The sequence below is a fragment of the Mycolicibacterium holsaticum DSM 44478 = JCM 12374 genome, assembly GCF_019645835.1.
GTDB lineage: Bacteria > Actinomycetota > Actinomycetes > Mycobacteriales > Mycobacteriaceae > Mycobacterium > Mycobacterium holsaticum.
In genome coordinates this window covers 5,537,172-5,623,714 of record NZ_CP080998.1, presented here as the reverse complement: position 1 = coordinate 5,623,714, position 86,543 = coordinate 5,537,172, and the positions used below count along the sequence as shown (strand labels likewise).

The window sequence follows — 86,543 nt, the reverse complement described above, 5'->3', positions numbered from 1 at the left end:
CGTTCACGGCGATCTCCGGCGATCTTGTGAGCCGTCCCGGACGCAGAATCACAAAAAATCTTTGGCACCGCCAGCACCACTGGTCACAAAATCGTCTGTGCACACCGGTGTGGACAACCTGGGGTCAACCGTGGGGTGATCGGACGGGTCTCTGCACAGGCCGGCAACGGTCCACAGCGCGTGACGTTTCCCCACGGGACCATCCACAGCCCATTCACAGCGTCAAATGACGCTGGGCTGGGCTGACCGCCCTTCATCCCCAATGTGCACAGGCCCTAATACTGTTGCTTGTATATCTATCAAAACTCTTCTTCGAAGACAGCACCTGGGGAACATCTGGAGACTTAGCCCGTCGGAGCGGATTCCAAACCGGTCGCCGACCTGCATGTCAGCCCGACCGATTAGCTTTCAAGTTGACGCGGAAAGCTCTACGGTGGTTCAGCGGCAGCCGTTACGGTCGTTGCGACGCAGTCGGTCGAATGCGGGTGGGACACCGGTAAAGCGCTGCGTAATGCTTGTTGTGTCATTGATCGAAGGGACCCAATGGACGTGGCGACGACAACGGTCGGTCTCACCGATTTGAAGTTCCGGCTGGTGCGCGAGGATTTCGCCGACGCGGTCGCCTGGGTCGCCCGCAACCTGCCCACCCGGCCGACGGTTCCGGTGCTGGCCGGGGTGTTACTCACCGGCACCGACGACGGTCTGACCATCTCGGGGTTCGACTACGAAGTGTCGGCCGAGGTGCAGGTTCCGGCTGAAATCGCCTCCCCGGGAAGCGTTTTGGTGTCGGGCCGGTTGTTGTCGGACATCACCAGGGCGTTACCGGCCAAGCCGATCGACGTCAGCGTCGAAGGCACCAGGGTGTCGTTGACCTGCGGTAGCGCCCGGTTCTCACTGCCGACGATGGCCGTCGAGGACTACCCCACGCTGCCCACGCTGCCCGAGGAGACCGGTGTCGTCTCCTCGGAACTGTTCGCCGAGGCGATCGGTCAGGTCGCCGTCGCCGCAGGTCGCGACGACACGTTGCCGATGCTCACCGGTATCCGGGTGGAAATCGCCGGGGAGAAGGTCGTTTTGGCGGCCACCGACCGGTTCCGGTTGGCGGTTCGCGAGCTGACCTGGTCCACGGCATCGGCGGATCTGGAGGCCGCGGTGCTGGTCCCGGCCAAGACGTTGGCCGAGGCGGCGAAGGCGGGCACCGACGGCGGTGAGGTGCACCTGGCGCTCGGCGCGGGTTCCGCGGTCGGGCAGGACGGCCTGTTGGGCATCCGCAGCCAGGGCAAACGCAGCACCACCCGGCTGCTGGACGCGGAGTTCCCGAAATTCCGTCAGCTGCTGCCCACCGAGCACACCTCGGTCGCCAGCATCGGCGTCGCCGAACTCACCGAGGCGATCAAACGTGTTGCGCTGGTCGCTGATCGGGGTGCGCAGGTCCGGATGGAGTTCGCCGACGACGTGTTGCGGTTGTCCGCCGGCGCCGACGACGTCGGGCGCGCCGAGGAAGATCTGCCGGTGACGTTCGCCGGCGACCCGTTGACCATCGCGTTCAACCCGACGTATCTGACCGACGGTTTGGGATCGCTGCATTCTGACCGGGTGACGTTCGGGTTCACCACGCCCAGCAGACCCGCAGTGTTGCGCCCGGCCGGTGACGACGACGTCGAGCTTGGTGCGACCGGACCGTTCCCCGCCGCGCGGACCGACTACGTCTACCTGCTGATGCCGGTGCGGCTTCCCGGCTGACCGGCCCGATCCCAGGAGAGGGGCGCATATGCAACTGGGTCTGGTCGGCTTGGGCAAAATGGGCTTCAACATGCGCGAACGTCTTCGCGAGGGCGGCCACGAGGTCATCGGCTACGACCCGCGGCCCGAGGTCAGCGACGTGCCCACCCTCGCGGCGCTTGCCGATGCGCTGCAGACCCCGCGGGTGGTGTGGGTGATGGTGCCGTCGGGATCGATCACCCGGAAAACCATCGTCAGCCTGGCCGACGAGATGAGCGCAGGCGACCTGGTCATCGACGGCGGCAACTCCCGCTACACCGAGGACGCTCCACACGCAAAACTCTTGGGAGACAAGGGAATCACCTACATCGACGCCGGAGTGTCGGGCGGCATCTGGGGTTTGAAAGAGGGTTACGGCCTGATGGTCGGCGGCGCCGACGCCGATGTCGAGCGGGCGATGCCCATCTTTGACACGTTGCGTCCGCCCGGGCCGCGGGAGGACGGGTTCGTGCACGCCGGGCCCGTCGGCGCAGGCCATTTCGCGAAGATGGTGCACAACGGGGTGGAGTACGCGCTGATGACCGCGTATGCCGAAGGCTACGAAATGTTGGCCGCAGAAGACCTGGTCGAAGATCCGCAGGCCGTCTACCAGGCGTGGACCAACGGCACCGTGGTCCGGTCGTGGCTGCAGCAGTTGCTGGCCAAGGCGTTGAAGGAAGATCCGGGTTTCGCCAAGATCAGCGGTTACACCGAGGATTCCGGTGAAGGCCGCTGGACGGTGGAAGAGGCGATCCGGTTGCGGGTGCCGGTGCCGAGCATCGCGGCGGCGTTATTCGCCCGGTTCTTGTCACGCCAAGACGAGTCGCCCACGATGAAGGCCGTCGCGGCGCTGCGTAATCAGTTCGGCGGACACGCGGTCAAGCGGATCAGCGAGTCCGGCTAGGTGCCTGCCTACGCGAGGAGCGGTTAGCGTGCACGTCCGTCGTCTCGGATTGACCGACTTCCGGTCATGGCCCCGGATCGACTTGGAACTCGCCCCGGGGCGCACCGTGTTCGTCGGCCCGAACGGCTTCGGTAAGACCAACATCATTGAGGCGCTGTGGTATTCGGCGACGTTGGCGTCGCACCGGGTGGCCACGGATGCTCCGCTGATCCGCACCGGCGCGCAGCGCGCTGTGGTGTCGACCATCGTGGTCAACGAGGGCCGTGAGCTGGCGGTGGACCTGGAGATCACCGCAGGCCGGGCCAACAAGGCCCGGTTGAACCGCTCGCCGGTGCGCGCGGCACGCGAGATCCTCGGGGTGCTGCGCGCGGTGTTGTTCGCGCCCGAGGATTTGGCGCTGGTGCGCGGGGATCCCGGCGAGCGTCGCCGCTACCTCGACGAACTCGCCACGACGCGGCGACCGCAGATCGCGGCCGTGCGGGCGGACTACGACAAAGTTCTTCGGCAACGCACCGCGCTGCTGAAAACCGCCGCGGCCGCGCGGTACCGAGGCGACCGCAGCGTGCTGGACACCCTCGATGTATGGGACGGGCATCTGGCCGAGAAGGGCGCGCGGCTGATCGCGGCCCGGGTCGACCTGGTGACCCAACTGGCGCCCGAGGTCGAGAAGGCCTATCAACTGCTGGCCCCGTCGTCGCGACCCGCGGCGATCCGATATCGCAGCGGCGTGGACGTCGTCGAGGAAGAAGCCGCCGCCGGGACGGGCAGCGCCGAGCTGTTCGAGGCTGCGCTACTGGATGCGATGTCGCGGCGCCGCGACGCCGAACTCGAGCGCGGCGTGTGCCTGGTCGGCCCGCACCGCGACGATCTGGAGTTGCGGCTCGGCGATCAGGTCGCCAAAGGTTTTGCCAGCCACGGGGAATCGTGGTCGATGGCGCTGTCGTTACGGTTGGCCGCCTACGAGTTGTTGCGCGCCGAGGGCGGCGATCCGGTGCTTTTGCTCGATGACGTGTTCGCCGAACTGGACACCGCGCGCCGTCAGGCGCTGGCCAACGTCGCCGCCGACGCCGAACAGGTGTTGGTCACCGCGGCCGTCGCCGAGGACATCCCCGCCGATTGGGACGCGCGCCGTATTGAGGTGGCGATGCGTGACGGTGACGACGGTCGGGTGTCGGAGGTGGTGGAGGCCCCAGATGAGTGACGACGAGGCGCGCCCGCCCGAGCACCTGGCCCACCTGGCCGGCATGGATCTGGTCCGGCGGGCCCTGGAAGAAGCGCGCGGCGCCGCGCGCAGCCAGGGCAAGGACGTGGGTCGCGGCCGAGCGGCCCGGCCCCGCCGCGTGGCGGGAAACAGCCGGCGGCGCTGGTCAGGCCCTGGCCCCGATGCCCGCGATCCGCAACCGCTTGGCGCGGCCGCGCGCGACGTCGCCCGGACCCGCGGCTGGTCGGGTCGCGTCGCCCAGGGCGCGGTCTTCGGGCGCTGGCCGGGCGTGGTCGGCGAACAGATCGCCGCACACGCGACCCCGACCACGCTGAACGAGGGCGTGCTGACGATCTCGGCCGAGTCCACGGCGTGGGCCACCCAGCTGCGGATGGTGCAGGCACAACTTCTGGCGAAGATCGCCGCGGCGGTCGGTGACGGGGTGGTCACCTCGCTGAAAATCGTGGGTCCGGTCGCACCGTCGTGGCGGAAGGGGCCCTATCACATTGCCGGGCGTGGACCCCGCGACACTTACGGTTAGCGGTGGTCCAAGGAAGTTCCTGAAACGCACTACAACGCTTCGATCCGCGTTCCCGAGCGTCTTCAGGCACCTCGATGCGAAAAATTCCCCAGGAGACGCAAATAGGTGTGCAGAAACGCCCCCTCTGAGTCGGTCCTGACGGTACTTCCCGGTAGACTGTTCATAGATCGCGCGGGTGGTGGTCGACCGCCTAGCATGCCTTCCCCGGCAAGAGACTTAAGGAGACCCGTCCAACGTGGCTGCCCAGAAGAACAGTGCTCGCAAGGAGTACGGCGCCGATGCAATCACCATTCTCGAGGGGCTCGAGGCTGTCCGCAAACGACCGGGCATGTACATCGGTTCCACGGGTGAGCGCGGGTTGCACCATCTGATCTGGGAGGTTGTGGACAACTCCATCGACGAGGCGATGGCGGGTTACGCCACGAAAGTCGACGTCCGGCTGCTCGCCGACGGCAGCGTCGAGGTCACCGACGACGGCCGCGGCATCCCGGTGGAGAAGCACAAGCAGGCCGGGATCCCCACCGTCGACGTCGTCATGACCCAGCTGCACGCCGGCGGCAAGTTCGGCGGGGAGAACAGCGGTTACGCGGTCAGCGGCGGTCTGCACGGGGTGGGTGTCTCGGTGGTCAACGCGCTGTCGGCCCGCCTCGAGGTCACGATCATGCGCGACGGCTTCGAGTGGTTCCAATACTACGACCGGTCGGTGCCCGGTGAGCTCAAGCAAGGCGGAAAGACCGAGAAGACCGGAACCACGGTGCGGTTCTGGCCCGATCAGGACATCTTCGAAACCACCGAGTACGACTTCGAGACCGTCGCGCGCCGGCTTCAGGAGCAGGCGTTCCTGAACAAGGGGTTGACCATCTCCCTGGTCGACGAGCGGGTCAGGGCCGAGGAGATCACCGACGAGGTGGTCAGCCACGTTGCCGAGGCGCCGAAAACCGCCGAAGAGAAAGCCGCCGAGGCCGCCGAACCGGTCAAGGTCAAGCACCGTACGTTCCACTACCCCGGCGGCCTTGTCGACTTCGTCAAGCACATCAACCGGACCAAGACGCCGATCCACCAGAGCATCGTCGACTTCGCCGGTAAGGGCGAGGGCCATGAGGTCGAGATCGCAATGCAGTGGAACGCCGGATACTCCGAGTCGGTGCACACTTTCGCCAACACCATCAACACCGCTGAGGGCGGCACCCACGAAGAGGGCTTCCGCGCCGCGCTGACCACCGTGGTCAACAAGTACGCCAAAGACAAGAAGCTGCTCAAAGACAAGGACCCCAACCTCACCGGCGACGACATCCGCGAAGGGCTGGCCGCCGTCATCTCAGTCAAGGTCGCCGAACCGCAGTTCGAGGGTCAGACCAAGACCAAACTCGGCAACACCGAGGTGAAGTCGTTTGTGCAGAAGATCTGCAACGAGCAGCTGGGCCACTGGTTCGAAGCCAACCCGTCGGAGGCGAAAACCGTTGTGAACAAGGCGGTCTCGTCAGCACAGGCACGCATCGCCGCGCGTAAAGCGCGCGAGTTGGTGCGCCGCAAGAGCGCGACCGACATCGGCGGGCTGCCCGGCAAGCTGGCGGACTGCCGGTCCACCGACCCGAGTAAGTCTGAACTGTATGTGGTGGAGGGTGATTCGGCGGGCGGCTCGGCCAAGAGCGGCCGCGACTCGATGTTCCAGGCGATCCTGCCGTTGCGCGGCAAGATCATCAACGTTGAGAAGGCCCGCATCGACCGGGTGCTGAAGAACACTGAAGTCCAGGCCATCATCACCGCGCTGGGCACCGGCATTCACGACGAGTTCGACATCACCAAGCTGCGCTATCACAAGATCGTGTTGATGGCCGACGCCGACGTGGACGGCCAGCACATCGCCACACTGCTGCTGACGCTGCTGTTCCGGTTCATGAAACCGCTCATCGAGAACGGCCACGTATACCTGGCGCAGCCGCCGCTGTACAAGCTCAAATGGCAACGCATCGAACCGGAATTCGCCTATTCGGACCGCGAGCGTGATGCGCTGCTCGAAGCGGGCCAGCAGGCCGGCAAGAAGATCAACAAGGACGACGGCATCCAGCGGTACAAGGGTCTTGGCGAGATGGACGCCAAGGAACTGTGGGAAACCACGATGGATCCGTCCACGCGGATCCTGCGCCAGGTCACCCTGGACGACGCGGCGGCCGCCGACGAGTTGTTCTCGGTGCTGATGGGCGAGGACGTGGAAGCGCGTCGCAGCTTCATCACCCGCAATGCCAAAGACGTACGTTTCCTTGACGTTTAGTGCGAGATAGCCAACCAAACTAGGACTCATTTAATGACTGACACCACGTTGCCGCCGGGCGACGAAGCAGGCGACCGCATCGAACCGGTCGACATCCAGCAGGAGATGCAGCGCAGCTACATCGATTACGCGATGAGCGTGATCGTGGGCCGCGCGCTACCCGAGGTCCGCGACGGTCTCAAGCCGGTGCACCGCCGGGTGCTCTACGCCATGTACGACTCGGGCTTCCGCCCCGACCGCAGCCACGCGAAATCCGCACGCTCCGTTGCCGAGACGATGGGCAACTACCACCCGCACGGCGACGCGTCGATCTACGACACCCTGGTCCGGATGGCCCAGCCGTGGTCACTGCGGTACCCGCTGGTCGACGGGCAGGGCAACTTCGGCTCGCCGGGTAACGATCCGCCGGCCGCGATGAGGTACTGCGTCACCGGTGATGCCTTGGTGCGCCTGCCGTTTGGACAGTCGGTTCGGATCGCGGACATCGTTCCTGGCGCCCGGCCGAACTCCGACAACGTCGTCGACGTCAAGGTATTGGATCGCCACGGCAACCCCGTACTGGCCGACCGGCTGTTCCACTCCGGAGAGCATCAGACCTACACCGTTCGGACTGCCGAGGGGTACGAAGTCACCGGTACCGCCAACCATCCGATCCTGTGCTTGGTGGACGTGGCCGGCGTTCCGACTTTGTTGTGGAAGCTGATCGAAGAAGTGCGTGGGGACGACTGGGTGGTTATCCAAAGAACCCCGCCAGCGGAGTTCGGCCCACCGGGTGACTGGCACGGCACGTTGGAGGCACTCCTCTTCGGTGCCTTCATCAGCGAGGGGTTCGTCTCGGACAAACGTGCCGGGTTCAACAACCTAGACCGGGACTACTTCAACATGGTGGTGGCTGCCTACGACGCTGTGGTGGGCGGCCCGCGATATGTCTCCGAGCGAAAGATTGCTTCCGGTTCGAATCTGCTCGAACTCGATGTCCAAAACGTGGACGCCCTTCGGCGCAGCCGTCTCGGTGAATTGGTTGGTCAGCGGTCGGCGGACAAGGCAGTCCCCGAGTGGCTTTGGCACAGCCCTGCGGCAGTCAAACGAACCTTCCTTGGCGCCCTGTTCGAGGGTGATGGGTCATGTTCGGCACTGCCGCGAAACACAGTTCAAGTCTCGTATTCAACCCGAAGCGGGCGCTTAGCCAAGGACGTCCAGCAGATGCTGCTGGAGTTCGGTGTGATTTCACGGCGCTATCTGCACGCGACGGGTGAGCATAAGGTCGTCATCACGAACCGTGCACATGCTGAATTGTTCTCGACCCAGGTCGGTTTCGGCGGATCGAAGCAGGCCAAGCTACAGGGGCTCCTCGCAGCGCTGCCGGCCAAGGCGGCGGGGCTGGACAGCGACCACGTCCCGGGCCTCGCCCAGTTTATTCGCGCGCACTGCGGCAGCCGGTGGGTAGACAAGGACTGGCTAAACAGGCACAACATCGACCGACAGTCGCGGTGGCAGCGCGACCGCGCGGAGATCCTCGGCCGCATCGCGGACACCGATGTGAAAGCGATTGCCTCCGAACTCACTGACGGCCGCTTCTACTACGCGCGTGTGACTTCGGTGACCGACGCGGGGGTGCAACCCGTCTATAGCCTGCGGGTCGATACGGACGACCACGCATTCATCACGAGCGGGTTCATCAGCCACAACACCGAAGCGCGGCTGACCCCGCTGGCGATGGAGATGCTGCGCGAAATCGACGAAGAGACAGTCGATTTCATCCCGAACTACGACGGCCGGGTGCAGGAACCCACGGTGTTGCCGAGCCGGTTCCCGAACCTGCTGGCCAACGGTTCGGGCGGTATCGCGGTCGGTATGGCCACCAACATCCCGCCACACAATCTGCGCGAGCTCGCCGAGGCGGTGTACTGGTGCCTGGAGAACTTCGACGCCGACGAGGAGGCCACGCTCAAGGCCGTCTGCGAACGCGTCAAGGGTCCCGACTTCCCCACCTCCGGGATGATCGTTGGATCACAAGGTATTTCGGATGCCTACACCACCGGTCGCGGATCGATCCGGATGCGCGGTGTCGTCGAGATCGAAGAGGACAGCCGCGGGCGCACCGGGCTGGTCATCACCGAGCTGCCGTACCAGGTCAACCACGACAACTTCATCACCTCGATCGCCGAACAGGTCCGTGACGGCAAGCTGGCCGGCATCGCCAACATCGAGGACCAGTCCAGCGACCGGGTGGGTCTGCGCATCGTCATCGAACTCAAACGTGACGCCGTGGCCAAGGTGGTGCTGAACAACCTCTACAAGCACACCCAGCTGCAAACCAGCTTCGGCGCCAACATGCTCTCGATCGTCGACGGGGTCCCGCGCACGCTGCGGCTGGACCAGATGATCCGGCACTACGTCGACCATCAACTCGATGTCATCATCCGGCGCACCACCTACCGGCTGCGTAAGGCCAACGAACGGGCCCACATTCTGCGCGGTCTGGTCAAGGCGCTCGACGCCCTCGACGAGGTGATCGCGTTGATCCGGGCGTCGGAGACCGTCGACATCGCCCGGCAGGGCCTGATCGAGCTGCTCGACATCGACGACATCCAGGCCCAGGCCATCCTGGACATGCAGCTGCGTCGGCTGGCCGCCCTGGAACGTCAGCGCATCGTCGACGACCTCGCCAAGATCGAGGCCGAGATCGCCGACCTGGAAGACATCCTGGCCAAGCCCGAGCGGCAGCGCGGCATCGTGCGCGACGAGCTCAAGGAGATCGCCGACAAGCACGGCGACGACCGTCGTACCCGCATCGTGCCCGCCGACGGTGAGGTCAGCGACGAGGACCTGATCGCGCGCGAGGACGTCGTCGTCACGATCACCGAGACCGGCTACGCCAAGCGCACCAAGACCGACCTGTACCGCAGCCAGAAACGCGGCGGTAAGGGCGTGCAGGGCGCCGGGCTCAAACAGGACGACATCGTCAACCACTTCTTCGTCTGCTCGACACACGACTGGATCCTGTTCTTCACCACGCAGGGCCGGGTGTACCGGGCCAAGGCGTACGACCTGCCGGAGACCTCGCGCACCGCGCGCGGCCAGCACGTAGCCAACCTGCTGGCGTTCCAGCCGGAGGAGCGCATCGCGCAGGTGATCCAGATCCAGACTTACGAGGACGCCCCGTACCTGGTGCTGGCGACCCGTAAGGGCCTGGTGAAGAAGTCGCGGCTGACCGACTTCGACTCGAACCGCTCCGGCGGCATCGTGGCGGTCAACCTGCGTGACGGCGACGAACTGGTCGGTGCCGTGCTGTGCTCGGCCGAGGACGACCTGCTGCTGGTGTCGGCCAACGGCCAGTCGATCCGGTTCTCGGCGACCGACGAGGCGCTGCGCCCGATGGGCCGGGCCACCTCGGGTGTGCAGGGCATGCGCTTCAACGCCGACGACGCGCTGTTATCGCTGAACGTGGTCCGTGACGACACATATCTGCTGGTCGCCACGTCCGGGGGTTACGCCAAGCGCACCGCGATCGAGGAGTACCCGGTGCAGGGCCGCGGGGGCAAAGGGGTGCTGACGATCCAGTACGACAAACGCCGTGGCACTCTAGTTGGTGCGTTGATCGTCGATGACGACACAGAGCTGTACGCCATCACCTCCGGTGGAGGCGTCATCCGGACGGCGGCTCGCCAGGTTCGCAAGGCCGGGCGGCAAACCAAGGGCGTCCGGTTGATGAACCTGGGTGAGGGCGACACACTGGTTGCCATCGCGCGCAACGCCGAGGAAGGTGACAGCACCGACGAGGTCAATACCGACCCCGGAGCCTGAGCGCCCGTGACCAGTGAGGAGCCGTAGGTGAGTTCACCGAACGAGCCGGGACACCCGCGCGCGGTCGATGGTCTTGGGGGCGCCAACGGTACCGGCGGGCCCGGCCACGACGGCGGCGCGCTGGGCGCGGCAGCGTCGCGACCGGGCGTGACCGACCGCGGCGGCACCCCGCCGTGGCAGCGCGGCGCGGCAACCCGCGCCGCGGGCGCGTCGCACCGGCCGCCGGAGGCCCCGCCCCGCCGTCGTCCCGTCGCCGGGCGGGGTCCCAACGCCCGCGGCGAGGCACCTGAGGGCCAGGGTGACGACGACTCAGCGCCAGCCCAGCACTCCCCCGGCCCCGAGGCCCGCCAGCCCGGTGCGGACGCGCGTCCGGCCGCGCCGGACGCCCGGCAGACCACCCCCGATGTTCGGCCGGCCGCGCCGGACGCCCGCCAGACCACCCCCGATGTTCGGCCGGGCGGTCCGGAAACCCGGCAGGGCCGGCCGGAGGCCTACAGCAGCGAGCTGCCGGACCTGTCGGCGCCCACGCCGCGTCCCGCGCAGCGCAAACCCGAAAGGCCCACCGCCGAACCGGCGAATCGCCCGGCGGGGCCCACCAGCCGCATCCAGGTCGGCGCCCGTCACCACGGCACGGTCCGGGCCAGCATGCAGATCCGGCGGGTCGACCCGTGGAGCACGCTGAAGGTGTCGCTGGTGCTGTCGGTCGTGCTGTTCTTCGTCTGGATGATCGCCGTCGCGTTCCTGTACCTGGCGCTGGGCGGAATGGGCGTGTGGAGCAAGCTCAACAGCAACGTCGGTGATCTGCTCACCAGCGCCAGCGGAACCTCCGGCGGCGAGTTGGTGTCCAGCGGAACGATCTTCGGCGGGGCGGCGCTGGTCGGCCTGGTGAACATCGTGCTGTTGACCGCGATGGCCACTGTGGGTGCGTTCGTCTACAACCTCACCACCGACCTGGTCGGTGGGGTGGAAGTCACGCTTGCCGATCGGGATTGAGTTTGGGTAGCGGCTTATCCTTGGGGTAATCTCGTCGCTCGGCCAGATGGCGTACGGGGCTATAGCTCAGGCGGTTAGAGCGCTTCGCTGATAACGAAGAGGTCGGAGGTTCGAGTCCTCCTAGCCCCACGGAAAGGTTCAGACCATGAGGCTGGCGCTGTTGGCCGCCACAGGAATCGCCGCGGTGGCGGCCGTCACAGTGTGGCGGTCCCGGCACGGCGTCGAGGTGTGGCACGTCGCGGCCGCCCCACCGGCCGAACCGATCACGGGGCCTTAGCTCAGTTGGTAGAGCGCTACCTTTGCAAGGTAGATGTCAGGAGTTCGATTCTCCTAGGCTCCACGCAATGAGCCGAAGGCTGCTTGGGTATGTGGCGCGAGGATCTTATGTTCGCCCGCGACCGCAGTAAATTTGAAGGTGGTTGACGGTGGTTCCGGCGGCCTTGACGCCGCCGACTGAGGTACGAGTGCCGGAACCGGTCCAGTGTTCGTTCATGTGGGTTCTTCGAGCTTTGGGGCAGGCGGCAACGTCGTAGTCGCTACACAAGCGATGGCCATTTCGGCGCGGGTTGGCTCGCGCCAAGTCGGGCTGTGCGACTAATCCGGCACGCCGACGACCAGCGGTAACTGCGGGTAACCGCGGTCACGCCGACTAGGCTCGTACTCGTTTACCGATGAAAGCCGGAGGTACGAGCCTAGTCGGCGTGACCGGTTACCCGCACAAATGCTCGGTGACCTGCGGGAAGAGAACTCGACGAGTTTCGGTTGTGTAGGGCATACTTCGCTCTGAAGGGTTAAGCGAGGAGGATACGGCAATGGGCAAGCTCTCTGCATCACGTGGTGTCGACGTGACGTATGTGAAGCGTGGCCAGGTCGCGGCCATCGCGCGGCAGCAGCCGACTCCGCCGTCTCAGCGCGCTAAGGCGGCTATCGTGCGCGCGGCCGAGCGCCGCGGCGCTCGGTGACAGATCAATTCCGCGCACTTCCGCTTCTCGACCAGCACCGAACCGCGTATTTTTCATGCGGGCACGCGCCGCATCTTGACAAATGGTTGCAGAAGCGGGCACTCGCCGATAAAAACCTCGGCAAGTCAGCAACCCATGTTTGGATCGATGACGAAGACATAGTGGTCGCGTACTTCACGTTGTTGCAGACCACTATTCGGGAATCTGAGGGATCTTTCTTGGATCGGATACGGCCACAGGGGTGGCCGCGTAAGCATGAACTTCCGGGGATCCTGATAGGAAAATTGGCCTTGGATGAGTCGCTTCAAGGCCAAGATCGGGGCCTCGATTTGATCGCGGATGCGTATTTCAACGCGTGCGAGGCGGTGATGTTGATCGGGGGCGCTGTGCTTGTTGTTGACCCGATGAATCAGAAAGTCGCCGGCCTTTACCGCGAGTTCGGCTTCAGTTCCGTCGAAGGCAGTGAACGCCTTGTGCTGAACTTCCGAGAATTCAACAAGGGAACTCCGCTGGGTTGACCGCAAGCTGTCGCATCTGGCGAGAGTTATAGGCGCCAGCAGTGAACAAGGCTGATGTCTTTTCATCGCACCATGAACGGAATCGTCTGTACTGCACGACGATTCGATACGCAATGCGGGCCGTGGCGAGCCGGCCCGGCTCGGTCGGACAGTCAGCCGTCACCGGCCTCAGCGAGTCCAGTGAGGTCGACCGCAAGTTCGATCACCTGCCAAAGGGGGCTATCAGTTCGGGTGTAGAACTTCTTACGCGAGTCCGGCGGCTCGTCGAGTTCAAGCATCCCGAGGCGCACTAACCGACGAAGCTCGTCCCTTACGTTGCTCGCGGACGCGTGCCGAATGACTGGGGGTTCGGACTGATAGAAGCGCCCCTTCGGGTGGCGGCGAACCCAGTCAGCTACGAAAAGTCGACAGCGTCGACCAAACATCGCGTCACTGACGAGTGTTGGATCCACAGAACTCGGTATCCGACAGCTAGTATCTAGTTTCTAGAAAATAGGAGGACACGTGAGTACGCGATCACGAGAGGTGAAGGCGAAGCGGTCCGAGAACCGGCAACGTACAGCCCTGGTCGTGCTCCGTATGCTCCCTTCGGAGCGACAGGCGCTAGACCGTGCTGCGAACGAACGGGGTATCTCCGTGTCGGAATTGGTAAGAGCGAGCGTACTGGCCGAAATCGGCGCATCTATGCCGGTGGCATAGCCAAGATCCGTTTATTCGTCACAGATATGCCGGCTCAGACAAATGGTCCGGCGGTATAACCGCGTGTCGACGGCGGTATTACCGCCTGGCGTGGGACAGTAATTTCCTAGACCCGACAGCGGCGGAGCGCCCGAGGAGCGTGAACATGGACTTCAATTTCGTCGAGCGGATGGAACGGCTGTCCAACGCGGTGTGGAAACTGACGAAACGCACGCCGGCGGTCGGATTTGCAATCGAGCTATGGTCCGGTCCCACCGTCGAACCATTTCGTATCGGGAGCGGGGCCGAGCCACGCAGCTTGCGTTCGTTTAACACCGACTATCCGATAAGCGGTGTGATCGCTGAATTGCCCGAAAGCGATGGTGATCTGGGGACACCAGGCAGCCCGTGGCAGGGACTCGAGGGCTACGACAGCGCTTAGCTCCGACCGATTCGCGCCGTTCTACCGCCTACGGTTTCGGCGTAACTTCCACGCTGGGCGGCAGCGGCGAGGGTTCGGGTTGGCTCGACCGCCGGACGATCGAAAACGCCACCGCGCCCCCGGCCAGCACCACCACACCCACCGCGGCCAACAGCAGCGGTCGACGTCGGCGCCGCGCCCGGGCCTTGGTCAGCGCCTCCGGCAGCCCCGACACCACTTCCTGGGCGGCGGCCAGCTCGGCGGCGATCGTCTCCTGCGCGGCGGCCAGGTCCTTGCTCAGCTGTTCTTTGAGGCGGCCCTGCCGGTAGCGCTCCCCCACCCAGCTGGCCGACGACTGCGCACCGCTGAGCCCGAGGGCCAGCGCCCCGCGGGTGACGTCGACCGGGCCGACCGCCGAGTACTTCAGCCCGCGGTTCAACCGCTGGCTGGGGGTCAGTCGGTCCTCTGTCTTGGTGCGCATCGTCCACCTCTCTCGCAGCCTCTCCGACAGTGCATACCAGCCTGCCATCATCGGCTACACAGCGGTGCCCGTTGGGCGCCGGGACGCGCGTGGCAGACTGATTTCTCGTGACGAGCCCCATTCAGACAGCCACCGCGACACTGCACACCAACCGCGGAGACATCAAGATCGCCCTGTTCGGAAACCACGCCCCCAAGACCGTCGCCAACTTCGTCGGCCTGGCGCAGGGCACCAGGGACTACAGCGGGGAGAACGCATCGGGCGGCACGTCCGGACCCTTCTACGACGGCGCGGTCTTTCACCGCGTCATCGACGGCTTCATGATCCAGGGCGGTGACCCGACGGGCACCGGCCGTGGTGGACCCGGCTACAAGTTCGAGGACGAGTTCCATCCCGAGCTGCAGTTCGACAAGCCCTACCTGCTGGCCATGGCCAACGCCGGTCCGGGCACCAACGGATCGCAGTTCTTCATCACCGTCGGCAAGACGCCGCACCTCAACCGCAAGCACACGATCTTCGGTGAGGTCGTCGACCCTGAGTCGCAGAAGGTGGTGGACGCGATCGCGTCGACGGCCACCGACCGCAACGACCGGCCTACGGACCCGGTCGTCATCGACTCGATCACGATCAGCTAGCCGAATTTCACGTCGCGGCGGTGCCGCCGGTGTAGCCGGCCTCCGTCAGCGCGTCGAGCACGGCCAGCGGGTCGGTGCCTAGATCCCATCGGGTCAAGACCAGCAGCCGATCGTCGACGGTGTCGATCTCGAGCAAGCGCTGCTTGCGGGCGAGCCGGCGGAACTCGGTGATCCGGATGCGCCGGATATCTTCGGGCCGTAGGTGTCGTGTGCCCGTCCAGCCGCGGAACACCAGACCGTCGCCGGCGATTGCCAGCTTGGGCCGAGCGCGCCACGACATGATTGCGAACGCCAGCAGTCCGACCCCGGCAATGCCGGCCAGAACACGTCCGGGCGGGTCTGTGATTATGGTCACAACGCCGATAGCCAAGATAAGCCCGGCTATGCCGCAAGCTGCGATTCCTAGCGCAGACGGGCTCCATTCAGTTTGCTGCACTGGTTGCGTACGCCCTCTCACCGCCGGGAATGAGGTTATCCACAGGTGCTATCCCCAATGGGGATGAATAACATCCGTGTGATCTGATGACAGCGAAGTTGCCAGCGGGCTAACGCGCGATGACGAAGATGAATTCATCCAACGGGCGGGTGGCCTCAGCGCCACCGCATTGTGAGCAACAGCCCGGTGATCATGAAGGCGAAGGCGATCGCGTAGTTCCACGGGCCGAGGTCGGCCATGAACGGGATGGCGGTGGCGGCGAGCTGGAAGACCAGCAGCCACACCAGGCCGATCAGCATCAAACTGACGAACAACACCACGAACCAGGTGCTCGACGGGCCGGCCTTGACCTTGACCGGGGTCCGGCTCACCGGATTGATGGTGAAGTCGTTCTTCTTACGAACCTTGGACTTGGGCATGGGTACCTTCGCGAGCAATCGGGGTCACACGGTGCGACGATGGGGCTAGCCTATCGCAGCCACCACCCGCAGGAGAGCAGCCGATGGAGCCCACCGCTCCCCCACCCGCGCGCAGGCGCAGCGCGTGGCGGTTCGGCGTTCCGGTGGTGTGCCTGCTGGCCGGGATGCTGCTGGCGGCCACCCACGGCGTCTCCGGCGGCGACGAGATCCGCCGCAGCGACGCCCCCCGGCTCGTCGACCTGGTCCGGGAAACCCAGCAGTCGGTGGACCGGCTCAGCACCCAACGCGACGCCCTGGGGACGACCCTCGACACCCATCACGGCGGCAGCCCGGCCACCGACGCGGCCCTAGCCGCCATCACCGCCCGGGCCGACCGGCTGGCGCTGGCGGCCGGCCTGGACCCGATGCGCGGACCGGGTCTGGTCGTCACGCTCAACGACGCCCAACGCGACGCCGAGGGCCGGTTCCCGCGCGACGCCTCCCCCGACGACCTCGTCGTGCACCAGCAGGACATCGACGCCGTGCTCAACGCGTTGTGGAGCGCCGGCGCCGAGGCCATCCAGATGCAGGACCAGCGGCTCATCGGCACGTCGGCGCCTCGATGTGTGGGCAACACGCTGCTGCTCAACGGGCGCACCTACAGCCCGCCCTATGTCATCACCGCGATCGGCGATGCGGACACCATGCAGGCCGCCCTGGCCGCCGCGCCGCTGGTCAAGCTGTACCGCCAGTACGTCGTGCGGTTCGGGTTGGGCTACAGCGAGGAACGCCGGGCGGCGGTCGACGTGGTGGGCCACACGCAACCCGTGCGGATGCAGTACGCCAAACCCTTGGGGCCGGTGGGCTACTGAGCGTGATTTGGGCGTAGTTGGTCACGGTGGGCGTGACGAAATACACCGAAACCGCAGTAGGTAGCCTTGCCTGATGCAGGTGTTGGTCGTCGACAACTACGACAGCTTCGTGTTCAACCTGGTCCAGTACCTGGGCCAGCTCGGGGTGGACGCGCAGGTCTGGCGTAACGACGACGAGCGCCTGGCCACCGACGCCGACGTCGCGCATGCCGCCGAGTCGTTCGACGGCGTGCTGCTCAGCCCGGGCCCGGGCACCCCGCAGCGGGCGGGTGCCTCGATCCCGTTGGTGAAGGCCTGCGCGACGGCGAAGACCCCGCTGCTGGGTGTGTGCCTGGGCCACCAGGCCATCGGCGTGGCCTTCGGCGGGACGGTCGACCGCGCGCCCGAACTGCTGCACGGTAAGACCAGCACCGTTCAACACACCAATACCGGTGTGTTGCAAGGACTTCCGAACCCGTTCACCGCCACGCGGTATCACTCGCTGACCATCTTGCCCGAGACGGTGCCCGCCGAACTCGAGGTCATCGCGCGCACCGAGGGCGGCGTCGTGATGGCGGTTCGCCATGTCGAGCTGCCCATTCACGGCGTGCAGTTCCACCCCGAGTCGATCCTCACCGAGGGCGGGCACCGGATGCTCGCCAACTGGCTGGGCTGCTGTGGCAGCGCACCCGACGACGGGCTGGTGCGCCGGCTGGAGGCCGAAGTGGCCGATGCCGTCGCGGCGGCTACGACGCGAAGCTCAGCGTGATCGTCGCACCGAAGTTGACCCCGGTGCCCGCGGGCGGGCTCTGACGTACCACGGCGTTGGTGCGCTGTCCGCTGTTGGAGACGTCAGCGCCCTTGTCCAGCACCCCGGTCCAGCCCAGCGCGCGTAGCCGCGGCTCGGCGTCGGTCCAGAACTGGCCGGTCAGATCCGGCATGACGAACTGATTGCCCCGCGACACCTGCAACTGGATCACCGAGTCCACTGGGACGGTCTGGCCGGCCGACGGCACGGTGCCCACCAGCTGACCCTGGGGCGCGGTGCTGTCGACCTCCACCGGAACGGTGTTGGTGAAGCCCGCCGCGTTGAGGATCTGGCTGGCGCTGTCGGGCGTCTGACCCTTCACGTCCGGCACGGTTCGGCTCTCCGGGCCGGAGCCCAGCACGATCGTGATCTCGTTGGTGATCGCCGAGGTCTGGTTGGCAGGCGGGTTGGTGCCCAGCACCTTGTCCTTCATCTCCGGGGTGGACGGCGACGTCGACGACTTGAACTTCTCGAAGCCCGCGTCGGTGAGCCGTTCCACCGCATCGGAGTAGGACATGCTCCTGACGTCAGGCACCTCCCGTTGTTCGGGCCCGGTGGAGACGTTGATGGTGATCTCGTCCCCGGCGGCCACCGAGGTGTTGGCGCTGGGGTCGGTGCTGATCACGTGATCGGGCGGCACGGTGGAGTCCGGCTGCTGTTGCGTGCGGGTCTTGAAGCCGCGGTTCTGCAGTTCGGCGATCGCGTCCGCGCTGGGGTGCCCGCTGACGTCGGGCACCTGCACGTCGCGGGTCTGACCGCCGAACATGTTGATCGCGACCGTCACCACCACCGTGAGCACCGCCAGCACGGCCACCGCGACCAGCCAACGGCCCACCGAGCCGCGCCGTTCGCGGTCCCCGTACTCGGGCAACGGGCGCGCCACGTCGTCGATGGGCTCGGTGCGGTCGTGGGGCGCCGACGCCGACAACAGCGAGGTGCGTTCGGCGTCGGTGAGCACCTTGGGGGCATCGGGCCGTTCACCGCTGTGCACCCGCACCAGATCCGCGCGCATCTCCGCGGCGGTCTGGTAGCGGTTGTCGGGGTTCTTCGCCAGCGCCTTGAGCACCACCGCGTCGAGTTCGGGGGAGATGTTCGGGTTGCGCTGCGATGGCGCGACCGGGTCCTCGCGCACATGCTGGTATGCCACCGCCACCGGTGAGTCACCGACGAAAGGTGGTTCCCCCGTGAGGATTTCGTACAGCACGCAGCCCAACGAGTAGACGTCGGAGCGGGCGTCGACCGAGTTGCCGCTGGCCTGCTCGGGCGAGAGGTACTGGGCGGTGCCGATCACCGCGGCGGTCTGGGTGACGCTGTTGGCGTCGGCCAGCGCGCGGGCGATGCCGAAGTCCATCACCTTCACCGCGCCGGTGTTGCTGATCATGATGTTGGCGGGTTTGACGTCGCGGTGGATGATGCCGTGCTGGTGGCTGAAGTTCAGCGCCTGGCAGGCGTCGGCGATGACCTCGATGGCGCGTTTGGGTTCCATCGGGCCGTCGTTGTGCACGATGTCGCGCAGCGTCACCCCGTCGACGTACTCCATCACGATGTAGGGCAGCGGCCCGGTCGGCGTTTCGGCCTCACCGGTGTCGTAGACGGCCACGATCGCGGGGTGGTTCAGCGCGGCGGCGTTCTGCGCCTCGCGGCGGAACCGCAGATAGAAGCTCGGATCGCGGGCCAGGTCGGCCCGTAGCACCTTGATCGCGACGTCGCGGTGCAGCCGCGTGTCCCGGGCGAGGTGGACCTCCGACATCCCGCCGAAGCCGAGGATATCGCCCAGTTCATACCTGTCGGACAGATGCTGTGGCGTGGTCATTGCGGTGTCTGTTCTGAAGCGGTCGGTCGCCGGGGTCCCGGCTCCTGCGCCAACGGGGCGGACGCGAGCACACCGTGTCGGGTTACCCGCAATTCATCTCCAGCATGGCCGTCGCTTCCGGTTGGGTTCGGGCGCGGCGCCATCGCAGTGGGGGAGAAGGGCGTCGTCTCGGTGATCGTGGTGGTGACGGTCGGCGGCGGCTGGTTCTCGCGTTCGCGGCGGTCCTGGGCGTTGAGCACGATCAGGATGGCGATGACGATGGCCAGCGCACCGAGCACCCCGGCCGCCCACAGCAGCGCGCGCTGCCCGGACGAGAACGTGCTGCGCGGCGGGGGAGTGCGATGGCTGCCGGTCGCCGGGCGGGGCCGGGCCGCGGTCGCCGGGGCACGCCCGGTCAGATCCGCCGCGGCGCGGGCCTGGGCGGCAGACGGCACGGCCGCAGGTGCGGCCCGGCCGATCGACGGTGCCTGGTTGGGCCGCGGCGGGCGACGGCCCGAGCGCACGGCGGCGACGGCGTCCGCGAACGCGCCGCCGGAGCGGTACCGCATGCCCGGGTTCTTGACCAAGGTGATCTCGATCAGCTCGCGCACGTTGGGCGGCAGGTCGGCGGGCAGCGGCGGCGGTGTCTCCTTGATGTGCTTCATCGCCACCGTCAGCGCGCCGTCGCCGGTGAACGGCCGCTTGCCCGAAACCGACTCGTAGCCGACGACGCCCAGGGAGTACACGTCGCTGGCCGCCGTCGCGTCGTGACCCAACGCCTGTTCGGGCGCGATGTACTGCGCGGTGCCCATCACCATCCCGGTCTGGGTGACGGGGGCGGCGTCGACGGCCTTGGCGATGCCGAAGTCGGTGAGCTTGACCTGCCCGGTCGGGGTGATCAGGATGTTGCCCGGTTTGACGTCGCGGTGCACCAGGCCCGCGGTGTGGGCGACCTGCAGGGCCCGCCCGGTCTGTTCGAGCATGTCCAGCGCATGCCGCAGCGACAGCCGCCCGGTGCGCTTGAGCACGGAGTTCAGCGGTTCACCGTTGACCAACTCCATCACCAGGTAGGCGGTGCGGCCCTCACCGTCCATCTCGGTCTCGCCGTAGTCGTACACGCCGGCGATGCCGGGATGGTTGAGCATCGCGACGGTGCGCGCCTCGGCGCGGAAGCGTTCGACGAACTCAGGGTCGGTGGAGTACTCGGCCTTGAGCACCTTGACCGCGACACGGCGGCCCAGCCGGGAGTCGACGCCCTCCCACACCTGGCCCATGCCGCCGGTGGCGATGAGCCGTTGCAGCCGGTAGCGACCCGACAGCGTCACTCCAACGCGGGGACTCATGAGCCCTCCCGCAGCGCCGCGGCGATCGCCGCCCGCCCGATCGGGGCGGCCAGGGCGCCGCCGGTGGCCGACAGCCGGTCCCCGCCGTTCTCGACAACGACCGCAACCGCCACCTTGGGAGCCTGAGCAGGGGCGAAGGCGATATACCAGGCATGCGGCGGGGTATTGCGCGGATCGGTACCGTGCTCCGCTGTGCCGGTCTTGGATGCGATCTGCACGCCGGCGATGGCTCCCTTCTGCTGCGTCACCTGCTCGGCGGCGACCATCAGATCCGTTAGTGTATCGGCGACCTGCTCAGACACCGCCCGCCGCTCTTCGGTGGGAGCCGTGGTGGCGATGTTGGACAGGTCGGGTCCCTTCAGGCTATCGACCAGATACGGCCGCATCGGCACCCCTTTGTTCGCGATCGTGGCGGCCACCATCGCGTTCTGCAGGGGAGTGAGGGCGACGTCTTTCTGGCCGATGCTCGACATGCCCAGCGCCGCGCGATCGGCGATCGGGCCGACCGTGGATTCGGCGACCTGAAGCGGGATCATCGGGGCGGGCGCGCCGATGCCGAAACCCCGTGCGGTCGAACGCAATGCGTCGGCACCGGTGTCGAGGCCGAGCTCGACGAACGAGGTGTTACACGACCGCGCGAACGCCTCGCGCAGGGTGACGGTCGGGCCGCCGCCGCACGCCGCGCCGCCGTAGTTCTCCAGGGTGGCGGTGCTGTCGGGCAGCGAAATCTTGGGTTGGGCGGTGAGCCGGGTGTCGGTGTTCGCGCCGTTGGCGAGCGCAGCCGCGGTGGTGATGACCTTGAACGTCGAACCCGGCGGGTAGGTCTCCGAGATGGCCCGGTTCAGCAGCGGGGACTCCGGGTCGTCGCGCAGCCGCTGCCAGACGGCGGCTTGTTTGTCCATGTCGTGGGTGGCCAGCAGGTTGGGGTCGTAGGACGGCGACGAGACCATCGCGAGGATCTTGCCGGTCGACGGTTCGATCGCGACGACCGAACCCTTGCACCCGCCGTCGCAGCCGCGATCCATGGCGTCCCAGGCCGCCTGCTGCACCTGCGGTTTGAGGGTGGTGTCGACGTTGCCGCCGCGCGGGTCGCGGCCGGTGAAGAAGTCGGCCAGCCGGCGGGCGAACAGCCGCTGGTCGGACCCGTTGAGGACGGGATCCTCGGCGCGCTCGAGGCCGGTGCTGGAGTACCGCAGCGAGTAGAAGCCGGTGACCGGGGCGTACACCAGCGGCTCGGGGTAGACCCGAAGGAACCGGAACCGGCCGTTGGTCGACACCGAGTAGGCCAGCAGTTGCCCGCCGGCCGATATCTGACCGCGTTGCCGCGAGTACTCGTCGAGCAGCACCCGCTGGTTGCGCGGATCCGAGCGCAGCCCCTCGGCGGTGAAGACTTGGGTGACGGTGGCGTTGGCCAGCAGCAACACCACCAGCGCCATGACGGCGACTGCGATGCGGCGCAGCGAGGTGTTCATACCTTCTCGATCACCTCGGTGCTGGCGGCCGCGATCGGCGGCGCGCCCTGGGGGCTGCTGACGAGCGGGCGGCGCGCGGAGTGGCTGATCCGCACCAGGATGGCCAGCAGCACATAGTTGGCGACCAGCGAGGAGCCGCCGTAGGACATCCACGGTGTCGTCAGACCGGTCAGCGGGATCAGCTTGGTGACACCGCCGACCACGATGAACAACTGGATCGCCAGCGTGCAGGCCAGCCCGGCGGCCAGCAGCTTGCCGAAGCTGTCACGCACGGCGAGCGCCGTACGCAGCCCCCTGATGACGACGATCGTGTAGAGCAGCAACACCGCGGCCAGCCCGACCAGCCCGAGCTCTTCGCCGATCGCGGCGATGATGAAGTCGGTCGAGGCGGCAGGCACGGTGCCGGGCTGGCCGTTACCCAGACCGGTGCCGAAGATCCCGCCGGTGGCGAAGCTGAACATCGACTGCACCATCTGGTACCCGGAACCCTCCGGGTCGGAGAACGGGTCGAGCCAGTTCTGCACACGCACCTGGACGTGGTCGAACATGTAGTACGCCGCAACGCTTCCCGCGGCGAACAGGGCCAGCCCGATCACCATCCAGCTGAGCCGGTCGGTGGCGATGTACACCAGCACCAGAAACGACGCGTACAGCAAAAGCGAAGTGCCGAGGTCCTTTTCGAAGACCATGACGCCGACCGAGGCGATCCACGCGGCCAGCAGCGGTGCGAGGTCACGCGGCCGGGGCAGGTCCATGCCGAGGAAGTGCTTGCCTGCGCTGGTGAACACGCTGCGTTTGTTGACCAGCACCGCCGCGAAGAAGACCAACAGCAGGATCTTGGAGAACTCGGCGGGCTGGATCGAGAAGCCGGGCAGCTCAATCCAGATCTTCGCGCCGTTCTGTTCGGATATCGAGCTGGGCAGCACAGCCGGGATCGAGAGCAGGATCAGCCCGGTGGCGCCGCAGACGTAGCCGTACTTGGCCAGCATGCGGTGATCGCGCAGGAACACCACGACGAGCGAGAAGCCGAGCACCCCGACCAGCGTCCACAGCATCTGCTGGTTTGCCGTCCCACCCAGACCGCTCTGGATGAGCTGGCCCTCGCTGAGGTCGAGTCGGTGAATCATCACCAGCCCCAACCCATTCAGCAACGCGACCACGGGTAGCAGCAGCGGATCGGCGTACGGCGCGAACCGCCGCACCGCCAGATGCGCGCCGGCGAACAACGCCAGATAGGCGACCGAGTACTGCGCCAGTTCCCACCGCAGGCTCTGTTCCTGGTTGGCTTCGACGAGCAGCAGCGCGACCGTGGTGATCAGCGCGGCGAAGCCGAGGAGAAACAGTTCGGCGTTGCGTCGGGTGGGCAGGGGCGGCACCACGGCGACGGGGGATTGCGGCTGCGTCGTCATGCCACTTCCCGGCAGGTAACGCCCGGCTCCGGCGGCGGAGGAGGCAGCGCCGTCACCGTCGGAGGCGCCGGCGGGGGAGGCGCCGGCGGTGTGCCGGGAGCCGGCGGTGCGGGTGACGGCGGTGCGGGTGACGGCGGTGTACCGGGTGCAGCAGGTGCGGGTGATGCGGGTGCGGGCGACGTACCGGTCGGCGACGGTGACGGCGGGGGAGGCGGTACCGTACGCGGGGTCTCCGGAGCGGGGGTCCGTTCGCCGGATGTGCGCGGAACATTGGGCAGCCCAGGAGAATTCGTCGGAGCCGGTGAGTGCGGTGCGGTGGTGGTGGTGGTGGGCCGCGGCGGAGCGGGGGGCGGGCACACCGGCAGAAGGGAATCACGGGCCAGTTGGCTGATCTGGTCGATCGCCTCGTCCTCTGATCCTGTCGGCAGACCCGATATGACCTGTTGCTGTTCGGAGGGTTTCAGGTCGGCGACGCGGAACAGGTCGCAGTCGCGCGGATCCTGTCCTGGGCTGATGAGTGTCAGTTGGTTCAGCGCCGTCAGACAGCCCTGTCGGTACGGTTCCTGCAGGGAATAGCCGAGAAACGAACCCGGCACCCCGCGCATGATCGACACGACGCCGTCGTGGTCGCTGACGTAGAAGTTGCTGCGCACGATTTCGCGGCCGACAGCCAGGCCGGCGAGCACCACCAACACCACCAGCGCTGCGGCGAGGAACATCCGCCGTCGCGACCGTGGCGGAGGGGGCGGCTCTTCGGCCTGCGGCACAACACGTTTGGCTTCGTTGCGGCGTGGGTTGAACGCCGACGCGCGACCTGCCGACGTGTTGGGCGGCGCGACCTGGTCGTCGTCGCCGGACACCGCACCGGCGAGTATCGGCTGGGTCTGCCCGTAGTCGTAGTCGACGACGTCGGCGACCACCACCGTGACGTTGTCCGGTCCGCCGCCGCGGAGCGCCAATTCGATGAGCCGGTCGGCGCTTTCGGCGACGTCGGGGATCTGCAGGGCTTCCAGGATGGTGTCGTGGCTGACCGGATCGGACAGCCCGTCAGAGCACAGCAGGTAGCGGTCGCCGGCGCGGGCCTCGCGCATGATGAGGGTCGGTTCGACCTCGTGGCCGGTCAGCGCGCGCATGATCAGCGAGCGCTGCGGATGGCTGTGGGCCTCCTCGGCGGTGATGCGGCCCTCGTCGACCAGGGTCTGAACGAAGGTGTCGTCCTTGGTGATCTGGGTGAGTTCGCCGTCGCGCAGTAGGTAACCCCGGGAGTCGCCGATGTGGACGAGACCAAGTCGGTTGCCCGCGAACAAGATTGCGGTCAGCGTCGTGCCCATGCCCTCGAGCTCAGGATCGGCCTCGACGTGCGCGGCGATGGCGGAGTTGCCTTCACGGACGGCGGTGTCCAGTTGGGAGAGCAGGTCGCCGCCGGGTTCGTCGTCGTCCAGATGGGCCAACGCGGCGATCACCAGCTGGGAGGCCACCTCGCCTGCGGCGTGCCCGCCCATGCCGTCGGCCAGCGCGAGCAGGCGCGCGCCGGCGTACACCGAGTCTTCGTTGTTCGCCCGGACCAGGCCGCGGTCGCTGCGCGCGGCGTATCGAAGCACCAGTGTCACGGGCGCAGCTCGATTACCGTCTTGCCGATCCGAACCGGTGTGCCCATCGGAACCCGTACCGCCGTCGTCACCTTCGCCCTGTCGAGGTATGTGCCGTTGGTCGATCCTAGGTCTTCGACGTACCACTCCGAACCGCGAGGCGACAGCCGGGCGTGCCGGGTCGAGGCGTAGTCGTCGGTCAGCACCAGCGTGGAGTCGTCTGCCCGGCCGATCAGCACCGGTTGGCTGCCCAAAGTGATCCGGGTGCCCGCCAGGGCGCCCTCGGTGACCACCAGTTGACGCGCCACGTTACGAAGGCCGCGGCTGGGCAGCAGGGACCGCCGCAGCGGTAGGCCGCGGCGCACCATGACCGTGCCGGTCGGGGCGTAGATGTCGGTGCGCAGGATCCGTAGCACCGACCAGATGAACAGCCATAACAGAAGCAGGAAACCGACGCGCGTCAGTTGCAGAACCAACCCCTGCATCTGACGTCCTCTCCGTCCCCATCCCGTTTCTGGCCGTTCCGGCGCAACGTCACGATACTTGGACGGCCATCGACATGAAGGTGAAGCGAGCAGCTTCGCCCTCAGTTCGACAGCCGGTCCGTCAGTGCACGCGGACGATGATCTCGGAGTGGCCCAATCGGATCACGTCGCCGTCGGCCAACTGCCATTCCTGCACCGGAGCGTTGTTCACCGTGGTGCCGTTGGTGGAGTTGAGGTCCGACAGCAGCGCCACCTGCCCGTCCCACCGGATCTCCAGGTGGCGGCGGGACACCCCGGTGTCGGGCAGCCGGAACTGCGCGTCCTGGCCGCGGCCGATGACGTTGGAGCCTTCGCGCAGCTGATAGGTGCGCCCGCTGCCGTCGTCGAGCTGCAGCGTGACCGCCGTGGCGGCGTAGTCGGCCTGCCCGTAGCCGGCGCCGTAGCCGGCGGGCTGACCGTAGTCGTAACCGCCGCCGGCGGGCTCGCCGTAGCCGGGTTCGGCGTAACCGCCGGCCTGCTCGCCGTAGCGACCGTAGTCAGGGGCGCCGTAGCCCTGGTCCTGGCGGCCGTAGCCGCCGCCGTAACCGCCCTGGTCGGGATACCCGCCCTGATCGGGGTAACCGCCCTGGTCGGGATAGCCGGGCCGCGGTTCGGGCCTGCCGTAGCCCTCGTCGGGCCGGGCCGGTCCGCGGCCGTAGTCGTAGTCGGCGCCGGGCGCGCCGTAGCCCGGCTGACCCCCAGGAGGCGGGCCGTAGCCCGCGGGTGCCTGCCGGTAGCCCTGGTCGGGATAGCCGCCAGCGGCCGGCGGCGCGTAGCCCGCGGGCGGGCGCTGCTCGTACGACGACGGCGGATAGCCGCCCTGGTCGGGATAGCCGCCCTGCTCGGGATAGCCGCCCTGGTCCGGATAGCCGCCCTGCTCTGGGTAGCCGCCCTGGCGCGGGGGATAGCCGGGCTCGCCCGGCGGCGCTGGGGGCGGCGGCGGTGGTGGGTAACCGGCCTGATCCTGCGGGGGATACTGACCGCGCGAGTCCTGCGACCGGTCGTACCGGTCGTCATAGGGTTCGTCGGCAGGCCGCCCCGGTCCCTGACCGCCGCGGTAGCTCGGGTTGTCGCTCATCGGTGGTACTCCTGATTCTGCGTTAGACGAGAGTTCTCGAGGTGGTGGGGCGGGCTCGCCAGTGGTCGAGTCAGGATTGACCGCACCACGCGCGCGAAACTGTCCGGTGTGCAGGTTGGAAGACTGTTCGAACCTGACGACGACATCAGCATATGTTTGCCATCCCTGCTCATGGATGTAGCCCTCCAAGTGCTTGGCGAAAGTCGCTGATGTCAGGTCGGGGTCGGCGCTCACCTTCTGATAGTCAGGCACACTGAGCGTAATGACGTAGTCGTTCGGAGCCAAAACCCGGCCGCCGAGGATCTCCCGCGCACCGGCGTCGGCCTCCCGGCGCAGCATCGCCTCGACTTCCTGCGGGACGATCGCCCCGCCGAACACCCGGGCGAACGCGTCGCCGACGGTCGACTCGAGCTTGCGCTCGATGCGGTCGACCAGACCCATGTCACCGCCCGCCTCACTCGTTGATATCCGTCGATCCTGCTCACGACTTTGACCACCAGCGTGTCGCTGGCCACATCGCTCAGTTGCATGGTATCGGCCCAGCGCAGGCCTGCGGGACCAACAGAATTGTGAGAATTGAATTCAGGCAGCTCAGCGGCCTGAGCGAAAAGCTGTCGGTGCAGGTTGGCGGCCCCTGCGGGGCATCGGTACGGTTGAGGGGCCGTGGGGCTTGCGTGATAGGCTCCCCCGGTTGTTGGGGCGAGTGGCGGAATGGCAGACGCGCTGGCTTCAGGTGCCAGTGTCCTTCGGGACGTGGGGGTTCAAGTCCCCCTTCGCCCACACACACTGTGGTGAGTTCGGGTCATGGGTTACACGTGAGTCGAGTCATCGGATGCAGATCGCCCCGGCCGTCGGCCGGGGCTTTTCTGTTGGTTGCGCCAGTAGTTGCGGTCGGCCGCCGTGCGCAGGGTGAGCTTGCCGAATTGGTCGACGGTGTCGTGACGGATGCGGGAGTGTGCGATGGGTCCGGCGGGGTGTGCTTTGGGCCGGGCCACCTTCTCCTGGTGAAGCTGACCACCGCCGTCAGTGCCCGAGTGACTGAAGCGTTTCGCTACGAGATGCGAGGGCGAATCGCGACAGTTTCGCCCGCCACATCGATCGCGACCTTGCCGCGCAGTGCATACGAGCGCCTGTTCTCCAGGAGTTCGTGAGCCTCGCCCATGCGAGCGAGCGGAAGAGTCGCGCCGATGACCGGCTTGACGAGGCCACGCTCGACCAGCGTGGTGAGCGCGTCCAGCTTCCCTCGGTTCTGTCGGGTGAAGACGAAGTGATAGGCGGCGTTCTTGCCCCACGCCTCGATGAGGTTCTGCGGCTCCGCGAGGTCGACGATGCTGACGACGCGTCCGGAGTCGGCTAGCGTGTGCGGGCTTCGGGTGAGCGCATCACCACCGATCGTGTCGAAGACGACGTCGACGCCCTTGCCTCGCGTCAGCTCGGCCACGGCATCGACGTAATCGGTCGACGCGTAGTCGATGGCCGCGTCCGCTCCGAGAGCGCGCACAAACTCATGGTCGCCGGCTCTCGCGGTAGTGATCACCCGCGCGCCGATCGCCTTCGCGACCTGGATGGCGATCGTGCCGACACCGCCCGCGCCGCCATGGATGAGGATGGTCTCCGCGACGGTGAGCTGAGCGCGCGTCACCAGAGACTCCCAGACGGTTCCGCCGACGAGAGTCAGGCTCGCCGCCTCCAGGTGACTGAGGTTCTCCGGCTTCCGGCCGACGAGCTCGACGTCGGCGACGTGCTGCTCGGCGTAGGAACCGGGACCACCGAAGATCCGTGGTGTGTAGTACACCGCATCGCCGGCGCGGAACTCGGTCACGTGGGATCCGACTTCCTCGACCACGCCGGAGATGTCGTGCCCGATGATCGCCGGCAGCGGAACCTGATCCGCGTAGTCGCCGCGGCGGATCTGATAGTCGAGCGGGTTGACGGCGGTCGCGTGGACGCGCACCCGCACCTGGCGAGGTTCGACCTGCGGTACGGCGACGTCGCGCACCTCGAAGGCATCGACTCCTCCGAAACGGGTGAGCACGACGGCCTTCATCGGATCAGTCATAGCGGTGTTCCTCACCGTGTTCTGGGTGCGACGCGCCGGGACGAGCGGTTCGCTGGCAATGTCGCGGCGCGATACACACGCCAACGGCGACAATGCCAATATCCGCGAGGATAGTGACACGACCGTCGCACGGTGCTCCATCGGCGACAGCGCTGTGACACCGTGAGGGGTCGCAGCGAGTTGGTTTGGACCGGAAGGCTGCACTGGGAGCGCAACAGCTATGGACACATTCCGTCTCACCACCGCGTTCCTGGTGGTTTGGCTCCTCACCGGTGCGATCACCGGAATTTGGCTGGCTCGACGGGGCCACGACCTCCGCTGGATTCCGATCGCCCTGATGCTCGGCCCGATCTTCGTGCCGATCGCGTTGGAACTCGCGGATCGCGGCGGGCCGCGCCGCGCCTCTCCCAGTGACCCAAGTGAGCGGTCGGCGCCCACCGCGCCACGAATCCTCGTGGGCTTAGACGGATCAGCTCAAGCGGCCGCGGCGCTCGACGCGGCGACGCGTTTGTTCGCCGGCACAGGTGAGTTCGTTCTCGCCGAGGTCGTCCCGTACGAGGCGGCAGAGGATCCCGAACGAACGGGTATCACCTCGGCCAAGGAACGACTGACCTCCATCGCAGCCGACGTCGAACCGGCAGCCACCCCGCCACGGCACGAAGTGCTCGTCGGTGCCCCCGCAGAAGCGTTGGCCCACTTCGCCAGACAGCTCGACGCCGACGTCGTTGTCGTCGGCCGCCGCGGCCGGGGCCTCACCCGCGCGCTGATCGGCAGCGTCTCCTCCTACCTGCTCGAGCATTCCCCGGTGCCGGTGCTCGTCGTGGACTCGACCAAGAAGCGGTGACGGTCAGATCGCCGCGCGGCTGACCTTCTCCGGATGGATGACGATGCGCACCCAGTCTTCGGCGAGCATCGCGGCGAGTTCGTTGGCGCGCACCGGATCCGTCGTGTCCCAGTAACGAGCCCCCAGCCGTTCCACCAGTTCGCGCGCCCCGTCGCGTTCCATCGTGGTCGGTCCGGTGGCCGACACCCAACGCTCACGCTCGCCCACCGGCGCGGCGACGACCAGCGATGCCCGGCCGTCACGCTCCAGCTGCCGCACCTTGGGAGTGTCTGGCGCGGTGAACAATTGGAGTGCGCCGTCGCGGGTCACCTCGAACCAGACCGGTCTGGGTTGCGGCGGCGTCGGCCCGGCAGCCACGGTGAAGAACCCGTGCAGCGGCCGCTCGAGTAGCTCTCGATCCTCGGCGGTGAAGTGTGCGCTCACCGCGACCACACTCCCGCCTGCCGGCCGCGGAGCCGCAATCGCGCGGCGACGGTGCGGCCGCTCTTTCCCCTCGTGCCAAGAACCAGGAACGTTTCAGTGTTCATACCTCGTTAGAACACGCGAAAGTGTGGATGATTCCGTGGATCGCCATGGATGTTCTGGCCGAAACAGGTTTCGACACCGCTGTCGCCGAGTAGCTACGTCCCTGGTTGCAGGCTGCGCAGCGTGCTCTTGACGAACTTCTCCAGTGCAAGGTCGCGTTCGGATCGGAATTCTCCGACGGTGGTCAGCAGGGCGTAGACGCCGAGGAAGAAGAACGCCGCGCTGTGGTAGGCGTCGACGTCGTCGTAGAGCTCGCCGCGGATGCGTGCGCGTTCGATCTCCGCGGCGAGCAGCACGAATATCGGGTGGTTGGTCCACTGTTCTCGCTCCGGCAGGGTCGGTGAGAAGTAGAGGCCGATGACGTCGCGGAACAGCGATGTGCCCCAACGGCTTTCCAGGTCCAGTATCAACTCGACGATCGTCTTCAACACGGCGGGCAGGTTCGGGCGGGTGTCGAGGAACGGGCCCAGTTCGTTGGCGAGTTGCGTCTCGTCTCGCCGGATCAACTCGAGCAGCACGTGCTCCTTGGTCGGAAAGTGGAAGTAGAAGGTACTGCGCGCCACCCCGGCCGCCTTGACGATGGCGTTGATGTCGGCCGACTGGGCGCCGGCCCGCTGGAACTCCACGATGGCGGCGTCCAGTAGCCGCGCGCGGGTGTTTTCGCGCTGAGTTTCCCGCCGGGTCGCACTGTCCTGCACGCGCCCATTGTGCCGTACAAAACCGATCCGCTGACCATTGTCACTGAAACTGCACTGACGGCCATGCGACAACACCGCGAATCACGGCGCATAACCCCCAGTCCATCCGCCTATGCCGACAGTGTGGACACGAGCCTGGCCGCGCCTTTCGTTGTCATCTGTCAGCGACCGTGCTAGACCTATGACGGTGCCGACGCAACCGGCCGACCGAGGTGCCAGCACATCCAGACAGGCGGACCAGCGATGACGACATCTGCGATGAACACCAGGGGCCAGCGCATCCTGTTGTGGACGGTGCCGCCGGCAGCGGCGCTGTTCGTGCTTGCCTACTTCATGTTTCCGGTGTTCTCGGCGCCGCTGTCGCCGACCTTGACCCCCGAGCAGGTGGCCGCGTTCTTCGCCGAGAACACCACGGGCATCCTCGGGGTGGCGATCCTGTGCAATCTCATCGCGTGCTCACTGGTGCCGCTGTTCGCCGTCACCGCCGTGCAGATGTCGCGCATCGGCACGTCGAGCAACGTCTTCACCTACGCCTATATTCTCTGCGTCGGCGTGGGCCTCACCGCGTTCATCCTGGCCGACTACTGCTGGGGGATGGCGGCGTTTCGACCCGAGCGCGACCCGCAGTTGATCAGCCTGCTCAACGACATGGCGTGGTTCTTCTTCATCGCGCCGGTCGGCACCATCGTCGTGCAGAACCTCTGCCTGGCCCTCAGCATCTACCTGGACGACCGGCCCGATCCGGTCTTCCCGCGCTGGGTGGCGCACTTCAACATCGCCGCCGCGGCGCTGCTGGTGCCGAGCGCATTCTCGATCCTGCACAAGTCCGGGCCGCTGGCGTGGGACGGCGTGCTGTCATTTCACCTGCGCCTCAGTGTGTTTGCGTGCTACATCGTCGTGATGTTCGTGGTCCTCGTCGGTGTGGTCAACCGCCAGGGTGAGGAGCAGGAGGCGCTCGTATGACCACGAGCGCCGCGTCCGCCGGGTGGCGCCGGTCAAAGAAGCTGGATCAGTGGATCGCGTTCTGGTCGGTGCCGGTGTTCTTCAGCCTGTTCGGGTTGGTCTTCGTCCCGCTGAGCTGGATGATGCCGCCGCGGTCGCCGAGCGCTTCCCAAGCCGACATGGTCGCGTTCATGCAGTCGCCGAACCTGCTGATCGCCTGCGCCATCCTGATATTGGTGTTCGGACTGGCGCCGGTAGCCAACGCCAGTTATCTCAACCAGATCCGGCGCATGTCGGTCAGCCCGGTGCTGCGCTACAGCGTGCTGATGGGCTCGATGACGGGCACCATCGTCGGGATGCTCTTCGCGATGTTCTGCTTCGGGCTGGGCGCGTTTCGTCCCGGCTACGATCCGGCGATCCTGGCGATGCTCTACGACTTCGGCTACCTGGCCTTCATCGGTTCGCTGGGATGCTTCTGCATCATGTGGATGGCCTTCGGTCTGGCCATTATCCTCGACCAGAACAACATCCTGCCGAAATGGCTTGGCTACTACACCGTCTGGCAGTACGTGACCGAGCTGATGGCCGCACCGGTCTGGATCGCCAAGTCCGGCCCGTTCGCCTGGAACGGGTTGATGACGTTCTGGTTCGCGATGGCGCTGTATGTGCCGTGGCAGATGATCGTGTATTTCTGCATCTACCGGGCGATCAGAGACCAGCCCGAGCACGAGCTCGACAACGCCCGGATCGAACCGGCCGCCGACGCGGGGGCGATCGCATGACCGAGGTCACCACGGTCCCGAGCCCGAGCGGACTCGGGTCGCGAAAATCGCTGGTGCGCAGCCATCTTCCCGGTGAGTCGAGCATGTGGTTCTTCGTCATCGGCGACCTGATCATCTTCGGCGTGTACTTCGTGGTCTACATGTACTACCGCGGTCAGCACCAGGAGCTGTTCCTGGCCAGCCAGGCGAAGCTGAACTACAACATCGGTGCGGTCAATACCGTTGTGCTGCTGACCAGTTCGCTGTTCGTCGCGCTCGGCACGTCGGCGGCCCGCGCCGGCAAGGCCACCGATGCCTACCGGCTGTTCTGTCTCGCGCTGGCCGGCGGCGCGGCCTTCCCGGTGCTCAAGGCGTTCGAGTACATCCCGGAGATCACCGCCGGTTTGACGCCGGGAACCAACCTGTTCTTCATGTTCTACTACGTGATGACGGGCATGCACCTGTGCCATGTGTTCCTCGGGCTGGTGATCCTGTACTTCGTCGCGCGCAGCCTTCAAGGCCCAGCCGCACCCCGAATGTCGCTGGTGGAGACCGGTGCAACGTACTGGCACATGGTCGACCTGTTATGGCTCGTGCTGTTCGCGCTGCTCTACCTGATGAGGTGATCCTGTGACGGCCTATCTTCGCCATCCGCTGACCGTCGTGTGGGCGGTGCTCACCGCGGTGACGGTGGCGTCGTGGCTGACTGCCCGGGACGGCGGCCAGGCACACCACATCAACGCCACGGTCACCGTCGTCGTCCTGCTGATCGCGGCGGTCAAGACCCAGTTGGTGATATGGCATTTCATGGAGGTGCGCCAGGCGCCCGCCTGGCTCAAGGTCACCACGAACGGATGGTTGGTCGTGGTCTTCGGGCTGCTGCTGGGTTTCTACTTCGCTGCGCTGTAGGTTGCCATTGATGCGCCAGCCACTTCTTGTAGTCCTGTTTGCAATCGCGATGCTGTCGGCGGGGTGCAGTTCGGTGGTCGCCGGAACCCCGATGAAGGCGACGGGCGCGCAGGGCGCACTCGACTTCGATCGGCTCGACGTCGGCGCGTACCCGACCGAACCCAGTAAGCCGCTCGGCGTGGCGGGGGACCCGCTGCGCGGCATGGTCATCGAAGCGCAGCGCATGGCCAACCACGTCATCGGGCCGTGGGAGGTGGACCCGGCGCTGACGGACTGGTTCGGGTTCGGCGCCATGGTGCTGCCCAAGGCCCAGGCACTCGCGCTGATCGGTCCCGGCGAGCTCGGCGTGGTGGCGGGCCGGCACAACTTCATCAACGGGTTCGCGACGGCCCGCACCGAAAAGGACGAGAAGCTGTTGTTGAACGCGGTCCTGCGGTTCCCCGACGACGAAGCGGCGACCGCCGCGGCAACAGCCCTCGGCGAGTCGGCGATGCAGCAGCAGGGCGCCGACGGACCGGCGCAGACGGTGACCATCCCCGGACATTCCGACGCCAAGGCCAACACCTACACCGCGATCGATCGCCAGGCCGGCAAACGGTACGCGGTGCGCTCGTTCGTCGCCCATGGCCCGTACGTGCTGATGCAGCTCGCGCAATCGGCCGATAGCGCCGATCAGGCCGGTGAGCTGGTCGCCAAGACACTGGACCTGCAGGGCCCCGAGATCGACCGCTTCCGTGCCACCGACCCCTCCGAGTTCGCCGACATCAGCATCGATCCGACCGGCTTGCTGGCGCGGGTGATTCCGCTGCAGACCCCCGATCCGATGTTGACCAAGGACACCACCTACGAGCGACGGGGCGCGCTGCATTTCCAGAGCGATCCCACCCGCTCGGCGAAGCTGTTCGACGACACCGGCACCGACCTGGTGGCGATGGCCAAGGCCAGCGTCTACGAGGCGAAAGACGCCGCGGGCGCCAAGTCCGTCGTCGACGAGTTCTACGACGAGGTGTCGCCGAAGGCCAAGCCGGCCAACCCGGTGCGCAACATGCCCGACAGCCGCTGCATGCAGCTCGAGGACCGCAGCTTCTACTGCCTGGCCACCGCAGACCACTATGCAATCGAGGCCGCCGGGCCCAACCTGCTCGACGCCCAGCAGTTGACGGCGGCGCAGTACGTCATGCTGTTGAGCTGACGCGGCGCGCGCGAGGGCATCCCGGTGACCGTCCCCGCCGCGTCGACCTGAAAGTATCTGTGTCGTGGGCAAGAACGAACGCGCGAAGATCGTCATGTCCGACGACGAGATCGCCGAATACCTCGAGCGCAGTAGAACCGCCACCCTCGCCACGCTGATGCCCGACGGACGGCCGCACCTGGTCGCCATGTGGTACGGCGTGCTCGACGGGGAGATCTGGTTCGAGACCAAGGCCAAATCACAGAAGGCCGTCAACCTGCGTCGCAACCCGACGGTGACCGTGATGATCGAGGACGGCCACACCTACGACACCCTGCGCGGCGTCTCGATCGAGGGCCGGGCCGAGATCGTCGACGACCCGGACACCAATCTGCGCGTGGGCATCAGCGTATGGGAGCGCTACACGGGGCCCTACTCGGAGGAGATGCGTCCCTTCGTCGATCAGATGATGCGCAACCGTATCTGCGTGCGGGTGGTGCCCAGCCGCACCCGCAGCTGGGACCACCGCAAGCTCGGCATGCCCGAGATGCCGCTCGGCGGCACCACCGCACAGTACCTAGGTTGATTTCATGGATCCCAACAACAAACCCAAGCAGCTGAACTCGCCGTTCGTCACCACCGTGATGAAATACGCGGGCAAGGCGCACGTGTGGGTGTATCGCCGCACCGGCGGAAAGATCGGCGCCAACTGGCGGGTCGGCGCGGGGTTCACGAAGCCGGTGCCGACGCTGCTGCTCGAACACACCGGCCGCAAGTCCGGCAGGCAGTTGGTGTCGCCGCTGGTGTTCATCAACGACGGTGACGACGTGATCGTCGTGGCCTCCCAGGGCGGGCGCGACACCGATCCGCAGTGGTACCGCAACCTGGTCGCCAACCCCGACGCCCACATCGAGATCGGTTCGCAGCGCCGAGCGGTGCGCGCAGTGACCGCGACGCCCGAGCAGCGGGCGCGGCTGTGGCCGAAGCTGGTCGAGGCGTACGCGGACTTCGACACCTATCAGGCCTGGGCCGATCGCGAGATCCCGGTGATCATCCTGCAGCCGCGCTGATCGCGGTATTGCGACCCATCTCACACCCGCCCCGCGTTCGGCTGCCCCACACCACCGGGTAGCCAACAGTCAGGTGCACCCCAGCGCCGACCAATTTTCGTCAACGCATAAGGGGCCGAAATCAATGACTACCGCTACTGAAACCACCTTGCTCCGGCAGTTACGCACGATGCTGGACCTGACCCACACCGAGATCCAGGTCGCCGAGACCCGCGTCGCGCAGGCCAGGACCGAGGCCGTGCGCCGTGAGCTCACCGAGAACGCCGAGAACGGCCGCATCCGCGCCGAGGGGATCGAGAAGGCGATCCGCGACCTGGGCGGTTTCCCCGATACCGTCGGCCCGTTTCTGGGCCGCGCCGCCGCGGCGGTGAAGGCGCTGACCGAGCAGGCGCAGCCGTTCGACGAGGCGCTGCTCGGCGACCTGGCGCTGGAGGATCAGCTGCTGGACCGCGCACGCTACATCAAGGCGCTGGCGGTCTCGGCCAAGCATCCCGACATCCAGGGGTTGGCCGACCGGCTGATCACCGCGCACTCGGCGACGGTGAACTGGTTGACCACGGTGTTGGCTGAAGACGCGCTCGGTGGACCGGCCGCGCTGCAGCGCACCCCGATGCAGGCCGCCGCGGGCACCGCGGTGAAGCTGGTGAACCTGCCCGGCCAGTGGTCGGCGCAGTCGGTCGAGCGGGTCGCCGAGCTGGTGCGCTCCGCCGGCCCGGCCGTCGAGGATCTGCGCCAGCGCGCCCAGCGTGCCAGCGAGATCACCCTGAAGGCGCTCGGCGCCTCGCGTGACGGCGCGCTGAAGCGGGCCGAGGACGTGGTCCGTCGCGAGGGCGCCGACGAGGCGGCCGACCGGCTGCACAAGGCGCGCGCCGAGGGCGGTGTCGTCGACGCCGACGAGCTGCCGATCGAGGGCTACGACGAGCTCAACCAGACCGACGCGGTGGCCGAGGTCAAGGAACTCGACGATCCGAGCGACATCCGCACGATCATCGCCTACGAGGAGATGCACAAGAACCGTCAGCGGGTGGTGTCGGCGGCGCAGACGCGCCTGGCCGCCATCGCGCAGGAGGTCGTCGGCCTCAGCTGACCCGCCTCAACGGAACACCCCGCGGAGATCCCGCGGGGTGTTTCTTGTGCGCAAACCGGCTCACATCCGCGGCGGGGCGAAGCCGGGGTTGGACAGCGCGTTGGCCACGCCGCTGCCGATCGGGCCGTGCTCGTCGACCAGCGTTGCGCTGCCGGTGGCCACGCCCGCGTCGCTGTAGTGCGTCAGCGCCGCCAGCCCCAGGTACGGACCCTTCGGCAGGCGGGCCAGCGTCAGCGTGTAGTCGGCGTTGATCCACTGCAGACCGCTCGGCCCGAAGTGCGTCAACGAGCTGACCATGTCCCCGGCCATCGCCGCGCGGGTGAACGGGGTGAGCTCTTCGCCGGTGACCAGCGGACGGAAATCGCGCACCCAGATGTGCTTGGGCCCGGAGTGCTGCCAGTTCGACAGGCCTTCGCCGGGACCCGGTTCGCGCTCGTGTCTGCCGTAGGTCCACACCAGGGTCGACAACCCGGGCGGGATGGGATCCGGTGTCGGCGGCGGCTCGGGCATCGTGACGGGGGAGGTCCAGATCTCGTCGGCGGGTTGTTCACCGCGGCGAAGGAACAGTGCGGTGCCCCGGGCGACGACCTTGTCGTCCTGTTGCATCAAGGCGTCGACTAGCTTCAGCCGGCGGCCCGCACGGACCACGGTGGTCCGGACGCTCACCGGCGCCAGCGCGGCGGGCCGGAACAGGTCGACGGTCAACCGGGTGGGCTGGAAGTCGGGTTCGCCCGCGTCGCGTTCGAGCACATGGCCGAGCAGGCCGCCGACGTAGTTCCCGCTGATCGTCTGTCCCCAGGGGCCCTGCGCGAGTGGGCCGGGTACGAACGCATTTCCGTCGCGGGTGAAAAACGCGGTCGTCACCGCGACGACGATAGCGGGCCCGGGCGGTTACCGATCCGCCAGCCAGCGTTCGATGTCGGGGGACACCGGGTCGGCGACGTCGGCGTATTCCGGGTGCTTGTCGATGTAGGCGGCCACCATCTCGCACACCGGCACGATCCGCAGCCCGGCGTCGCGGGTCTGCTGCAGCGCCTCGCCGATGAGGATCGTGGCCAGGCCACGGCCCTGGAACGCGTCGTCGACCTCGGTGTGCGGGAAGACCCGCTGGCCGTCGCGGTCGGCGATCTCGGTGAAGCCGGCGGTTTGTCCGTCCACCCGGATGTCGAAGCGGTCGGATTGTTTGACGACCTCGGTGGGTGCGCCGGTCTTGTCGGTGGTCATGGAGCTATCTATACCCCCGGATTGCGTCGCGGACGCAAGGTGGCGTTCGGCAGCGCGGGAGCGGGCAGCCGCGAGACCCTGCCTTGGTAGCCGTGCACCGCGCCGAACCGGTCGTCGTGGTCTTGCCACTGCGCGCGGTAGGTCGCGATCTCGTCGTGGCTGCGGCCGACGAAGTTCCACCACATCACCAGCTCTTCGGGAAACGGCGGCCCGCCGAGGACGACCACGCGGGCGGGGTGATCCCCGCGGTTCGTCAGCGTCAGCTCGGTGCTGCCGACGGCCGCAAACGCCAGGTCCGCCACGTCGAGCGCGGCGTCGCTGACCGTCACGTCGCCCTGGTCCAGCAGCACCCCGTGTTCGAAGGCGGGGTCGACGTCGAGCGTCACAGCGCAGCGCGGTTCGAGGTCGACCTGCGCGCCGAGCAGCGGAGTGAAGGTGTGCACCGGTGAGCGCGCACTGCCGAGCTCACCGAGAAAGACCCGCAGCGTCGCGCCGCCGACGGCCCGCGGCGTCGGCACGAAATGCGCGAAGTCGCGGCCGGTGTCTCGGTCGGAGTCCGGCAGCGCCACCCACAGCTGGACACCGTGCAACACCGTGGTGGCCGACGTCGACACCTCGGAGTGGCAGATGCCCGCGCCGGCAGTCATCAGGTTCAGTTCACCGGGACGCACCATCGCGTGCACCCCGGCGCTGTCGCGATGTTCGACCTCACCGCTGAACAGCCAGCTGACGGTCTGCAACCCGGTGTGCGGGTGCGGCGGTACGTCCATCCCCGGTCCGTCGCGCACATCCTGCGGGCCGTAGTGGTCGGCGAAGCACCACGCCCCGATCAGCGAGCGTTCCCGCTGCGGCAGCGTGCGTCGCACCCGGATCGCGCGCGGCCCGCCGAGCGGTACCTCACGCGGATGGAGCACACCGGCGAACGGCGATGCGACACAGGCGACTTCGGCAGGCGCCGGGTCGGTGTTGCTCACCGGCCCAACAGTAGCGTCACCCGCCGCCCGTCATCGCCGAACGAATCATCTCCAGATCGTCATCGTCGATCTTGAACACCCCGAAGCGGAACTTGTAGCCCCACCGGCTCTTGTTCTCGATGAAGCCGAGGTCCTCGAGCAGCGGGCGGATCGGCGTCTCCGCGCACTCCAGAAAATCGACGTTGCGCCGCCACGGGCCCTCCGGCGAGGCCTCGTCCTGATACGGCGCGTCGTCGGCGACCTGCCCGATGGCGGTGAACGCCTGCAGCGGGTCGCCCTCGGGATAGCCGGTCTTGGGCGAATAGAACACGATCCAGTCGCCACGGGCCATCTTGCGCAACATGTGCGGCTTGCCGTGATTGGCCTGGGTGAAGCGGCCACGCACCGCACGTTCGACGTGGTCGCGGCTGACGGTGTTGATCCAGTTCGTCATGTTTTGCACGCTAGGGCGCGGTCCCGACAGGAAAGCCCCGCCCGCGGACGGCCTGTGGATAACATCGAACGCCATGAGCGACGATCACGCCGAACTGGAGCGGCGCCGCGCGCTCACCGAGGACGCCGCGCGCCCCGAGGCCGTCGAGCGCAGACATGCCGCGAATGGCCGCACCGCGCGCGAGAACGTCGAGGACCTCGTCGACAAGGGTTCGTTCGTCGAATACGGCCGGTTCGCGATCGCCGCGCAACGGCATCGCCGCGACCTCGCCGATCTCATCGCGCGCACTCCCGCCGACGGGTTGATCGCGGGCACGGCGCGCATCAACGGCGACCTGTTCGGCGAGGACCGCAGCGCGTGCGCGGTGCTGTCCTACGACTACACCGTGCTCGCCGGAACCCAGGGCGCATTGGGGCACCGCAAGAAGGACCGGCTGTTCGAGCTGATCGACCGGATGCGGTTGCCCACGGTGTTTTTCGCCGAGGGCGGCGGCGGCCGGCCCGGGGACACCGACTATCCCACCGTGTCTTCGCTTGAGGTGCGCGCGTTCAAGCTGTGGGCAGCGCTGTCGGGCGTGGTGCCGCGCATCGCGATCGTCAAGGGCCGCTGCTTTGCGGGCAATGCCGTCATCGCCGGGTGCGCGGATCTGATCGTGGCGACCGAGGACGCCTCGATCGGGATGGGCGGGCCGGCGATGATCGCAGGCGGCGGCCTCGGTGAAGTGGCGCCTGACGACGTGGGCCCGATCGCGGTGCAGGCGCCCAACGGTGTGGTCGACGTCGTGGTGGCCGACGAGGCCGAGGCCGTCGCGGTGACCAAGCGCCTGCTCGGCTACTTCCAGGGCACCACGCCACCGGGCCCGGCCGGCGACCAAACCCGGTTGCGCACAATGGTTCCCGAACGCGCACGGCGGGCATACCAGGTGGCCCCGATCATCGAGACGCTCGCCGACGAAGGGTCGGTGACGTTTCTGCGTCCCGGCTTCGCCAAGGAGATGGTGACCGCGTTGGCGCGCATCGGCGGCCGCCCGGTCGGTGTGCTCGCCAACAACACGATGGTGATGGCCGGGGCGATCACCGCGGCCGCCGCCGACAAGGCCGCCAGGTTCCTGCAACTGTGCGACGCGTTCGGGCTGCCGGTGGTGTCGCTGGTCGACTGTCCGGGCTACATGGTGGGCCCGGCGGCCGAGGCCGAGGCGCTGGTGCGCCGCGGATCACGGATGCTGGTTGCCGGCGCCGCGCTGAGCGTGCCGCTGATCGCGGTCGTGCTGCGCCGCGGATACGGCCTTGGTGCGCAGGCGATGACCGGCGGCAGCCTGCACGAGCCGCTGCTCACCGTGGCGTGGCCGGGCGCGCACCTGGGCCCGATGGGGTTGGAAGGCGCGGTGCGGCTGGGGATGCGCAAGGAACTCGAGGCCATCGCCGACGACGACGAGCGCGAAGAACGGGTCCGTCAGGCCACCGCGGCCGCGCAGGACAATGCCAAGGCGCTCAACGCCGCCCAGCTCTTCGAGATCGACGATGTCATCGACCCGGCCGACACTCGCAAGCTCATTGTCGACACGCTGACCGCGGCGGCCGGCGCGGACGAGCGGGCGGTACGCCGACGCTTCGTCGACACCTGGTGAGCGGCGCCCCGGTCAGGCGGATTCGGCGTACAGGCGGCGGTGCCGGACCGGATAGCCGTTGCGTTCTGCCAGCGAGCGCAGCTGCCTCAGGGCAAACGTGCGCCCGCGCCCGCCCTCCGGGACGACGATGCCGGCCCACAGCCCTTCCGCGCGGGGCAACTCGCATGCTTCACGGGCGCACAACCACCTGCGCGGGCATGCCCGGCAGATCGCCTTGGCGGCTTCGTCGGCCGATGTCGTCCACCGCTCGGGGTCGCGGGTGCAGGCACCGACGGGCAGCTCGTCCCAGTCTGTTGCGTTCATCGCTATCGCTCCTTTGCCGATCTGCGGCCGGTGCGCCGCAATGACGCCAACGTAACGAATCAAACCGTAGCGATGCAACAGTTACAGCTATGGGATTTGCGCGGGCGCCCGCTGCAGGCCGCGCGACCGCCGACCGAAAAGGTGACATCACCTGGGAGAATTCGGGTCCTCCAGAAGCTGTAGCGGTGCTGCGGTTCGATGCCGTCGTCAGATGTAGCTTCGCGACAGAAATTCGGCACCGACACGGGGCCAAGGTGTAGCGGTCGCATCTGCCACGGTTAGGATGGCGTGGCCGAATGCCCTGCTCATCCGAGGAACCGCCGCGCATGATCCAGCCCGATTCGACCGCAGGGTCGGCCGAGACGCTGGACCCCGGCATGGTGCGTGCAGGGGCGGCCGCCGCAGCCCGACGCCGCGAGCTCAACATCAGCCAGCGCAGCCTAGCCGCCGACGGCATCATCAACGCCGGCGCGCTGATCGCCTTCGAAAAGGGTCGCAGCTGGCCACGCGAACGCACCCGAGCAAAGCTCGAAGAGGTGCTGCGGTGGCCACCCGGCACGATCGCGCGGCTCCGCAAGGGCGAACCCGCCCAGACCCGCGCGGAGCCGCCCGCGGTCACCGGCGGCGACGAGATACCGCTGATCGCCCAGGCCGTCGTCACCGCGGTGGGCACATTCCGCTCGGCGATCGACGCGCTGCCGTCGCCGGACACGCCCGAGTTCACGCCGCGGGTGACCCAGATCCTGGCGGACCTGCGCCAGCTCGAGTCCGTCGCCGCGCGAGCCGCCCGGATCAGCCGGGTCACCCCGGCGCTGATCAAGGCGTTGAGCGCCGTGCGTGGCCGCTACGACGAGCTCATGCTGCGCGCCGCACGCTCACCGCACGCCACCCTTGGCCAGCGGCTGTACGCCGCGCGCCGCGGCGCTAACCTGACCATCGCCGAAACCGCCCAAGCCGCAGGGGTTTCCGAAGACGACGTCGTGCATGCCGAAGCTGAAGAGCCGGTACCGGCGGCCGCGGCGCGCGCAATCGAGGAGCTCGTCGAGCAACTCGACGTGGGGTGAATCAGGGGCGTTCGCGGCCACGGTCGTCGTGGGTGGGGAAGTACTCGGCGAGCGCGGCGGCGATCTCCAGGAACCGCCGCCGGGTCGGCGCCGACATCTCGGCGGTGCGATCGATGACACCACCTGGCCGCAGGTGCCCGTCGAACGGCACCTCGATGACGGCCTGCCCCTGGCTGGAAAACTGTTGCACCAGAATGGAACGCGTCCGTTTGTCGGCGTGGCCGTCGGAATCGTTGAGGACGATGATGGTGCGCTGCAACAGCGCAGTCAGCCCGCGGGCGGCCAACCAGTCCAGCGTCTGGCCTGCGGCGGCGGCGCCATCCACCCACGGAGACGACACCACGATCAGCGCGTCCAGATCCCGCAGCACCTCCTGGGTGACGGGGGAGTCCATGGTCGAGCTGCAGTCGATGATCGAGATCGTGAAATGCCGGTCCAGCCGTGACGTCGCTTCGCGGTAGATCGCCGGATCGAGCACCCGGCGGCGCGCCGGTGTCGCCTCACCGGCCAGCACGAACAACCCGGCGGCGTTGTTGCCCACCCGGCTGCGCACATCAGCGAAAGTCTCCAGGTGCTGATCGGAGGCCAGCTCCCAGTACGAGCCCTGCGCGCGGGGGTCGATGCGGCTGCCCAACTTGCCGAACGCGGTGTCGGCATCGATCGCGACCACGCGGTCGTCCTGCCGCAGCTCGGCAAGCACCGAGCCGATGCTGGCCGACACCGTCGTCTTGCCGACGCCGCCCTTGCCCATCACACCGACCTTGAAGTGACCGCGCAGCGGGGATTTGATCTTGGCCTCCAGCTGGGCCTGCCGGATCTCTTCGGGCCCCTGGCCGAGGTTGACCAACCCGAAGCTGGCCTTGTACAGGGCCAGCCGCCAGCCGCGGCCCGGCGGCACCTTGCGCACCGGCACCAGCTCGTCGGCGCGGATCCGATCGGCGTAGGAACCACTCGGCGGCCCCTGCGCGGGCGGCGCATCCGGTGGATATCCACCGCCCGGCCAGTGCGGAGCCGGAGGCGGCGCCGACGGCCGAGGCGGGCGCGGGGCTCTGCCGTGCGGGCCCGGCCACGGTCCGGGATCCGGCCGGGCACCACCGTGCAGCGGTCCAGTATCGCGCGGTGAACCGGGCGGCGGACCGTAGCGCGGCGGCGGAAAGTCGGCCGGCGGGCGCGACGGCGGCGGCGGCCCCGGCGGCCCCTGGGGACTTGGCGGCGGGCCGGGCTCCGGGTCGGCGGCGGGTGGCTCGAATTCGGGCTCTTCGGAAGCCGTCCAGCCGAGTTCTCTCCGCAATGCGTCATCGCGGTCGGTCACTGCTTGTCTCCTCACCGAGTTCGGGTGTCGGCCCCCTCTCAAGTATCAACTACTCCCGCCTGCGGCTTCCTGCCCGGCGATCCCAGCCACACAGCAAACATAAGTAGGCTGATGTGACGACGGTGCAGTGCGGCGGCGGACGCCCGTGCGGTGGGAATTTTCCGTCGCTGCCGACGAGGACCGCCGCCAAGCCACCAGACTTAGCGAAACGCCTAAGGCCCTGCCGCACGTCCGTTGCTACGGTGCCGATCACCGCAGCACAACATGCTTAGCCACCCCAATTACTGGTTGCTATCGGCAACTGTCGGTGGTCGGAACCCCTCGGCGCTCACCGCCGGAAATTGGTGGAATCAGCACCCCTGAAGCGCTGGTACCCTGTCTTTCGTCGAAGAGTTTGCAGACCAGGGTCGAGGGGTGCGCCCGCTGCGGGTGGCAAAGCGTCGTCGGGTCTGACCGGAGACATCATCCACCGGGGTTGTCACCGCGGGACGACAAACAGGAAGAGGACTCCATGCCCGGCGACGATCTGTGCGTGCCGCGGACGGGTTAGCCATGAGCGCTCCGCAATCCACCCACCGCGACGCCACGCACATCGACGACGTCGTCGGTGTCGAGCTCACCATCGACGGCATGTTGGTCGTCGCCGACGGGCTGGGGTTGACGGAGTTTCCGCCATCGTTGGGCATCCGCCTCAACATCCCGCAACCCGATCTGCGAGACATCGTGTGGGATCAGGTCAGGCGCGATCTGACGGCACAGGGGGTGCTGGACGTGTTCGGCGAACCCCACCCCGAAGTGGCCGCGATGGTCGACACGCTCAGCCGATCCGACCGGACCCTGGAGGCCCGCTGGTGGCGGCGCGACGTCGGCGGCAAGATGATCCGCTTCGTCGTGTGCCGCAAGGGCGATCGCCACGTCGTCGCCGCGCGCGACGGCGACATGCTGGTATTGCAGCGGGTCGCTCCGCAGGTCGGCCTCGCGGGCATGGTGAGCACCGTGCTGGGCTCGGCGACGGCCGCCGACGTCGAACCGCTGACCGGTGTGGCCGGTCGGCTGGCCGAGTGCACGAGCGCCAACCAGGTTGCGGCATACGGCGTGGCGCCCGCCTCGGCACGCGCCTACGCCGACATCATCGCCGACCCGGCCAGCTGGGTCGAGCTCACCGCCGCCGAGCGCCATCCCGGTGGCACCTTCACCCAAACCGACGTCGCCGCAGGGGTTTTGGACTCACAGCAGGGCCGCATCGTGTCGATCCCGCGGCGGGTGAACGGCGAACTCTACGGCAGCTTCCTGCCCGGCAGCCCCGAGAATTTGCAACGCGCACTGGACGGGCTCGTCGAATTCCTGCCGTCGAAAACCTGGTTCGAGCGCGCCACCCCCGACGTCGACGGCGAGGGGGACTGAGTGGCAGCCAAAGACAGCGCCCCGCACGACTCCGACGACCTGGCCGCCGCGCTCGACTTCTCGGTCGCCGACGACGGCTCGACGGCCTCCGACCTCGACGCGCTGGACGTCTACCGCGCTTCGGCGGGCGCCCACGACGACCAGCAGGAACCGGTCTTCGCGGTCGCCAACCCCGACGGTTCCGTCACGGTGACGGTGGCTCCGGACGGGCGGGTGCAGGGCGTCGCGCTGTCGGCGAAGGCCACCGCGATGACCGAAGCCGATCTCGGCGACGAGATCGTCGTCCTCGCCGGTCTGGCCGCCCGAGACGCCAAGGCCGCGCAATACACCTACATGCTCGAGGGGATGTGCAGACAGGGCCACGACGACGCGGCCACCCGCGACTTCCTCACCCGCGATCTCGACCTGCCGACGCCGGACCAGGCGGCGGCCGAACGGGCCCGGATCTTCGCGATGAGATATGCGAGCCGCCATGGCTGAGCACCTGGCCGGCCTGTTCGGAAGCGCGGTGGGGATGCTGCCCAGCGCGCCGGCCCGCTCGTTCGAAATCTTCAGCGAGATCACCACGATGGACGAGGCGGCGTGCGACGCCTGGGTCGGCCGCATCCGGTGCGGTGACACCGACCGGGTGACGCTGTTTCGGGCCTGGTACTCGCGGGCGAACTTCGGCCAACTCGCCGGAGCCGCCGAGATCTCCATGAACAGCCTCGGCGCCAGGGTGCCGGTCGGCGGCCAGTTCGGCAACATCACCTACCCGGTCAACTCGCCACTGGCCATCACGATGGGCTTCGCGGTGCACGAAGCCTCCGTCGGCAACTTCGCCGATGCGATGGAGGCGCTGGAGGACCTGCCCGCCGCGGGTGCAGAGCATCTGATCTCCTGGGTAAAGGCGGTCATCTACGGCGCAGCCGAACGCTGGACCGACGTGATCGACGAGGTCCGCGGTGCCGGCGGGTGGCCCGACAAGTTCCTGGCCGCGGCGGCCGGTGTCGCGCACGGCGTTGCGGCGGCCAACCTGGGACTGTTCACCGAGGCCGAGCGGAGGCTCACGGAGTCGAATTCGTCGTCGGCAGGGGAGGCCTGCGCGCCGGCCATCGCCTGGTTTCTGGCGATGACGCGACGCAGCCAGGGCAACGAGGAAGCCGCGGTAGCGCTGCTCGAGTGGCTGCAGGCCACCCACCCCGAGCCCAAAGTCGCTGCAGCGCTGAAAGATCCGGCGTACCGACTGACCACGACCACCGCCGAGAAAATCGCGTCGCGCAAAGACCCGTGGGACCCGGCCAGCGTCGAGGCAGACAACTCGGGCCGTGAGGCGCTGCTGGCCGAGGCGCAGGCCGAGTTGGACCGCCAGATCGGCCTGACCCGGGTCAAGGAACAGATCGAGGCGTACCGGGCGGCCACGCAGATGGCCAAGATCCGCGCGGCGCGCGGCATGAAGGTCACCCAGGCCTCAAAGCACATGATCTTCGCCGGGCCGCCCGGCACGGGTAAGACGACGATCGCGCGCGTGGTGGCCAACATCCTGACCGGCCTCGGCGTGATCAGCGAGCCCAAACTCGTGGAGACCTCCCGCAAAGACTTCGTCGCCGAATACGAGGGACAGTCCGCGGTCAAGACCAGCCGCACCATCGACCGCGCCATGGGCGGGGTGTTGTTCATCGACGAGGCCTACACCCTGGTGCAGGATCGCGACGGTCGCACCGACCCGTTCGGCACCGAGGCGCTGGACACCCTGCTGGCCCGGATGGAGAACGACCGGGACCGGCTGGTGGTCATCATCGCCGGGTACAGCGCAGACATCGACCGGCTGCTGGAGTCCAACGACGGCCTGCGGTCACGCTTCGCCACCCGCATTGAGTTCGACTCGTACTCGCCGGAGGAGATCGTCGATATCGCCAAAGTCATTGCCGCATCGACGGATTCAGCACTCGACCAAGATGCCGCCAAGCGGGTGCTGGAAGCCGCCACGTTATTGAGCGAGCGCGACCTGAACGGTAAACCGGCGCTGGACATCGCGGGCAACGGCCGCTACGCGCGCCAACTGGTGGAGGCCGGTGAACAGAACCGGGATATGCGGCTGGCGCGTTCCCTGGACTTCGACAGCCTCGACGTCGCGCAGCTCAGCGAGATCAACGGCGACGACATGGCCGCCGCGATCACCGCGGTGCACGCCCGGTTGAGCATCAACGAGTAAGCCATGGCCAGTTTCCGACTCACCACCAAGGTTCAGGTCAGCGGATGGCGATTTCTGCTGCGCCGCGTCGAGCACGCCATCGTGCGCCGCGACACCCGCATGTTCGACGATCCGCTGCAGTTCTACAGCCGCGCGGTGTCCACCGGGGTCATCATCGCGGTGCTGATCTGTCTGGGCGCGGGCCTGCTGGCCTACTTCAAACCGCTCGGCAAGCGCGGCGGCGACACGCTTCTCGTCGACCGGACCACCAACCAGCTGTACGTGGTGATGCCAGGAACAAGTCAACTGCGGCCGGTGTACAACCTGACCTCGGCGCGACTGGTGCTCGGCAGCGCAGGCACCCCCGTCGCGGTGAAATCCGACGAGTTGAACCGGATGGCCAAGGGCCAGCCACTCGGCATCCCGGGCGCGCCGTACGCCACCCCGGTCGGCGGCGCCGACACCACGTGGACGTTGTGCGACACCGTCACCAAACCGGAGAGCGTGTCGCCCAACCTGGCAACCTCGGTGATCATCCGGCCGTTGCTGACCGACTCCTCGGTCGGGCCGATGCGCGCGGACCAGGGCGTGCTGGTGTCCTATGAGAACGACAACTGGTTGATCACCAAGGACGGCCGGCACGATATCGATCTCGCCGACCGCGCCGTCACCTCGGCGGTCGGCATACCTGTCACCGCAAGGGCCACGCCGATATCGGAGGGACTGTTCAACGCGCTGCCGAATGCCGGACCGTGGCGGTTGCCCCAGATCCCTCGTGCCGGTGAGCCCAACACCGTTGGGCTGCCTGCGAACCTGGTCATCGGCGCGGTTTTCAAGGTGTTGACCGAAGACGGCGAACAGCACTTCGTGGTCCTTCCCGACGGGGTGGCCCGGGTCAACGACACCACAGCGGCGGCGTTGCGCGCCACCAACTCCTACGGCCTGCTCTCCCCGCCGTCGGTAGAGGCCAGCGTCGTCGCCAGGATCCCCGAACAGGTCTTCGCCTCACCCCTTGCCGACGCGCCGCTGGACATCCTGACCCGGGAGGACTCGCCGACGCTGTGCTGGGCGTGGCAGCGCGAACCGGGTGACCAGGCGCCGACGACGACCGTGATCGCCGGACGGCACCTGCCGATCCCGTCGTCGGCGATGAACAGCGGAATCGACCAGATCGGCGGTGACGCAATCGTTTACATCGACGGCGGCAAATACGTCCGCCTGCAGTCACCGGACCCGCGGTACGGCGAAAGCCTGTACTACATCGATCCCCAGGGGGTGCGCTACGGCGTGCCCGACGAAGACACCGGCAACGCGCTGGGGCTGTCGGGTCCGACCACCGCGCCCTGGCAGGTAGTGAGCATGCTGGTCGACGGTCCCGTGCTGACCAAAGCGGCGGCGCTGCTCGAACACGACACGCTGCCTGCCGATCCCAACCCGCGCAAGGTCGATGACGGCACTCCCGGCGGCGCGCAGCCGGCGTCGAACACCGGAGGGGGCCGATGACCACCAAGAAGTTCACCCCGATCATCAAGCGCGGGCCCAGGTTGACACCCGGCGAAATCAACGTCGCCGCGCCCGACGACCTCGGCGTCGACATCCCGCCGTCGGGCATCCAGAAGGCGCTGCCCTGGGTGATGGGCGGCGGAATGATCGGGATGATCGCCATCATGATCTTCACCGGCATCCGCCAGCTGTCGCCGTACATGCTGATGATGCCGCTGATGATGGTGATGGCCACCGTCGGCTTCATGGCCGGCGGCGGACCCGGCGGCAAGCGGGTGCCCGAAATCAACGCCGACCGTAAGGAATACCTGCGCTACCTCGCGGGCCTGCGCACCAGGGTGACGTCTTCGGCGGCCGCGCAGGTCACGTTCTTCAACTACCACGCACCGCATCCCGAGGATCTGCTGTCTATCGTCGGCACCAACCGGCAGTGGTCGCGGCCGGCCAACGCGGACTTCTACGCCGCCACCCGCCTCGGTGTCGGCGCCGAGCCCGCGGTAGACCGGCTGTTGAAGCCCGCGGTCGGTGGTGAACTGGCCGGACCGCAGGGCGCCCCGCAACCGCACCTGGAACCGGTCAGCCACATGTGGGTGACGAAGTTCCTGCGCACCCACGGGCTGATCCACGACTGCCCGAAGCTGCTGCAGCTGCGCACCTTCCCGACCATCGCCGTCGGCGGCGACCCGGAGGGCGCCGCGCGGCTGCTGACCGCGATGATCTGCCATTTGGCGGTGTTCCACCCGCCGGACCTGTTACAGATCCGCGTGCTCATCGACAACCCGGAAGATCCGAACTGGGCCTGGCTCAAGTGGTTACCGCATGTCCAGCATCAGACCGACACCGACGCCGCGGGACCCACCAGAATGGTGTTCACCCGCCCCGACGGGCTCAGCGACCTGACCGCGCGCGGGCCGCACACCGCCGACGCGGCGCCCAGCGGTCCCTACGTCGTCGTCGTCGACCTGACGGGCGGGCGGGCCGGTTTCCCGGTGGACGGGCGGGCCGGTGTCACGGTCATCACGCTCGGCAACCACCGCGGCTCGGGGTATCGCATCCGGGTGGCCGAGGACGGCACCGCCGACGACCGGCTGCCGAACCAGACGTTCCGCCTGGTGACTTCGACGACCGACCGGATGACGCCCGAACAGGCCACCCGGGTCGCGCGCAAGCTGGCGGGCTGGTCGATCACCGGCACCATCATCGACAAGAGCGTCCGGGTGCAGAAGAAGGTGGCCACCGAATGGCACCAACTCGTCGGTGCGCAGGCGATCGAGGACGTGACGCCCAGCCGCTGGCGGATGTTCAGCGACACCGACCGCGACCGGCTGCGGATCCCGTTCGGCCATGAGCTCAAGACCGGCGACATCATGCATCTCGACATCAAAGAGGGCGCCGAGTTCGGCGCCGGACCCCACGGGATGCTGATCGGCACAACCGGTTCGGGTAAATCGGAGTTTCTGCGCACGCTGATCCTGTCGCTGGCCGCCACCCACCATCCCGACCAGGTGAACCTGCTGCTCACCGACTTCAAGGGCGGCTCGACGTTCCTCGGTATGGAGAAGCTGCCGCACACCGCCGCGGTGGTGACCAACATGGAAGAAGAAGCCGAGCTGGTCAGCCGCATGGGGGAGGTGCTCAGCGGCGAACTGGACCGCCGCCAGTCGATCCTGCGCCAGGCGGGTATGCAGGTTGGCGCGGCCGGCGCACTGTCCGGGGTCGCCGAATACGAGAAGCACCGCGAACGCGGCGCTGAACTACCGCCGCTGCCAACACTGTTCGTGGTGGTCGACGAGTTCGCCGAGCTGCTGCAGAACCACCCCGATTTCATCGGGCTGTTCGACCGAATCTGCCGGGTGGGGCGCTCGTTGCGCGTGCATTTGCTGCTGGCCACCCAGTCGTTGAACACCGGCGGCGTGCGCATCGACAAACTCGAACCCAACCTCACCTACCGCATCGCGCTGCGCACCACCAGCTCGGCGGAATCCAAGGCCGTGATCGGAACGCCTGAGGCGCAATACATCACGAACAAGGAAAGCGGTGTCGGGTTCCTGCGTGTCGGCATGGAGGATCCGGTCAAGTTCCACAGCGTCTACACCGGGGTGCCGTATGTGCCGTCGTCGCCGGTGCAGGACAACGGGGAGGCCAAGCCGCGCGTGCACGCCGAAAGCCGGCTGCGGATCCACCAGTTCACCGCAGCACCGATCTTCGACACGGCGGTGACACCGTGACGGTGCAACCCGAACAGCGCGTCCTGCGCGAGGTGGTTCTCGACCAGTTGGCCACCGGCGAGATCCGCGCATACCGGATGTGGTTGCCGCCGTTGGCCGATCCCACACCGGTCAACGAGCTCATCGAACGCGACCATCAGCGCCGGCCGTTGCGCTTCGGGCTCGGCATCATGGACGAACCGCGGCGCCACCGCCAGGAGGTCTGGGGCATCGACGTGGCGGCCGCCAGCGGCAACATCGCCGTCGGCGGCGCCCCGCAGACCGGCAAGTCGACTTTCCTGCAGACGCTGATCCTGTCGGCGGCCGCATCCCACACCCCGCGGCAGGTGCAGTTCTACTGTGTGGACCTCGGCGGCGGCGGCCTGATGTATCTCGAGGACCTGCCGCACGTCGGCGGTGTCGCAACCCGCTCGGAACCGGACCGGGTCAACCGCGTCGTCGCGGAAATGAAAGCCGTTCTGCGGCAACGGGAAGCGATGTTCAAACAGCACCGGGTCGGGTCCATGGCCGCCTACCGGCAGATGCGCGACGATCCAGCACATCCCGCCGCCGCCGACCCGTTCGGCGACGTGTTCCTGGTGATCGACGGCTGGCCGGCGTTCGTCGCGGAGTTCCCCGACCTCGAACCCGTCGTACAAGATCTGGCCGGGCAGGGGTTGGCGTTCGGGGTGCACACCGTGATCTCCACACCACGGTGGACCGAGCTGAAGGCCCGGGTCCGCGACTACCTCGGCACCAAGGTGGAGTTCCGGCTCGGCGACGTCAACGAAACCCAGATCGACCGGATCACCCGCGAGATCCCGACGAACCGGCCCGGCCGGGCGGTGTCGATGGAAAAGCACCATCTGATGATGGGGGTGCCGCGGCTCGACGGGGTGCACAGCGCCGACAACCTGGTGGCCGCGATGTCCGAGGCAGTGCAGATCATCGGCGCGCGGACGACAGCGCAGGCACCGCGGGTGCGGGTGCTGCCCGAACGGATCTACCTGCACGAACTCGACCCGAATCCGCCGGGACCCGACGCCGACTACCGCACCCGCTGGATGGTGCCGCTGGGCATCAGGGAATCGGATCTGTCGGTGGCCCACAACAACATGAACATGACGCCCCACCTGCTGATCTTCGGCGGTCCGAAGGCCGGCAAGACGCGCATCGCGCACGCCGTCGCCCAGGCGATCTGCACGCGCAACAGCCCCCAGCAGGTGCGGTTCATGCTGGCCGACTACCGCTCGGGCCTGCTGGACGCGGTGCCCGACAGCCACCTGCTCGACGCCGGCGCGGTCAACCGCAACAACGCCACGTTGGAGGAAGCGATCAAGGCGCTGGCCATCAACCTCAAGAAGCGGCTGCCCCCGCCGGACCTGACCACCGCCCAACTGCGGGCGCGGTCCTGGTGGAGCGGTCCCGACGTGGTGCTGCTGGTCGACGACTGGCACATGATCGTGGCGGCCAGCGGCGTGGTGCCGCCGATGTCGCCGCTGTTTCCGCTGCTGCCGGCCGCCGCCGACATCGGGCTGCACATCATCGTCACGTGCCAGATGAGCCAGGCGCATCGGGCCACCATGGACAAGTTCGTCGGCGCCGCCTACGGCGCCGGTTCGCCCACGATGTTCCTGTCCGGCGAAAAGCAGGAGTTCCCGTCGAGCGAGATCAAGCTCAAAAAGCGGCCACCTGGCCAGGCGTTTCTGGTCACCCCCGACGGTAAGGAGGTGATCCAGGCGGCCTACGTGGATCCGCCCGAAGAAGAAGTGTCGTGAGCACCCTTCGGGCGCGGTTAGTATGGAGCCATACGCTTCCAGCAAACTTGCAGTGGGGTGCTGGCAAAGGGGTCGGGGAAGACTCACGGATGCTGTGGCCACCATCGAGATCGGCTACACAAATCAATATCCTGCGCATTTCATCCAGGTGAGGAGACATCGCAAATGCAACCAATGACGCACAATCCGGGGGCGGTAGGAATCGGCGCGCAGGTTGTCGCCAACGGAGCCCGTGGTCTGGCCGCGGGTACGACGGCCACAGCCGAGGTCACCGCGCTGGTCCCTGCCGGTGCCGACGAGGTGTCGGCGCAGGCGGCGCTCGCGTTTGCCGCCGAGGGCGTCGAAACCCTCGCGATGAATACATTTGCGCAGGAAGAGATGGCTCGCGCCGGTGCGGCGTACATGGAGATCGCCGGCGTCTACAGCGCCGTCGACGGTGCGAACGCGGCGAACTTCTGACCGCTTCAGTCCACCTGGCGAGAAAGCACTAGACGATGTTCTGGCATGGAATGCCGCCAGAGCTCAACACTGTGCGGCTGATGGCAGGCGCCGGTCCGGCGCCGATGCTGCAGGCTGCCGCGGGGTGGGAAGTGCTGGCCGTCTTCCTCGAAACGCAGGCCGACGAACTGGCCGCGAGCCTGACCGCGCTGGCCTCCGCGTGGAGCGGGTCGGCGAGTGAACGTGCCGTCGCCGCAACCATGCCCATGGTCGTCTGGCTAAGAACCGTTTCGGCGCAGGCGCAGAAACGCGCGTTGCAGGCGACGGCCCAGGCGAACTCCTACAGCTTGGCGATGGTGACCACACCGCCGCTGGTGGAGATCGAACAGAATCACGTGACCCACGCGGTGCTGGAGGCCACCAACTTTCTCGGCATCAACACGGTTCCGATCGGGCTCAACGAGTTCGACTACTTCGTGCGGATGTGGAACCAGGCCGCCGGCGCCATGGACGTGTACCAGGCCGAGACGGCACTGAACATGTTGTTCGAGCCGATCATGCCGATGAAGCCGATCGTCATCCCCGGCGTGGGTGAGGGCGCCGCCGCGGCCGCGCTCGGCCAGGCCGCCGCCATGGCACCCGCGGCCGCGGTGCGCAACGCGGCGATCGCGCACGTCGGCGCGCAGGCCACCGTCGAATCGACGGGCCTGCAGACGGGCCGGGCGGTATCGCAGGCCAACCAGGCCGCAGTGCATGCCGAAGGCCAGGCGCAGCGGACGCAGAACGCCCAGCAACTCGGACCGCAGGACACGATGCAGCAGGGCGCGCAGATGGGCATGCAGATGGGCGCCCAACTGGGCTCGACCCTGGCCCAGCTGCCGCAGCAGGCGGGCCAGATGGTCATGCAGCCCATGCAGCAGTTGACCCAACCGCTGCAACAGGTGACCTCCATGTTCAGCCAATTCGGCGGCCTTGGCGGCAGCGACAAGGCGCAGATGGGGCTGATCGGCGCCAGCCCGCTGTCGAACCATCCGCTGGCGGGCGGGTCCGGCGCGAGCGCAGGTGCGGGTTTGGTCCGTGCCGCGTCGCTACCGGGCGCCGGTGGTACCGCGGCACGAACTCCGTTGCTGGCCAACCTGATCGGCGAAACCAAACCGGTCGCGGTGGCACCCGGTGCGGCGCCGGGTGCCGGTGGCGCGGGGCTGGCGCCCGTCGGGGCAGGCGGCGGAATGGGTCCGATGGGCGCCATGGGCCAACGCGGCACCAGCGGCGGCTCCAAACAAGGCCGGACCGCACCGTCGGTGCTGCCGCAAGACCTCGGTGAAGAAGAAGACGACGACTGGTAGTCGTCGACCAGAACTTCCCGGCCACCCGGCCGGAAAGACTCGCCAACTGTTGGTGAGGACACGCAGAAAAAAGAAAGAGTATCCAGCATGGCACAGATGAATACCGATGCCGCTGTCCTCGCCAAGGAGGCAGCGAACTTCGAACGGATCTCCGGTGAGCTCAAAGCCGTCATCTCGCACGTCGAGTCCACCGCAGGCGCGCTGGCCAGCCAGATGGTCGGTCAGGCAGGAACCGCAGCGCAGGCCGCGCTGGTGCGCTACAACGAGGCGGCCGCCCGGCAGATCCAGGAGCTGAACGACATTTCGGCCAACATCCACACATCGGGCACCCAGTACACGGCCACCGACGAAGACCAGGCCGGCGTCGTCGCGGGCGCAATGGGCATCTGACCACCACACACCTCTGAAGGAACGGAAACCACAGACATGACCGAACAGGTATGGAACTTCGCCGGCATCGAAGGCGGAGCAAGCGAGATTCAGGGTGCCGTCGGCCAAACCGCCGGCCTGCTCGACGAGGGCAAGGGCTCGCTCGCCGCGCTGGCCGCGGTGTGGGGCGGTTCGGGTTCGGAGGCCTACCAGGCCGTGCAGATGCGTTGGGACAGCACGTCTGCCGAGCTCAACACGGCGCTGCAGAACTTGGCGCAGACGATCAGTGAGGCCGGCGCGACCATGGCCCAGACCGAAGCCGGCGTTACCGGGATGTTCGCCTAATACGACGGTGCACGCAGGTGGGCGGCCTCGCCCACCGCGTGCGTCCCGGCGTTTTCAAACGATGAGAGGTACCCATGTCGGCCGACTATGACCGGCTCTTCCACTCCCCGGGCGATGCTGTGAAGACAGCCGACGAGGCGGCGGAACGTGACGCCCTCCACCCCGACGCAGCGGGGCCGACGCCCTCCACCAGCGGCCCCGGCCGCAGTGACGTGGCGCCGCCCGCGCTGCCGATCACCCACGGCGTCACGCAAACCGCGCCCGCTGCGCCGGTGCGCGAGACCGAGGTGACCGCCCAGCTGCCGCCGGCGCGTCCGACGGTGCCGCAGGGCCACGCCAACGGCATGATGCGCACCCCGCAGGCCGACGCGCCCTCCGGTGCCCGATACGAACCGCCGCGGCATGCGTCGGCGCCACCGCCGCGGCCCGCCGCGGCGCCCGCCCCGACGCAGCACTTCGCCGAGGCGACGTCGGATCCCAACGCGACGCGGCGGCCGGGCCAACCCGCGCCCACCTCCGCGGCGAGCATCGGCAACCACCGCGCCATCGACGCGCTGTCGCACGTCGGGGTGAAGTCGGCGGTCAAGATGCCCTCGCAGCGGGGCTGGCGCCACCTGCTGTACGTGCTGACGCGGATCAACCTGGGGCTGTCGCCCGACGAGCTCTACGAGATGGAGCTGCACCACCGGATCCGTCGAAATGCCCGGGACTCCTATCAGATCGGCGTCTTCGGGCTCAAGGGCGGCGTCGGCAAGACCGCTGTCACCGTGGCGTTGGGCTCGGCGCTGAGCCGGGTGCGCGGTGACCGGATCTTGGCCATCGACGCCGACCCGGACGCCGGGAACCTGGCCGACCGGGCCGGCCGGCAGTCGGCCGCGACCGTCGCGGACCTGCTCGCGGACAAGGAACTGGCACGCTACAACGACATTCGCGCCTACACGAGCATGAACGGGGCGAACCTGGAAGTGCTGTCGTCGGAGGACTACAGCGGTGCCCGGCGCGAGTTCAACGACGAGGACTGGAAAGGCGTGACCAACATCGTGTCGCGCTACTACAACCTCGTGCTCGCCGACTGCGGGGCGGGGCTGTTCCAGCCGGCGGCCCGCGGCGTGCTGTCGACGGTGTCGGGCCTGATCATCATTGCGAGCGCGTCGATCGACGGTGCCCGGCAAGCCGCGGTGACGATGGATTGGTTGCGGCAGAACGGATATCAGGATCTGCTGGGCCGGTCCTGCGTGGTGATCAACCACGTGGTGCCGGGTAAGCCGAACATCGACGTCGACGATCTGGCGGCCCAGTTCGAGCGCCACGTTGCCCCGGGTCGGGTCATCGTGTTGCCGTGGGACAAGCACGTCGCCGCGGGCACGCAGATCCAACTGGAACTGCTCGGCAAGACGTTCCAACGCCGCATCGTCGAGTTGGCCGCGGCGCTGTCCGACGACTTCGACCGGCTCGAACGGCGTTGACCTCCACCGCCGCCGCAGCGGCCACCTCGGCCGTCACCCCGGGGCGGCCGTCGACCACGCGGGTGACGATCCTGACCGGGCGGCGGATGACCGATCTGGTGCTGCCCGCGACGGCGCCGATCGAGAGCTACATCGACGAGACGGTGGCGGTGCTGGGCGAACTGCTCGAGGACACCCCCAAGGAGGTGCTGGCCGGGTTCGATTTCTCGGCGCAGGGGGTGTGGGCGTTCGCGCGGCCGGGTGCTCCGCCGCTGAAGTTCAACGAATCGCTCGACGATGCGGGGGTGGTCGACGGCTCGCTGCTGACGCTGGTCTCGGTCAGCCGCACCGAACGCTATCGGCCGCTCGTCGAGGATGTGATCGATGCGATCGCCGTGCTCGACGAGACCCCGGAGTTCGACCGTGCCGCGTTGAATCGCTTTGTCGGCGTGGCTATTCCAGTGTCCGCCCTGGCGGTGACGGTGATGACGCTGGTGGCCTGGGCGCAGACCGGGCACAGCTGGTGGTGGGCGGTGGCGCTCGGTGTGCTCGGGTTGGGCCTGCTGGGCGGCAGCGCGATCGCGACCAACCGGTACCGCAATCTGGATGCGGCGGAGAGCCTGTTGGCGGCCGCGCTGCCCGCGCTTGCCGGTGCGGCGGCGTTGGCGGTCCCGTTGCCCCGCGGGTTCGACTCGATGGGTGCGCCGCAGGTGGCGGGTGCGGCCGCGGTCGTGCTGTTGGTGACGCTGGCTTCGCGCGGCGGACCTCGCCGAAGGGCCGAGCTGGCCTCGTTTTTCGCCGTCACCGCGATCGCGGCGACGGCAGCGGCCATCGCGTTCGGTTACGGGTGGCAGTACTGGGTGGCGGCCGGCGCCATCGCGTTCGGGCTGATCGTCGTGACGAACGCGGCGAAGCTGACGGTGGCGGTGGCGCGGATCGCGTTGCCGCCGATCCCGGCGCCCGGTGAAACGGTGACCAACGACGAACTGCTCGATCCGGTGGCGACCTCGGAGCTGACCGGCGAGGAGTCGCCAACCTGGCAGGCCATCATCGCGTCGGTCCCCGATTCCGCCGCGCGCCTGCATGAGCGCAGCGAATTGGCGAAGCGCTTGCTGATCGGTTTCGTGACCGCGGGTGCATTGGTGCTGTCGATCGGCGCCATTGCCGTTGTGGTGCAAGGCCATTTCTTCATACACAGCATGATCGTCGCCGGGCTGGTAACCACGATCTGCGCGTTCCGCTCCCGGCTGTACGCCGAACGATGGTGTGCCTGGGCGTTGTTGGCTGCCGCGGTCGCCGTCCCGACCGGGGTGATGGTCCGACTCTGTCTGTGGTACCCCGACATCGCCTGGCTGGTGCTGAGCCTGTATACCGCTGCGGGCATCGTCGCGCTGATCGTCATCGGAGCGACCGCGGGAGTGCGGCGGGTCTCGCCGGTGACCAAACGGATCCTCGAATTGCTGGACGGGGCCGCGATCGCCGCGGTCATCCCGCTGCTGCTGTGGATCGCCAGCGTGTACGACGTGCTGCGCAATCTGCGGTTCTAGCGGAGTCCGGCTCGGTAGCCAGTCGGCCGTAGGTGGGGCGACTTCTACCTGAGGGTCGTTGTTCTCGTGGCGATTCCACAGCCCTGTTGCAGAATTCGGCGAAGATCCCGCTCATTTACGCGGCGGGCGCAGCACTTTCATCGCCATCCGCATGACCGGTGCGGGCACCCGGTCCTTGGCGGCCAGCGCGGCGTCGGCGGCGCGGCCGCGCAGCGGGGTGCCCCGGCCGAAGACCCGGTTGAACGGCCCACCGGTGGGCTCGAGGTCGAAGTGCAGCGGCGGTTTACCGTCGGCGGCGCCCAGCGCATTGGAGATCACGACCCGCTGGATCTCGCTGGTGCCCTCGAAGATGGTGTACAGCTTGGCGTCCCGATACCACTTCTCGACCGGGTGGTCCTTGATGTAGCCCCAGCCGCCCATCGTCTGGATGGCGCGTTCGGTGGCGCGCACGGCGACCTCGCTGGCGGCCATCTTGCACATCGAGCCCTCACCGCGCTCGAACGGCACCCCGCTGGCGGCCATCCAGGACGCGCGCCAGGTCAGCAGCCGGGCTCCGTCGATCGCGGCCGCCAACTCGGCGAGCGGAAACGCGATGCCCTGGTTGTCGATGATCGGCGCACCGAACGCTTCGCGCCGGTTGGCGTATTCAGTGGCGTATTCCAGTGCCGCCCTGGCGATCCCGAGGGCCTGCGCGGCGACCATCGGGCGGGTCTGCTCGAACGTGCCCAGCGTCGCCGACCCGGAGTGCTTGGCGCCTTCGACTGCCTCCCGCGCCTTGGCCAGCTTGTAGTCCAGCTTCTCCTGCCCGCCGAGCAGGTTCTCGCTCGGCACGCGCACGCCGTCGAACTTCAGCTCGGCGGTGTGCGACGCGCGGCAGCCCAGCTTGTCGAGCTTGCGCACCATCTCCAGGCCCGGGGTGCCGCCGGGAACGATGAACAGCGCCTGACCCTTGTGCCCGAGTTCCTGGTCGACGACGGCGTTGACCACGTGCACGTTGGCGATGCCGCCGTTGCCGATCCACATCTTGTGGCCGTCGATGATCCAGTCGTCCCCGTCACGGCGGGCCGTGGTGCGCAGGTTGCGGACGTCGCTGCCGCCCTCGGGCTCGGAGATCGCCAGCGCAGCGAGCTTGAGATCACCTGGGGTGCCGAAACATTCGGGCGCCCACTTCAGCATCTGTTCGGGCGAGGCGGCCTGCCCGATCGCCGAGAGCGCCAGCGCGGGCATCACCACCGCCAGCCCGATTCCCGCGCAGCCCCAGAACAACTCCTCCATGAACATCGGCAGCGACAGCCCGGTGGGGTCTCCGATGAGGTCGCGGTAGAACAGCGGGCTGTAGAAGCCGCGGGCCGCCGCTTCTTCCAGGACCGGCCAGGGGAACTCCTGGCGCGCGTCGTAGTCGGCGGCCACCGGGCGAACCACGTCGGCGGCGAACTCGTGTGTTCGTCGCGCCAGGTCGTGCTGCGCCCCGGTCGGGGTGAGGTCGAAGCCCATCGAGCACCCGATTAGCCGCTAGGCGCCGCCCCGAAACCAACCGCACTATGACAAACCCCCGGATGCGAGGGGGCGCATCCGGGGGCTTGCCGTGGGGGGCGGTCTACTGCACGTCGACGTACACCGTCTTGTTGGTCACCCGGGTGTTGAGGTCGTGTCCCACACCCATGCGATCGGTCTGGGTGTAGGTGGTGCCCGGCCGCACCGCTACCACGTCGGCCTGCGCGAGCGGGGTGTTGCCGACGTGGTTGACGATCACGTTGTAGCCCTCCGACTCGAGCTGGCTGATCGTGGCCTGGGCGTTTCCGGGTCCGGACGGGGCGGCCTGCACGGGGGCGGCAAGCCCGACGACGGCGGCGGCCAGTGCGCTGGCGGCGACGGTGACGATGCTCAGGTTCTTCATCATTCCCAGCCTTCTTTTTTCTTCTGGTTCTCCATATCCGAGCCGTGGCAGTTGTCGCGGTTCGTGCTGCATCTGTCGGTACAAACCACAAGATCAAGGGTTTAAATCCCGCTGGCAGGAATTGGTTGCCGGCTGGCAGCAATCGTGCTGGGGCACAGCCGATGGCCCACGTTTTGCGGACGAAATTGGACCAGATCGGCGGCGCTCAGCGCTGCACGGCCGCTTCGTTCCCGCCGTAGTTCCGGCGCAGCGTCGTCTTGAGGACCTTGCCGGTGGCGTTGCGGGGAAGTTCGGCCACGTATTCGACGCGGGTGGGGCACTTGAAGTGGGCCAGCCGCTCGCGCGCGTAGCCGATCAGTTCGTCGTCGGCCACGTGGGCGCCGTCGTTGAGGGCGACGACGGCGATCGGCGTCTCACCCCACCTGGGGTGCGCGACCCCGACCACCGCCACCTCGCGGACCGCCGGATGGCGGTACAGCACCTGCTCGACTTCGATCGGGTAGACGTTCTCACCGCCGCTGATGATCATGTCCTTTTTGCGGTCGACCAGGGTGATGAAACCCTCGGCGTCCATGCGTCCCAGATCTCCGGTGTGAAACCAGCCGCCGCGAAACGCGTCCGCGGTCGCCTCGGGCAAGCCCCAGTACCCGGTGAAGACGTTGGGCCCGCGCACGACGAGTTCGCCCACCTGGTCGACGGGCACGTCGCGGTCGTCCTCGTCGACGATGCGGGCCTGCAGATGGAACACGGGCCGTCCGATCGAGCCCGCCTTCTCCTTGACGTGATCGACGTCGAGGAGCGTGGCGCCCGGGGCCGTCTCGGTCATGCCGAACCCCTCCTGGAACGGCACACCCTTGTCCCGGAAGTACTCGAGCACCGGCAACGGGCACGGGGCGCCGCCGGTGACCGCCAGTTCGAGCGCTGACAGGTCGTAGTTCTCGAAGCCGGGAACCGTCATGAGCGCCGCCCACATCGCGGGCACCAGGAACTGCACCGTGACACGCTCACGCGCCATGGCCGCCAGGGTCTGCTCGGGGTCGAACGCCGACATGATCGCGGTCGTGCCGCCCATGTAGAGCAGCGGCAGCGTATGCACCCCGAGGCCGCCGATGTGGAACAGCGGCGCGACGGTGACCGTCCGGTCGGTCATGCGGATTCCGCGTTCTGCGCTCAGCGTGTTGATCACGTTCCACAGCAGGTTGTCGTGGGTGAGCATCGCTCCTTTGGGCCGGCCGGTGGTGCCCGAGGTGTACATCAGGCAGCACAGGTCGCGTTGGGCGACGTCGATACCGAGCGGCCGCGGCGCCCCGCTGGTCAGCAGCTGCTCGAAGTCGTGTTCGCCGTCGGTCGGCTCACCGCCGACCACCAGCCGCGTGCGCACCTGCATCCCGTCCCCGGCCAGTGCGGCGCGGGCGAGCGCCGACAGCCGGCCCGACCACACGAAGGCGTCGGCGCCGGAGTCGGCCAACAGGAAGCTCACCTCGGGTGCGGCCAACCTGAAGTTGATGGGTACGAACACCGCGCCGAGCTTGGCCGTGGCGAACATCGCTTCCAGGAAGGCTGCGCCGTTGACCAGCAGCCCGGCCACCCGGGTGCCGTGCTGCACCCCGAGGCCCCGCAGGGCGGAGGCGAGTTGGTCTGTGCGCCGGTCGAATTCGGCGTAGCTGATGCGGGCGTCGCCGTCGATCAACGCGATACGGTCGCCGCAGAGGTAGGCCCGTCGGCTGATCCAGCTGCCGATCCCGCCGGTGGCCACGCTTGCCGAAGTGTCCACTGCCCAGCCCTTCACCGTTCGAGTGCCTCGATGATCGTTTGTACCCGCGACCGGCCACCGGCCACCCGACTTCGAACGTATGATCGAACAGTGGGCGAGCTGCAGTCGATCGGCTACAACGGGCAGCCGGTGCAACAGGCCTTTCGCGGGGTCGATCCGCCCGTCACGGTGCTCGTCGATCTGTGCGCCGTCTTTCCCCGTGAACCACACCGCAGCGGCGGCTACAACCCCGCCGGGCTGCAGATGCACTCGATCGTCGAAGGCAAGCTGACCTGCTGGGGTGTCTGCGAGCAGGGCTACTGGTGGGGCCTGGTCACCTATGAGATCGCCTACGGCGCCCGTCGCAAGGCCGTCACCCACTGGATTCCGGCGTGGACGCTGAAACGGAAGCCCGAGTGACTCCCGGCGCGCCCCGGGTCAGGGTCCCTCGTCGTCTTCGGGCAGTAGGTATTTCTCGGGATGGTGGTAGTTGTTGACGCGGGACTGGCCGGTGTCGAGGCCCGGCGGGGGCAGCCATTCGGTGCGCCCGTCGGCGCGCGGCCGGGTGGTCCAACCGCCGTCCTTGTCGATCAGCCGGTTGTGCGGCCCGCAGGCCAGGGCGAGCTCGTCGATGTCGGTTTGCCCACCGTCGACCCAGTCAGCGGCGGCGTGATGGACTTCGCACCAGTAGCCCGGCACGGTGCATCCGGGTTTGGTGCACCCGCGATCCCGCGCGTGCAGCACGATGCGCTGCCCCGGGGTCGCGAAGCGTTTGGCCCGCCCGGCATACAGCGGCTGCTCACCGTGGCCGTCGTAGACGACCAGATAGTGATGGGCCTGGGAGGCCAGCCGGATCACGTCGCGCATCGGCAACAGGGTTCCGCCGGCGGTGACGGCCATGCCCGACGCCGATTCCAACTCCTTGAGGGTGGTCGACACGATGATGGTGGCCGGCAAGCCCTTGTGCTGGCCCAGTTGCCCGGAGGCAAGCACAGCGCGGCCCATCGCCTTGAGCGCGTCGTGGCTGCGCTGACCGGTACTGCGCATGTCGTTGTGGCGTTGTTCGAGGGTGGGTTCACCGTCGACACAAGGGTTTTCGTCATCGGGGTTGCACATGCCCGGGGCGGCCAGCTTGGCCAGTACGGCATCGATGGTCGCGCTGGCTTCTGGATCCAGCCATCCGGTGATCCTGCTCATCCCGTCGCGGCCCTGGGTACCGATGTGCACACTGCGTCGCCGGGCCTGCTCCTTGTCGCTGGGCATCGGACCGTCCTGGTCCAGCAGCATCGCCAACCGTTTGGCCGCCTTGGTCAGTTCCTCGGGACAGAGCCCGGCCGCGACGCGCGCCAGATCAGCCTCGGCCAACTGGCGGGTCTGGTAATCGACGTGGGCCGGCAGCTCATGGAAGAACTTCTCGATGATGCGCACCTGCTCGGCGCCAAGCCGACCGTCGGCCTGGGCGGCTGCGGTGGCTGTCAGCAGCGGCGCCAACGGTTCGCCGGTCATCGCCGTGCGTGGCCCCAGGACCCGAGCCGAGTTGATCCGCCGCCTGGCCTCATCTCTAGACACCAGCAACGCCGTACACATCACTTCCGCCAGCGACGACGCCCCAAGCGTTTTCGGATCTTCGCGGCCCAACCGGGCGATCAGCAGATGATCGATGACCGCGTCGCGTCGACGCACCCGTTCCAGACGGTCTTGCACCGCGACCAACTCTGGGCCCGTCAACGCATCCACGGACAACGCAGTCAACGCCTGATGGGCGGCCTCAACCCCTTCGACGGCCGCAAAGACCGCCTCACGAGAGGTGACGCCGCCCATCGTCATCGCGGAGTGACCGCCTCACAGATCCGCCGCTGGGCTTCGCCGGGTGAGATACGCAGCCGCCTGGCCATGTCGTTGGCCGGGGAAGCGACGCCACGCCCGGCCGAGCCGCCTTCGGCCACCAGTCGGCCGATGAGCTTGCGGTTCAGCGCGACGCGCTGCTGCTCGAGTTTGTCGAGCCGGTCCACCAGCGCGTACAGGTCGGTGCGGGACAGCCGGTCCAGAGGCAGCGCCGCCAGGTCCCGGTAAGCGGTTTCGATCGACGTCAGCACATCGGCCGCAGATACCATATTCGAACGCATGTGCGAAAGTTTACCGCCGTACACCGACGCGCGCGGAACGTTATCCACAGACGGCAGGAATAATCGGACCACGGTCCGGTTGATTCAGGTATGCCTGCCATCACCGCTGACACGTTGACACTTCCCCGGGTCACAGCACCGTCGCCGTCGGACACCGAACGGCCCGTCCGCTCGATCACCACCGGTCCGCGCGGCTACGAGGGCGAGGGGTTTCCGGTCGTGCGCGCGTTCGCCGGCGTCAGCGCCGCCGACCTCGACCCGTTCGTCCACATGGACCAAATGGGCGAAGTCGAGTACGAACCCGGCGAGCCCAGGGGCACCGACTGGCATCCGCACCGCGGGTTCGAAACCGTGACGTACATGATCGACGGCCGGTTCGCCCACCAGGACTCGCACGGCGGTGGCGGGTTGATCACCGACGGGGCCACCCAGTGGATGACGGCTGGCTCCGGGATCCTGCACATCGAGACCCCGCCTGCCGAACTCGTCGAGAGCGGCGGGCTGTTCCATGGCGTCCAATTGTGGGTGAACCTGCCGCGCCACAACAAGTTCGCGGCGCCCCGATACCAGGCCATCGAAGGTGGCGAAGTCAAGTTGTTGTCCTCTGACGACGGCGGTGCTCTGGTGCGCGTCATCGCAGGCGATGTCGACGGGCACCAGGGCCCAGGTGTCACGCACACACCGATCACCTTGGCGCACACCACTATCCAGCCTGGGGCACGCCTCGACATCCCGTGGCACCGCGACTTCAACGCTCTGGTGTACGTGCTGTCCGGCCGCGGTACCGTCGGCCCGGCGCGCCAGCCCATCCGGCAGGGCCAGCTCGCCGTGCTCGGAACCGGCGACCGGATCAGCGTCGAGGCCGACGCCGGACAGGACTCCCACCGCCCCGCGCTCGAAATTCTTCTGCTCGGCGGCAAGCCGATTCGCGAACCGGTGGTCCAGTACGGCCCGTTCGTGATGAACACCAAGGCCGAGCTGATCCAGGCGCTCGAGGACTACCAGGCCGGAAAGTTCGGCACCGTGCCGCCCAATGCCCTGATGCCGCACCGGATCTGACCGGCCCCAGTTCAGGATCTGCTGGGGTACAACAGCTCCAGCCCACCTAGGTGCGCGGCAACCGTCACCAGCGGCAGCGCCGCGGCGACCGCCAGATCGCCGTCGGACTGCAATGTCTGGACGCCGGGCGCTTCGGCACGCAGCGTCATCACGAAGTCGTCGCTGATCGGCGGAGGTGACTCCTGGCTGCTGCCGGTGATGCGGTCGCTCACCGCCTTGGCGTGGGTTTCCAACACCGCCTTGGTCTGCTCGTAGACCCCGAGCGGCGGCGGGACGACGTCGGCGATCAGCTCGGCGGCGGCACGCAACCGGACCGCCCGGTTGGCGGCGCGCACCGTCGGCGCGCGGACGTCTGTGACACCGCCGTTCTCCGAAAGGTATTGGCGCAACGCGTCATCAGCGGTGCGCGTCGCGACAAGCGCGTCGTGGCTCAGCGCCAGCACACGGTTGGTGGCGTCTTCGGAGGCGCCTCGGGTGACGCGCTGCACCCCCGCCCTGAGGAACGTCGCACCGAGGGTGAAGGCGCGCTCGATCGCCGTGGACACCCGCGCTGCGGCGCCCCGCGGCCACAACAGCACCGACACCATGACCCCGACCAGCGCGCCGACCACCACGTCCTCGACGCGGGCCAGCCCGACACTCCAACCGGTCGGCGCGATCAGGTTGAACGTGATGAGCACCATCATGGTGAACGCGGCCTGGCCTGCGATGAACGACGCGATCTCGGGCACGTACGCCGAACCGAACGCCACCACCGGCAGCAGCACCCACATCACGACCGGGTCGACGCCGACGAGTTCGATGACGATCACGCCAAGGACGAAGCCGATACCGGTTCCCGTGACGGCGCGCACGACGCGCGTGCCGGTGGTCAGCGCGCTGCTTCGCAGCACGGACATCGCGCCCAGCACCACCCAGAAGCCATGTTCGAGTGGCAGCACGTGCGTGACAGCCACCGCGAGCGCAAGCCCCAGACCGGTGCGCACGCTGTTGCGGAACACCACCGCCCTGGTGGCCAGAAACCCCTTGGTGATCTGCGCGACGGCGGTGGTCTCGGGCATCACCGCGTCGGCCGTGCCGGTCGGCGGAAGGCCGCGGCCCAGCACCCGCGCCCACACCGGGCGACCGTCGGCGGCGGCCGCGTTACGGATCACCCGTCCGGTCACGCCGACGGTGGCCGAAAAAGTGCGTCGCCCCAACAGATTTCGTCCGACCGCGGCTGCGGCGGCGTCGTCGGCGCAGCCCAGGATTTCGACGATGTCCTCGCGGTAATTACCCTGCGCGATGTCCCGCAGCTCGCTCAGCGCGATGTTGAGATCGGCGCCGAGGGCGGTGCGCGTCGCGCGGTCGGGCATCTGCAGGACGTCGGCGCAGTCGCGCAACACCCGCACCAGCGGCCGCGTCATCTCGCCGAGTTGGCGCCCGGTGTCCTCGGTGAGCCGGTCCGACAGGTAGCCCAGGTCGTCCACGACGCGCACCAGCGCGCGGCTGCCGGAGCTGAGCGCGACGGGTCGGTAATCGGCATTGAGAAACGTCTCCCACAGCGCATTCATCGCCCGGTTCACCTCGCGGACCGTCGCTGCGCCGTCCAGCGCATCGGCGAGCTTGGTGCACACCGCTGCCGCGTTGTCGCGCAGCTCGTCGTGGTGGCGCGGGGGCAGCAGGAACAACGCGGCCGGTACGCACACCGCCAACGCGATGAGCCAGCCGAGCAGCCGATCGGGAATCGGGCCGACGGGGGTGCACACCGGCAGCACGAAGGTCAGCAGGGTGGCGCGTTGGCCTGCGGCGACGATCTCGCTGAGCACCCCGGAGAACGTCACCGCCACGCCCAGCACGAACATCACCGCCACCGCCAGCCACGGATGCGGCGCGACCAGCGTGCCGAGCGTGATGAGCACGGCCCCGTTTACGCCCAGCCCGCCGTACGCCAGGGCCCTGGCCGGACGGTTGCCCGGAAAGTCCACCACGATCAGCAGCGCCACCGAGCCGAAGATGCTGAACATCGGCGTCTGCGAGTCGCCGCCGACCAGGAAGCCGATCGCCGCGGCGATCGGCAGCACCACCGCGGCCCGCGTCGCGCGGCGCAGCGCGTCGTACTCGGGATCGCGCCGGCGGATCCGGTCGAACACGCGACGCGACAACCGCTCCATGTCAGCCAGCAATGATCTTGACGCGGTCCGCCGGGCCCGCGCGCGCGACCATGGTGCGCGCCTCAATCACCGTCGGAGACCGACGCGAACCGACCGGAGTCCAGTGCGGTGATCATCTGATTTGCGATCCACTCCAGCGTGGCGGCATCGCGCGGCAGGGTGGCCTGTTCGTACCCGACCAGCAAATACACCGCCCACGCCGCGAACAGGTGCGCCTGGCGCGCCTGGTGCAGGACTTCCAGGGCCGAGTCGTAGAGCACGTCGTAGCGTTGCTGGTCCACTGCGGTCTGCACCGCGTGCACGTGGGCATCGACGGCGCTCCACACCCGGATCGCGGCCTCGGCCCCGTGGGGCAGCCCCAACCCGATCTGCACCAGCATGTCGATGCGGCGGCGCGGATCGGGCTCGGCCCGCACGGTGTCGACGACACGGACGGTGCGGACCTGCATCCAGTGCGCGACGAGCTCTTTGGTGTATTCCGGCCAGCTCGGAAAATAGTGATAAAAGGATCCGGTGGTGATACCGAGGCGGTTGCACACCTCGGCGAGTTTCAGCCCGCCGTAGCCGAGGTCGGACAGGACGTCGAGGCCGGTCTCGAAGTACGCCTCACGCGATACGACGCTCGCCATGGGACGCGACCCTAGTTCGTCAACCCGCTCATCTCTACGGCGTACGCGCACGCGACGCGCCGAAAAAATTTGCTGGGCGAGCGCTCAGCGTCGGCACAGGTGTGACCGCTGCGGTTATTGCTGCTGACGTGTGGCACAATTTGCAACGTGCCGCACACGGCGAGTAGAGGCCCGGGCCGTCCCCCCGCAGCGAAGGCCGCTGAGACGCGAGAGCGCATCATACGAGCGGCTCGCGAGGTGTTCAGCGAACTCGGGTACGACGCCGCCACATTTCAGGCGATCGCCGTGCGCGCCGACCTCACCCGGCCCGCGATCAACCACTATTTCGCCAGCAAGCAAGTGTTGTGGCGCGAAGTCGTCGAGCAAACCAACGCGATGATAGTTAGCGCGGGGACGAACCGGGCGCAGGCCGAGACGAACCTGCTCAACCGGCTGACCGCCTATTTCACCGCGGCGATGCAGGCCGACTCCGAGGACCGTTCCGCAGCGGCGTTCCTCGTGACGTCGGTGCTGGAGTCCCAGCGGCACCCCGAACTAGGCGGCGACGAGCACGACCCGCTGAAGAACTCCCGCGACTTCATCACGTGGGCCATCAACGATGCGATCGAGCGCGGCGAACTCAGCACCGACACCGACGTCGAGCACCTGGTCGAGATGTTGATCGCGGTGATGTGGGGGATGGGCTTCTACGCCGGTTTCGTCGGAAACCACGAGGAACTGGCCGCGGTGATCGACAAATTCGAGCTGCTGATGGCCAACAAGCTGTGGCGTCTGGGCCAGTAGGGCCGCGACCCGGGGACGGTGACGTCGCCCACAGCTCGGATAGCTGAACTAAGTTATTCGGATAACATTGACGAACTATGAGTTCACTGCGCACCCACGATGACACCTGGGACATCGCGACCAGCGTCGGCTCGACCGCGGTGATGGTGGCCGCGGCACGCGCCGCCGAGACCGACCGCGACGAGCCGCTGATCCGCGATCCGTTCGCCAAGGTGCTCGTACAGGGTGCGGGGACAGGCATCTGGGAGTTCATCCTCGACGACGCGTTCAACGCGAAGGTGGCCGAGGCCGACCCCGAGGTCGCCGCGATCTTCGAGCACATGGGCAACTACCAGGCGGTGCGCACGCACTTCTTCGACGCGTTCTTCACCGACGCCACCGCCGCGGGCATCCGCCAGATCGTCATTTTGGCCTCGGGCCTGGACTCACGGGCCTACCGGTTGCCGTGGCCTGCGGGCACCGTGGTGTACGAGATCGATCAACCCAAGGTGCTCGAGTACAAGGCCGCGCGGCTGGCCGAGCAGGGCGCGTTGCCCTCGGCGGGACGCCAGGCGGTCCCCGTCGACCTGCGTTTCGACTGGCCGCAGGCGCTGCGCGACGCCGGGTTCGACCCCGACGCGCCGACCGCCTGGCTGGCCGAGGGCCTGTTGATGTACCTGCCCGCCGACGCGCAGGACCGGCTGTTCGAACAGATCACCGCGCTCAGCGCACCCGGCAGCCGGGTCGCCGCCGAGACCGTCGGCGTGCAGGCCGACGACCGTCGCGCGGAAATGCGGGCCCGGTTCGCCGGGATCGCCGCCCAGTTCGGCATGGACGACACGCTCGACGTCGGCGAACTGATGTACAACGACCCCGACCGCGCCGACGTCGCGCAGTGGCTCGACATGCACGGCTGGCGATCCGCGGCCGTCACCTCCCAGGACGAGATGCGGCGCCTGGACCGCTGGGTGCTGCCGCTTGAGGAGTCCAGCGACGACGCGTTCTCGTCGTTCGTCACCGCCGAGCGGCGCTGACCGCCCGAACGGGCGATAGGAGGGGCACGAAGTTGCCCCTACAGGCGTCCCAACCGGTTGGTTAGGATCGGGTATTCCTCGGGTCAGGAAGGACACCCACCATGACCACTGAATTCGTCGCGCCCACGCAACCCGCCACCGACATACCCGGCGTCGTCCGTAAGCTCCGCGACACTTTCCAGACCGGACGCACCAGGGATCTGGCCTGGCGTAAACAGCAGCTCCGCGCGATGGAACGGCTCGTCTCCGAAAACGAGGACGCCATCGCCGAAGCGCTGCACCAGGATCTCGGCCGCAACCGCTTCGAGGCGTGGCTGGCCGACATCGCCAGCACCGCGGGAGAGGCCAAGGACGCCGCCAAGAACGTGCACAAGTGGGCCCGCCGCCGCTACCGGCTGCTCGAGCTGTCGCAGCTGCCCGGGCGTGGCTGGGTCGAATACGAGCCCTACGGCACGGTGCTGGTGATCGGCGCGTGGAACTTCCCGTTCGTGCTGACGCTCGGGCCGGCCATCGGGGCGATCGCGGCGGGCAACACCGTCGTGCTCAAGCCGTCGGAGGTGTGCCCGGCGTCCTCGGCGCTGATGGCCGAACTGGTGCCCAAGTACCTCGACAACGACGCCATCGTGGTGGTCGAGGGCGACGGCGCGGTCAGTCAGGAACTCATCGCGCAGGGCTTCGACCACATCTGCTTCACCGGCGGCACCGAGATCGGCCGCAAGGTCTACGAAGGCGCCGCACCGCACCTCACGCCGGTCACCCTCGAGCTGGGCGGCAAGAGCCCGGTCATCGTGTCCGCCGACGCCGACCTCGACGTCGCCGCCAAGCGGATCGCGTGGACCAAGCTGATCAACTCCGGCCAGATCTGCATCGCGCCCGACTATGTGCTGGCCGACGTGAAGATCCGGGACCAACTCGTCGACAAGATCAAAGAAGCGGTCACGACGTTCGAGGCCGAGAACCCCGGCGGCAAGCGCATCGTCAACGAGCGCCACTTCGACAGGCTCACCTCCGCGCTGGCCGCCACCAAGGGCAACGTCGTCATCGGCGGTGAATCCGACGCGTCCAAGATCAGCATCCAGCCGACCGTCGTCGTCGACCCCGATCCCGCCGAGCCGCTGATGACCGACGAGATCTTCGGGCCGATCCTGCCGGTGATGACCGTGCAATCCCTCGACGACGCAATCAGTTTCGTCAACTCACGGCCAAAGCCGCTGGCGGCCTACCTGTTCACCAAGACCAAGAGCATCCGCGAGCGGGTGATCAAGGAGGTGTCGGCGGGCGGCATGGTGATCAACCATCTGCTGTTCCACTTCGCCACCAACAAGCTGCCGTTCGGCGGGGTCGGCCCCTCGGGGATGGGCTCCTATCACGGCAAGTACGGTTTCGAGCAGTTCAGCCACAAGAAGACCGTGATGACCAAGCCGACCCGACCCGATGTCGGAGCCTTCATCTATCCCCCGTATACAGAGAAGGCGCTTAAGCTCGCCAAACGTTTGTTCTAGAAAGGAATCTCATGCCAGGAGTGCAGGACCGCGTCATCGTCGTCACCGGGGCCGGAGGCGGTCTGGGACGCGAATACGCGTTGACGCTCGCCAAAGAGGGCGCCAGCATCGTCGTCAACGACCTCGGCGGTGCCCGTGACGGCACCGGCGCCGGCCACAACATGGCCGACGAGGTCGTCAAGGAGATCAAGGACGCCGGTGGGCGCGCGGTGGCCAACTACGATTCCGTGGCCGAGCCCGAGGGCGCCGAGAACATCATCAAGACCGCCGTGGACGAGTTCGGCAAGGTCGACGGTGTGGTCTCCAACGCGGGCATCCTGCGTGACGGCACCTTCCACAAGATGTCCTACGAGAACTGGGACGCGGTGCTCAAGGTGCATCTCTACGGCGGGTACAACGTGATCCGCGCGGCGTGGCCGCACTTCCGCGAGAACAGCTTCGGCCGGGTGGTCGTGGCCACCTCGACCAGCGGGCTGTTCGGCAACTTCGGCCAGGCCAACTACGGCGCGGCCAAACTCGGCCTGGTCGGGATGATCAACACGCTGGCCCAGGAGGGCGCGAAGTACAACATCAAGACCAACGCGGTGGCGCCGATCGCCGCGACCCGGATGACGCAGGACATCCTGCCGCCCGAGGTGTTCGAGAAGCTGACACCGGAGTACGTGGCGCCGGTGGTGGCCTACCTGTGCACCGAAGAAGTGCCCGAAACGGCATCGGTGTTCATCGTCGGCGGCGGCAAGGTGCAGCGCACCGCGCTGTTCCAGAACGAAGGCGTGACGTTCACCGAGGTGCCGTCGGTCGACGACGTCGCCGCGAAGTGGGGCGAGATCACCGACCTGTCGGCGGCACAGCGCGCGACGTTCAGCATCGGCTGACCGTCACCATATGAAAGCGCTTGTCGCGCGGGAACTTTCCGGTCCGGCGGGGCTGGACTACGCCGACGTCGACGCACCCACCGCAGACCGTGACGTGGTGGTCGTCGACGTGGGCGCGGCCGGGGTCAGCTTTCCCGACCTGCTGCTGCTGCGCGGCGAATACCAGTTGAGGCTGGAACCGCCGTTCATCCCGGGCATGGAGGTGGCCGGGGTGGTGCGGTCGGCCCCCCAGGATTCGGGGTTCGGGCCCGGTCAACGCGTGACGGCGATGGCGATGCTCGGCGGGTGGGCGGAACAGGTGGCGGTGCCGACCGCCAACGTCACCCCCACCCCCGAGGGCCTCGACGACGCCGAATCCGTTGCCCTGATGGGGAATTACCAGACGATGTACTTCGCGCTGGCCCGCCGCGGCGGGCTGCGGCCCGGCGAGACGGTGTTGGTGCTCGGATCGGCGGGCGGCATCGGGGTGGCCAGCATCCAGATCGCCAAGGCGTTGGGCGCCAAGGTGATCGCCATGGTGCACCGCCCCAACGCCGTCGAGTTCGTGAAATCGCTCGGCGCCGACGTGGTCTTGCCGTTGACCGACGGCTGGTTGCAGGCGGTGAAGGACGCGACGGACGGCCGCGGTGCGGACCTGGTGGTCGATCCGGTCGGCGGCGAGGCGTTCGACGACGCGGTGCGGGCGCTGGCCATCGAGGGCAGGCTGCTGGTGATCGGGTTCGCGGCGGGACAGGGCATTCCGACTGTCAAGGTGAACCGGCTGCTGCTGCGCAACGTCGCGGTGATCGGCGTCGGCTACGGCGAGTACGTCAACCGCGTACCGGGTTCGCAGTCGGTGTTCGCCTCCGGTGTCGGCGAACTGGTCAAGGCCGGGCTGCGGCCGCCGCCCCCGGTGCGCTTCAGTCTGGCCAACGGCGCCGACGCGCTGCAAAGCCTGGCCGACGGCGGGGTGCTCGGCAAAGTCGTGCTGGAGCCGCAGTGAGGCGGGGGTACTGCCCCCTCGCGGGGGACGCTTTCGCGACGAGCATCGGGTGTTGAGACAGCCACAGGCGCTGGCCTTCGACGTGTTCGGCACCGTCGTCGACTGGCGGTCGTCGATCATCGCCGAGCTCAAGGCGTTCGGCCGCCGCCACGACGCGCACCGGGACTGGGCGGCGGTCGCCGACAGTTGGCGCGCCGGCTACGTCCCCGCGATGGACCGGGTCCGCCGTGGCGAGTTGCCGTGGATGAAGATCGACGACCTGCACCGGATGATCCTGATCGAACTGCTCGAGGCGGTCGGGCTGACATCGGCCGGCGCCGACGAGATCGACGAGCTGAACCGTGCCTGGCATCGGCTCGACCCGTGGCCCGACACCGTGGCCGGGCTGACCCGGCTCAAGCAGCGGTTCCTCATCACCACGTTGTCCAACGGCAACGTCTCGCTGCTGACCAACATGAGCAAGCGGGCCGGGCTGCCGTGGGACTGCGTCATCTCCGCCGAGCTGTTCCGGCACTACAAACCCGACCCCGAGGCGTACCTGGGCTGCGCTGAGCTTCTCGATGTGGCCCCCGGTGAGCTGATGCTCGTCGCCGCGCATCCCAGCGATCTGCGGGCGGCGCGCAGCGCGGGGCTGATGACCGGGTATGTGGTCCGACCGCTCGAGCGCGGCCCCGGGCGCCCGCCGCCGCGGTACGACGAAGGCGAGTTCGACGTCACGGCAACGGATTTCCTGGACCTCGCCGACAAGCTGGGGGCGATTTGGGCGTGATTTCTTTCGCTCAGCGAAAGAAATCACGCCCAAATCGCGAGGCGTAGCGTGGATCCGTGACCACCGCGCTGCCGCCCGCGCTGAGCCGGGCGATCGAACTCTTCACCGAACCGCCGCCGGACCTCGATGTCAGCAAGGGCTACCTCGATCTGCTCGGTGAGCAGTCGAGCCCCGCGACGCCGCGGAACACCGGCTTCATCCAGGCCGCGTGGGCGTCGGGAATCGGTTCGCTGTTGTACGACAACGCGCAGGCCTTTGCCCGCCGGTTCTTCGGGCCCTGGCGAACGCCGATCGAATGGCTGGACATCCCGCAGGGCGGGGTCGCTCTGGACATCGGCAGCGGCCCCGGCAACGTGACCGCCGCCCTGGCGCGCGCCGCGGGACCGGATGGGTTGGCGCTCGGCGTGGACATCTCCGAACCCATGCTGGCCCGTGCGGTCCGGGCCCACGCCGGCCCCAATGTGGGCTTCCTGCGCGCCGACGCCCAGCGGCTGCCGTTTCGCGACACGGTCTTCGACACGGTGACGTCGCTGGCCGTGCTGCAGCTGGTGCCGGAGCCGGCCTCTGCGATCGGGGAAATGTTCCGGGTACTACGGCCCGGCCGGCGTATCGCGATCATGGTGCCGACCGTCGGCACGGTACCGCCTCCGCTGCGGCTGTTGCCCAGCAGCGGCGCGCACTTCTTCGACGAGGACGAGCTCGGCGACCTGTTCGAGCAGGCGGGGTTCGAGCGTGTTCGCACCAAGACCTTCGGCAACATCCAGTGGGTGCGCGGGCACCGACCGTGAGCGCTGGCGGCATCGTCCTGGTCGCACTCGCGATCGCGGTGGGGCTGGTCGGCATCCTCGTCCCGGTGCTGCCCGGCACGTTGCTGGTGTTCGCGGCCATCGCGGTGTGGGCCGTCATCGAGAACGACCTCACGGCATGGGTGACGTTCGGCGTGGTGACCGCGCTGCTGGGGGCAGCCCTGCTGATCAAGTACCTGTGGCCGATGAAACGGATGCGGGCGGCCGAGGTGCGCACGTGGGTCCTGTTCGTCGGGGCGGTGTTCGGCATCGTCGGGTTCTTCGTCATCCCGGTGCTGGGACTGGTGCTGGGCTTCGTGCTCGGGGTGTACCTGGCCGAACTCGCCGATCGCCGCGACCAGCGGCTGGCGTGGACGTCGACCAAGCACGCGGTCAAGGGTGTCGCGCTGTCGGTCGGTGTCGAGCTGACGGGCGCGGTGCTGGCGACCATGGTCTGGGTGTGCGGGGTGCTCGCAGGCTGACGTATCTGGCCGTTCGGCAATACGCCCGCCGCTATACCCCCATTGATCTAACGTGGTTATCTAATTGCCTGGTGCCGCCGCGATGAAAGGACCGAGATGGCGAAGACGGTCAACACCTATTGCCAGATCTGTATAACGAACTGCGGCCTCGAGATCCAGGTCGACGAGGCCAGCAATCGCGTTCTCTCGATCGCCCCGGATCGGCAGAACCCGTACTCGTGGGGCGACTTTTGCCGGAAGGGAAAAACCGCCGGTGAGGTCATCGAGCATCCGCGCCGCATCACCCGGCCGATGCGCCGGGTGGCCGACGGTGAGTATGTCGAGGCGACTTATGCAGAGGCCATCGCCGATATCGCTCAGCGGCTCAACGCGATCATCGACCGGGGCGGTCCCGACGCGGTTGCCACCTACCACGGCAACCCGATGGGCTTTTCGTTCTCGACCACGACGTTCTGGACGGGCCTTCTCGACGCGATAGGCACCGGCAACCGGTTCTGGGTCGGCTCACTTGACGAGAACAACGTCCACGTGGTGTTCGAGGAGCTCTACGGCACCGGCTATCTCGGTCTTGTTCCCGACATCGACGCCTGCGACTGCTTCCTGCTGGTCGGCATGGACCCCGCCCAAAGCCGGTTCAACTGGCTAGACAGCAACCCCTCCGGCTGGAACCGAGTGTTGCAGCGCCAGCGCGATGGCGCCGACGTCATCGTGGTGGATCCCCGACGCTCGACCTCCGCCGAACGCGCGCGCACCCATGTCGCGGTGCTGCCCGGGCAGGACTGGGCGTTTCTGCTTGGGGTGCTGAAGGTCATCTTCGAACTCGGCCTCGACAAGCGCCCGAGCGCCGTCCCGGTCACCGGTATCGATGCTGTCAAGCGTCTGACCGCCGAAGCCGACCTTGACCAACTCGCGCAGCGCTGCGGCGTCGAGCGCGCTGTCATCGAAGACGTTGCGCGTCGCTTCGGAAGCGCCCGAACCGCTATGTGTCTCAGCCACACCGGCGTCTCGCACAGCGAGTACGGCACGATTGCCGAGTGGCTCGGGCAGTTGTTGAACATCGTCACCGATCGCCTGGACCGACCCGGCGGTCGTCGATACGAGCGCGGCTATGTCGACTTGCAAAGAGTCCTCAAGTTGTTCGGGTCGCCGAACCGGCACCAGACCCGGTTGCGCCGGAATCCACCTGTTTTCGGATTTCACTCGGTTGCCGAGTTGCCCGACGAGATCACGACACCGGGGCCAGGTCAGATTCGCGCCATGGTCATCGCCTTCGGCAATCCCGTCGTGAGCGGTCCGCAGGGTGAAGCACTCGACGCTGCGCTTGCCGGTCTCGACCTGCTTGTCGCCGTTGATCTCGTGCAGCGGGAGAGCCACCGCCACGCGCACTGGCTCATTCCCGGGACGCACTGGCTGGAACGCGAAGAGCTGAGTCCGTTATTGGCCAACGTTCAGGAGCGCCCGTTCGTGCAGTACGCGCAGCGCGCGGTCAGCCCGCCCGACGGTGTCATGGAAGAGTGGGAGTTCTTCACCGAACTCGCGTTGGCGATGGGCCGCAACCTGTTTGGGCGCCGCGGCGTCAACCGGGTGATACGCGCGACACGGTGGGTCGCCGCGCGCACCGGTCGGCGGGCATTGGCGCTGAACCCCGAGTGGGTCTCGCGCCTGCTGGTGGCATCGGGGCGGCGGCTGAAGTGGCGTGATATTCGTGCCCACCCACACGGTTGGCTCTTCGGCGAACCCCGCTTCGGCGACCTCGCCGACGTGATTGTCACCGACGACAAACAGGTGCACGCCGCACCCGATCGGTTCCTTCGCGCGGTGCGTGCGGCGCTCGCCACACCACCCTCGACCGATGAGGAGTTCCCGCTGCTCCTGGTGAACAAGCGCGTCCGCGAAGCGATGAACTCCTGGCTCAACGAATCGCCGGGGCTCTTCGCCGCCCAACGGACCAGCGTGGTGGAGGTGCACCCGCGGGACGCTGCCTGCGCCGGAGTACACGACGGCGATCTGGTGCGGCTGACGTCGTCGGTCGGCAGCGTTGAGCTTCGCGCGAAAGTGACCGACGCGATGCGCCAGGGTGTGGTCTGCGTGCCGCACGGCTGGGGCAGCCGCGTCTTCGACCCGGTATCGGGCGCAGCGCCCCAGTCCTTCGGGGTCAATCGCAACGCGCTGGTATCCAATACGCGTCTCGACCCGTTTTCACAGGTTCCGGCATTCAACTCCACGGCCGTGCGCCTCAACCCGGCCGCCCAGCACGACACGGCGTCGTCGAAAACGGACGTGAGCCTGCCGTGACCTACGTGATCACCCATGGGTGTTGCAACGACGCGATCTGCGTTTCGGTGTGCCCGGTCGACTGCATCCATCCAACGCCTGCCGAGGCCGGGTATGCCGATGCCGAGCAGCTCTACATCAACCCGGCGATCTGCATCGACTGCAACGCATGTGCGGAAGAGTGCCCGGTCGACGCAATCTTTCCCGACACCGAGTTGCCCGCGGAGGCACAGCCCTTCGTGGCGATCAATGCCGGTTACTTCGTCCGGGCACCCGGATGAGCGCGCGTCAACCGCTGCGGGTCGCCATCGTCGGTGTCGGTCCTGCCGGCGCTTACGCCGCCGAGCATCTGCTGCGCTGCGGCGAAGACGTGCAGGTTGAGCTCTTCGATCGGCTGCCCACACCCTGGGGACTGGTGCGCTCGGGTGTGGCCCCCGACCACCAGAACACGAAAGGGGTGATCGACCAATTCGCGTGGACGGCAGCAGATTCGCGCGTGCGGCTCCACCTCCACACCGAGATCGGGACCGATATCACCCACGTTGATCTGGCGGCATTACACCATGCCGTCGTCTACGCCACCGGGGCACCGCACAGCCGAAGCCTCGGGATCGCCGGCGAAGATCTGCCCGGCAGCATGGGCGCCGCCGAATTCGTCGCTTGGTACAACGGGCACCCTGAATTCGCCGGTTTGGAAGTAAACCTTTCTCATGACCGCGTGGTGATCGTGGGCAACGGTAACGTGGCACTGGACATCGCCCGCATCCTCACCTTGCCGGTGGAACGGTTGCGCTGCACCGACATCGCCGATCACGCGCTTGAGGCGCTAGCCCAGAGCCGCATCCGGGAGGTTGTCGTCGTCGGCCGGCGCGGGCCGGAGCAGGCCGCCTTCACCACTCCCGAGTTGCTCGGACTGCAGCAGACGGGGGTCCGGATTGACATCGTGCCGGCAGACGCCCTGCGCCCTGCGCCGGCAGATTCGCAACGCGGCGACCCGGTGCGGGCCTACGCCACCGCGCTCAAGGTCCAAACCCTCCGCGAAATCGCACAGGCCCCGCAGGTCGGTGGCCACCGCCGCGTCGTGTTGCGATTCGGTGCTGTTCCGGTTGCCCTGCACGGCAGCGGGCGCGTTGAGGCAATCGATTTGGCGCTGACGCGGAACGAGTACGACGCTACGGGGGTGCCGCAGCTAGTGGTGACCAACGAAATCGAGCGCCTGAGCGCCGGCCTTGTGCTGCGCTCCATCGGCTTTGCGAGCCAGCCGATTTCCGGGCTGCCATTCGACGAGACCGGGCAGCGCTTACCGAACCGAGACGGGCGCCTCTTGGGCACCGACGGTGACCCGGTTCCCGGGGTCTACGCCACGGGATGGGTCAAGCGCGGGTCGTCCGGGGTGATCGGGACGAACAAGGAATGCGCGCTGCGCGCCGTAACCGCGTTGCTGCAGGATTACCGGGCCGGCCAACTCCCGACCCCGTCGGGAGACCGGGCGGCCCTGGACAGTCTGCTCGACGCGCACCAACCGCACCGTGTCGACCTCCACGGCTGGTGGGCAATCGACCGAGTGGAACGTGAGCGTGGACTAGAAGCGGGCCGCCCCCGGATCAAGCTGACGGCGGTCGATGAGCTGCTCGCCGCTGCGGCACGGTGACGTCCGCGCCGGGGTTCACCTAACGCATTAATCCGACCACGGATTTGGCTAGGTTCAACGCATGGCCAAGCTCCGGTTCGGATACTTCATCGCACCCTTTCACCGCGCGGGTACCAACCCGACCCTGGCGTTGCAGCGCGACCTCGAGTTCGTCGAACACCTCGACGCCCTCGGCTACGACGAGGCGTGGATCGGTGAACACCATTCGGCGGGAAGCGAGATCATCAGCTCGCCGGAGGTGTTCATCGCGGCGGCCGCCCAGCGGGCCAGGCGGATCCGGTTCGGCACCGGGGTGATCTCGCTGGCCTATCACAATCCGTTGTGGGTCGCCGATCGGCTGATGCTGCTCGATCACCTCACCCGCGGCCGCATCATCGGCGGGATGGGCCCGGGTTCGCTGCCCACCGACGCGGCGATGATCGGGCTCACGCCCACCGACACCCGCGAACTGCTGGAGACCAACCTCGACATCGTGGTGCGGCTGCTGGCCGGTGAGACCGTCACCGCCAAGACCGCGACCCACGAACTGCATGACGCCCGACTGCAGCTGGCCCCCTACGCCGAGGACGGCATCCCGTTGGCGGTCGCCGCGGTGGCCTCACCGACGGGTGCGCGGCTGGCCGGCAAGCACGGCATCGGTCTGCTGTCGATCGGCGCCACCCTGGTCGTGGAGGGGTTCGATGCGCTCGCCCACCACTGGGGGATCGCCGAGGAACGCGCGGCCGCGTTCGGCGCAACGGTCGACCGCAGCAACTGGTCGCTGGTGTGCCCCATGCACATCGCCGAAACCGAGGAACAGGCCCGCGCCGACGTGCGCTTCGGCATCGAACACTGGTACCGCTACTTCCAGAAGGTCGCGGCGTTCCCGCAGATGGAGGTGCCCGGCGAAAACATCGACGAGGTCGTCGACGTCATCAACGGCGCCGGCGCTGGCGTGATCGGCACCCCGGACCAGGCCCGCGCGCAGGTGCAGCGGCTGGTGGACCAGTCCGGCGGGTTCGGGTGCATGCTGCAAATGGGCCATGAATGGGCCAACCCCGCAGCCACCAAACGATCCGCGGAACTCTTTGCGGCCGAGGTCATTCCGCACTTCCAGGGCCAGGCGCAGCCGACGTTGGAGGCAGCCGCCCGCGCCACCGACGTGCGGGAGAACCTGGCGGCGACGCAGCTGAGCGCCATCGAGCACATGACCAAGAAGTACGAGGCCGAAAAGGGCGGCTAGGTTTCGTTGCGGGCGGAAAGGCGGTGCGCTGGTTGCGGGCGAAGTCGGCGGGCAAATAACATAACCAGGTGAACTAAAACCGCGACCGCCCCCGATGCCGCCCCCAGCTAATGGGAAATCTCCTCCGCTCAGCTACCGAGCCGATCGCGGTACTGCGGACAGTACTCGTTGACCGACAGCGTGAAGAAGGTTCTGGCTAAGTCGGCGTCGACGGCTAGGTATCGAGATATGCGATCTGTGACCTGACCGGGGTGTCTGTTGAGGCTGAGAAAATAGCACGCCGACCGTGCGGTGCTGATCAAGTTGTCAGACGCTTGCTGGAATCCGAGACCCTTGAGTTGGCTCACGAAGCCGGAGTTGTCGGCCTGTACTGGCGGCGACAGTACAAGCGATACCCCGATGAGTGCGGCTCCGATCGCGATCGCAACTTTATGCATTCGGATTCCTCTGTGGCAGAAGGGTGTTCGTCACTATCCCGATGGGCATGCGGTCAGTTCGGGCACAGGTGCAGGAATGCCAGTTGCGAGATGGCGGGCGTGACCATCGTCGCCCCGGAGCCGACAATACCGATGTCCCGCTGTTCGCAGACATAACGACCGAGGCTCAGCAACTCGCCGTCGCTGCGGAACTCCGCGGGATCGCGGTATTGCGAGAAGACCTGGCGTAGTTGAGTGAGGTACTCCACCTCAGCGGGGGATAACGGGGTCAACGGCTCGGCCGAGGCAGAAGGCGCGCCCGTCAGGGGTACGACGAGTGCCAGAAGCGACCCCATCAAGAGATGCCTTGCGATGGTCAACGCTGTCTCCTCCCTGCGGCAGGTGATCGGGACGGCCGCGAGTCCAGGGCCTATCTTGCTTCCCGAATGCTGCACCTTTGCACCAGATCGCTTGCTGGCGCAAGTGTGACATGTGGCGGGGCGCATTCACCGGGTTTCCGACGGACTCACCGAGATCCCGGTGATGTAGGGAGGTTTCCAAGTCGGCGATGTCGACCATTGTGCCCCCGAACTGATTTCACCTGATCCAACGTCACGCCCGGGATAGAGCGGAGCTGGATCGACGCATCGTGCCGGAAGGCCCGCAGCCCGTCGCCGTCACCCGCGAGTCGACCCGACATTTGCTGGTTTTGCACGCGGTTGCTTGCAAAGGCGTAAATTCCTGCGGTGCGTCGGCTAGAAAGGGGTTTGTGGTCATCGTCACAGCGTGATTTACTAACCTGGTTAGTGTTTTAGTCTCAGCGGGTGCAGTCGGGTCGTTAAGCAGGGCAGAAAGGGGGCAGTGTGGCCAAACAGGTCGCAGGCTCTGCGTCACCGCAGGTCTTGACTTCGGCCGTGGCCACCGCGGGTCAGGCGGCGTCGAAGGCGGCCGCTGTTCCGACGCGCGCGGCGGGCACCACTGGTCGCGGCGTACGTCTGGCCGTCGACGTGCTGTATTACGCGGTCGTCGACGCGATCACACTTCGGCTGCCGGTGCGGGAATTCCTGTGGCAGGCCTGGGTCCTGCTGAAGGTGACCGCGATCCCCGCGCTGCTGATGGCCATCCCATTCGGCGCCATGGTCACAATCGTGACATCCGGCCTGGTTGCCCAGGTCGGCGCCACCGCCTTGCTCGGCGCGGCCAGCGGCGTTGGCGTCGTGCGACAGGGTGCGCCCATCACCGCGGGGCTACTGATGGGGGGCGCCGCGGCGTCTGCCATCGCATCCGACTTCGGTGCTCGCGCCATGCGTGAGGAACTCGATGCCATGCGGGTTCTCGGCATCGACCCGGTACGTCGCCTGGTGGTGCCGCGGTTCCTGGCGCTCATCCTGATCGCTCCCATTCTGTGCCTGATCATCATCGCGTCGGGGGCCGGCGCCGCCTTCCTGCTCTCGGTCACGGTCAACGACGTGGCCACCGGCAGTTTCTGGAACTCTTTCGGGACATTCGCCAAGATGACCGATGTATGGTTCGCCATCGCAAAGAGCATGATCTTCGCCGCCATCGTGGCGATCATCTCGTCGTTGCGAGGGATGGAAGCCAAGGGCGGTCCGCGAGGTGTCGCCGATGCCGTTAACGCGGCGGTCGTGATCAACGTCGTGCTCATCGTTTTCGCGAATCTGGCGATCACCCAGATACAGACCATGTTCTTTCCGACGGCGATCGCGTAATGGCAGCCCCCTCCGTTCTGTGGCATAACCGCGTGTTCACAACGCGCGCTATGACGAAGCCCTTGCGCGTAGTCGGTCAGTGGGCCCTGTTCATCGGGCAGACGTTCTTCTACCTGCCGTTGACGGTGCGCCGATACACCCGACAAACCTTGGCTGCGACGATCAACCTCGGGTGGGGCAGGGGCTCGCTTATCGTCGACGGCGGCACGATCAGCGTGCTGCTCATCCTCGGCATGGCGGTTGGCGCCTCGTTGGCGATCGAGGCGCTCGCCACCCTCAACATCATCGGGTTCGGACCGTTGGCGGGGCTGATCGGCGGGGTCGGGGCCGTGCGGGTGATCGGACCACTGGTCGCCGGCATCGCGTTCGCCGCGCAGGCGGGGACCCGAATGACCGCCGAGATCGGTGCCATGCGGATCTCCGACGAGATCGACGCGGTCGAGGTCATGGGTCTTCGGCCGATACCGTTTGTGGTCGGCACGCGCATGATCGGCGGCTTGCTTTGCGTCATACCGGGTTACCTGCTCACACTGGTGGCGACCTTTTTCGTGATGGACACGGTGGTCACGCTCAGCGGTGAACCGGGCGGAACCTACGACCACTACTTCATCCAGTTCCTGACGCCGATAGATCTTCTCTACTCGCTGATCAAAGCGACCACGTACTGCGTTGCGGCCACGCTGATCCACTGCTACTACGGCTATTTCGCGTCGGGCGGGCCGGTGGGCGTCGGCGAGGCGTCGGGACGGGCAGTGCGCGCAAGCCTGGTGACGATCATGATCCTGGATGTCACGACCACAGTGCTGCTGTGGGGTCTGCAACCCGAGTTCGTATTCAAAGGATAACGCGCCGCCATGCTTAGAGGCTCAACGAAGTATCAGGACCGGGTGTTGTCGAGCATCGGTCTGGTCGTGCTGCTCTGCATTGCCCTGGTTGCGCTCCTGTTCACCGCGAACCCGTTCGGCGGCCGGTCCGGCGATCGGCTTTCGGTCGTGATCAACACGCCCTATGTCGGGCAGGGCGTGGAGGCGGGCACCCCGGTCGTGCTGCACGGCGTCGAGGTAGGCCGGGTCGCCAACGTCGCCACTACGGCAGACGGGGGCGTCCGGTTGGTCACGGACTTGCAGAAGACGCCGGTGCACGGCCTGACCGACGCGATGAGCGTTGACTTCCGGACCATCAACTACTTCGGCGTCTCAGGGATAAACCTGGATCCCAAACCCGGCGGGCAGGTACTTCGCGACGGCAGTGAGGTCAGCGTGCAGCCGACGGGCAATTTCACCCTGTCGGAGCTGCTTGCGCAGCTTGGCGACGTGTCGACGGCTTCCTTGACACCGCAGCTGATCCAGGTCATGGACCGTGTCACCCGGTACACCGACGGGCTCAATCCGTTGTTCGAAACCGCGATCAGCGTGACGCAGGCGGTCGCCGACGTGCAGACCGTGCCAACCGAGCATCTGCTGGCCAATACGACATCGATCGTCGCGGCGTTCCCGGAATTCAACGACGTCGCGATCGAGTCCACCAGAAGGCTCATCGATTACAGCTACTACCCGGGTCAGACTTTCCCGCCGGCGGCCACGATCGCGCGGCCGATCACCCCGCCCTTCCTGGAGGGGGTGACGGTGCCGAACCTTGCCGATGTCAGCGAGGAGTTCTTTCAGAACGTCACCACAGAATTCAGTCGAACCGCCTCACAGGGTCTCTTCGCGGCCGTGGGCAAACTGCTCGGCAGTCATGTGGATGACCTGGTCCCGATGATCTCCGGGATCAAAGCGCTTACGGACACGACGCCACCGCTGCTGCGTCCAGGCGACATCGCCCAGAAGCTCGCGGAGTTACGGACCCGATTCGAGACGCTATACGCGGGCAACGGTGATCAGCGGGCGATGTCGGTCCGCGTCGTGCTGGACAGCCTGCCCGGTGTGGCGGCACCTCTGGGAATCGTAATGGGAGGTGCGGAATGAGTCTGCGGGCCTCATCGTGGCGCATCTTTCTGGCCATCGCAGTCGCGGTCGGGCTGTTTGTCCTGCTCTCCAATACCCTCACCAACCCGGTGGCGATGGAGACGCGGACGTACGCCGCCGAATTCACCGATGTATCCGGATTACATCCCGACGGCGACGTACGTGTCCGTGGCGTTCGTGTCGGAAAGGTCGAGGCCGTCGACCTCGTGCACCGCGACGGACAGAACGTCGCAAACGTCACGTTCACCCTCGATAAGCAGTACGGCATCGTTGCCATGTCGCGTCTTGCGATCAAGTTCCAGGCCCTTACCGGCGTGCGCTACATCGACGTCACCAACCCTGCGCAGGGTTACCCGGCAGCCGATCTCATCACGGCCGTGCCGACCTCGATGACCCAACCCTCGTTTGACGTGACCGCGCTGTTCAACGGGTTACAACCCGTGCTGGCAACGCTGAACCCGGAAGAGATCAACATCTTCACCGCGAACGCGGCGTCGTTCTTGACCGGCGACGGCAGCGGCTTGGCCCCGCTGCTGGCCAGCATGCGCAGCCTGACCGAGTTCGTCTCGAACCGCCAAGAGGTCGTGTCACAATTGATGCGCAATCTGTCCGATGTGGCCGACTCCATCGCCGGCAAATCCGCGCAGTTCGTCCACCTCATCGATCTGTTCAATCAGCCAGTAGACGCGGCGCTGACGATCCTGGATGAGTTCCGCAAGTCTCTGTTGTACGGGCACGGCTTCTTTGATCCGGTCGTCCGACTGCTCAACAGTGCGGGGCTCAAGCCGGGGAACAATATCGACGAGGCGTTGGATCGCGCATTCAGCAACCTCGACAATTTCTTCGACGCCTTCAAGCTGGTCCCGGTGATGAACGAGAACATCAGACCGCCCGGTGAGAACGACGGAGCGGTTGAGCCGTGTACGCGGGGTCGCCTTCAACTACCGGAGACGATGGACGTGCTGTTGAACGGGCAAAGGGTGGTGTTATGCAATCGCTGAAAACGCCAGGGCTGCTCCGGAACCCGATCGCCTGGGGTGCGCTGGCAATCGCCTTCGCGCTCGTGGTGGCGCTCGTGCTGGCGTACATCTACTTCCACCCGCCGGGTCAGAGCAAGCTTGTCGCCTTCTATACCGACGACGCAGCGTCGATCCGTGTCGGTGACGACGTACGGATGGCGGGTATCACCGTGGGCAGGGTCGAGAAACTCTCGCTTGAGCCGACGCAGGTCCGGGTCACCGCGCGGGTCAACGACGACGCATTCGTCGGTGACCAGTCGCAGGTCGATGTCCGGATGCTCACCGTTGTCGGTGGCTACTACGTGAACGTGGTATCGATCGGTGACAGCCCACTGGGCGATGCCGCCATCCCCCTCGCTCGAGTAACCATGCCGTACAACCTCATTCGTACTCTGACCGACTCCACCAAGATCACTGAAAACGTGAACACCAAACCGTTGAATGAGTCGCTCAACCAACTCCAGCAGGGCCTCACCGGCACGAACGTCGAGGTGGTGTCCACCGTCGTCGATGCGGGCAACGCGATCATGTCGGCGGTGGACCGGCAGCGAGGACAGGTGAGCAACATCCTCAACATGTCCGATGAGTACATTCGAGCGCTCGCCGATTACCGCGACAAGTTTGAACAGCTGGTTAGGAAGGTATCGATCCTGACCCAGACGCTGGTTCTCTACAACGGGGGAATGACGGCCACGATCGGCGGATTGGGGACGGCGCTCATGCAACTCAAGACCGTCGGCGATTTCTATGAAGGCCATCGAGTGCAGTTCGTCGAGAAAGTCCAGCAGTATCTGCACAAGGGACGGTTGTTCGTGGAGAGGAACGACCTGACCATCCGGGCACTCAAGCGCGTGCAGAACTTGCTCGACCGGATTCTGGACGCGCAGAATGCAAGCCCCGCACTGTTGGCCACGGACATCTGCATGCCGGTTCCGGGGAGTCCGTGCTGATGACCCCGACGCCTTCTGACCCCGTGCGTTCTCGCCGCGGCCGGCGCGCGGTGGCCGCGGCGATCGCTGCGGTC

83 protein-coding genes, 3 tRNA genes and 1 pseudogene (1 of these 87 only partly in view) are annotated in these 86,543 nt (G+C 67.2%); 59 read left to right on the top strand and 28 right to left on the bottom strand.

Features of this window, described 5'->3' with window-relative positions; genetic code table 11:
- The first annotated feature begins 549 nt into the window (after nt 1-549).
- From dnaN to K3U96_RS26745, 13 genes are all read left to right on the top strand, one after another.
- Nucleotides 550-1,743, top strand: coding sequence for a DNA polymerase III subunit beta (dnaN, locus tag K3U96_RS26795; RefSeq protein WP_220691671.1), 1,194 nt, complete (start codon nt 550-552; stop codon nt 1,741-1,743).
- A 28-nt stretch (nt 1,744-1,771) separates the two neighbouring features.
- Nucleotides 1,772-2,665, top strand: coding sequence for a phosphogluconate dehydrogenase (NAD(+)-dependent, decarboxylating) (gene gnd / locus K3U96_RS26790; protein ID WP_220691670.1), 894 nt, complete (start codon nt 1,772-1,774; stop codon nt 2,663-2,665).
- Between the two features lie 28 nt (nt 2,666-2,693).
- The gene (recF, locus tag K3U96_RS26785) at nt 2,694-3,866 is read left to right on the top strand and encodes a DNA replication/repair protein RecF (RefSeq protein WP_220691669.1); all 1,173 of its coding nucleotides are present in this window, start codon (nt 2,694-2,696) and stop codon (nt 3,864-3,866) included.
- Nucleotides 3,859-4,407 carry a DUF721 family protein gene (locus K3U96_RS26780; RefSeq protein WP_220691668.1) on the top strand — a complete coding sequence of 183 codons (549 nt, stop codon included), beginning with the start codon at nt 3,859-3,861 and terminating at the stop codon, nt 4,405-4,407. The genes recF and K3U96_RS26780 overlap by 8 nt, the downstream gene beginning before the upstream one ends.
- Nucleotides 4,408-4,642: 235 nt before the next feature.
- Complete coding sequence (gyrB, locus tag K3U96_RS26775; RefSeq protein WP_069405696.1) at nt 4,643-6,679, top strand: DNA topoisomerase (ATP-hydrolyzing) subunit B; 2,037 nt, start codon at nt 4,643-4,645, stop codon at nt 6,677-6,679.
- A 33-nt stretch (nt 6,680-6,712) separates the two neighbouring features.
- Nucleotides 6,713-10,486 carry an intein-containing DNA gyrase subunit A gene (gene gyrA, locus K3U96_RS26770; RefSeq protein ID WP_220691667.1) on the top strand — a complete coding sequence of 1,258 codons (3,774 nt, stop codon included), beginning with the start codon at nt 6,713-6,715 and terminating at the stop codon, nt 10,484-10,486.
- A 27-nt stretch (nt 10,487-10,513) separates the two neighbouring features.
- Complete coding sequence (locus tag K3U96_RS26765; RefSeq protein WP_220691666.1) at nt 10,514-11,479, top strand: DUF3566 domain-containing protein; 966 nt, start codon at nt 10,514-10,516, stop codon at nt 11,477-11,479.
- Nucleotides 11,480-11,534: 55 nt separating this feature from the next.
- Nucleotides 11,535-11,608, top strand: a tRNA-Ile gene (locus K3U96_RS26760).
- Between the two features lie 16 nt (nt 11,609-11,624).
- Nucleotides 11,625-11,756 carry a hypothetical protein gene (locus K3U96_RS27100; protein ID WP_268928463.1) on the top strand — a complete coding sequence of 44 codons (132 nt, stop codon included), beginning with the start codon at nt 11,625-11,627 and terminating at the stop codon, nt 11,754-11,756.
- A tRNA-Ala gene (locus K3U96_RS26755) sits at nt 11,747-11,819 on the top strand. Before K3U96_RS27100 ends, K3U96_RS26755 begins: the two co-directional genes overlap by 10 nt.
- A 618-nt stretch (nt 11,820-12,437) precedes the next feature.
- Nucleotides 12,438-12,959 (top strand): hypothetical protein, encoded by a 522-nt coding sequence (locus K3U96_RS26750; RefSeq protein ID WP_220691665.1) that lies wholly within the window; start codon nt 12,438-12,440, stop codon nt 12,957-12,959.
- Between the two features lie 504 nt (nt 12,960-13,463).
- Nucleotides 13,464-13,658 (top strand): plasmid mobilization protein, encoded by a 195-nt coding sequence (locus K3U96_RS27245; RefSeq protein ID WP_377042234.1) that lies wholly within the window; start codon nt 13,464-13,466, stop codon nt 13,656-13,658.
- A 145-nt stretch (nt 13,659-13,803) separates the two neighbouring features.
- Nucleotides 13,804-14,079, top strand: a complete 276-nt coding sequence (locus tag K3U96_RS26745; protein WP_220691664.1) for a hypothetical protein — start codon at nt 13,804-13,806, stop codon at nt 14,077-14,079.
- A gap of 28 nt (nt 14,080-14,107) precedes the next feature.
- On the opposite strand, the gene cwsA is transcribed toward K3U96_RS26745, so the two are convergent.
- The gene (gene cwsA / locus K3U96_RS26740) at nt 14,108-14,539 is read right to left on the bottom strand and encodes a cell wall synthesis protein CwsA (protein ID WP_069405693.1); all 432 of its coding nucleotides are present in this window, start codon (nt 14,537-14,539) and stop codon (nt 14,108-14,110) included.
- A 107-nt stretch (nt 14,540-14,646) separates the two neighbouring features.
- Here cwsA and K3U96_RS26735 point away from each other — a divergent pair, with 107 nt between their 5' ends.
- Nucleotides 14,647-15,174: a peptidylprolyl isomerase gene (locus K3U96_RS26735; RefSeq protein WP_069405692.1), complete on the top strand. Its 528-nt coding sequence runs from the start codon at nt 14,647-14,649 to the stop codon at nt 15,172-15,174.
- 7 nt (nt 15,175-15,181) lie between these two features.
- On the opposite strand, the gene K3U96_RS26730 is transcribed toward K3U96_RS26735, so the two are convergent.
- Together K3U96_RS26730 and crgA are read right to left on the bottom strand one after the other, a co-directional pair.
- Complete coding sequence (locus K3U96_RS26730; RefSeq protein WP_069405691.1) at nt 15,182-15,610, bottom strand: PH domain-containing protein; 429 nt, start codon at nt 15,608-15,610, stop codon at nt 15,182-15,184.
- Nucleotides 15,611-15,765: 155 nt separating this feature from the next.
- Nucleotides 15,766-16,029 carry a cell division protein CrgA gene (gene crgA, locus K3U96_RS26725; protein ID WP_069405690.1) on the bottom strand — a complete coding sequence of 88 codons (264 nt, stop codon included), beginning with the start codon at nt 16,027-16,029 and terminating at the stop codon, nt 15,766-15,768.
- Nucleotides 16,030-16,112: 83 nt separating this feature from the next.
- On the opposite strand from crgA, the gene K3U96_RS26720 reads away from it, so the two are divergent.
- Nucleotides 16,113-16,880: a DUF881 domain-containing protein gene (locus K3U96_RS26720; RefSeq protein ID WP_220691663.1), complete on the top strand. Its 768-nt coding sequence runs from the start codon at nt 16,113-16,115 to the stop codon at nt 16,878-16,880.
- 73 nt (nt 16,881-16,953) lie between these two features.
- Complete coding sequence (locus K3U96_RS26715; protein ID WP_220691662.1) at nt 16,954-17,628, top strand: aminodeoxychorismate/anthranilate synthase component II; 675 nt, start codon at nt 16,954-16,956, stop codon at nt 17,626-17,628.
- Here the strand turns inward: K3U96_RS26715 and pknB are convergent.
- From pknB to K3U96_RS26680, 7 genes are all read right to left on the bottom strand, one after another.
- The gene (gene pknB, locus K3U96_RS26710; protein WP_220691661.1) at nt 17,606-19,480 is read right to left on the bottom strand and encodes a Stk1 family PASTA domain-containing Ser/Thr kinase; all 1,875 of its coding nucleotides are present in this window, start codon (nt 19,478-19,480) and stop codon (nt 17,606-17,608) included. The two genes, K3U96_RS26715 and pknB, sit on opposite strands and share 23 nt — an antisense overlap.
- Nucleotides 19,477-20,802, bottom strand: a complete 1,326-nt coding sequence (locus K3U96_RS26705; RefSeq protein WP_220691660.1) for a protein kinase domain-containing protein — start codon at nt 20,800-20,802, stop codon at nt 19,477-19,479. The genes pknB and K3U96_RS26705 overlap by 4 nt, the downstream gene beginning before the upstream one ends.
- Nucleotides 20,799-22,274 (bottom strand): D,D-transpeptidase PbpA, encoded by a 1,476-nt coding sequence (pbpA, locus tag K3U96_RS26700; protein WP_069405685.1) that lies wholly within the window; start codon nt 22,272-22,274, stop codon nt 20,799-20,801. The genes K3U96_RS26705 and pbpA overlap by 4 nt, the downstream gene beginning before the upstream one ends.
- Nucleotides 22,271-23,683, bottom strand: a complete 1,413-nt coding sequence (locus K3U96_RS26695) for a peptidoglycan glycosyltransferase RodA (RefSeq protein ID WP_069405684.1) — start codon at nt 23,681-23,683, stop codon at nt 22,271-22,273. Before K3U96_RS26695 ends, pbpA begins: the two co-directional genes overlap by 4 nt.
- Nucleotides 23,680-25,293, bottom strand: a complete 1,614-nt coding sequence (locus K3U96_RS26690; protein ID WP_220691659.1) for a PP2C family protein-serine/threonine phosphatase — start codon at nt 25,291-25,293, stop codon at nt 23,680-23,682. Before K3U96_RS26690 ends, K3U96_RS26695 begins: the two co-directional genes overlap by 4 nt.
- On the bottom strand, nt 25,290-25,757 hold the full coding sequence (locus K3U96_RS26685) for an FHA domain-containing protein FhaB/FipA (protein ID WP_069405682.1): 468 nt from the start codon (nt 25,755-25,757) through the stop codon (nt 25,290-25,292). Before K3U96_RS26685 ends, K3U96_RS26690 begins: the two co-directional genes overlap by 4 nt.
- Nucleotides 25,758-25,878: 121 nt before the next feature.
- Nucleotides 25,879-27,315: an FHA domain-containing protein gene (locus tag K3U96_RS26680; protein ID WP_220691658.1), complete on the bottom strand. Its 1,437-nt coding sequence runs from the start codon at nt 27,313-27,315 to the stop codon at nt 25,879-25,881.
- Between the two features lie 256 nt (nt 27,316-27,571).
- On the opposite strand from K3U96_RS26680, the gene K3U96_RS26675 reads away from it, so the two are divergent.
- Nucleotides 27,572-27,654: transfer RNA gene (locus K3U96_RS26675), tRNA-Leu, on the top strand.
- A gap of 271 nt (nt 27,655-27,925) precedes the next feature.
- Here K3U96_RS26675 and K3U96_RS26670 read toward each other — a convergent pair.
- Complete coding sequence (locus K3U96_RS26670) at nt 27,926-28,933, bottom strand: zinc-dependent alcohol dehydrogenase family protein (protein ID WP_220691657.1); 1,008 nt, start codon at nt 28,931-28,933, stop codon at nt 27,926-27,928.
- 220 nt (nt 28,934-29,153) lie between these two features.
- Here K3U96_RS26670 and K3U96_RS26665 point away from each other — a divergent pair, with 220 nt between their 5' ends.
- Nucleotides 29,154-29,777: a universal stress protein gene (locus K3U96_RS26665; RefSeq protein WP_220691656.1), complete on the top strand. Its 624-nt coding sequence runs from the start codon at nt 29,154-29,156 to the stop codon at nt 29,775-29,777.
- Between the two features lie 3 nt (nt 29,778-29,780).
- Here K3U96_RS26665 and K3U96_RS26660 read toward each other — a convergent pair whose 3' ends face one another.
- Together K3U96_RS26660 and K3U96_RS26655 are read right to left on the bottom strand one after the other, a co-directional pair.
- Complete coding sequence (locus K3U96_RS26660; protein WP_220691655.1) at nt 29,781-30,200, bottom strand: pyridoxamine 5'-phosphate oxidase family protein; 420 nt, start codon at nt 30,198-30,200, stop codon at nt 29,781-29,783.
- Nucleotides 30,201-30,397: 197 nt separating this feature from the next.
- Nucleotides 30,398-31,000, bottom strand: a complete 603-nt coding sequence (locus tag K3U96_RS26655) for a TetR/AcrR family transcriptional regulator (RefSeq protein ID WP_220691654.1) — start codon at nt 30,998-31,000, stop codon at nt 30,398-30,400.
- Between the two features lie 258 nt (nt 31,001-31,258).
- Here K3U96_RS26655 and K3U96_RS26650 point away from each other — a divergent pair, with 258 nt between their 5' ends.
- From K3U96_RS26650 to K3U96_RS26615, 8 genes are all read left to right on the top strand, one after another.
- Nucleotides 31,259-31,963: a hypothetical protein gene (locus K3U96_RS26650; RefSeq protein WP_205871101.1), complete on the top strand. Its 705-nt coding sequence runs from the start codon at nt 31,259-31,261 to the stop codon at nt 31,961-31,963.
- Entirely contained in the window at nt 31,960-32,724 is a 765-nt protein-coding gene (locus tag K3U96_RS26645; RefSeq protein WP_220691653.1) for a hypothetical protein, read from the top strand. The genes K3U96_RS26650 and K3U96_RS26645 overlap by 4 nt, the downstream gene beginning before the upstream one ends.
- A complete protein-coding gene (locus K3U96_RS26640; protein WP_220691652.1) occupies nt 32,721-33,329 on the top strand; it encodes a cytochrome c oxidase subunit 3 in 609 nt (202 codons plus the stop codon). The genes K3U96_RS26645 and K3U96_RS26640 overlap by 4 nt, the downstream gene beginning before the upstream one ends.
- 4 nt (nt 33,330-33,333) lie before the next feature.
- On the top strand, nt 33,334-33,612 hold the full coding sequence (locus K3U96_RS26635) for a cytochrome C oxidase subunit IV family protein (RefSeq protein ID WP_220691651.1): 279 nt from the start codon (nt 33,334-33,336) through the stop codon (nt 33,610-33,612).
- 10 nt (nt 33,613-33,622) lie between these two features.
- Entirely contained in the window at nt 33,623-34,804 is a 1,182-nt protein-coding gene (locus K3U96_RS26630) for a DUF7373 family lipoprotein (protein WP_220691650.1), read from the top strand.
- 64 nt (nt 34,805-34,868) lie between these two features.
- Complete coding sequence (locus K3U96_RS26625; protein ID WP_220691649.1) at nt 34,869-35,369, top strand: pyridoxamine 5'-phosphate oxidase family protein; 501 nt, start codon at nt 34,869-34,871, stop codon at nt 35,367-35,369.
- 4 nt (nt 35,370-35,373) lie between these two features.
- A complete protein-coding gene (locus tag K3U96_RS26620) occupies nt 35,374-35,853 on the top strand; it encodes a nitroreductase family deazaflavin-dependent oxidoreductase (RefSeq protein ID WP_220691648.1) in 480 nt (159 codons plus the stop codon).
- A 124-nt stretch (nt 35,854-35,977) separates the two neighbouring features.
- Nucleotides 35,978-36,940, top strand: coding sequence for a ferritin-like domain-containing protein (locus K3U96_RS26615; RefSeq protein WP_220691647.1), 963 nt, complete (start codon nt 35,978-35,980; stop codon nt 36,938-36,940).
- A 60-nt stretch (nt 36,941-37,000) separates the two neighbouring features.
- On the opposite strand, the gene K3U96_RS26610 is transcribed toward K3U96_RS26615, so the two are convergent.
- The 4 genes from K3U96_RS26610 to K3U96_RS26595 are packed head-to-tail and all read right to left on the bottom strand — an operon-like array spanning nt 37,001 to nt 39,571.
- Entirely contained in the window at nt 37,001-37,804 is an 804-nt protein-coding gene (locus K3U96_RS26610) for a thioesterase family protein (RefSeq protein WP_220691646.1), read from the bottom strand.
- A gap of 27 nt (nt 37,805-37,831) precedes the next feature.
- The gene (locus K3U96_RS26605; protein ID WP_220691645.1) at nt 37,832-38,164 is read right to left on the bottom strand and encodes a GNAT family N-acetyltransferase; all 333 of its coding nucleotides are present in this window, start codon (nt 38,162-38,164) and stop codon (nt 37,832-37,834) included.
- A gap of 8 nt (nt 38,165-38,172) precedes the next feature.
- Complete coding sequence (locus K3U96_RS26600) at nt 38,173-39,138, bottom strand: pirin family protein (RefSeq protein WP_220691644.1); 966 nt, start codon at nt 39,136-39,138, stop codon at nt 38,173-38,175.
- Nucleotides 39,139-39,154: 16 nt separating this feature from the next.
- Nucleotides 39,155-39,571, bottom strand: a complete 417-nt coding sequence (locus K3U96_RS26595; protein WP_220691643.1) for an EVE domain-containing protein — start codon at nt 39,569-39,571, stop codon at nt 39,155-39,157.
- A 73-nt stretch (nt 39,572-39,644) separates the two neighbouring features.
- Between K3U96_RS26595 and K3U96_RS26590 the strand changes: the two genes are divergently transcribed.
- On the top strand, nt 39,645-41,198 hold the full coding sequence (locus tag K3U96_RS26590; protein ID WP_220691642.1) for an acyl-CoA carboxylase subunit beta: 1,554 nt from the start codon (nt 39,645-39,647) through the stop codon (nt 41,196-41,198).
- Between the two features lie 12 nt (nt 41,199-41,210).
- Here the strand turns inward: K3U96_RS26590 and K3U96_RS26585 are convergent, their stop codons facing one another.
- Nucleotides 41,211-41,501 (bottom strand): WhiB family transcriptional regulator, encoded by a 291-nt coding sequence (locus K3U96_RS26585; RefSeq protein ID WP_069407830.1) that lies wholly within the window; start codon nt 41,499-41,501, stop codon nt 41,211-41,213.
- A gap of 326 nt (nt 41,502-41,827) precedes the next feature.
- Here K3U96_RS26585 and K3U96_RS26580 point away from each other — a divergent pair, with 326 nt between their 5' ends.
- Nucleotides 41,828-42,565: a transcriptional regulator gene (locus K3U96_RS26580; RefSeq protein WP_220691641.1), complete on the top strand. Its 738-nt coding sequence runs from the start codon at nt 41,828-41,830 to the stop codon at nt 42,563-42,565.
- A gap of 1 nt (nt 42,566) precedes the next feature.
- On the opposite strand, the gene K3U96_RS26575 is transcribed toward K3U96_RS26580, so the two are convergent.
- Entirely contained in the window at nt 42,567-43,877 is a 1,311-nt protein-coding gene (locus tag K3U96_RS26575; protein ID WP_220691640.1) for a MinD/ParA family ATP-binding protein, read from the bottom strand.
- Nucleotides 43,878-44,429: 552 nt separating this feature from the next.
- Between K3U96_RS26575 and K3U96_RS26570 the strand changes: the two genes are divergently transcribed.
- The 12 genes from K3U96_RS26570 (at nt 44,430) to eccD (ending at nt 58,432) form a co-directional block, all read left to right on the top strand.
- Nucleotides 44,430-45,281, top strand: a complete 852-nt coding sequence (locus K3U96_RS26570) for an ESX secretion-associated protein EspG (RefSeq protein WP_220691639.1) — start codon at nt 44,430-44,432, stop codon at nt 45,279-45,281.
- The gene (locus K3U96_RS26565; RefSeq protein ID WP_220691638.1) at nt 45,282-45,761 is read left to right on the top strand and encodes a YbaB/EbfC family DNA-binding protein; all 480 of its coding nucleotides are present in this window, start codon (nt 45,282-45,284) and stop codon (nt 45,759-45,761) included.
- Nucleotides 45,754-47,475 carry a type VII secretion AAA-ATPase EccA gene (gene eccA / locus K3U96_RS26560; protein ID WP_220691637.1) on the top strand — a complete coding sequence of 574 codons (1,722 nt, stop codon included), beginning with the start codon at nt 45,754-45,756 and terminating at the stop codon, nt 47,473-47,475. Before K3U96_RS26565 ends, eccA begins: the two co-directional genes overlap by 8 nt.
- 3 nt (nt 47,476-47,478) lie before the next feature.
- Nucleotides 47,479-48,957, top strand: coding sequence for a type VII secretion protein EccB (gene eccB / locus K3U96_RS26555; protein ID WP_220691636.1), 1,479 nt, complete (start codon nt 47,479-47,481; stop codon nt 48,955-48,957).
- On the top strand, nt 48,954-51,185 hold the full coding sequence (gene eccCa / locus K3U96_RS26550) for a type VII secretion protein EccCa (protein ID WP_220691635.1): 2,232 nt from the start codon (nt 48,954-48,956) through the stop codon (nt 51,183-51,185). The genes eccB and eccCa overlap by 4 nt, the downstream gene beginning before the upstream one ends.
- Nucleotides 51,182-52,942, top strand: a complete 1,761-nt coding sequence (gene eccCb / locus K3U96_RS26545) for a type VII secretion protein EccCb (RefSeq protein WP_220691634.1) — start codon at nt 51,182-51,184, stop codon at nt 52,940-52,942. The genes eccCa and eccCb overlap by 4 nt, the downstream gene beginning before the upstream one ends.
- A gap of 165 nt (nt 52,943-53,107) precedes the next feature.
- On the top strand, nt 53,108-53,401 hold the full coding sequence (locus tag K3U96_RS26540; protein WP_069404755.1) for a PE family protein: 294 nt from the start codon (nt 53,108-53,110) through the stop codon (nt 53,399-53,401).
- Between the two features lie 35 nt (nt 53,402-53,436).
- On the top strand, nt 53,437-54,726 hold the full coding sequence (locus K3U96_RS26535; protein ID WP_220691633.1) for a PPE family protein: 1,290 nt from the start codon (nt 53,437-53,439) through the stop codon (nt 54,724-54,726).
- Nucleotides 54,727-54,813: 87 nt separating this feature from the next.
- A complete protein-coding gene (locus K3U96_RS26530; protein WP_069404753.1) occupies nt 54,814-55,116 on the top strand; it encodes a WXG100 family type VII secretion target in 303 nt (100 codons plus the stop codon).
- Nucleotides 55,117-55,152: 36 nt separating this feature from the next.
- The gene (locus K3U96_RS26525) at nt 55,153-55,440 is read left to right on the top strand and encodes a WXG100 family type VII secretion target (RefSeq protein ID WP_069404752.1); all 288 of its coding nucleotides are present in this window, start codon (nt 55,153-55,155) and stop codon (nt 55,438-55,440) included.
- A 74-nt stretch (nt 55,441-55,514) separates the two neighbouring features.
- Nucleotides 55,515-56,906, top strand: coding sequence for a MinD/ParA family ATP-binding protein (locus tag K3U96_RS26520; protein WP_220691632.1), 1,392 nt, complete (start codon nt 55,515-55,517; stop codon nt 56,904-56,906).
- The gene (eccD, locus tag K3U96_RS26515; protein WP_220691631.1) at nt 56,903-58,432 is read left to right on the top strand and encodes a type VII secretion integral membrane protein EccD; all 1,530 of its coding nucleotides are present in this window, start codon (nt 56,903-56,905) and stop codon (nt 58,430-58,432) included. Before K3U96_RS26520 ends, eccD begins: the two co-directional genes overlap by 4 nt.
- A 111-nt stretch (nt 58,433-58,543) precedes the next feature.
- Here eccD and K3U96_RS26510 read toward each other — a convergent pair whose 3' ends face one another.
- The 3 genes from K3U96_RS26510 to K3U96_RS26500 all read right to left on the bottom strand — a co-directional run bounded on the left by K3U96_RS26510 (nt 58,544) and on the right by K3U96_RS26500 (nt 62,103).
- A complete protein-coding gene (locus K3U96_RS26510; protein WP_220691630.1) occupies nt 58,544-59,926 on the bottom strand; it encodes an acyl-CoA dehydrogenase family protein in 1,383 nt (460 codons plus the stop codon).
- A gap of 103 nt (nt 59,927-60,029) precedes the next feature.
- A complete protein-coding gene (locus K3U96_RS26505; RefSeq protein ID WP_069404763.1) occupies nt 60,030-60,329 on the bottom strand; it encodes a hypothetical protein in 300 nt (99 codons plus the stop codon).
- A gap of 205 nt (nt 60,330-60,534) precedes the next feature.
- On the bottom strand, nt 60,535-62,103 hold the full coding sequence (locus tag K3U96_RS26500; protein ID WP_230982307.1) for an acyl-CoA synthetase: 1,569 nt from the start codon (nt 62,101-62,103) through the stop codon (nt 60,535-60,537).
- A gap of 90 nt (nt 62,104-62,193) precedes the next feature.
- On the opposite strand from K3U96_RS26500, the gene K3U96_RS26495 reads away from it, so the two are divergent.
- Nucleotides 62,194-62,502 (top strand): hypothetical protein, encoded by a 309-nt coding sequence (locus K3U96_RS26495; protein ID WP_220691629.1) that lies wholly within the window; start codon nt 62,194-62,196, stop codon nt 62,500-62,502.
- An 18-nt stretch (nt 62,503-62,520) separates the two neighbouring features.
- On the opposite strand, the gene K3U96_RS26490 is transcribed toward K3U96_RS26495, so the two are convergent.
- Together K3U96_RS26490 and K3U96_RS26485 are read right to left on the bottom strand one after the other, a co-directional pair.
- A complete protein-coding gene (locus tag K3U96_RS26490) occupies nt 62,521-63,909 on the bottom strand; it encodes an HNH endonuclease signature motif containing protein (RefSeq protein WP_220691628.1) in 1,389 nt (462 codons plus the stop codon).
- Nucleotides 63,906-64,208 (bottom strand): hypothetical protein, encoded by a 303-nt coding sequence (locus K3U96_RS26485; RefSeq protein ID WP_220691627.1) that lies wholly within the window; start codon nt 64,206-64,208, stop codon nt 63,906-63,908. The genes K3U96_RS26490 and K3U96_RS26485 overlap by 4 nt, the downstream gene beginning before the upstream one ends.
- A 90-nt stretch (nt 64,209-64,298) precedes the next feature.
- Here K3U96_RS26485 and K3U96_RS26480 point away from each other — a divergent pair, with 90 nt between their 5' ends.
- Nucleotides 64,299-65,267, top strand: coding sequence for a pirin family protein (locus K3U96_RS26480; RefSeq protein WP_069404746.1), 969 nt, complete (start codon nt 64,299-64,301; stop codon nt 65,265-65,267).
- Nucleotides 65,268-65,278: 11 nt separating this feature from the next.
- Here K3U96_RS26480 and K3U96_RS26475 read toward each other — a convergent pair whose 3' ends face one another.
- Complete coding sequence (locus K3U96_RS26475) at nt 65,279-67,420, bottom strand: FUSC family protein (RefSeq protein WP_220691626.1); 2,142 nt, start codon at nt 67,418-67,420, stop codon at nt 65,279-65,281.
- A gap of 62 nt (nt 67,421-67,482) precedes the next feature.
- Nucleotides 67,483-68,049: a TetR/AcrR family transcriptional regulator gene (locus K3U96_RS26470; protein WP_220691625.1), complete on the bottom strand. Its 567-nt coding sequence runs from the start codon at nt 68,047-68,049 to the stop codon at nt 67,483-67,485.
- A 147-nt stretch (nt 68,050-68,196) separates the two neighbouring features.
- Between K3U96_RS26470 and K3U96_RS26465 the strand changes: the two genes are divergently transcribed.
- The 11 genes and pseudogenes from K3U96_RS26465 to K3U96_RS26415 all read left to right on the top strand — a co-directional run bounded on the left by K3U96_RS26465 (nt 68,197) and on the right by K3U96_RS26415 (nt 80,387).
- Nucleotides 68,197-68,832 carry a TetR/AcrR family transcriptional regulator gene (locus tag K3U96_RS26465; RefSeq protein WP_069404743.1) on the top strand — a complete coding sequence of 212 codons (636 nt, stop codon included), beginning with the start codon at nt 68,197-68,199 and terminating at the stop codon, nt 68,830-68,832.
- Nucleotides 68,833-68,909: 77 nt separating this feature from the next.
- A complete protein-coding gene (locus tag K3U96_RS26460; RefSeq protein ID WP_220691624.1) occupies nt 68,910-69,845 on the top strand; it encodes a class I SAM-dependent methyltransferase in 936 nt (311 codons plus the stop codon).
- Nucleotides 69,846-69,946: 101 nt separating this feature from the next.
- Nucleotides 69,947-71,347 carry an aldehyde dehydrogenase family protein gene (locus K3U96_RS26455; protein WP_069404741.1) on the top strand — a complete coding sequence of 467 codons (1,401 nt, stop codon included), beginning with the start codon at nt 69,947-69,949 and terminating at the stop codon, nt 71,345-71,347.
- Between the two features lie 11 nt (nt 71,348-71,358).
- On the top strand, nt 71,359-72,222 hold the full coding sequence (locus K3U96_RS26450) for an SDR family oxidoreductase (RefSeq protein WP_069404740.1): 864 nt from the start codon (nt 71,359-71,361) through the stop codon (nt 72,220-72,222).
- A gap of 10 nt (nt 72,223-72,232) precedes the next feature.
- Nucleotides 72,233-73,204 carry an NADPH:quinone oxidoreductase family protein gene (locus tag K3U96_RS26445; protein ID WP_220691623.1) on the top strand — a complete coding sequence of 324 codons (972 nt, stop codon included), beginning with the start codon at nt 72,233-72,235 and terminating at the stop codon, nt 73,202-73,204.
- A 52-nt stretch (nt 73,205-73,256) separates the two neighbouring features.
- Complete coding sequence (locus tag K3U96_RS26440; protein ID WP_220691622.1) at nt 73,257-73,973, top strand: haloacid dehalogenase type II; 717 nt, start codon at nt 73,257-73,259, stop codon at nt 73,971-73,973.
- A gap of 56 nt (nt 73,974-74,029) precedes the next feature.
- Nucleotides 74,030-74,761, top strand: coding sequence for a methyltransferase domain-containing protein (locus K3U96_RS26435; RefSeq protein ID WP_230982306.1), 732 nt, complete (start codon nt 74,030-74,032; stop codon nt 74,759-74,761).
- The gene (locus tag K3U96_RS26430; protein WP_069406902.1) at nt 74,758-75,240 is read left to right on the top strand and encodes a DUF456 domain-containing protein; all 483 of its coding nucleotides are present in this window, start codon (nt 74,758-74,760) and stop codon (nt 75,238-75,240) included. The genes K3U96_RS26435 and K3U96_RS26430 overlap by 4 nt, the downstream gene beginning before the upstream one ends.
- 96 nt (nt 75,241-75,336) lie before the next feature.
- Nucleotides 75,337-77,535 carry a molybdopterin-containing oxidoreductase family protein gene (locus K3U96_RS26425; RefSeq protein WP_220691621.1) on the top strand — a complete coding sequence of 733 codons (2,199 nt, stop codon included), beginning with the start codon at nt 75,337-75,339 and terminating at the stop codon, nt 77,533-77,535.
- A pseudogene (locus K3U96_RS26420) lies at nt 77,532-79,165 on the top strand (FAD-dependent oxidoreductase). Before K3U96_RS26425 ends, K3U96_RS26420 begins: the two are co-directional and overlap by 4 nt.
- Before the next feature lie 61 nt (nt 79,166-79,226).
- Nucleotides 79,227-80,387 carry an LLM class flavin-dependent oxidoreductase gene (locus K3U96_RS26415; RefSeq protein WP_220691620.1) on the top strand — a complete coding sequence of 387 codons (1,161 nt, stop codon included), beginning with the start codon at nt 79,227-79,229 and terminating at the stop codon, nt 80,385-80,387.
- Between the two features lie 128 nt (nt 80,388-80,515).
- Here the strand turns inward: K3U96_RS26415 and K3U96_RS26410 are convergent, their stop codons facing one another.
- Nucleotides 80,516-80,824 (bottom strand): DUF732 domain-containing protein, encoded by a 309-nt coding sequence (locus K3U96_RS26410; protein WP_220691619.1) that lies wholly within the window; start codon nt 80,822-80,824, stop codon nt 80,516-80,518.
- A 53-nt stretch (nt 80,825-80,877) separates the two neighbouring features.
- A complete protein-coding gene (locus K3U96_RS26405; RefSeq protein ID WP_230982305.1) occupies nt 80,878-81,183 on the bottom strand; it encodes a hypothetical protein in 306 nt (101 codons plus the stop codon).
- A 522-nt stretch (nt 81,184-81,705) separates the two neighbouring features.
- Between K3U96_RS26405 and K3U96_RS26400 the strand changes: the two genes are divergently transcribed.
- The 6 genes in view from K3U96_RS26400 to K3U96_RS26375 are tightly spaced (at most 50 nt apart) and all read left to right on the top strand, a layout consistent with a single transcriptional unit that may run on beyond the window.
- Nucleotides 81,706-82,533 (top strand): ABC transporter permease, encoded by an 828-nt coding sequence (locus K3U96_RS26400; RefSeq protein ID WP_235848212.1) that lies wholly within the window; start codon nt 81,706-81,708, stop codon nt 82,531-82,533.
- A gap of 50 nt (nt 82,534-82,583) precedes the next feature.
- Entirely contained in the window at nt 82,584-83,378 is a 795-nt protein-coding gene (locus K3U96_RS26395; protein ID WP_069406897.1) for an ABC transporter permease, read from the top strand.
- Between the two features lie 9 nt (nt 83,379-83,387).
- Nucleotides 83,388-84,500, top strand: coding sequence for an MlaD family protein (locus K3U96_RS26390; protein WP_220691618.1), 1,113 nt, complete (start codon nt 83,388-83,390; stop codon nt 84,498-84,500).
- On the top strand, nt 84,497-85,501 hold the full coding sequence (locus K3U96_RS26385; RefSeq protein WP_069406899.1) for an MlaD family protein: 1,005 nt from the start codon (nt 84,497-84,499) through the stop codon (nt 85,499-85,501). The genes K3U96_RS26390 and K3U96_RS26385 overlap by 4 nt, the downstream gene beginning before the upstream one ends.
- Nucleotides 85,489-86,469, top strand: coding sequence for an MlaD family protein (locus tag K3U96_RS26380; protein ID WP_220691617.1), 981 nt, complete (start codon nt 85,489-85,491; stop codon nt 86,467-86,469). The genes K3U96_RS26385 and K3U96_RS26380 overlap by 13 nt, the downstream gene beginning before the upstream one ends.
- Nucleotides 86,469-86,543: the beginning of an MlaD family protein gene (locus K3U96_RS26375; RefSeq protein WP_084223553.1), read on the top strand. It continues 1,032 nt past the right edge of the window; the window shows 75 of its 1,107 coding nt (coding positions 1-75); it begins with the start codon at nt 86,469-86,471; its stop codon lies beyond the right edge, outside the window. Before K3U96_RS26380 ends, K3U96_RS26375 begins: the two co-directional genes overlap by 1 nt.

What these genes read in the sequence shown, in the direction of transcription:
- K3U96_RS26525 (WP_069404752.1), top strand. Translation starts at nt 55,153, where the DNA reads ATGACCGAACAGGTATGGAACTTCGCCGGCATCGAAGGCGGAGCAAGC.
- eccCa (WP_220691635.1), top strand. Translation starts at nt 48,954, where the DNA reads ATGACCACCAAGAAGTTCACCCCGATCATCAAGCGCGGGCCCAGGTTG.
- K3U96_RS26585 (WP_069407830.1), bottom strand. Translation starts at nt 41,501, where the DNA reads ATGAACGCAACAGACTGGGACGAGCTGCCCGTCGGTGCCTGCACCCGC.
- K3U96_RS26680 (WP_220691658.1), bottom strand. Translation starts at nt 27,315, where the DNA reads ATGGGTCTGGTCGACCGCATCGAGCGCAAGCTCGAGTCGACCGTCGGC.
- K3U96_RS26410 (WP_220691619.1), bottom strand. Translation starts at nt 80,824, where the DNA reads ATGCATAAAGTTGCGATCGCGATCGGAGCCGCACTCATCGGGGTATCG.
- K3U96_RS26485 (WP_220691627.1), bottom strand. Translation starts at nt 64,208, where the DNA reads ATGCGTTCGAATATGGTATCTGCGGCCGATGTGCTGACGTCGATCGAA.
- K3U96_RS26535 (WP_220691633.1), top strand. Translation starts at nt 53,437, where the DNA reads ATGTTCTGGCATGGAATGCCGCCAGAGCTCAACACTGTGCGGCTGATG.
- K3U96_RS26705 (WP_220691660.1), bottom strand. Translation starts at nt 20,802, where the DNA reads ATGAGTCCCCGCGTTGGAGTGACGCTGTCGGGTCGCTACCGGCTGCAA.
- K3U96_RS26385 (WP_069406899.1), top strand. Translation starts at nt 84,497, where the DNA reads ATGAGTCTGCGGGCCTCATCGTGGCGCATCTTTCTGGCCATCGCAGTC.
- K3U96_RS26530 (WP_069404753.1), top strand. Translation starts at nt 54,814, where the DNA reads ATGGCACAGATGAATACCGATGCCGCTGTCCTCGCCAAGGAGGCAGCG.
- K3U96_RS26590 (WP_220691642.1), top strand. Translation starts at nt 39,645, where the DNA reads ATGAGCGACGATCACGCCGAACTGGAGCGGCGCCGCGCGCTCACCGAG.
- eccA (WP_220691637.1), top strand. Translation starts at nt 45,754, where the DNA reads ATGGCTGAGCACCTGGCCGGCCTGTTCGGAAGCGCGGTGGGGATGCTG.
- gnd (WP_220691670.1), top strand. Translation starts at nt 1,772, where the DNA reads ATGCAACTGGGTCTGGTCGGCTTGGGCAAAATGGGCTTCAACATGCGC.
- K3U96_RS26505 (WP_069404763.1), bottom strand. Translation starts at nt 60,329, where the DNA reads ATGAAGAACCTGAGCATCGTCACCGTCGCCGCCAGCGCACTGGCCGCC.
- K3U96_RS26380 (WP_220691617.1), top strand. Translation starts at nt 85,489, where the DNA reads ATGCAATCGCTGAAAACGCCAGGGCTGCTCCGGAACCCGATCGCCTGG.
- pknB (WP_220691661.1), bottom strand. Translation starts at nt 19,480, where the DNA reads ATGACCACGCCACAGCATCTGTCCGACAGGTATGAACTGGGCGATATC.
- K3U96_RS26480 (WP_069404746.1), top strand. Translation starts at nt 64,299, where the DNA reads ATGCCTGCCATCACCGCTGACACGTTGACACTTCCCCGGGTCACAGCA.
- K3U96_RS26685 (WP_069405682.1), bottom strand. Translation starts at nt 25,757, where the DNA reads ATGCAGGGGTTGGTTCTGCAACTGACGCGCGTCGGTTTCCTGCTTCTG.
- K3U96_RS26595 (WP_220691643.1), bottom strand. Translation starts at nt 39,571, where the DNA reads ATGACGAACTGGATCAACACCGTCAGCCGCGACCACGTCGAACGTGCG.
- K3U96_RS26615 (WP_220691647.1), top strand. Translation starts at nt 35,978, where the DNA reads ATGACTACCGCTACTGAAACCACCTTGCTCCGGCAGTTACGCACGATG.
- K3U96_RS26780 (WP_220691668.1), top strand. Translation starts at nt 3,859, where the DNA reads ATGAGTGACGACGAGGCGCGCCCGCCCGAGCACCTGGCCCACCTGGCC.
- K3U96_RS26605 (WP_220691645.1), bottom strand. Translation starts at nt 38,164, where the DNA reads ATGACCACCGACAAGACCGGCGCACCCACCGAGGTCGTCAAACAATCC.
- gyrA (WP_220691667.1), top strand. Translation starts at nt 6,713, where the DNA reads ATGACTGACACCACGTTGCCGCCGGGCGACGAAGCAGGCGACCGCATC.
- K3U96_RS26520 (WP_220691632.1), top strand. Translation starts at nt 55,515, where the DNA reads ATGTCGGCCGACTATGACCGGCTCTTCCACTCCCCGGGCGATGCTGTG.
- K3U96_RS26645 (WP_220691653.1), top strand. Translation starts at nt 31,960, where the DNA reads ATGACCACGAGCGCCGCGTCCGCCGGGTGGCGCCGGTCAAAGAAGCTG.
- K3U96_RS26450 (WP_069404740.1), top strand. Translation starts at nt 71,359, where the DNA reads ATGCCAGGAGTGCAGGACCGCGTCATCGTCGTCACCGGGGCCGGAGGC.
- K3U96_RS26580 (WP_220691641.1), top strand. Translation starts at nt 41,828, where the DNA reads ATGATCCAGCCCGATTCGACCGCAGGGTCGGCCGAGACGCTGGACCCC.
- K3U96_RS26475 (WP_220691626.1), bottom strand. Translation starts at nt 67,420, where the DNA reads ATGGAGCGGTTGTCGCGTCGCGTGTTCGACCGGATCCGCCGGCGCGAT.
- K3U96_RS26630 (WP_220691650.1), top strand. Translation starts at nt 33,623, where the DNA reads ATGCGCCAGCCACTTCTTGTAGTCCTGTTTGCAATCGCGATGCTGTCG.
- pbpA (WP_069405685.1), bottom strand. Translation starts at nt 22,274, where the DNA reads ATGAACACCTCGCTGCGCCGCATCGCAGTCGCCGTCATGGCGCTGGTG.
- K3U96_RS26470 (WP_220691625.1), bottom strand. Translation starts at nt 68,049, where the DNA reads ATGGCGAGCGTCGTATCGCGTGAGGCGTACTTCGAGACCGGCCTCGAC.
- crgA (WP_069405690.1), bottom strand. Translation starts at nt 16,029, where the DNA reads ATGCCCAAGTCCAAGGTTCGTAAGAAGAACGACTTCACCATCAATCCG.
- K3U96_RS26670 (WP_220691657.1), bottom strand. Translation starts at nt 28,933, where the DNA reads ATGACTGATCCGATGAAGGCCGTCGTGCTCACCCGTTTCGGAGGAGTC.
- K3U96_RS26510 (WP_220691630.1), bottom strand. Translation starts at nt 59,926, where the DNA reads ATGGGCTTCGACCTCACCCCGACCGGGGCGCAGCACGACCTGGCGCGA.
- K3U96_RS26695 (WP_069405684.1), bottom strand. Translation starts at nt 23,683, where the DNA reads ATGACGACGCAGCCGCAATCCCCCGTCGCCGTGGTGCCGCCCCTGCCC.
- K3U96_RS26640 (WP_220691652.1), top strand. Translation starts at nt 32,721, where the DNA reads ATGACCGAGGTCACCACGGTCCCGAGCCCGAGCGGACTCGGGTCGCGA.
- K3U96_RS26460 (WP_220691624.1), top strand. Translation starts at nt 68,910, where the DNA reads ATGAGTTCACTGCGCACCCACGATGACACCTGGGACATCGCGACCAGC.
- K3U96_RS26425 (WP_220691621.1), top strand. Translation starts at nt 75,337, where the DNA reads ATGGCGAAGACGGTCAACACCTATTGCCAGATCTGTATAACGAACTGC.
- K3U96_RS26665 (WP_220691656.1), top strand. Translation starts at nt 29,154, where the DNA reads ATGGACACATTCCGTCTCACCACCGCGTTCCTGGTGGTTTGGCTCCTC.
- K3U96_RS26650 (WP_205871101.1), top strand. Translation starts at nt 31,259, where the DNA reads ATGAACACCAGGGGCCAGCGCATCCTGTTGTGGACGGTGCCGCCGGCA.
- K3U96_RS26570 (WP_220691639.1), top strand. Translation starts at nt 44,430, where the DNA reads ATGAGCGCTCCGCAATCCACCCACCGCGACGCCACGCACATCGACGAC.
- K3U96_RS26540 (WP_069404755.1), top strand. Translation starts at nt 53,108, where the DNA reads ATGCAACCAATGACGCACAATCCGGGGGCGGTAGGAATCGGCGCGCAG.
- K3U96_RS26745 (WP_220691664.1), top strand. Translation starts at nt 13,804, where the DNA reads ATGGACTTCAATTTCGTCGAGCGGATGGAACGGCTGTCCAACGCGGTG.
- K3U96_RS27100 (WP_268928463.1), top strand. Translation starts at nt 11,625, where the DNA reads ATGAGGCTGGCGCTGTTGGCCGCCACAGGAATCGCCGCGGTGGCGGCC.
- K3U96_RS26720 (WP_220691663.1), top strand. Translation starts at nt 16,113, where the DNA reads ATGGAGCCCACCGCTCCCCCACCCGCGCGCAGGCGCAGCGCGTGGCGG.
- K3U96_RS26415 (WP_220691620.1), top strand. Translation starts at nt 79,227, where the DNA reads ATGGCCAAGCTCCGGTTCGGATACTTCATCGCACCCTTTCACCGCGCG.
- K3U96_RS26455 (WP_069404741.1), top strand. Translation starts at nt 69,947, where the DNA reads ATGACCACTGAATTCGTCGCGCCCACGCAACCCGCCACCGACATACCC.
- K3U96_RS26445 (WP_220691623.1), top strand. Translation starts at nt 72,233, where the DNA reads ATGAAAGCGCTTGTCGCGCGGGAACTTTCCGGTCCGGCGGGGCTGGAC.
- K3U96_RS26490 (WP_220691628.1), bottom strand. Translation starts at nt 63,909, where the DNA reads ATGACGATGGGCGGCGTCACCTCTCGTGAGGCGGTCTTTGCGGCCGTC.
- K3U96_RS26395 (WP_069406897.1), top strand. Translation starts at nt 82,584, where the DNA reads ATGACGAAGCCCTTGCGCGTAGTCGGTCAGTGGGCCCTGTTCATCGGG.
- K3U96_RS26620 (WP_220691648.1), top strand. Translation starts at nt 35,374, where the DNA reads ATGGATCCCAACAACAAACCCAAGCAGCTGAACTCGCCGTTCGTCACC.
- K3U96_RS26390 (WP_220691618.1), top strand. Translation starts at nt 83,388, where the DNA reads ATGCTTAGAGGCTCAACGAAGTATCAGGACCGGGTGTTGTCGAGCATC.
- eccB (WP_220691636.1), top strand. Translation starts at nt 47,479, where the DNA reads ATGGCCAGTTTCCGACTCACCACCAAGGTTCAGGTCAGCGGATGGCGA.
- K3U96_RS26715 (WP_220691662.1), top strand. Translation starts at nt 16,954, where the DNA reads ATGCAGGTGTTGGTCGTCGACAACTACGACAGCTTCGTGTTCAACCTG.
- cwsA (WP_069405693.1), bottom strand. Translation starts at nt 14,539, where the DNA reads ATGCGCACCAAGACAGAGGACCGACTGACCCCCAGCCAGCGGTTGAAC.